The sequence below is a fragment of the Haloferax marisrubri genome (assembly GCF_001469875.2).
Lineage (GTDB): Archaea > Halobacteriota > Halobacteria > Halobacteriales > Haloferacaceae > Haloferax > Haloferax marisrubri.
This window is the reverse complement of sequence record NZ_LOPW02000017.1, coordinates 109,724-193,967: the sequence shown is the minus strand read 5'-3', so window position 1 is coordinate 193,967 and position 84,244 is coordinate 109,724. Positions and strand designations below refer to the sequence as shown.

At 66.2% G+C, this 84,244-nt stretch carries 90 protein-coding genes, 3 tRNA genes and 1 pseudogene; 44 read left to right on the top strand and 50 right to left on the bottom strand.

The genetic code is table 11. The features are described 5' to 3' along the window. A partial coding sequence (locus AUR65_RS13175) for a cryptochrome/photolyase family protein (RefSeq protein ID WP_058567295.1) occupies nucleotides 1-1,228 on the top strand: 1,228 nt, incomplete at its 5' end. 98 nt (nucleotides 1,229-1,326) lie between these two features. Here AUR65_RS13175 and AUR65_RS13170 read toward each other — a convergent pair. The 3 genes from AUR65_RS13170 to AUR65_RS13160 form a co-directional block, all read right to left on the bottom strand. Beyond that, nucleotides 1,327-1,521 carry a cold-shock protein gene (locus AUR65_RS13170; RefSeq protein WP_058567303.1) on the bottom strand — a complete coding sequence of 65 codons (195 nt, stop codon included), beginning with the start codon at nucleotides 1,519-1,521 and terminating at the stop codon, nucleotides 1,327-1,329. A gap of 84 nt (nucleotides 1,522-1,605) precedes the next feature. Continuing rightward, nucleotides 1,606-2,187, bottom strand: a complete 582-nt coding sequence (locus AUR65_RS13165; protein WP_058567294.1) for a peroxidase-related enzyme — start codon at nucleotides 2,185-2,187, stop codon at nucleotides 1,606-1,608. A 78-nt stretch (nucleotides 2,188-2,265) separates the two neighbouring features. Then, nucleotides 2,266-2,760 carry a metal-dependent hydrolase gene (locus AUR65_RS13160; RefSeq protein ID WP_058567293.1) on the bottom strand — a complete coding sequence of 165 codons (495 nt, stop codon included), beginning with the start codon at nucleotides 2,758-2,760 and terminating at the stop codon, nucleotides 2,266-2,268. A 96-nt stretch (nucleotides 2,761-2,856) separates the two neighbouring features. Here AUR65_RS13160 and AUR65_RS13155 point away from each other — a divergent pair, with 96 nt between their 5' ends. After that, nucleotides 2,857-4,065 carry a mechanosensitive ion channel family protein gene (locus AUR65_RS13155; protein ID WP_058567292.1) on the top strand — a complete coding sequence of 403 codons (1,209 nt, stop codon included), beginning with the start codon at nucleotides 2,857-2,859 and terminating at the stop codon, nucleotides 4,063-4,065. A 79-nt stretch (nucleotides 4,066-4,144) separates the two neighbouring features. Beyond that, nucleotides 4,145-4,282, top strand: a complete 138-nt coding sequence (locus tag AUR65_RS20035) for a hypothetical protein (RefSeq protein ID WP_199180605.1) — start codon at nucleotides 4,145-4,147, stop codon at nucleotides 4,280-4,282. A gap of 21 nt (nucleotides 4,283-4,303) precedes the next feature. On the opposite strand, the pseudogene AUR65_RS20250 reads toward AUR65_RS20035, so the two are convergent. Further along, nucleotides 4,304-4,396, bottom strand: a pseudogene (locus AUR65_RS20250) (plastocyanin/azurin family copper-binding protein); the annotation flags it as partial. Between the two features lie 82 nt (nucleotides 4,397-4,478). Then, nucleotides 4,479-6,071 (bottom strand): uracil-xanthine permease family protein, encoded by a 1,593-nt coding sequence (locus tag AUR65_RS13145; protein ID WP_058567291.1) that lies wholly within the window; start codon nucleotides 6,069-6,071, stop codon nucleotides 4,479-4,481. A gap of 127 nt (nucleotides 6,072-6,198) precedes the next feature. Here AUR65_RS13145 and AUR65_RS13140 point away from each other — a divergent pair, with 127 nt between their 5' ends. Further along, nucleotides 6,199-7,548, top strand: a complete 1,350-nt coding sequence (locus AUR65_RS13140) for an MFS transporter (protein ID WP_058567290.1) — start codon at nucleotides 6,199-6,201, stop codon at nucleotides 7,546-7,548. A gap of 40 nt (nucleotides 7,549-7,588) precedes the next feature. Here the strand turns inward: AUR65_RS13140 and AUR65_RS13135 are convergent, their stop codons facing one another. Then, the gene (locus AUR65_RS13135) at nucleotides 7,589-8,062 is read right to left on the bottom strand and encodes a chemotaxis protein CheW (RefSeq protein WP_058567302.1); all 474 of its coding nucleotides are present in this window, start codon (nucleotides 8,060-8,062) and stop codon (nucleotides 7,589-7,591) included. A gap of 249 nt (nucleotides 8,063-8,311) precedes the next feature. On the opposite strand from AUR65_RS13135, the gene AUR65_RS13130 reads away from it, so the two are divergent. From AUR65_RS13130 to AUR65_RS13115, 4 genes are read left to right on the top strand one after another with little or no spacing between them, the layout of a single operon-like run. Further along, nucleotides 8,312-9,412: a protein-glutamate methylesterase/protein-glutamine glutaminase gene (locus tag AUR65_RS13130; protein WP_199180604.1), complete on the top strand. Its 1,101-nt coding sequence runs from the start codon at nucleotides 8,312-8,314 to the stop codon at nucleotides 9,410-9,412. Nucleotides 9,413-9,414: 2 nt separating this feature from the next. Then, a complete protein-coding gene (locus tag AUR65_RS13125) occupies nucleotides 9,415-11,652 on the top strand; it encodes a chemotaxis protein CheA (protein ID WP_058567288.1) in 2,238 nt (745 codons plus the stop codon). After that, nucleotides 11,652-12,494, top strand: a complete 843-nt coding sequence (locus AUR65_RS13120; RefSeq protein ID WP_058567287.1) for a CheR family methyltransferase — start codon at nucleotides 11,652-11,654, stop codon at nucleotides 12,492-12,494. The genes AUR65_RS13125 and AUR65_RS13120 overlap by 1 nt, the downstream gene beginning before the upstream one ends. 3 nt (nucleotides 12,495-12,497) lie before the next feature. Next, on the top strand, nucleotides 12,498-13,364 hold the full coding sequence (locus AUR65_RS13115) for a CheF family chemotaxis protein (protein WP_058567286.1): 867 nt from the start codon (nucleotides 12,498-12,500) through the stop codon (nucleotides 13,362-13,364). Between the two features lie 57 nt (nucleotides 13,365-13,421). Here the strand turns inward: AUR65_RS13115 and AUR65_RS13110 are convergent, their stop codons facing one another. The 8 genes from AUR65_RS13110 to AUR65_RS13075 form a co-directional block, all read right to left on the bottom strand. After that, a complete protein-coding gene (locus AUR65_RS13110) occupies nucleotides 13,422-13,784 on the bottom strand; it encodes a hypothetical protein (RefSeq protein WP_058567285.1) in 363 nt (120 codons plus the stop codon). Nucleotides 13,785-13,858: 74 nt separating this feature from the next. Then, nucleotides 13,859-14,872, bottom strand: a complete 1,014-nt coding sequence (locus AUR65_RS13105) for a CheF family chemotaxis protein (protein WP_199180614.1) — start codon at nucleotides 14,870-14,872, stop codon at nucleotides 13,859-13,861. A gap of 95 nt (nucleotides 14,873-14,967) precedes the next feature. After that, entirely contained in the window at nucleotides 14,968-16,710 is a 1,743-nt protein-coding gene (gene flaJ, locus AUR65_RS13100; protein WP_058567283.1) for an archaellar assembly protein FlaJ, read from the bottom strand. A gap of 4 nt (nucleotides 16,711-16,714) precedes the next feature. Next, nucleotides 16,715-18,379, bottom strand: a complete 1,665-nt coding sequence (locus AUR65_RS13095; RefSeq protein WP_058567282.1) for a type II/IV secretion system ATPase subunit — start codon at nucleotides 18,377-18,379, stop codon at nucleotides 16,715-16,717. Beyond that, nucleotides 18,380-19,129, bottom strand: a complete 750-nt coding sequence (locus AUR65_RS13090; RefSeq protein ID WP_004970800.1) for an ATPase domain-containing protein — start codon at nucleotides 19,127-19,129, stop codon at nucleotides 18,380-18,382. It lies immediately after the preceding gene. Beyond that, entirely contained in the window at nucleotides 19,126-19,575 is a 450-nt protein-coding gene (locus AUR65_RS13085; RefSeq protein WP_050458939.1) for a CARDB domain-containing protein, read from the bottom strand. Before AUR65_RS13085 ends, AUR65_RS13090 begins: the two co-directional genes overlap by 4 nt. Next, the gene (locus AUR65_RS13080) at nucleotides 19,576-20,013 is read right to left on the bottom strand and encodes a fla cluster protein FlaF (protein ID WP_058567281.1); all 438 of its coding nucleotides are present in this window, start codon (nucleotides 20,011-20,013) and stop codon (nucleotides 19,576-19,578) included. Next, nucleotides 19,997-21,454, bottom strand: coding sequence for a flagella accessory protein C (locus AUR65_RS13075; RefSeq protein WP_233194369.1), 1,458 nt, complete (start codon nucleotides 21,452-21,454; stop codon nucleotides 19,997-19,999). The genes AUR65_RS13080 and AUR65_RS13075 overlap by 17 nt, the downstream gene beginning before the upstream one ends. Nucleotides 21,455-21,748: 294 nt before the next feature. Between AUR65_RS13075 and AUR65_RS13070 the strand changes: the two genes are divergently transcribed. Then, entirely contained in the window at nucleotides 21,749-22,489 is a 741-nt protein-coding gene (locus AUR65_RS13070; protein WP_058567280.1) for an RAD55 family ATPase, read from the top strand. A 364-nt stretch (nucleotides 22,490-22,853) separates the two neighbouring features. Here the strand turns inward: AUR65_RS13070 and AUR65_RS13065 are convergent, their stop codons facing one another. The 3 genes from AUR65_RS13065 to AUR65_RS13055 form a co-directional block, all read right to left on the bottom strand. Next, entirely contained in the window at nucleotides 22,854-23,450 is a 597-nt protein-coding gene (locus AUR65_RS13065) for an archaellin/type IV pilin N-terminal domain-containing protein (protein WP_058567279.1), read from the bottom strand. Between the two features lie 10 nt (nucleotides 23,451-23,460). Continuing rightward, nucleotides 23,461-24,102 carry a flagellin A1 gene (flgA1, locus tag AUR65_RS13060; protein WP_058567278.1) on the bottom strand — a complete coding sequence of 214 codons (642 nt, stop codon included), beginning with the start codon at nucleotides 24,100-24,102 and terminating at the stop codon, nucleotides 23,461-23,463. A gap of 213 nt (nucleotides 24,103-24,315) precedes the next feature. After that, a complete protein-coding gene (locus AUR65_RS13055) occupies nucleotides 24,316-24,654 on the bottom strand; it encodes an ArsR/SmtB family transcription factor (RefSeq protein WP_004043733.1) in 339 nt (112 codons plus the stop codon). A gap of 132 nt (nucleotides 24,655-24,786) precedes the next feature. On the opposite strand from AUR65_RS13055, the gene AUR65_RS13050 reads away from it, so the two are divergent. The 6 genes from AUR65_RS13050 (at nucleotide 24,787) to AUR65_RS13025 (ending at nucleotide 29,742) form a co-directional block, all read left to right on the top strand. Beyond that, nucleotides 24,787-25,446: a DUF7500 family protein gene (locus tag AUR65_RS13050; RefSeq protein WP_058567277.1), complete on the top strand. Its 660-nt coding sequence runs from the start codon at nucleotides 24,787-24,789 to the stop codon at nucleotides 25,444-25,446. Between the two features lie 162 nt (nucleotides 25,447-25,608). Beyond that, nucleotides 25,609-25,977, top strand: coding sequence for a chemotaxis protein CheY (cheY, locus tag AUR65_RS13045; RefSeq protein WP_004043735.1), 369 nt, complete (start codon nucleotides 25,609-25,611; stop codon nucleotides 25,975-25,977). After that, nucleotides 25,974-27,161, top strand: a complete 1,188-nt coding sequence (locus AUR65_RS13040) for a chemotaxis protein CheC (protein ID WP_058567276.1) — start codon at nucleotides 25,974-25,976, stop codon at nucleotides 27,159-27,161. The genes cheY and AUR65_RS13040 overlap by 4 nt, the downstream gene beginning before the upstream one ends. Nucleotides 27,162-27,185: 24 nt before the next feature. Then, nucleotides 27,186-27,695 (top strand): chemotaxis protein CheD, encoded by a 510-nt coding sequence (locus tag AUR65_RS13035; protein WP_058567275.1) that lies wholly within the window; start codon nucleotides 27,186-27,188, stop codon nucleotides 27,693-27,695. 289 nt (nucleotides 27,696-27,984) lie between these two features. Then, entirely contained in the window at nucleotides 27,985-28,545 is a 561-nt protein-coding gene (locus tag AUR65_RS13030) for a FlaD/FlaE family flagellar protein (protein WP_058567274.1), read from the top strand. A gap of 105 nt (nucleotides 28,546-28,650) precedes the next feature. Further along, the gene (locus AUR65_RS13025; RefSeq protein ID WP_058567273.1) at nucleotides 28,651-29,742 is read left to right on the top strand and encodes a hypothetical protein; all 1,092 of its coding nucleotides are present in this window, start codon (nucleotides 28,651-28,653) and stop codon (nucleotides 29,740-29,742) included. Between the two features lie 78 nt (nucleotides 29,743-29,820). On the opposite strand, the gene AUR65_RS13020 is transcribed toward AUR65_RS13025, so the two are convergent. Beyond that, complete coding sequence (locus AUR65_RS13020; RefSeq protein WP_058567272.1) at nucleotides 29,821-31,947, bottom strand: histidine kinase N-terminal 7TM domain-containing protein; 2,127 nt, start codon at nucleotides 31,945-31,947, stop codon at nucleotides 29,821-29,823. 326 nt (nucleotides 31,948-32,273) lie between these two features. Here AUR65_RS13020 and AUR65_RS13015 point away from each other — a divergent pair, with 326 nt between their 5' ends. Then, a complete protein-coding gene (locus AUR65_RS13015; RefSeq protein WP_058567271.1) occupies nucleotides 32,274-32,729 on the top strand; it encodes a FlaD/FlaE family flagellar protein in 456 nt (151 codons plus the stop codon). Nucleotides 32,730-32,753: 24 nt separating this feature from the next. Here AUR65_RS13015 and AUR65_RS13010 read toward each other — a convergent pair whose 3' ends face one another. Beyond that, on the bottom strand, nucleotides 32,754-33,896 hold the full coding sequence (locus AUR65_RS13010; protein ID WP_042665684.1) for an acyl-CoA dehydrogenase family protein: 1,143 nt from the start codon (nucleotides 33,894-33,896) through the stop codon (nucleotides 32,754-32,756). A gap of 169 nt (nucleotides 33,897-34,065) precedes the next feature. On the opposite strand from AUR65_RS13010, the gene AUR65_RS13005 reads away from it, so the two are divergent. Both AUR65_RS13005 and AUR65_RS13000 read left to right on the top strand, forming a co-directional pair. Next, nucleotides 34,066-34,503, top strand: a complete 438-nt coding sequence (locus tag AUR65_RS13005; RefSeq protein WP_058567270.1) for a universal stress protein — start codon at nucleotides 34,066-34,068, stop codon at nucleotides 34,501-34,503. 39 nt (nucleotides 34,504-34,542) lie between these two features. After that, nucleotides 34,543-35,340, top strand: a complete 798-nt coding sequence (locus tag AUR65_RS13000; RefSeq protein WP_058567269.1) for an RIO1 family regulatory kinase/ATPase domain-containing protein — start codon at nucleotides 34,543-34,545, stop codon at nucleotides 35,338-35,340. Nucleotides 35,341-35,376: 36 nt separating this feature from the next. Here AUR65_RS13000 and AUR65_RS12995 read toward each other — a convergent pair whose 3' ends face one another. The 6 genes from AUR65_RS12995 to AUR65_RS12970 all read right to left on the bottom strand — a co-directional run bounded on the left by AUR65_RS12995 (nucleotide 35,377) and on the right by AUR65_RS12970 (nucleotide 41,046). Further along, entirely contained in the window at nucleotides 35,377-35,940 is a 564-nt protein-coding gene (locus AUR65_RS12995; protein WP_058567268.1) for a cupredoxin domain-containing protein, read from the bottom strand. A 143-nt stretch (nucleotides 35,941-36,083) separates the two neighbouring features. Next, nucleotides 36,084-36,821 (bottom strand): ABC transporter ATP-binding protein, encoded by a 738-nt coding sequence (locus AUR65_RS12990; protein WP_058567267.1) that lies wholly within the window; start codon nucleotides 36,819-36,821, stop codon nucleotides 36,084-36,086. Then, the gene (locus AUR65_RS12985) at nucleotides 36,818-37,624 is read right to left on the bottom strand and encodes an ABC transporter ATP-binding protein (protein ID WP_058567266.1); all 807 of its coding nucleotides are present in this window, start codon (nucleotides 37,622-37,624) and stop codon (nucleotides 36,818-36,820) included. Before AUR65_RS12985 ends, AUR65_RS12990 begins: the two co-directional genes overlap by 4 nt. Then, nucleotides 37,621-38,745: a branched-chain amino acid ABC transporter permease gene (locus tag AUR65_RS12980; RefSeq protein ID WP_058567265.1), complete on the bottom strand. Its 1,125-nt coding sequence runs from the start codon at nucleotides 38,743-38,745 to the stop codon at nucleotides 37,621-37,623. Before AUR65_RS12980 ends, AUR65_RS12985 begins: the two co-directional genes overlap by 4 nt. Further along, nucleotides 38,742-39,683 (bottom strand): branched-chain amino acid ABC transporter permease, encoded by a 942-nt coding sequence (locus tag AUR65_RS12975; RefSeq protein ID WP_058567264.1) that lies wholly within the window; start codon nucleotides 39,681-39,683, stop codon nucleotides 38,742-38,744. Before AUR65_RS12975 ends, AUR65_RS12980 begins: the two co-directional genes overlap by 4 nt. 52 nt (nucleotides 39,684-39,735) lie before the next feature. Beyond that, complete coding sequence (locus AUR65_RS12970) at nucleotides 39,736-41,046, bottom strand: ABC transporter substrate-binding protein (protein WP_058567300.1); 1,311 nt, start codon at nucleotides 41,044-41,046, stop codon at nucleotides 39,736-39,738. A 180-nt stretch (nucleotides 41,047-41,226) separates the two neighbouring features. Between AUR65_RS12970 and AUR65_RS12965 the strand changes: the two genes are divergently transcribed. Continuing rightward, nucleotides 41,227-42,066, top strand: a complete 840-nt coding sequence (locus AUR65_RS12965; protein WP_058567263.1) for a proline dehydrogenase family protein — start codon at nucleotides 41,227-41,229, stop codon at nucleotides 42,064-42,066. Between the two features lie 25 nt (nucleotides 42,067-42,091). Here the strand turns inward: AUR65_RS12965 and AUR65_RS12960 are convergent, their stop codons facing one another. Then, on the bottom strand, nucleotides 42,092-42,811 hold the full coding sequence (locus AUR65_RS12960) for a helix-turn-helix domain-containing protein (protein ID WP_058567262.1): 720 nt from the start codon (nucleotides 42,809-42,811) through the stop codon (nucleotides 42,092-42,094). Between the two features lie 132 nt (nucleotides 42,812-42,943). On the opposite strand from AUR65_RS12960, the gene AUR65_RS12955 reads away from it, so the two are divergent. Next, nucleotides 42,944-44,470, top strand: a complete 1,527-nt coding sequence (locus tag AUR65_RS12955) for an aldehyde dehydrogenase family protein (protein WP_058567261.1) — start codon at nucleotides 42,944-42,946, stop codon at nucleotides 44,468-44,470. 49 nt (nucleotides 44,471-44,519) lie between these two features. Here AUR65_RS12955 and AUR65_RS12950 read toward each other — a convergent pair whose 3' ends face one another. The 4 genes from AUR65_RS12950 to AUR65_RS12935 all read right to left on the bottom strand — a co-directional run bounded on the left by AUR65_RS12950 (nucleotide 44,520) and on the right by AUR65_RS12935 (nucleotide 46,241). Further along, entirely contained in the window at nucleotides 44,520-44,837 is a 318-nt protein-coding gene (locus AUR65_RS12950) for a DUF7526 family protein (protein ID WP_058567260.1), read from the bottom strand. Between the two features lie 455 nt (nucleotides 44,838-45,292). Beyond that, complete coding sequence (locus AUR65_RS12945; RefSeq protein WP_058567259.1) at nucleotides 45,293-45,724, bottom strand: SRPBCC family protein; 432 nt, start codon at nucleotides 45,722-45,724, stop codon at nucleotides 45,293-45,295. A 43-nt stretch (nucleotides 45,725-45,767) separates the two neighbouring features. Continuing rightward, nucleotides 45,768-45,992 (bottom strand): DUF7123 family protein, encoded by a 225-nt coding sequence (locus AUR65_RS12940; protein WP_004043755.1) that lies wholly within the window; start codon nucleotides 45,990-45,992, stop codon nucleotides 45,768-45,770. Between the two features lie 66 nt (nucleotides 45,993-46,058). Beyond that, nucleotides 46,059-46,241, bottom strand: a complete 183-nt coding sequence (locus AUR65_RS12935; RefSeq protein ID WP_004043756.1) for a DUF7525 family protein — start codon at nucleotides 46,239-46,241, stop codon at nucleotides 46,059-46,061. Between the two features lie 153 nt (nucleotides 46,242-46,394). Between AUR65_RS12935 and AUR65_RS12930 the strand changes: the two genes are divergently transcribed. Both AUR65_RS12930 and AUR65_RS12925 read left to right on the top strand, forming a co-directional pair. Beyond that, nucleotides 46,395-47,585 carry an LEA type 2 family protein gene (locus AUR65_RS12930; RefSeq protein WP_058567258.1) on the top strand — a complete coding sequence of 397 codons (1,191 nt, stop codon included), beginning with the start codon at nucleotides 46,395-46,397 and terminating at the stop codon, nucleotides 47,583-47,585. Between the two features lie 186 nt (nucleotides 47,586-47,771). Next, on the top strand, nucleotides 47,772-48,215 hold the full coding sequence (locus AUR65_RS12925; RefSeq protein WP_084816451.1) for a DUF7528 family protein: 444 nt from the start codon (nucleotides 47,772-47,774) through the stop codon (nucleotides 48,213-48,215). A 57-nt stretch (nucleotides 48,216-48,272) separates the two neighbouring features. Here AUR65_RS12925 and AUR65_RS12920 read toward each other — a convergent pair whose 3' ends face one another. Continuing rightward, nucleotides 48,273-49,304, bottom strand: coding sequence for a phosphate signaling complex PhoU family protein (locus AUR65_RS12920; protein WP_004970831.1), 1,032 nt, complete (start codon nucleotides 49,302-49,304; stop codon nucleotides 48,273-48,275). 318 nt (nucleotides 49,305-49,622) lie between these two features. Between AUR65_RS12920 and AUR65_RS12915 the strand changes: the two genes are divergently transcribed. Next, nucleotides 49,623-49,997: a carboxymuconolactone decarboxylase family protein gene (locus AUR65_RS12915; protein ID WP_084816450.1), complete on the top strand. Its 375-nt coding sequence runs from the start codon at nucleotides 49,623-49,625 to the stop codon at nucleotides 49,995-49,997. A gap of 77 nt (nucleotides 49,998-50,074) precedes the next feature. Here AUR65_RS12915 and AUR65_RS12910 read toward each other — a convergent pair whose 3' ends face one another. The 6 genes from AUR65_RS12910 to AUR65_RS12885 all read right to left on the bottom strand — a co-directional run bounded on the left by AUR65_RS12910 (nucleotide 50,075) and on the right by AUR65_RS12885 (nucleotide 54,805). Further along, nucleotides 50,075-51,139: an ATP-NAD kinase family protein gene (locus AUR65_RS12910; protein WP_058567256.1), complete on the bottom strand. Its 1,065-nt coding sequence runs from the start codon at nucleotides 51,137-51,139 to the stop codon at nucleotides 50,075-50,077. Nucleotides 51,140-51,425: 286 nt separating this feature from the next. Further along, on the bottom strand, nucleotides 51,426-52,121 hold the full coding sequence (locus AUR65_RS12905; RefSeq protein WP_058567255.1) for a competence/damage-inducible protein A: 696 nt from the start codon (nucleotides 52,119-52,121) through the stop codon (nucleotides 51,426-51,428). An 87-nt stretch (nucleotides 52,122-52,208) separates the two neighbouring features. Continuing rightward, on the bottom strand, nucleotides 52,209-52,964 hold the full coding sequence (locus tag AUR65_RS12900) for a DUF5803 family protein (protein ID WP_058567254.1): 756 nt from the start codon (nucleotides 52,962-52,964) through the stop codon (nucleotides 52,209-52,211). A 4-nt stretch (nucleotides 52,965-52,968) separates the two neighbouring features. Continuing rightward, nucleotides 52,969-53,646 carry a DUF2110 family protein gene (locus AUR65_RS12895; protein ID WP_058567253.1) on the bottom strand — a complete coding sequence of 226 codons (678 nt, stop codon included), beginning with the start codon at nucleotides 53,644-53,646 and terminating at the stop codon, nucleotides 52,969-52,971. After that, nucleotides 53,647-54,177, bottom strand: coding sequence for a transcription factor (locus AUR65_RS12890; RefSeq protein WP_058567252.1), 531 nt, complete (start codon nucleotides 54,175-54,177; stop codon nucleotides 53,647-53,649). It abuts the gene before it with no gap. Between the two features lie 85 nt (nucleotides 54,178-54,262). Then, on the bottom strand, nucleotides 54,263-54,805 hold the full coding sequence (locus tag AUR65_RS12885; protein ID WP_004970839.1) for a tRNA (cytidine(56)-2'-O)-methyltransferase: 543 nt from the start codon (nucleotides 54,803-54,805) through the stop codon (nucleotides 54,263-54,265). 141 nt (nucleotides 54,806-54,946) lie between these two features. Here AUR65_RS12885 and AUR65_RS12880 point away from each other — a divergent pair, with 141 nt between their 5' ends. The 3 genes from AUR65_RS12880 to AUR65_RS12870 all read left to right on the top strand — a co-directional run bounded on the left by AUR65_RS12880 (nucleotide 54,947) and on the right by AUR65_RS12870 (nucleotide 57,270). Next, nucleotides 54,947-55,894: an NAD-dependent epimerase/dehydratase family protein gene (locus AUR65_RS12880; RefSeq protein WP_058567251.1), complete on the top strand. Its 948-nt coding sequence runs from the start codon at nucleotides 54,947-54,949 to the stop codon at nucleotides 55,892-55,894. A gap of 143 nt (nucleotides 55,895-56,037) precedes the next feature. Continuing rightward, complete coding sequence (locus AUR65_RS12875) at nucleotides 56,038-56,784, top strand: DUF2797 domain-containing protein (protein ID WP_058567250.1); 747 nt, start codon at nucleotides 56,038-56,040, stop codon at nucleotides 56,782-56,784. 57 nt (nucleotides 56,785-56,841) lie between these two features. After that, complete coding sequence (locus AUR65_RS12870) at nucleotides 56,842-57,270, top strand: hypothetical protein (protein WP_058567249.1); 429 nt, start codon at nucleotides 56,842-56,844, stop codon at nucleotides 57,268-57,270. 28 nt (nucleotides 57,271-57,298) lie between these two features. On the opposite strand, the gene AUR65_RS12865 is transcribed toward AUR65_RS12870, so the two are convergent. Both AUR65_RS12865 and AUR65_RS12860 read right to left on the bottom strand, forming a co-directional pair. Beyond that, nucleotides 57,299-58,405 carry a glycosyltransferase gene (locus AUR65_RS12865; protein ID WP_058567248.1) on the bottom strand — a complete coding sequence of 369 codons (1,107 nt, stop codon included), beginning with the start codon at nucleotides 58,403-58,405 and terminating at the stop codon, nucleotides 57,299-57,301. Between the two features lie 126 nt (nucleotides 58,406-58,531). Further along, nucleotides 58,532-59,593: a glycosyltransferase family 4 protein gene (locus tag AUR65_RS12860; RefSeq protein ID WP_058567247.1), complete on the bottom strand. Its 1,062-nt coding sequence runs from the start codon at nucleotides 59,591-59,593 to the stop codon at nucleotides 58,532-58,534. Between the two features lie 95 nt (nucleotides 59,594-59,688). On the opposite strand from AUR65_RS12860, the gene AUR65_RS12855 reads away from it, so the two are divergent. From AUR65_RS12855 to AUR65_RS12845, 3 genes are all read left to right on the top strand, one after another. Continuing rightward, nucleotides 59,689-59,964, top strand: coding sequence for a ribonuclease P protein component 4 (locus AUR65_RS12855; protein ID WP_058567246.1), 276 nt, complete (start codon nucleotides 59,689-59,691; stop codon nucleotides 59,962-59,964). 111 nt (nucleotides 59,965-60,075) lie between these two features. After that, complete coding sequence (locus AUR65_RS12850) at nucleotides 60,076-60,324, top strand: YhbY family RNA-binding protein (protein ID WP_058567245.1); 249 nt, start codon at nucleotides 60,076-60,078, stop codon at nucleotides 60,322-60,324. Next, a complete protein-coding gene (locus tag AUR65_RS12845) occupies nucleotides 60,321-61,229 on the top strand; it encodes a mechanosensitive ion channel family protein (protein WP_058567244.1) in 909 nt (302 codons plus the stop codon). Before AUR65_RS12850 ends, AUR65_RS12845 begins: the two co-directional genes overlap by 4 nt. Nucleotides 61,230-61,313: 84 nt before the next feature. Here AUR65_RS12845 and AUR65_RS12840 read toward each other — a convergent pair whose 3' ends face one another. Continuing rightward, on the bottom strand, nucleotides 61,314-62,126 hold the full coding sequence (locus AUR65_RS12840; RefSeq protein ID WP_058567243.1) for an HD domain-containing protein: 813 nt from the start codon (nucleotides 62,124-62,126) through the stop codon (nucleotides 61,314-61,316). Between the two features lie 81 nt (nucleotides 62,127-62,207). Then, nucleotides 62,208-62,708 carry a redoxin domain-containing protein gene (locus AUR65_RS12835; RefSeq protein ID WP_058567242.1) on the bottom strand — a complete coding sequence of 167 codons (501 nt, stop codon included), beginning with the start codon at nucleotides 62,706-62,708 and terminating at the stop codon, nucleotides 62,208-62,210. 261 nt (nucleotides 62,709-62,969) lie between these two features. On the opposite strand from AUR65_RS12835, the gene AUR65_RS12830 reads away from it, so the two are divergent. Both AUR65_RS12830 and AUR65_RS12825 read left to right on the top strand, forming a co-directional pair. Further along, the gene (locus AUR65_RS12830; RefSeq protein WP_058567241.1) at nucleotides 62,970-63,248 is read left to right on the top strand and encodes a Sec-independent protein translocase subunit TatA/TatB; all 279 of its coding nucleotides are present in this window, start codon (nucleotides 62,970-62,972) and stop codon (nucleotides 63,246-63,248) included. 80 nt (nucleotides 63,249-63,328) lie between these two features. Next, nucleotides 63,329-63,401 (top strand) — tRNA-Arg (locus AUR65_RS12825). Between the two features lie 359 nt (nucleotides 63,402-63,760). Here AUR65_RS12825 and AUR65_RS12820 read toward each other — a convergent pair. Together AUR65_RS12820 and AUR65_RS12815 are read right to left on the bottom strand one after the other, a co-directional pair. Beyond that, a complete protein-coding gene (locus tag AUR65_RS12820) occupies nucleotides 63,761-64,255 on the bottom strand; it encodes a PKD domain-containing protein (RefSeq protein ID WP_058567240.1) in 495 nt (164 codons plus the stop codon). Beyond that, the gene (locus AUR65_RS12815; RefSeq protein WP_058567239.1) at nucleotides 64,252-65,013 is read right to left on the bottom strand and encodes a sialate O-acetylesterase; all 762 of its coding nucleotides are present in this window, start codon (nucleotides 65,011-65,013) and stop codon (nucleotides 64,252-64,254) included. The genes AUR65_RS12820 and AUR65_RS12815 overlap by 4 nt, the downstream gene beginning before the upstream one ends. 538 nt (nucleotides 65,014-65,551) lie before the next feature. Between AUR65_RS12815 and AUR65_RS12810 the strand changes: the two genes are divergently transcribed. From AUR65_RS12810 to AUR65_RS12780, 7 genes are read left to right on the top strand one after another with little or no spacing between them, the layout of a single operon-like run. Beyond that, complete coding sequence (locus AUR65_RS12810; RefSeq protein ID WP_058567238.1) at nucleotides 65,552-68,854, top strand: ATPase, T2SS/T4P/T4SS family; 3,303 nt, start codon at nucleotides 65,552-65,554, stop codon at nucleotides 68,852-68,854. Then, nucleotides 68,855-70,897, top strand: coding sequence for a type II secretion system F family protein (locus tag AUR65_RS12805; RefSeq protein ID WP_058567237.1), 2,043 nt, complete (start codon nucleotides 68,855-68,857; stop codon nucleotides 70,895-70,897). Beyond that, complete coding sequence (locus tag AUR65_RS12800) at nucleotides 70,897-71,391, top strand: DUF7287 family protein (protein WP_058567236.1); 495 nt, start codon at nucleotides 70,897-70,899, stop codon at nucleotides 71,389-71,391. The genes AUR65_RS12805 and AUR65_RS12800 overlap by 1 nt, the downstream gene beginning before the upstream one ends. Beyond that, on the top strand, nucleotides 71,385-72,020 hold the full coding sequence (locus AUR65_RS12795) for a DUF7288 family protein (RefSeq protein WP_058567235.1): 636 nt from the start codon (nucleotides 71,385-71,387) through the stop codon (nucleotides 72,018-72,020). The genes AUR65_RS12800 and AUR65_RS12795 overlap by 7 nt, the downstream gene beginning before the upstream one ends. Then, nucleotides 72,008-73,018: a DUF7261 family protein gene (locus AUR65_RS12790; RefSeq protein WP_058567234.1), complete on the top strand. Its 1,011-nt coding sequence runs from the start codon at nucleotides 72,008-72,010 to the stop codon at nucleotides 73,016-73,018. The genes AUR65_RS12795 and AUR65_RS12790 overlap by 13 nt, the downstream gene beginning before the upstream one ends. Next, a complete protein-coding gene (locus tag AUR65_RS12785) occupies nucleotides 73,015-73,521 on the top strand; it encodes a DUF7266 family protein (protein WP_058567233.1) in 507 nt (168 codons plus the stop codon). Before AUR65_RS12790 ends, AUR65_RS12785 begins: the two co-directional genes overlap by 4 nt. After that, nucleotides 73,518-74,294 (top strand): DUF7289 family protein, encoded by a 777-nt coding sequence (locus tag AUR65_RS12780; protein WP_058567232.1) that lies wholly within the window; start codon nucleotides 73,518-73,520, stop codon nucleotides 74,292-74,294. The genes AUR65_RS12785 and AUR65_RS12780 overlap by 4 nt, the downstream gene beginning before the upstream one ends. Nucleotides 74,295-74,342: 48 nt before the next feature. Here the strand turns inward: AUR65_RS12780 and AUR65_RS12775 are convergent, their stop codons facing one another. Then, complete coding sequence (locus AUR65_RS12775; protein ID WP_058567231.1) at nucleotides 74,343-75,854, bottom strand: DUF7289 family protein; 1,512 nt, start codon at nucleotides 75,852-75,854, stop codon at nucleotides 74,343-74,345. A 157-nt stretch (nucleotides 75,855-76,011) separates the two neighbouring features. Between AUR65_RS12775 and AUR65_RS12770 the strand changes: the two genes are divergently transcribed. After that, nucleotides 76,012-76,749 (top strand): HNH endonuclease, encoded by a 738-nt coding sequence (locus AUR65_RS12770; RefSeq protein ID WP_058567230.1) that lies wholly within the window; start codon nucleotides 76,012-76,014, stop codon nucleotides 76,747-76,749. Between the two features lie 245 nt (nucleotides 76,750-76,994). Beyond that, nucleotides 76,995-77,207: a hypothetical protein gene (locus AUR65_RS12765; protein WP_058567229.1), complete on the top strand. Its 213-nt coding sequence runs from the start codon at nucleotides 76,995-76,997 to the stop codon at nucleotides 77,205-77,207. A gap of 480 nt (nucleotides 77,208-77,687) precedes the next feature. On the opposite strand, the gene AUR65_RS12760 is transcribed toward AUR65_RS12765, so the two are convergent. From AUR65_RS12760 to AUR65_RS12745, 4 genes are all read right to left on the bottom strand, one after another. Next, nucleotides 77,688-77,759, bottom strand: a tRNA-Ala gene (locus AUR65_RS12760). 114 nt (nucleotides 77,760-77,873) lie between these two features. Then, nucleotides 77,874-78,533, bottom strand: a complete 660-nt coding sequence (locus AUR65_RS12755) for a DUF7343 domain-containing protein (RefSeq protein WP_058567228.1) — start codon at nucleotides 78,531-78,533, stop codon at nucleotides 77,874-77,876. Between the two features lie 170 nt (nucleotides 78,534-78,703). Next, entirely contained in the window at nucleotides 78,704-79,579 is an 876-nt protein-coding gene (locus tag AUR65_RS12750) for an ion transporter (protein WP_058567227.1), read from the bottom strand. A 410-nt stretch (nucleotides 79,580-79,989) separates the two neighbouring features. Beyond that, nucleotides 79,990-80,061: transfer RNA gene (locus AUR65_RS12745), tRNA-Ala, on the bottom strand. A gap of 244 nt (nucleotides 80,062-80,305) precedes the next feature. Here AUR65_RS12745 and AUR65_RS12740 point away from each other — a divergent pair. From AUR65_RS12740 to AUR65_RS12725, 4 genes are read left to right on the top strand one after another with little or no spacing between them, the layout of a single operon-like run. Further along, nucleotides 80,306-80,773, top strand: coding sequence for a 30S ribosomal protein S15 (locus AUR65_RS12740; RefSeq protein WP_004977438.1), 468 nt, complete (start codon nucleotides 80,306-80,308; stop codon nucleotides 80,771-80,773). A 4-nt stretch (nucleotides 80,774-80,777) separates the two neighbouring features. Beyond that, entirely contained in the window at nucleotides 80,778-81,899 is a 1,122-nt protein-coding gene (locus AUR65_RS12735) for a hypothetical protein (RefSeq protein ID WP_058567226.1), read from the top strand. Then, nucleotides 81,896-82,138, top strand: a complete 243-nt coding sequence (locus AUR65_RS12730) for a KEOPS complex subunit Pcc1 (protein ID WP_058567225.1) — start codon at nucleotides 81,896-81,898, stop codon at nucleotides 82,136-82,138. The genes AUR65_RS12735 and AUR65_RS12730 overlap by 4 nt, the downstream gene beginning before the upstream one ends. Further along, a complete protein-coding gene (locus AUR65_RS12725; protein WP_058567224.1) occupies nucleotides 82,131-82,793 on the top strand; it encodes a 30S ribosomal protein S3ae in 663 nt (220 codons plus the stop codon). The genes AUR65_RS12730 and AUR65_RS12725 overlap by 8 nt, the downstream gene beginning before the upstream one ends. Before the next feature lie 92 nt (nucleotides 82,794-82,885). Here AUR65_RS12725 and AUR65_RS12720 read toward each other — a convergent pair whose 3' ends face one another. Both AUR65_RS12720 and AUR65_RS12715 read right to left on the bottom strand, forming a co-directional pair. Then, nucleotides 82,886-83,611: a hypothetical protein gene (locus AUR65_RS12720; protein ID WP_058567223.1), complete on the bottom strand. Its 726-nt coding sequence runs from the start codon at nucleotides 83,609-83,611 to the stop codon at nucleotides 82,886-82,888. Between the two features lie 32 nt (nucleotides 83,612-83,643). Continuing rightward, entirely contained in the window at nucleotides 83,644-84,090 is a 447-nt protein-coding gene (locus AUR65_RS12715) for a cupredoxin domain-containing protein (RefSeq protein WP_058567222.1), read from the bottom strand. Nucleotides 84,091-84,244: the final 154 nt, after the last annotated feature.

Below are 84,244 nucleotides of genomic sequence, written 5' to 3'. Positions count from 1 at the left end.
GGACCCGCCGAGCCACGGGGCGGGCGAGCGGCTTCGGGAACTCGTCGCCGCCCGCGGCGGGTCGCTCACGCTCGTCGAGAACGACCTGTTTCTCACGACGCCCGCCGACTTCGACGAGTGGGCCGGCGACGCCGACACCTACAGACAGGAACACTGGTACCGGCACGCCCGCCGGGAGACGGGCGTCCTGATGGACGGCGACGACCCCGTCGGCGGCGAGTGGAACTACGACGACCAGAACCGCGAGACGCCGCCGGAGGGGTGGACGCCGCCCGAGGCACCGCGGTTCGACCCGGATGAGACGACCCGCGAGGTCATCGAGTTCGTCCGCGAGCGCTACCCCGACGCGTGGGGGTCGCTCGAACCGTTCGTCTGGCCGGTGACCCGCGAGGAGGCGAGACAGGCGCTGTCGCACTTCGTCGAGGTCCGCCTCCCGGAGTTCGGCCCGTATCAAGACGCGATGGTCGACGGCGAGTGGGCGCTCTGTCACTCCCTGCTGTCGGCGGCCATCAACCTCGGCCTGCTCCACCCGCGCGAGGCGGTCGAGGCGGTCGAGGAGGCCTACGAGGCGGGCGACGCCCCGCTCAACAGCGCCGAGGGGTTCGTCCGACAGGTCCTCGGCTGGCGGGAGTTCGTGCGGCACGTCTACCGGCGGTCGATGCCCGAGTTGGCCGCGGCGAACCAACTCGACCAGACCGAACCGCTTCCGGAGGCGTACTGGACCGGCGAGACGGACATACGCTGTCTCTCGGAGGCCGTGGGCCACGTCCGCGACCGCGGCTACGCCCACCACATCGAGCGCCTGATGGTGCTTTCGAACTTCGCGCTCGTCTACGGGGTCGAACCGGCGGAACTCGACCGCTGGTTCCACCTCGGTTTCGTCGACGCGTTCCACTGGGTGACGACCCCGAACGTGGTCGCCATGGGGTCGTTCGCCACCGACGTGCTCTCGTCGAAGCCCTACGCCTCGTCGGGGAACTACGTGAACAAGATGTCAGACTACTGCTCGTCGTGTCCCTACGCGGTGTCGAAGACGACCGGCGAGAACGCCTGCCCGTTCAACGCGCTCTACTGGGACTTCCTGAAGGAAAACGAAGAACGCCTCCGGGGGACGGGGCGAATGGGGCTCATGTACTCCCACGTCGACCGGAAGGACGACGAGGAGTGGGACGCCATCCGGGCGCGGGCCGACGAGATTCGGCGGATGGGCCGGGCGGGGACGCTCTGAGGTGAGTGACCGGAGCGACTGCGAGCGCCGCGGCTGGTGGGGTGAAAATGCAGAACGCTGTTTGCTATCGAGTCATCGCCGGCCGGAACGCGTCGGACTCAGAGTCGTGTGACGTTCGTCGCCCGCGGGCCTTTGTCGGCCTCCTCGATGTCGAACTCCACTTCCTGACCCTCCTCGAGGTCGGGACCCTCGATGTCCTCCATGTGGAAGAACACGTCGTCGTCGTGGTCTTCGGTCTCGATGAAGCCGTAGCCCCCGGAGGACTTGAAGAATGCAACCTTACCTTTCGCCATTGCGTGTCGAAACTCGCCGGTCGGCGGCATAAGGATTGCGCCGATTGCTACCAATGACCGTGGTACTGTTTACTATCCTTCGAGTCAGTCGTCGCGCGGCTCTCGGCCGAGCGTGTGGAACTCCTCGTTCGGGCGCATGTCGGCGAACATCGCCATGCGGTTGCTGAGGTTGAAGAAGGCGGTGACCGCGCCGATGTCCCATATCGCTTCCTCGGAGAAACCGGCGTCGCGGAGTCGCTGCAGGTCGTCCTCGCCGACCTCGACGGGCGACTCGGTGAGTTTGACCGCCACGTCCAGCATCGTCTTGTGTTTCTCGGGGATGTCGGCGGTGCGGTAGTTGGCGACCAGTTGGTCCGCGAGCAGCGGGTCTTTCGCGTAGATGCGGACCAGCGCGCCGTGGGCGACGTTGCAGTAGTAACAGTGGTTGACGCCGGAGACGGCCACGATTATCATCTCCACCTCGTGGCGTTCGAGGTCGGTGTCCTCGACGAGGGCGTCGTGGTACTCGAAAAAGGGGCGGAAGTGCGAGGGTTTGTACGCGAAGGCGGCGAAGACGTTCGGCGTGAAGCCGGCGCGCTCGGTCTCGTCGTCGATGCGCTCGCGGAGGTCCGCCGGGAGGTCGTCGCGGTCGGGCACCGGGAACCGGCGCATAGCGTCGTCGTCCATGCGTCTCCGGTCTCTCGGATAGACCTTAACGATTCCTCAGATTCGAGGGGGCGATTTCCGTCCCGACTTCGGGGGCGCTCAGAGCGCGACCGAGAGGTACGCCGCCGCGGCCACCGCGAACACGCCGACGGCGAACAGGCCGTAGTTGGCGACGGTGTTGTCCGCGGTCCACAGCGAGAGCGTGAACTTCCGGGACGAAAGCGGCCACAGGGGGCGGATGCCGGCCGGCGTGAGCACGTCGGCCAAGAGGTGCGCGAGGATGGTGAGCGCGCCCACGGCGAAGCCGAACGCGCCGAGCGCCGTCGCCGCGGCCTCGGGTTGGCCCGCGTTGCTGGCGAGGAGGTACGCGCCGCCGCCGCCGACGCCGCCGACGAGGGCGGCAAAGAGGACGGTGTGGGTCGGCCCGCGGTGGGAGATACCGGGGACGCGCATGTCGTAGTCGGGGAGCATCGCCAGCCAGCACATCGCCGCGCCGGCGACGAAGGCGAGTTCGGGACGGCCGGCCTGCACGAGCGCGAAGCCGAGCGGGGCGAACACGAGGAGCGAGACGCCCCAGTGACCGAATCGGTACATCTGGTGTGCCCTCGCGCCCGCGGCGAACAAAACCTTTCGGCCTCCGCGACCGTCAGGGGAGCAATCGTTATCCCCGGTGGCCGCGATTTCCGCGGCATGAGCCAACACCTCTCGTCGTTCCTCTCGGGCCTGTCGGCGCTTGAGGTGACGGCCCTCGTCTTACTCATCTCCGTCGGCGGCGCGTTCGTCATGGAGATGGTGGTCATCCGCCTCCTGTTTCAGTACACCAGCCGAACCGAGACCTCGCTCGACAACATCGTCGTCCAAGAGCTTCGATGGCCCATCGTCGTTACTGTCTCGTTGACCGGCATCTTCCTGTTTTCCAGAGCCCCGGCGGTCGCCGAGGCGCTCGTCGTCGACGCGGCGACGCTCAACGACTTCTTCGGCCTGCCGTCGCTGTCGGTCGGTATCGTCGTCTGGGCGTGGGCGCTCAACCGCCTCGTCAACCGCCTCGTCGACGCGGTCAAGGACAAGGGAAGCCGCTACGACTTCGCGCCCGTCTTCTCGAACGTCTGGACCATCGTCGTCTCGGTCGGCACTATCGGTGCGTTGCTGTACATCTGGGGCATCGAAATCACGCCGCTTTTCGCCGGCGCGGGCATCGCCGGCATCGCCGTCGGTTTCGCCGCCAAGGACACCGTCGCCAACTTCTTCGGCGGCATCGCGCTGTACTTCGACGACACCTACAAAATCGGCGACTACGTCGTCCTCGACTCCGGCGAGGCCGGCACCGTCGTCAAGGTCGGCATCCGCTCGACCACGCTTCTCACCCGCGACGAACTGCTCGTGACGGTGCCGAACTCGGTGCTCAACGCCGCCAAAATCATCAACGAGTCCGCGCCGAACCGACGCCGTCGGCTGAAGGTCCCGGTCGGCGTCGCCTACGGCACCGACGTGGACGAACTCGAAGAACTCCTGACCGAACTCGCCCTCGACGAGCCGTTGGTCCTCGACAGTCCCCGCCCGCGGCCGCGGTTCCGTCGGTTCGGCCCCGACGCGCTGGAGTACGAACTCGTCTGTTGGGTCAACAGCCCGCTCAAGCGCGGGAAGGCGACGCACAACCTCAACCGCGAGATATACAAGCGCCTGAACGACGCCGGCATCGGGATACCGTTCCCCCAGCGGGACGTGCATGTCCACTCGGCGGACGCCGAGGCGACCCGACAGTCGCCCGCGACCGGGCTCTCGAACGGCGGCGTCCGGCACCCCGCTCGCGCCCGAGAGGCGACCGGCGAGGGGATGGCCGACCAAGTCGCGGACGCGGAAACGGAGATTGACGGAGACGACAGCGCCTACGACGAGTGAGCGCCCGGAGTCCCCCGCCGTGGACGCTCCGAGGCGACCTCGCCGGGAACGTTAACCGCGGCGCGGCCGTGGCTCGGATATGCTCCAACTCGGTCCCGTGGACGGGCTCATCGAGACGTTCGGTCCCTTCGCGATTCCGGTCTTGCTGTTCGCCGCCGGGTTCGTCGGCTACCTCGTGCTCGTCGCGCTCGGGCGGACCGGACGCGACGAGCGGTGAGCCTGTTCCTCGACGACGAGACTACTCCTCGACGACGATAGCGCCCGTCATGCCCGCGGCCCCGTGGGGCACGCAGTAGTACGCGTGCTCGCCGGCCGTCTCGAAAGTGTGGAGGAGGACTGGCCAGAGTAGACCTGCCTGATTATCGCAGCGATCCCGATTTCACGCGGGACAAAAAGATTGCGCGGCGCTCGCTTCAGTCGGCCGTCGCCGACTCGTCGCCGCGGAAGCGGTCCAGCGCCGATTCGAAGTCGCTGTCGTCTTCGACGGTGTCTTCCCACTCTTCGAGGCCGCGCTCGGCGCGGGTCCCCGCGATGGTGTTGTCGAAGAAGAAGGCGATGAGACCGCCGACCGCCATGCCGGTCGAACCGATGACGAAGACGGTGTCGGCGACGAGTTGGGTTCCGAGGACGGGGCCGACGAGCGCGACCTGTCGCATCCCCTCGCGGAACGCCGCCGCGCTCCCGACGTTACCCATGTAGGCGGGAACGGCGAGACCGGCGAACATGGCGACGCCGACGATGAACACGTTCCGGGAGGAGTCGAGGTCGACGTACTTCAGGTTCGAGAGGCCGACGGCGACGATTTGGCCGAACATGGCGACGTAGAGGCCGCCGACGATGGGGTCGGGAATCGTCGCGATGAGCTGGCCGAAGTAGCCGACGAAGCCCATGATGAGCATCACGACGGCACCGACCTGTACGACGTAGCGGGAGGCCACGCCCGTGAGGCCGATAGCGCCGATGTTCTCGGAGTAGGAGGTCGAGCCGCTACCGCCCATGACGGCCGAGAAGACGTTCATCAGGCCCTCCATGCCGATGCCGTGGTTGATGCGGCGCTCGGAGGGCGCGCCGACGCCCGAGAGCCGGGCGACGGCGTGGTAGTCTCCGAAGGACTCGACCATCGAGGCCGCGACGCCCGCGAGCATCCCGATGATAAAGGAGGTCGTGAACTGCGGGATGCCGAAGGCGACCGAGCCCACGACGGGGAGCGCGACGGTCGTCGTCCCCGCGCCGCCCGCGAAGCCCCACTGCAGGGGGTAGATGGGCATGAGCGCCGGAGCCTCGATGACCGTCTGGAGGTTCACGTAGCCCGCCGCGCCGGGGGCGATGACGCCCGCGACCGAGAGGCCGGCGGCGACGACGTACGAGACGATGACGCCGAGCAGCACCGGGAACAGTTTGAACGCCGGGTGCGCGGTGTCGAGGTACTGCGAGAACAGGACGATGAGCGCGAGCGTCAGGCCGAGGAGCCACCAGTTGTTGGTCGCCGACGCGACCTGTGGGGCGTTGAAAAGCGACAGCCCGATGAGCGCGATGGTCGGCGCGATGACGACCGGCGAGATGAACTTCCGAAGGCGTCCGAGCAGGCCGAAGTAGCCGACGAACACCTCGACGACGGCCGCGACGATAATCGCGCCCTGCAGTTGCAGAAGCGCGCTCTGCCATGCGATGCCCGACTGGTCGGCCGCCGTCGCCACGCCGATGACGGCGAGCGCCGGCGCGAGCATCGAGAAGGGCGCGCCCTGCACGATGGGGTAGCGGTTCCCAAACGTCGTCTGCATCAGCGTCGCGATGCCGGAGACGACGAAGAACGTCCCGACGAACCGCGGAATCACGTCGGCGGGCATGCCGAGGGCTCCGGCGAGGATGAGGGGGACGGCGATGTTCGCGCCCACCATGGTGAGGTAGTGTTGGGCGCCGAGAAGGAGAGCGGTCGAAAGAGGTGGTTTGTCGTCGATACCGTACTGCACGAACGAGGAGGGAGAGGAGTCGTCCGTCACGACCATCCCCCCGTATGTGGTGGTTCGCTCCCGAGCATGGTTGTCCGAGGATTTTGTTCAGACTATATATGTCCTGCTTTTCGCGCGCGTTCGGGGAGCAACGACTTTGTTTCACCGGTTTCATTCGTGACGTGTGACCGACCGACACGACCGTTCGGAGGCGGGGAACCGCGACCGGTGGCTGTTCGGCTGGGCGCTGGGCTACGCCGCGGTGGGCGCGTCGTCGCTCGTCGTTCCGCTGTACGCCATCGAACTGGGGGCGAGCGCGCTGTTCGTCGGCCTCATCGCCGCGACCGCCGCCTTCGCCGGCGCGCCGGGCGCGGTGCTCTGGGGCCGGCTGGCGGCCCGCGCGAAGCGCAGGCGACCCTTCATCCTCGTCGCGCTCGTGGCGACCGCGGGCGCGCTCTCTCTCACGGCCGCCGTGTCGTCGCCCGCGGCGGTCCTCGTCGCCAACGCCCTGCTGTGGTTCGTCGTCGCGGCGGCCGCGCCGGTGTTGAACCTCATCGTCGTCGAGGGCGTTCCCTCGAAGGAGTGGGACCGCCGCTTCGGCGTCCTCAACCACTATCAGGGGTACGGCTGGCTCGGCGGCCTCGTCGTCGGCGCGATTTGGTCGGCGGCGGCTCCGCGGCTGTTCGGCCTCGACGCGCTCGCGGTCCAGCGACGGTTCCTCGTCGCGGCCGCGGTCGCCGCCGCGCTCGGGGCCGTCCTCGTCCGCGTCTGGTACCCCGAGCGCTCGACGGTGTCGGCGCGGCGGTTCGCTCGCGTCTCGGCCGGCATCCGCCGGCAGAGCGGCCTCGTCGGCCGCTCGGTCCGCGCCGTTCCGTACGGTCCCTCGCGGCTCTACTGGGCGCTCCAGAGCCTCGACCTCGACGACCTCCGGGCGCGGATGAACCCCGAACTCCTCCGCTACCTCGCGGCCGCGACGCTGTTTTTCGTCGGCTTTTCGGTCTTCTTCGGGCCGTTGCCCGCGTACCTCGTCGACTCCGGGCGGACCGCCGACGAGGTGTTCGCGCTGTTCGTCCTGTCGAGTCTCGGGTCGTCGGTGAGCTACGCGAAGGTCGGCGCGTTCGCGGCGCGACACGACCCCCGTCGCCTGCAGGCCGGCGCGCTGGCGACCCGCGGCCTCGCCTTCCCGGCGGTCGCCGTCGTCGGCACGCAGTTGGCCGCGTTCGCCGCGCTCGTCACGCTCGGCGCGACGTTCCTCGTCATCGGCGTCACGTGGGCGGTCATCGCGGTGACGGCGACGGGGCTGGTGACGCGGCTCGCGCCCGACCGGATTCGCGGGGAGGCGCTCGGGGCGTACACGGCGCTTTCGAGCCTCGGCGGCGGGGTCGGTTCGGCGCTCGGCGGCCTCGTCGCCGACGCCGCCGGCTACGTCGCGGCGTTCGGCCTCGCGGGCGTCGTCGTGGGCTGTGCGCTCGTCGTCGTGTTGCTCACCGGCGGGCGGGGCGTCGCGGCGGGAAAGCAGTCGCTCGCCGATTAGGTTCTCGAAAACCAAAGCGGGGCCGGTCGTGTGAACTGCCTTACTCGATGGCGTGCACCGGCGAAATCCAGACGACGAGGTCGCCGTCGCGTTTGATGACGCCCTCGATGGAGTCGTCTTTTTCGAGCGGCGGGTCCTCTACGTCGTCCATCGAGACGCGGACGACCTGGTACACCTCGTCGACGAGCCAGCCGGTCGCCGCCTCGTCTTCGAACTTGTTGGGGTCGAAGATGACGATGCGCTTCGACTCGCCCTCCTCGTCGATGCTGAGAAGCGACTTCGGGTTGATGATGGACGTGGTCCGCCCGCGGAGGTCCATCACGCCCTCGACGTAGTCCGGCGCGTTCGGCACCGCCGTGAGTTGGCCCTTGTCGACGATTTCGCTCACGTACTCGATGTCGACGCAGTACGTCTCGGGGCCGAGTTGGAATTCCAGCACCTGTACTTCTTCGGCGGAGTCCTCCGCGTCGGTCTCGTCCGCGCTCATCTCGGTCGTGATTGCATCTTGTCGCATGGTCATCCCCGGCGGCGACATCCGCCGCCACCTGTCTGCTTCAGAGTGGTGAGATTCAGCGTATAAAGATACGTACCCGATTATCAGCCGTGATTATCCTCGCCGAGTGTTTATATACCCGATTTCCGAACCACGGAGGTAGATGAGCGGTCAACGAAACGGCACACTAACGAAGCCACCGAGCCCTCGGCGGGGGGCCCGCTCGGCGACTCAGCGCGCCCGTCGTCCCGGCACCGGCGGGTGGGGGCGATGAGTTCGGTCGCCGACGCGGGACCGACGCGAGCGGTCGTCGTCGACGACTCGCGGTTCATGCGGACGCTGATTCGCACGCTCCTCGAAGACGCGGACGTCGAGGTCGTCGCCGAGGCGGCCGACGGCCGCGAGGCGATTTCGGTGGTCGAGGCGAACCGACCCGACGTGGTGACGATGGACATCGAGATGCCCGAGATGAACGGGCTCGACGCGGTCGAGGCCATCATGGAGGAGTGTCCGACGCCCGTCCTCATGCTCTCGGCGCACGCCGAGGAGGACGCCGACGTGACGTTCGAGGCGCTCGACAGGGGGGCGGTCGACTTCGTGACGAAACCGGGCGGCGAAGTCACCTCCGAGATGCCCCGCGTCAAGCGGGAACTGGTCGAGAAGATTCAGTCCGCCGCGGCGGTCGACCTCTCGGCGACGCGCCGGGGCTCCCGCCCGCCGAAGACGGAGCGGAAGTCGGCGGCGACCACGGGGTCGGCACCGTCGACATCGGGGACGACCGGGTCGCTCCCGACCGAGGGCTCGACGCTGATTATCGGCGCGTCCACGGGCGGGCCGAACGTCGTCGAGCGGTTGCTCGCTGCGCTCCCCGAGGAGGCCGGTCTCCGCGTGCTGGTCGTCCAGCACATGCCGGCCGGCTTCACGAAGCGCTTCGCGGCGCGGCTCGACGGTCGGTGTGACTACGAAGTCAAAGAGGCGGCCGACGGCGAGCGAATCGGCCCCGGGCAGATTCGCATCGCACCCGGCGGTTCGCACCTCCTCGTGACCGGCGACCGCGCCGGACGCCTCCGGCTCGAACTCTCCGACGACGAGCCGCTCCACGGCGTCAAACCGGCTATCGACCTCACGATGGCGTCGGCCGCGGAGACGGTCGACGCGCCGCTGGCCGGCGTCCTGCTCACGGGCATGGGCCGCGACGGCGTCGAGGGGATGACCCGAATCAAGCGGGCGGGCGGCCACACGGTCGCACAAGACGAAGCGACCTCCGCGATCTTCGGAATGCCGAAGCGGGCCATCGAGGCCGGCTGTGTCGACACCGTCTCGGCCGACGGGCGAATCGCAGACGAAGCACTCAGCGGGCTCACTACCTGACCATGGACGAAGAACTCTACCAAGCATTCATCACCGAGAGCGAAGAGAGCATCACGCAGTTGAACAACTCGCTGTTGTCGCTGGAGTCGAACCCGGACGACACCGAGGCCATCGACGACATCTTCCGGCAGGCCCACACGCTGAAGGGGAACTTCGGCGCGATGGGCTTCGACAACGCCGCGACCGTCGCCCACGCCGTCGAGGACCTCCTCGACGAGATTCGCCACGAGCGACTCGACGTGACGGCGGAACGGATGGACCTCGTCTTCGACGGGATGGACCTCATCGTGGAAATCCTCCACGACATCGAGGAGAACGGCGAGTCCACCATCGACCCGACCGACACGGTCGAGGAGATTCGCGCCGCCGTCGAGGACGGAGGTGACACGGGAAACTCGAACCCGGCGGCGCCTGACGAGGCCGACCGCGAGTCGGTCGACCTCGACTCTCTCGCCGCCGACTGCGTCGACACGGACGCCCTCGACGCGACCACGCTCACTCACGCCCACGTCGAACTCGACGCGGGACAGATGAAGGGCGTCGACGCCGGTATCTTCCTCAGTAGCATCCCCGAGGACCTCGACGTGGTCGGGGCGAACCCGAACCGCGACGCCATCGAAGACGGCGAGTTCGGCGACGGCTTCGACCTGTTCGTCGCCGAGCTCGACGCCGCCGTCGTCGAGAGCGAACTCGACGGCCTCTGGAAGGTCTCGACGGTCGAGACGACCGACGTGTCCGACGCGCTCGCCGCCGAAGGCGAAACCGCGGACGCCGGCGATGAGCCGGCCTCCGACTCCGACGCGGACGCCGAAGGAGACACCCCGGCGTCGGACGAGACCGACCCGAGTGCCGACGCTGACGGTCCCGACGACATCGGCGCGGACGCAACCGCCGACGAGGTAGGGGGCGACGACGGCAGCGAGGACGACGCCGACGGAGCCGAACCGACCGACGGCGACGACGAATCGGCCGACGACAAACAGTCGTCGGACTCCGGCGCGGAGAAGAAAAAGGAGGCGCGCTCCATCTCGGCGGTCAAGTCCGTCCGCGTGGACGTCGACCAACTCGACGAACTCCACGAACTCGTCGAGCAGTTGGTGACGAGTCGCATCAAGCTCAGAAACGCCATCGACGTGGGCCAGACGACCGCGCTCGACACGCTCGACGAACTGGACAAGATCTCGTCGAACCTCCAGAACACCGTGATGGACATGCGGCTCATCCCGCTGAAGAAGGTGTTCGACAAGTTCCCCCGACTGGTGCGCGACCTCGCTCGCGAACAGGACAAGCGCGTCTCGTTCAAGGTCGAGGGCGCGGACATCGAACTCGACCGCACCATCCTCGACGAGATTTCCGACCCGCTGATGCACGTCCTCCGGAACGCCGTCGACCACGGCATCGAAGACCCCGACGTTCGCGAGGCGAACGGCAAGTCCCGAACAGGGACAATCAGACTCTCCGCGCGCCGTCAACACGACACCGTCATCGTGACCGTCGAGGACGACGGCGGCGGTATCAACGCCGACGCCGTCCGCGAGAAGGCCGTCGACAAGGGCGTGGCGACCCGCGAGGAGGTGAACCAGATGCCCGACAGCGAGGTGTACGACTACATCTTCCACCCCGGCTTCTCGACCAACGACGAAATCACCGACGTGTCCGGCCGCGGCGTCGGCATGGACGTGGTGAAGACGACCGTCGAATCGCTCGACGGGTCGGTGTCGGTCGAGAGCGAACCCGGCGAGGGAAGCACGTTCAACATCCGCCTGCCGGTGTCGGTCGCCATCATCAAGGTGCTGTTCGTGCAGGTCGAAGACCGCGAGTTCGGCGTCCCCATCAAGTACATCGACGAGATTAGCCGCCGCGACCGCGTCCAGACGGTCAACGGCGCGGAGGTCATCGTCCACGAGGAGACCATCTTCCCGCTGATTCGGCTCCGCGAGGCGCTCGAAATCGACTCGCCGGAACCCGACGACGGCATGGTGGTCCGCATCCGCCCCGACGACAGGCAGGTCGCGCTCCACTGCGACGGCGTGACGAAACAGGAGGAAGTCGTCGTGACTCCCCTGCAGGGGCCGCTGTCGGGCGTCGGCGGACTGTCGGGAACGGCCGTCATCGGCGACGGGAACGTCATCCCGATTCTGGACATCTCGACGCTCGAACTCCCGGCTGATGGCGAGCAAGCGATGCGCGAGTTCGACCCGAGCCAACTCCCAGACACCGCCGAGGAGGCGGCCGACTGATGCCCTCGTCCGCGACCGACGACCCGGCGTTCGGCCGGCTCTTGGACTACATCGAAGACGCCCTGCAGTTCCAGACGAGTTCGTACAACGACGCCTATCTCGACCGCCGAGTCTCCGCGCGGATGCGGCGGCGACGCGTCGACGACTACGGCTCGTACCACGACCTCCTCACCGACGACGAAGAAGAACAGCAGGCGCTCCTCGACGCGCTGTCGGTCAACGTGACGAGCTTCTTCCGGAACCCCGAGGTGTGGGAGGCGCTCCGCGAGGTGCTCCGCGACCTGAGTTCGCGGGGGAGCCGCCACGACCCCATCAAGATATGGAGCGCGGCCTGCTCGGACGGCCGCGAGGCCTACTCGCTGGCGATGCTCGCCCACGACGACGACCGCGTCGACGAGCGACGCATCGAAATCGTCGGCACGGACATCAAACGCGAGATTCTCCGCGCCGCCAGAGCGGGCGAGTACCGCGCCTCCGAGACGAACGACGTGGCCGAGCAGCTCGACCCCATCGGCCGCTGGGAGCGCTTCGTCGACCGCGACGACGACACCTTCCAGGTGAAAGACGCCGTCACCGACATGGTCCGCTTCGAGCGGCGCGACCTCATCCGCGAGGAGCCGCCGGGGACGTTCGACCTCGTCGTCTGCCGGAACCTGTTCATCTACATCAACGCCGAGTCGAAGCGCGCCGTCTTCGAGACGCTCGGCTCCGCGCTGAAGCCGGACGGCTATCTCACCATCGGCATGACAGAGACCATCCCGCCGACGTGTAGACAGCAGTTCGACCCCGTCGAGAAACGACTCCGCATCTACCGCGCGAGCGACACCGCGGTCGGGAGGTGAGCGATGAAACCCGGTGAGCAAAAGCTCGGAGACACCCGCGGTCGGTTCCTCCAGGTCGTCAAGAACGGCCGGGAGATACACGACGTGGACTGGACGAGCGGTCGAATCCTGCTTTCGAACAGGCGACTCATCCTCGCGGGCACGGGCGGCAAGCGGACGATTCAGCTCTCGAAGATACAGGAGTTCGGCGGCCGGTACGACGTGAACCAGCGCATCGCGACCGTCTCCGACTACTTCAGCGTCCACATCCCGTCGGGCGTCGTCCTGCTCGCGCCCGTCGACTACGACGAGTTCGAGACGGACTTCTTCGGGGCGCTCCTCAACACCGAGCAGTTCCTCGCGCGACACCCCGCGGTCGCCGGCGGCGTCGTCCAGAACACCGAGTGGGAGAAGTCCCGGCTCAAAGTCGAAGACGAGGCCGTGAGCATGGCGACCGTCGGCGGCAAGTTCGTCGAGATACGGCTCGACGACATCGGCGACGTGAAGACCGGCGAGCGGACCATCGTCGACAAACACCGGAGCGTCATCGAGGTCGAACACTCCGATGACGAGGGGACGAGCCTCCAGACGTACATCTCCAGCTCCGACCGCGCCGTCAGTTTCCTCTATACGCTCCTCCGCGAGGGCGAGGAGCTTTCGGAGACCTCTATCGAACTGAGCGAGACGGACAAACAGGTCCTCACGGCGCTGTACTCCGGTGTCTCACCGTTCGATATTCCGAACTTCCTCGGCCTCGACGTGGACGAGGTCGAGGAACTCTTTCAGCGACTCATCGACCACAACGTCGTCGAGGAGATTCGCGTGCGCCACGAGGTGCAACTCAACGCCCGCGGCCGCAGTATCGCGTCGGACGCAATCAACGAACAGTAGTCGGCACTCGGATTTTTGCGGGGCAGTCACCGGACGGAGAGCGACGCGTCGCGCTCGTCAGTCGTCGGTCGCGCGCCGAGAGGCCCGTTCGAGCGCGATTCCGCCGTAGACGCCTCCCAACCAGAGCCCGGCCAAGAGAACGATGCCCCGCACGCGCTCTCCGGGTTCGAAGCCCAGACCGTGAATCGAAAGAATCGGTAACAGAGCGCTCAGGACGCCGATTATAGTGTACCAGAAGTGGTCGTTCGGCCCGGACCACCGCCAGCGGTACGCGGGAAAGGCAACGAATCCGAAGCCCGCAATTGTGTACGTGAGAAGGAAGACGACGCCGACCAACGCGTCGCCGTGTCGGAAGCCGAAGGAGTAGCTGACCGCGCTTCCGATTCCCAGTCCGACGAGCGCCGAGGTCCGCGTCCGCATGGTGGCCGATTAGTTGCCCAGTTGATAGTTCTTCGCAACCATCGGACGGAACCGCTCCCGCTAAAAAAACAGTTTCAGACGTTCACGTCTTCGATTTCCTCGTTGACGACGAACCGCCCTTGCGGCGTCAGCGAGGTCGGAAGCTCGTCGTCGCCGATGAGTTCCTCCTCGTGGAGTTTCTCCAGTTCCGCTTCGAGGACCTCCTCTTCGACGCCGAGGAGTTCGCTGAAGTCGACCTCGGCGGCCATCTCGCCGGCGGAGTACAGTCCGACGAGGACTTCGAGACCCTGTTCCGTGACCTCGACGTTGCGGACGCCGGACTTTATCCAGTGGTAGACGAGTCTGAGGTAGCGCCCGAGGATGTTCATCTTCCGCCGCGAGTCGAGCGTTATCTCGGAGGTGACCGTCTGGCCCTGCTTGACGTGCTGGACCGAAAGCACCAGTCGCTTTTCGCCGTCGACGGTCCGTTCGAGCACCTCGAAGAAGATGACGCTCGCGAGGTCGATGTGGAACGGGTCGCCGTTCTCCGTGAGCGGGCCGTCGTCGTCGGGGAACGTGACGGCCTCGTAGTCGAGATGCAGGCCGGACGGCTGTCGCTCCGTGTCGAGGACGCGCCCGCCGATGCGGGCCGGGTGAGTGACCTGCGCGCGCGAGCCGTTGAGCGCCGCGCGGAACAGCAACAGCGAGAACTTCTCGATGGTCTCGCGGTCGCCGCCGATGACGGTCGTCCGGCGCTGGCGGCCGATGATATAGCCGACCATCACCGTGTAGTCGAAGAACTCCTCGACCTCCGGGGGGACCTGCCCGACGGCGATATCGAAGATGGAGGTGATGGGGATGACGGTCTTGGCCTTCGAGGTGGCGAGGATGAGCCGCCGCTGGCTCATCAGGACGCGGCCCTTGACGGGCTCGAACGAGGCGTTGCCGCCGGCGACGAAGTTGGCGACGAAGTCGACGACGATTGATTCGCCGTCGCTGGTCCGCTTTTCCGTCTGTTTCTTCGAGCGCGCCCGCTCTTGTTCCTCGCGTTCGTCCGACGGCTCGGACTTCTTCCGGCGGTACGCCTGCAGGAGGTCGCTTTTCGCCACGTCGCCCCCTTCGGGCGCGCGGGAGCGGGCCTCCTGTGCGGTCTGTTCGCCTGCCGCGTCTGGCATCGAATCTCGGGTCTGTGGTCCGTCTTCAGTCATATACTAATCAGCGCTCCTGCGAGCGACGAGGTGGCGACCGCCATCAGGGAGCCCACCCAGACGAGCATCACGAAATGGAGGTACGCGTTCGCCTTGTGCCCGCCGTCGACCATCCGAATCATGAGCGACGACAGGAGGGCGTTAAACAGGATGATGAGCGTCAGCATGTACTCGATGAAGGGCACGTCGTAGACGCCGGCGTAGATGAGCGTCCCGAACTGGAGGCTGTCGAGGTTCATCTGCGTCGAGAACGACGCGAGAATCTCGACGACTTCCAGCCCGATGAAGAACGCGAACGACGCGGAGGCCGTGATGCCGTAGAGGACGCCGATGAGCGTGACGGTCGACTGCTTCCGCTGGCGGCGGAGCTTGATAATCTCGTTCATGTTGCGGCTGATGAGTTCGCCGAGGAGCTTCGGCTTGCCACCCATCGACCGCCCGACGTTGTACATCTCGGAGAACTTCTGGACGAGGTAGGAGTTCGTCTCCGCGGTGAAGAAGAACCACGAGCGGTCGGGGTCGAGCCGCATCCGAAGCCGCGTGTACAGCCGCGATATCTCCCGCGAGAGGACGCCGAAGTCCTTCGTCTTGAGCGTCTCCAAGACGGCCGTCGTCGTGCTCTGTTTCGCCGTCTCGGAGGCCCCGAGCGCGCGGATGAAGCCGGGGTACTCCTCGTCGCGCTCGCCGATGCGTTTCTCGTGGCGGCGCGCGACGATGCCGGGGACCGCGAGCGGCGTCAGCGGCGTCGAGATGAGGAGCGGAATCGGGAGTTCCATCATGATGGGACGGACCACCTCGCCGACGGCGGTCAGGTTGAACGTGCCCAACGCGAGCACGAGCACCATCGTGATAGAGAGGCCGACCGCCCCGTACAGCGTGATGTCTATCTGCCGGTTCGCCTTGGTTCGGTACTCGCGCTGGTGGAACCACAGCGGGTCGTACGGCGACATCGTCCGGATGACGAAGTAGAACCCCAACTGCACGAAGACGAAGAGCACGATGACCGCGCCGATGGTCATCGTCGCGTCGGTCCCCGTCAGGATGGGGAGCACGATGGCGTTGATGATGGCGAAGGTCATCGACAGAATCATCGAGAGGTAGAGGTCCTTCATGACCTCCAGGTTCCCGAGGGCGCTCTCGTAGACGGTGATGTACTTCTGAATCATCGCGTTCTGCTCGCCCAGGAGGAAGTCGTCGATGCTCTGGCCGGCGTTGATGGAGTACGCGAGCCTGTCGAGGAAGTCGGCGAGCGGCTTCGACGGGACCTCCCGCGCCCGGCGCTGACAGGCGTCGTCGAGCGACTGGTTCCACGCGTCGACCAGTTGGACGATGCGGTTCATCTCCGTCGCCAACTCGCCGTACTCCTCCTCGCGCGCGAGCGTGCGGAACACGGCGACGCGGTCGATGTTCGTCGTCGAGAGCACGGTCATGTGCGTGATGAGGAGGTGGAGTTGGTTCTCCAGGCTGCGGCGCGTCTGCTCGACGAGGAGCCGGGGGTAGAGGACGGCCCCGCCCAACAGCAACACGCCGAGGAGGAACACGGGGATGCGGACGAGGAGGGGAAGCGGGAGCGCGATGGCTCCGGCCACAGAGAGGATGAAGAACACGACGGCGGGGCCGAGCACCGCGAGCAGGTACCGCGGAAGCGCCATCGGCATCTTCTCGTACGACTCGATGATGTCGCTGATGAAGTCCCGAACCTGCACCGCCTGCATCGACGCGCTCTGTTCCCCTGCCATCTCGCTACACCCTCGCCATGTCGAACGGCAGTCCCTCGACGCCGTCGCGCTGGTAGTCCTCGATGAGTTCGTTCACTTCGTGGTAGCCGAGGACGTTCTCCTGAATCGCCCGGCGGACGAGTTCGGCGCGGAACTGGATGTCGTCGTATATCTTCCGGGTGTCGTCGTAGCCGAGAAGCGTCGCGACCTTCTGTTCCATGATGAAGGAGTTGTTCATCCCCTGGAAGATAATCTCGTCTTGGACGGGGTCCCAGTAGAACGCCTCGCGGGTGACGACGCCGCCCATCTCCTTCGAGTAGCCCTCGATTTCCTGGACGCTCGTCACCCGGCGGAGGATGTCGTTGCCCCGGCGGACGCGGTTCTGGAACAGCGCGATGTCGCAGTTGTCCATGAACGTCTCGGGGACGTTGATTGGGTCGCCGGTGAAACGCTGAATCATCGAGACGATGTCGGACGCGTGGAACGTGAGCATCACCGGGTGACCGGTCTGGGCCGCCTGGAACGCCATGCGCCCCTCCTCACCACGGACCTCCCCGACGATGATGTAGTCGGGGCGGGAACGGAGCGCGGCCGCGACGAGGTCGAACATGTCGACTTCGGAGTCGGAGCCGCGGCCCTCACGGGTGAGAAGTTGCTGCCACGTGTCGTGCGGCGGGAGCACCTCTGCGGTGTCCTCCGCCGTGTAAATCTTCGAGTCCTGCGGGATGAACGAGAGGATGGCGTTGAGCGTCGTCGTCTTGCCCGACGCCGTCTCGCCGACCACGAAGATGGTGCGTTCGTTCTCCAGCGCAATCCAGAGGTACGCGGCCAACTCGGGCGAGAGCGTCCCCCACTTTGCGATTTGGAACACCGAAAGCGGCACGTCGTCGCCCTGACGGATGGTGAGCGACGACCCCTTCAGCGACACGTCGTCGGAGTAGATGATGTTGATACGCGAGCCGTCGGGGAGCGTTGAGTCCACGATGGGGTGGGCGTCGGAGACGGGGTCGCCGATGCGCTCACCCATGTTGCGGAGCCAGTTGTCGAACTGCTCTTTGCTGTCGAACTCGACGCTCGTCTCCAGCAGGCCGAACGTGCCGTGGTCGACGTCGACCTGACTGGGACCGATGACGTGAATGTCCTCGTTCTCCGGGTCGCGCATGATGGGTTCGAGCGGCCCGAGGCCGACGATGTCGCGGACGAGCCGGTACTGTATCTTGTCGTAGGTCGTCTGCGAGACCTCGATGCCGGCCACGTCGAGTCGCTTGGCCACGGAGCCGAGCGGCCCACGGTCGTCGCCCTCGATGTGGACGATTTCGGAGAGCAACTCCTCGATGCGCTCTTCGTAGTCGGCGCTTTCTTCGGGCGCCGGCTTCGAGACGCTGCGTTCGAGGAGTTTGTCCTTGACCCGGCCGAACACCTCGAGTTCGTCGTCGTCCATCTCGGGTTCGATGGTGTAGTACTTCGTCGTCTCGCCGAAGTTGCCGTATATCTGGCAGAACACGGGGCCGCCCAGCGGGTAGATGATGTTCGGACGCCGGGACTCGTAGTCGCCCGGCTCGTCGACGAGCATCGGGAACTCGCCGGTGATCTGACGGAACCGCTTGAGGTGGTCCCGCAGGTGCGGCCACTGCATCGCGAGGCGCTTGAGGTCGTCCGACAGTCTGGCGGAGCCGTGTTCGGTCGCCATCTACGCCACGCTCCTCGACTCGATGACGAGTCCGATACCCGACCGGACGGAGAAGCCGACGCGGTCGCCGACCTGCTGGCCCATCCCCGCGAAACGCTTCACGAAGATGTTCCGGCGAACGTCGTTTCCGACCTCCACCATCTCCAGTTCGAAGTAGACGTCGGCGATAGAGCGGAACGGACCGATGGAGCCCTCGTCGACCGACGACGGGTCGACGGTGATGATGATGGTCTTGCCCTTCGTCGTCAGCTCGCGGAAAAACGAGATAATTTCGAGGGCGGCCTGCCGCTCGTCGTTCTGCCGGACCAGCGCCTCGAACTGCGGGTCGTTGCGCAGGATGGCGTCGAACGTGTCGATGATGATGACGTCGGCGTCCCAGAGCGTCTCGGCGTCCATCAGCCGCCGGAGGAGCTGTTTGCGCTCCTTCTGACTGCTGCCGCCGGAGAGCGCGCCGCTGCTGTCGATTTCGGCCTGTAAGAACAGGATTCGCTCGTCGAGCAGATGCTTGACGATGTCGTACGAAAGCGAGTGCATCTGGTCGAGGAAGCCGCGGACGCCCAACTCGGTCGAGACGAGCGTCACCACCGTTTCCTCGTCGCAGAAGCCGTAGCTGAATCGCTGCGACAGCACGCTTTTGCCGGCGCCGTAGTCCCCTTCGATGAGGACGATTGCACCCTTGGGGATGCCGCCGCCGAGTTCCTTTTCGAGACGGTCGTGCCCGGATAGCCCGAGAGAGAATTGACTGCTCATGATACGCGGAATTCGAACACCTCTTCGTCACCGTCGACGACGACGGTCATCCGGTAGTCGCCCGAGCTCAACGCGATGTCCGTCACCGTGAGTTCGATGACGTTGCTCGGCCGCCACTCGGTGCCGTCGACGACGTTCACCGTGACGTTGGTCTGATACTGTCCGCCGACGATGATATCGAAGCCGCCGCTGGTCGCCGGGAGCGTCCTGAGGCCGGTGTTCTTGACGTACACCGAGAGGTTGTCGTTCGCGCCGTCGTAGACGCCCGCCTGCGGGTCGCTTATGACTTCGATGTCGGTTCTGATCTCTGTACTCACGTCGCCGCCGCGCTCGTCGAGCGAACTGCTGATGCCGGTCACGGTGTCGATGAGGACGCCCGAGACGCCGGCGGCGACGACGATGCTGGCGATGAATAGGATGAGGCTCGGAACGGAGATGTCGGCCATCTAGCTCACCGCCCCCGTGGCGGCGACGCCGCTCCCGGTGACGACCTTCACGCGCTCGGGCGTGGGGTCGGCATCGACGACGAGCGAGAGGTTCTCGCCGGCGTACCAGAGGTCCGTCCCGGTGTCGCCGTCGACACTCGCGTTGGCCGCCGGTACGTCGACGTAGACGTTATCGACGAGCAAGGTCGTCTCGCTCACCGAGAGCGTCTCCGAGCCGGCGTTCGTCAGGTTCACGGTGAGGCTCTCGTTGCCCGCGTCGTAGGTCGCGTTCGTGACGGCGATGTCCGTGTTCGTCCGTTCGAGCGCCCGCTCCGCGTCGGCGTCCTGCGCTTCGAGGACGTTCTCCGACGCGTTGGACGTCGCTGTGTACAGCGTCCCCGTGGCGACGAGGACGCCGAGGAAGATAATCGCGGTCGAGCCGCTAACACCGAATCCCATCGAATCTCCCCCCGTAGGCGACCAACTCGTCGTACAGTTGTCCCCGCGGAACGTCCTCCGCGAGGCGGCAGACGTACGCGAGACTCGTCTGGTGGTCGTCGATGCGGAGTTCGTGGTCGTCGGCGTCTTCGACCGACGGCGCTATCTGCCCGACGTGGGCGTTCAGTTCGCTCTCGACGGCGCGCGATATCCAGTCCTGCTCCCGATACTGGCGAAGCGCGCGCGACGCGCCGAGCGCGCCGCCGACCGTGACGAGGTGTTCGGCCCATTCGAGGACGAGCACCTCGGAGACGTAGTTCGACGGGAGACCCGTCAGATAGGCGTCTGACTCCTCGACCGCCGGGGACGGGTCGGGTTCGGCGGCCGAATCGTCCTCGTCGGCCGCGTCGTCGGACAACTCGTCTTTGGCCATCGCCGCGGTGGCGTACTCGGCCTCCAGTTCGTCGAGCGTCTTGCGAACGTCGCCGTCGGCGTCTTCGACCGCTGGCTCCGGTTCGGGCTCGGGTTCGGGTTCGGACGCTTCGTCGGCCGGGTCGGCGTCGAGCGCCTCCTCGACCGGGAAGTCGTCTTCGTCCTCGTCGGCCTCGACCTCGGGTTCGACCGACTCCGCGTCGTCGAACGTCGCTTCTTCTTCGTCTTCCAGGTCGGCAGCGGCGGCGAGGTCGTCGGCCTCGTCGGCCTCCTCTTCCGCTTCTTCGTCCCAGCCGCCGCCCTCCTCGTACTGTTCTTTGAGGTCGTCGAAGCTCGCGCCGCCCGCGCCGCCCGAGTCGTCGGCCTCGTCGGTCTCGTCGTCGTCATCGAGCACGTCCGCGGGGCTCTCGCGTTCCGCTTCAACGAGTTCGTCCTCCGCGGCGAGTTCCGCTTCCTTCGCGCCCTCCTCGGCGTCAAGTTCGCCGAAGTCGTCGTCGAAGAACGACTCCGCGTCGGCGTTCGCCACCTCCGGGTCGAGGTGCTCTTCGTCTTCGGCTTCCGCCTCGAAGAGACCGAACGACCCGCCACCGCCGTCGAGGCCACCCATCTCGCGGGCGTCGTCGACGAACGGGTTGATGCCGCGGGTGACCATCTCGTAGATGTCGAGCAGTTTGCGAATCGTGTCGTCGAGCTCTTCGACGGTCTCACCGATCTGTTTGTTCTCTTCGCGGACGGTGTTCATCCCCGACGAGATGGCGCTTACTTCGTTCTCGAGTTCGCCGATGCGATCTTCGAGCTCTGCGAGTTCCTCGCTGTTGTCGTCGCCGAATCCGCCGAATTCGTCGTCGTCGCCGAATCCGTCGTCGAGGTCGTCGCCGAAGTCACCAAACTCGTCGGAGAGGTCGTCTATCCCCTCCTCGAATCCAAGTCCATCGTCTGATGACATGTGTTGTCCTTCCGTGTCCGTTTCGTCCCCGGCGTCGGCCGTGTCTTCGTCGTTCTGCCACTCCATCATGCTCGCGGCGAGCACCTCCGCACCGTCTGCGAGGCGATTCGTTCGAGCGACGGCCTGTCACCCGTCCGAGCGGCGGACCGGCCGGGGCGGTCCGACGGACTCGGGGGAGCAGGTAACATTGGTGCAAGGTACGTAAGTCGGTACAAGAAAGTTCCCGTCCCGTTATCAGACCCGATATTTGTGCGCCCCGGTATTTCCGCTCGGTGGACGTGTAATAAAAGTCAGACGACGCCGTAGCGGCGGTAAGAAGAATTATCCGGCGTCGGCACGGATGTTCGCCCGACAGCCAACACACGTTTCAACACAACCATGACAGAACTAGTCAAGACCGGTGTCGAAGGGCTCGATTCCATCCTGAACGGCGGTATCGTCAAGAACGCCGCGGTGCTCATCAGCGGCAACCCGGGGACAGGGAAGAGTATCCTCGGACTCCAGTACCTCTACAACGGCGTCGACCAGTTCGACGAAGGCGGCCTGTATCTCACCTTCGAAGAGACCGAAGACGACATCCGCGAGGCGGCCGAGTCCATCGGCTTCGACCGCTGGCACGAGTACGTCGAGTCCGGTGACATCAAGGTCTACGACAAGCGGACGCTCCTCCGCGACGGTGACTTCTCGACGACGCTCGACCGCATCCTCGGCGACCTGCAGGACACCAACTACGACCGACTCGTCCTCGACTCGCTGACGATGTTCCAGCTGTTTTTCGACGACGAGAAAGAACAGCGCCAGTACCTGCTGAAGTTCATCGACATCCTGAAGGACAGCGGCCTCACCTCGCTTCTGACCACCGAGCAGTCGGCCATCTTCCCCGAGACCGACATCGGCCTCGAGAACTTCCTGACCGACGGGAACATCTACCTCATCCAGAGCCCCGCGGGCGCGACGAGCAACCGCTACATCTGGGTAGCGAAGATGCGCAAGCAGAGCATCAAGAACTCGATGTTCCCGCTGGAGATCGCACAGGGCGGCATCAAGATATACGAGCAGGCGGCCGGGTTCTCCATGGTCGGCGAATCCCCGCCGTGGTTCGGCGAAGAGACCGAGTAACGCGCCGGATTCGTCGGCGAGCGGCCCCGGTCTCGGCGGCTCTTTTTCTGTCTTCACCGAATCGACTGTTCCGACGTTCCCGAACGCGGAGCGCGCGCCGTGCTCGTCAAGTCAGTTCGGTTGTGTTCGCTCCGGGTCGTGTCGCTGTCGGACGGTCCAGTTCGGTTCGTTTCACCTCCCGGCCGTCTCGACGCGACTCGCGGTGGTCACCGCCGAGCGAACGTGTTGTCCGAGACTCCCAGCGAGCGAGCGCGTCGTTCCGGTCCAGTTAGTTGTCTCTCTGAGTTGTGTATCACGAGCACATGACAGCGCCGCCGCTCGGCGGTCGAGGTCGCTAAAATGAAAGGAAAGCTGCGAAGTCGGGTTACAGTTCGACCGGTTCGCCCTGCGTCTTGCCCGCGAGCTGCTGGGGCATCGTCAGGATGACCTGCGTCGTCCCGCCCGTGCGGGAGGTGATTTCGAGGGTGACCTGCTCGCCCGTTTCGAGGCCAGAACCTTCGATCGCATCCGTGTTGACTTCGACCTCGTAGCGGTCGTTCATGCTGTTAAGCACGCCGAAGGAACCATCGTCATCGGTTACCTTCGAGAGGTTGAACTCCGTTGCAGTCGCCGTTGCAGACGTACTGTTCGTAAGCGTGACGACGTTGTCGCTGCTGAGGTACTTAATCGACGTTTCGTTCATGTCCACAGCGTCCGATCCAGCCGCAAGACGGACAGTAAGCGTCATGTTGTCGATGTGGTCACCGTCGCCGACCGTCCCGTGGGTGTTGAGGACTTCGACGCGGTTGGTGACCTTGTTCACGGACTGCTCACCGGCGTCCTCGGCAGTCGCCTGCAGGAAGCCGGCCGTGTTCACGAGGACGCCCGCCGCGATTGCGGCGACCAGAACCATCGCGATGAAGACGATGAGCGTGCCGATACCGACCTGACCGCGGTCGTCGTCAGTAATGTTGTTGAACATATGAACCTCCTTAGAGCGCGATGGGGTCGTTGTTATCTTTGCCCGCGAGCTGCTGGGGCATCGTCAGGATGACCTGCGTCGTACCACCGTTGCGGCTGGTGATGTCGAGCTTGACCGTCTGGCCCGTCGCCGTACCGTTGGCGGAGGAGCCTTCGACCGTCGAGGTGTTGATGACGATCTCAGCGCGGTCGGACTGCTCGTTGAGGACCTCGAACGAACCGTCGCTGTCCTCGAGGACGCCCGCGGTGAAGTTGTTGCCAGTCGTCAGGTTAGCGGGGTCCGCCTGATCGTTGGCGGCGTTGGTGTCGTTGTAGGTGAGCGTCCGCGCGGTGGTCTCACTCAGGTACTTGACCGTCGTATCTTCGAGAGAGACACTTCCGGAGCCGGCCGCGAGACGAACGGTCAGGAAGATCTGGTCGACGGTACGCTCCTCACCGGACTGGTTGACCAGTCCGTGGGCGTTGACGACGTCGACACGGTTAGTGACCTTGTTCACGGATTGCTGTCCGGCGTCCTCGGCAGTGGCCTGTAAGAAGCCAGCCGTATTCACGAGGACGCCCGCCGCGATTGCGGCGACCAGAACCATCGCAATGAAGACGATGAGGGTCCCGATACCGACCTGACCCCGGTCTTCTTTGATGTTTTCGAACATGGGTTGTCGTGGGTTTGGTCCCACACTCAGCGGGGAGCGGGGAACCGTCACTCGTCAACTGGGACAGGTGCTACATAACGCTACGGCCCTCACTATCAAGACTGATATCGCACGGCCGATGCGTCGATAAGTAAAATACTTCGCACGCTCACGCGAGACGCTAGTGGTACTTACCTCAGAAAACGTAAGAAAAGAGTCCGGAGCCGGAGCGGTTCAGTCCTGCGTAATCTTCCGCCACACGTCGTCGAGTTTGTTCTTCACCTCCGGGCGCTCGGTCACGCTGACCGTGTAGTCGTCGCCTTCGAACCGGACGACGATTTCGTCGACTTCGCGGCGGTAGACGTTCGTTCGTCGGTGCTCGTCGGAGAGAACCCGGTCGTGCAGTTCGAGGAGGCCCGCGGCCGTCAGTTCCTCGATTCGGCGATAACAGGTCGCGATGGGAATATCCAACATCTCGCTGAACTCCTGTGCCGAGTGGGGTTCGTCCGCGGCACGGAGGATGTCTGGGTTGTATTCGTTCCCCAGTGCCGAGAGGGTCCTGTCAGACTCCATAGATGGAGATTTATCAGGACGCGCGGCTTGTCAATGTGTTGGTTGTCCATCTGCCACGTTCTCAGTCATAGTAGTGAGTCCCCCACGCACGGTGACGATGGGATTATATGCCACGGCACCGAGCATCCGCCGATGGACGACGAGGACGAACGTCCTCCCAATCACCCGCGGGAACAGGGTGTCGTCGGGGCGGAGGACCTGGATATCAGCCGCGACGAGCACGTCGCGGCGCTCGACACGGGCCGGTACGTCATCTCGACGGGAGACAACAGGCCGCCAACGCCGGTCGATGACGCCGCCGACGACGAGCGTCAAGCGTCCGACGCGGCGGCCGCCACACCGCCCGGTTCCGAGGACGAAACCGAGGACGGCGAGCGCGGCGAAGACGCGCCGACTCCCGAACTCGTCCTCCCGAAAGACCCGAAAAAGCGGGCCGTCCTCGCCCGCCGCCTGCTCGCCGAACGCGTCGGGGCGGTCCGCGCGGACCACGCGCTCGTCACCACCGCGCTCGTCGACGGCGAGGTCACCCGCCACGAGACCGTTTCCGACGACGTGACCGAGGTCGTCAACTCGTTTCTCTCGTGGTACGCCGACGCCGTCGGCAGCGCCGACACGCCGCGCGACGAGGTGCTCGGTATCCTGCTTTTAGCTTCGGAGGTGCAGGTCACCTATCCCGCCCGAGCCGTCGAGGCGCTCGCGACTGCACACGGACTCGGACGCGACGACAGCATCGGCGACCTTCTCGACGCCGTCGAAGACACCGGCGCTTCGTTCCCGCCGCGCCGACGCTGATGCGGCCGATGACGCGCCGGTGACGGGTTCCGGTTCGAGCGGCGGAACGCTCGAATCCTCAGCCGATACGGTGTGACGCGGGCGAACCGCGCTCTCGATGCCGTATCAGCCTTGATAATGGGGAGGAAGGGTTTATGGTGTGATTTTCGGAAATCTGGAGGTATGGCAAGCAAGGTACTGGTCGTGGACGACTCTGCGTTCATGCGGAACCTCCTCAAACAGCTCCTCGAGGGTGAACACGAAGTCGTCGGCGAGGCCGAAAACGGGGTCGAAGCGGTGGAACTCTACCGCGAACTCGAACCCGATGTCGTCACGATGGACGTCGTGATGCCGATTCGAAACGGCATCGAAGCGACGTCCGAAATCAAGTCACTCGACGCCGGCGCATCGGTCATCATGTGCACGTCGGTCGGACAGGAAGAAAAGATGCGCGAGGCGGTCGAGGCGGGGGCGGACGGCTACATCACGAAGCCGTTCCAGAAGCCGAACGTGCTCCAGGCAATCGCCGACGTGATTCAGGCTGAGGCATGAATCTCGACGTCCGGTCGCTTCGCACGTTCAGTCGGCTCGCCCACTCGGGCGCGGAGAAAGCCGCGGGCTCTCTGACCACGCTCGCCGGTATCGACACGTACGTCAACGTCACCAAGGTGGAACTCGGAACGAAGTCAGACGTCGAAAACGAGTTCGCCGAGCGCGACCTCGTGAGCGTCCACATCGGCTTTTCGGGCGGGCTGGACGGCCACACCGTGTTGGCGTTCTCACCCGAGTCCGCAGAGCGGTTGGTCGACGCGCTGATGCCGGGCATCGACGCCACCGACGCCGAGGGAGAACTCGCCGAGAGTAGCCTGAAGGAGGTCGCGAACATCATGCTCGGCGGCTTCATCGACGGTTGGGCCGACTACCTCGACACCACCGTCGATATCACGACGCCGACCTACGTCGACGACGAGAACGACGGCCCGCTCGACCACGTCGACGCCGAGGGCTTCGAGAACGGCGGCGACGACGAGCACGTGCTCGTCTTCCGCAACCAGTTGGAGGCCGCGGACAACGCCATCGAGTTCGACCTGTACATGGTGCCGACCGCCTCGTCCATCGAGACCATCGTCGAGGCGAGCGGCGAGGACGGCGCGCTCCCTGTCGAGTCGTTCGCCGCCTTCTCCGAGATGATAAACGACGGCGCGAATCAGGCCTCGGAGGACATCACGGCGATGACGGGTATCGACACGACCGTCGAGGTGAGTCGGCTGAGCTTCGTCCCCATCGAGGGGGTGCCGATGTCGCTGACCGACGCGGTTCGCCGCGGCGTCGTCTTGGAGTTCAGCGGGACGCCGAGCGGCTACATCGCCATCCTCTTCGACGAGCCGTCGGCCGAGAACATCGCGAGTAGCCTCCTCCCGGGTATGGAGGGCGACGAAGCGATGCGCCAGAGCGCGATTCAGGAAATCGGGAACATCACGACCTCCGGCTTCCTCGACGGCTGGGCCAACGCGCTCGAAACGACCATCGACATCTCGCCGCCGAAGCACGTCCACGATATCGGGTCGGCCATCATCGACCCGCTCGCGACCGATCTCGCGCAGTCTCAGGAGTACGCGTTCCTCATCGACTCGACCATTCGGACGGACGACGACGAGTTCACCTGCGATATCTACGCGCTGCCCGACGAGACGGAGCTGCGCAAGGCGCTCAAGCAACTCTCGCCCGCCGCGTGAACCCTCCGTAGAGGCACCTCAGCAATGCAAGTATACACCACGGACACGCCCGCGGCCCGCTCCGGTCGAATCAAGGTCGGAATCGCCGACTACGCCGTCTCCGGCGACGAGAGCACGCTGACGACGAGCGGTCTCGGCTCCTGTATCGGCGTCGCGTTGTACGACCCCGAGACCGGCGTCTCCGGTCTCGCACACGCGATGCTCCCGGAGGCGGACGACGGCGGCGAGCCGGCGAAGTTCGTCGACACCGGCATCGAGCTCCTGCTCTCGGAGATGCGAGCCGCCGGGGCGGACATCGACCGCGTCGTCGCGAAAATCGCCGGGGGAAGCACGATGTTCGACTTCACTTCGGCCGACGGCGACGGCAGTATCGGCGACAGAAACGTCGCCGCGACGCGAACGACGCTGGACGGGTTCGGTATCGACGTCGTCGCCGAGGACGTCGGCGGTTCCCACGGCCGCTCGTTGGAGCTCGACAGCGAGACCGGCGACCTCCGCGTTCGGAGCGCAAAAAGCGGCAATCACGTCCTCTAGCGCTGTTTTTCCGCCGAATTTCGACGAGACTCTCGCCCGGAGTGAACACGTCGAGCGCCGACCGAGTCCGCCGAGCCGAGCCGCCAACGATACTGCCCTCGACGTCTCGGTGTTCGACCGGAGATATCAGTTCTGATAGCGCCTCGAATAGATTTATGTCGCCCCCTTCGAATGCTTTCACCGACACGGTGCGATATCGCGTGTGACACCACGGACAGCGCTCTGCGCTCTCCGCCGCCCTGAGTCGGGGGACTTGGGGGGAATCGTGCCGTCCTGAACGAGGTGACCCATGTACTTGGACCCGGACGAATACGACCCAGACGAACTTCGACGTATCGCGCGTGACGCCCCACGACCCAGACGGAACGGCGACGGCCGATTCGATGACGGTAGATTCGATGACGGTAGATTCGATGACAGCCGCTTCGACGACGGCCGGTTCGACGACCGGAGCCCCTTCCGGTTCGACAACCCGCTTTTCGACCGGAGCCGACAGGAGGCGTCCGAGGCGCTCCGGTCGAGCCAGCTCGAACACCTGCTCGTCCACCAGTCTCGCGGCGAGGAAGACGGCGTCGAAAAGCCGTACCTCCGCTCGCTTCCGGACAAGTACGGCGCGGAGCGCGTCGTCTTCGACTGGCTCGAGTTTCTCGTCCTCAAAGGCGGGTTCAAGCGGGCGATGGACGCCCTCCGGTACTACCAGACGGTCGACTGGGTCACGCCCGACGTCGAGGAGACGCTCCGGGACTACCTCCTCGGCTTCTCCGCCGACGTCGACGAACCGACCGACCTCGACGTCGACGACCACCTGCTGAGCCTGGTCTACGTCGCCCGTCTCTCCTCGATGGTGTGACGCCGACCGCCGGGTCTCGAACACGGTCTCTCCTTCCGACAACCGAGTGTATACCATGACTGCGCGCATCACCCGCCCGCCGAGTCCGAATCGAGTTGATACCGCATGACGAACGACAGAGCCGCCGCTAACGGCGCCGACGCGACGAACGAAGCCGGCGAGAGCGGCGCGCCGACGGCCGTCGGCGTCAAGTTCGGGAGCGCCCGGACCGCGCTCGTCTTCGACGACGGCGACGCCGCGACGACGGTTCGGCTCCCTTCGTGCCTCGTCGGCGATGACGACGAAGACGAGGGCGCGCTCGCCGGCGACGGGAGCGGCCGCCACGGCGGGGAGGCGCTCCGACAGCCCTCCGAACGAGGGGAGTTCATGCTCCGCTCGGGCGTCCCCGCGACCGCCCGCGACGCCGAGCGCTTCGAGCGGTTCGTCCGCGAACTCTGCGAGCGACACGACCTCCCCGCGGAGAGCGCCGTCGTCTACGCGATGCCGACCGTCGACGACGAGGTCGGTCTCGCCAACTTCGGCACCGCGGTCGGCGAGTGCGGCATCGGCGAGGCGCTCGCGCGGGGCGTCCCCGAATCGCTGTGCGCGTCGATTCCGGCGCTCGGCGACGGCATGGAGGCGCTCGACGAGGTGTTCGTCGCTGTCAACCTCGGCGCGACGAACCTCGAAGCGTGCGCGTACCGACGCGGAGAGCGGTTGCTCCCGTTCGTCTCCGCGGAGGCGTCCGGCGACCGCGTCGACCGGCGCATCGCCGAGGCGGTCGAAGCCGAGACCGACGGGCGAGTGGCTATCGACCCCGCCACCGCCCGCGAGTACAAGGAGACCCGCGCCGACTTCGACGGCTTCGAGCCCTTTACCGACGCGGTCGAACGCGAGGCCGAGGGCGCACACGAGTTCACCGTCGAGCGGGGCGTGATGGAGCCGCTGGACGACTACCTCGACAGCGCGGTCGCCGAACTCGGCGACTTCTTCTCGCGGCTGGCGAACTCGCACATGAAGACTTACCAGCTCGCTCGCGCCCGCCCGCTCGTCGTCACCGGCGGGATGGCGTGCATCCCCGGTCTAGTCGAGGAGTTCGAAGCGCGTCTCGCCGCGGAACTCGACCGCCCGGTGAACGTGGTCGTCCCCGACGACCCGGTTGTCGCCCCGGCCGAGGGCGCACACAGGCTCGCGGTACGCCTCCGGGACGCGGCCTGAACACGCTCGGCTCTCGGGTCGTCTCGTTTTCCTGCGTTCGGACGCGGTTCGGTCGGTACCGAGTTATTCTCCCAGCAATTAGTCCGTCTCCGACTCGCTCGTCACCGTTCCGCCGTCGCTGATGGACGCCGCTCGGTCGGCGCTCCGGAGTCCGACGATTGCGACGGTCCCTCTGGGCTCGTTCTCCGTGAACCGGAGCCGACCGTTCGAGCGGTCGATTATCCACTGAACCAACCAGAGTCCGAGGCCGCTGATGTGCTGGAGCGGCGTCTCCGTCCCGGATTCGAGGACGGAGAGCTCGGCGTCGGGGACGCCCGGCCCGTTGTCGGCGATTCGAATCTCCACGTAGTCGGCCGACATCGCGCTCCGCTCGACCGTGACGCCGACCTCCGGAATGACGCGGTCGTTGTGTTCGAGCGCGTTGTCGATGAGGTGCTTGATGGCCGACTCGATGAGGTCGTCCGCCGAGACCCACATCTCGTCGGGGAAGTTCCGGTGGATGATGACTTCGGGGTAGTCGGACTCGATGTCGTCTAACTGCGCCTCGATGCGCTCGACCACCTCGACGGGTTCGAGCCCGGACGACCCGCGGGTGAGCGTCGTGTCGATGTGCCGGGTCTGCTCGCCGAGTTCGACGAGCGACGACGCCTTCCGCTTTATCGTCCGGGCGTGGTCCTTCGACTCGGCGGGGATGCGTTCGTCGAGGAGGAGGTCGGCGTGGCCGAGGATGACGTTCATGTCGTTTCTGAGGTCGTGCCGGAGGACGCGGTTCAACACCCGGAGACGCTGTTCGTAGCGATGGCGGCTCGTCACGTCCCGGGAGTTCAACACGACGCCGTCGACGGCGGGGTCGTCGAGGAGGTCGACGCCGACCGTCTCGAACCGCCGCCACGTACCGTTCTTGTGGCGGATTCTGAACTCCTCGCGCACGGGCGAGTCGCCGGTGATGACCGCGTTGAGGGAGTCGGCGACCCGGTCTCTGTCCTCGGGGTGGACGAGGTCGAGCACCGACTCCCCGACGAGCGCGTCGGTCTGATAGCCGAGCACCTCGGTCATCGAGGGGCTGGTGTAGGTCCGCTCGCCGTCCTCGTCGAGGACGGTGATGACGTCCCGCGAGTTCTCGATGAGCGCGCGGAACTCCTCTTCGGTGCGGCGGCGCTCGGTCACGTCGTAGAACACGAGCAGGCGCGCGCGGTCGCGAGTCCGGTCGCCGAGCGATTCGGACCGGACCTCGAAGTAGCGACACGTGCCGCCGTCTTCGACGACGGCTTCGGCTCTGTCTCGACCGTCCAGCACCGACCGAACCTCGGACGGAACGCGGACGCTTTCGAGGACGGACTCGCCGATGCACTCGGAAACAGGGCGCTCCAACAGCTCCGAGGCGGCACCGTTCGACTCGACGATTCGGTCCTGCCCGTCGAGGACGACGACGGCGTCACGCATCTCGGAGAGAATCGCGTCGCGGGCGATGGGCGTGATATCGAACAGTTGGTGTCTGAACAGCGCCCAGAGCACGACGACCGAACTGACCCCGAGGGAGACGGGAACCGGGTTGACGCGGATTGGGAAGAAGAACTCGCCGACGAGCGCGCCGATGGGAATCAGTCCGGCGACGACGAGGAATCCGGCCTGTCGCCGGTGGATGTTCGAACTCTTGAGATACGTCTTCCCGACGACGGTCACGCCGACGAGGGCGACGCCGGCCCCGTAAACAACGTGGGCGAGGAGGAGGAGTTCGGGGCCGAGTGGGCCGAGGAGACCCGGGCCAGGGATACCGAGTCGGTCCGTCTGCGCGGCCGTCCAGAGGTTGAGCGGCGACCCAAGCAGGCCGTGAGAGTGGTTCGTCAGGGCGAGGGCGATTGCGACGCCCGGCTCGATAGAGAGGAAGCCGAGCATCTGTGTGGTGAGAAGTTGGTCTTCGCCGGCGTAGACGAGCGCGAAGACGAGCCAGATGGTGGGGAGGATGGCCGCGCCGGCCCACGAGAGATGTGCGTAGAACAGTTCGGCGCCCGGCGTCGTCGCGAGGAAGACGAACCCGTACGCGGTGGCCCAGATACTGCCGGAGAGCGTCAAAATCGCGAACGGGAGGCGGACGCGCCGCGAGTAGAGCCGAAACCGACCGAGAACGACGAGCGTCACGACTCCAGCGAGGATACCCGCGGCGAACAGCGCGTACGCGTACGGGAACTGCCCAACGCCGGTCATGTAGTGGTCGTGATTCGCATCTGTGACTCTCTTGGAACTGTTCTTTCCGATGAGTGTCACATCGGAGCGATATCAAACGTGTAGGCGGTTCGGAACTTAAGCAGTTCGTCCTATCTATCAAGTCTGATATCGAACTTGCCAGAGACATAAATACCCCACACGATTGAGCGACGAACCCGAACCGACCGTTCTCTACTCACGTAGTACTTCGAGTTATCAGTTATAACACTACAAACCCGCATCGTGGCCCGCGCGATCCGAAGACATGTCAACTCGCGGACTGCCGCCCGAACGCTTAATTCGGACGGACGCACACGCAGGGATAGATGCCGCGCGAGTCACGTCATCCCAACGTCGCCGACGACCAGACCGGCCCCGGACTCAGACGGGAGGCCGGCGACCGGTCGTTCGACTGGGTCGACGCGCCGACAAATCGGACGTGGAGCGACGTGGCTCACGAGCGCCTCCTCGCGACGACCGCCGTGGTCACGTCGGACGGCGAGCCGTTCCTCGACGAGATTCCCCGGACCCCGCGGGCCGAGCGCGTGCTCCTCGACTGGTGTGTCCACCTCGTCGAACGGCTCGGCGGTCGCGGCGCGCTGGAGATGGCGTCGTACTACCGCGATATCGGCTGGATAGGCGACGAGCCGCACGACACGATTCGCGAGCGCGTCGTCTCCTTTACCGTCCCCTCGGACTTCGAGGACGCGCCGACAGAAGAAGACCACGTCCGCAGTTTCTCCTACGTCGCCCGACTGTCGGCGATGGCCGAGTCGGAGTGAGTCGTCGCCGAACTCGACGGCCGCTCAGAGGCCGAGTTCGCGGCCGATGATGAGGTGTTGAATCTCGCTCGTCCCCTCGCCGATTTCCATGAGCTTCGCGTCGCGGTAGAACCGCTGGGGGGCGAAATCGGTCGTGTACCCGTAGCCGCCGAGCACCTGCACCGCGTCCTCGGCGACCTCGCGGGCGGCCTCCGAGGCGTCGAGTTTCGCCAGCGCGGACTCCCGGCTGACTCGCTCGCCGGCGTCGTACCGCGTCGCCGCCTTGTGGGTGAGTAGTCGCGCGCGCTCGGTCTTGCGGTGCATCGAGACGAGCTTGTCGCGGATGGCGTCGAACTTCGAAATCGGCCGGTCGAACTGCTCGCGCTCTTGGGCGTACGATTTCGCGTGGCCGTACGCGCCCTCGGCGAGCCCGACCGAGAGCGCCGCGATGGAGATGCGGCCGCCGTCGAGCGTCTTCATGGTCTGCTTCCAGCCCTCGCCCTCCTCGCCGAGGAGTCGGTCCTCCGGGACCCAGCAGTCGTCGAAGGAGAGCTCGCAGGTCGGCGAGCAGTTGAGGCCCATCTTGTCCCACTCGGTCGTCACCTCGAAGCCGTCGTCGTTCTCGGGGTCGACGATGAACGTCGAGATGCCGTCGTAGCCCGCGCCGGGGTCCGTGACGGCCTTCACGAGGACCGAGCCGGCGACGCTCGCGTTCGTGATGAACTGCTTCGTTCCGTTGATGACGTAGCCGTCGCCGTCCCGCTCTGCGACCGTGTCCATGTCGCTGGCGTCGCTCCCGGAACCGGGCTCGGTCAGCGCCCAGCCGCCGAGGTACTCGCCGGTCGCCAGCGGCGTGAGCCAGCGCTCCTTCTGCTCGTCGGTGCCGAACAGCTCGATGGGCTTCGACGCGAGGCTGACGTGGGCGGCGTACGACAGGCCGATACCGCCCGAGACGCGACCGAGCTCCTCCACGACGAGGGCGTACATCAACTGGTCGCCGCCGAGGCCGCCGTACGCCTCGTCGATGGGGACGCCCATCACGTCCAGTTCGGCCAACTGGTCGAATATCTCCGCGGGGAACCGGTGTTCGTCCTCGATGTCCTGCGCGATGGGCGCGATTTCTTCCTCGCAGAACTCGCGGACGGTGTCGCGAATCATCCGGTGTTCGGCCGGGATGTCGAAGTCCATGCGACCAACTATCGCCGTGTCGGACATAAACTAATCGAACGACCATGAAGAATCGAACTACCGTTGGCGGCGCGGCCGACCGCTTTCGGGCCGACTGCCCCGGCCGTCCGCTCCCATCGCGTGGGAATAGGCGTCCGGGTCTTTTTGCGCCGCGGTCCGACGTTCTCGTATGTACTCTCGCATCCTCTTTCCGACCGACGGCAGCGACTGTGCGGACGCCGCCTTGGACCACGCCATCGAACACGCCCGCACCTACGACGCGACGCTCGTGGGGCTCTACGTCGCGGACGTGCGCGAGGTCGGCTACGCCGCGCCCGCGCTCTCGCTCGAACGGGTCCGCGAGGCGCTCCTCGAAAGCGGCGAGCAGGTGTTAGGCCGCGTCGCCGAGAGGGCCCGCGAGGCCGGCGTCGAAGTCGAGACCGCGGTCACAGAGGGAACCCCCGCGAGCGAGATTATCCGCCACGCCGACGAGCGGGACATCGACCTCGTCGTGATGGGAACTCACGGTCGAAGTGGCATCGACCGCTATCTCATCGGCAGCGTCGCCGAGCGCGTCGTCCGCGGCTCCGACGCGCCCGTGTTGACCGTCCGACAGGAATCGTCGTAGGCCCACGAGGTTAAGCCGCCCCTCGTCTTACGGGGGTGCATGGACCTCCGTCGGCTCGTCCGCGGCCGCCTCGGGTGGCCGCGTCTGGAGACGGTCGCCCGCGAACTCGCCCGGCGATACGACCGCGACACCCTCCACATCCGATTTCTCGAGGCGGACAACTGGCTTTCGACCCCGATGGTCGTCGACGACGAGTGGTTCGTGAAAGTCATCTCCAAACAGAACTCGCTCGTCCACGCCGTGTTCACGACCGGGCGGAACCTCGGCGCGTTCTCCAGCGGGACGGAGGGCTTTTTCGGACATTTCGGGACGCCGCTGGAGATGGCCGAACACGAACTCGAAGCGACGAAACGACTCCGCGACATCGGCCTGCAAGCGCCCGCGCCGGTCGAGGCGTTCGAGGTGGACGGCCTCGGCGTGCTCGTCCTCGAATACCTGCCGAACTTCCACACGCTCGACACCGCCCCGCGGGAGGAAGTCGAACGGCTCGCGCCCGAGTTGTTCGCGGCGCTCGCGGAGATGCACGACAACCACCTCGCCCACGGCGACCTCAGGGCCGAGAACGTCCTCGTCCGGGAGGACGGCATCTACTTCATCGACGCGACGAACGTCAACGACGAGGGGATGCGCGACGCCCGCGCGTACGACCTCGCCTGCGGACTGGCCGCGCTCGAACCGCTCGTCGGCCCCAAGCAGGCCGTCGCCGCGGCGCTCGACTCCTACGAGGTCGAGGCGCTCTTGGACGCCGTCGACTTCCTCGACTTCGTCAACATCCGACCCGACCACGACTTCGACGCCGCGTCGCTCAAAGGCGAGATAGAAAAGCACGCGGCGTAGCCGTCTCCGGTTTTCTGTGTCTCTACGACCGCCGACTCACTCGCAGGGGAGCGTCCCGTCGTAGCTCGCGTCGCCGACCACGACCACTCCGCACATCGCCGTCGAGCCGTGGATGCCGCAGTCGTACTGGTAGACGCCGGGGTCGTCGAAGCGGTAGGTGACCCGCCCGTCGCGGCCGACCGTCTCGGACTGAAACGACCAGTCGGTCGCCGCGTCGTCGAAGGTCGCCGCGCGGACGTTGTGTTGAAGCGCTTCCCCGTTTTCCCACGTGACCGTCGTCCCCGACTCGACCGAGAGCCGCATCGGTGAGAAGGCGACGCCCTCCATGACGACGAGCGAGCCGGACGCATCGCCCGACGCCGGTTCGGTCGTCGAATCCGGTGGTTCGCTCGTCGGCGTCGGCGACGCTGTCGGTGTCGGTGTCGGTGTCGGTGTTGGTGTAGAGGTTGCCGTTGAACTCGGAGACGACGCCGTCGTCTCGGTTGGAGCCGACTCCGTCTCCTCGCTCGGCATCTCCGTCTGGTCGCCACCCGTACAGCCGGCGAGCAGTCCGAGTCCGGCGGTCACAGCGGCGAGGGCTCGTCGTCTCGTGAGTCGCATACCGGTGGTCGGGCCACCCGAAGAATAAGCGATGTCCCAAATTCCGCCCGATTGGAGCCCTCTCTCGCCGAGAACGGCGGGGGGTCGCGGGCGGACCGCAGTTCAGGGAGCGTCGGCCGCGGGTCGCGCCCGCGGCTCGCGAGTTACTCGCCCTCGACGCCCTCGTAGTCCGCGCCGCCCATGTAGAGCCGCGAGACTTCGGGGTCGTCGAGGAGGCCGTCGGCGTGGCCCTCGTAGGCGACGGTCCCCTGGTCGAGGACGTAGCCGCGGTCGGAGATGCCGAGCCCCTCGCGGGCGTTCTGTTCGACCATCAGGACCGCCGTTCCGAGTTCGTTCACCTTCTTCACGTCCTCGAACACCGACTTGACGATGTTGGGCGCGAGGCCCGCCGAGGGCTCGTCGATGAGGAGCACTTCGGGCTCCATCACGAGCGCGCGGGCGAACGCGAGCACCTGCCGCTGGCCGCCCGAGAGCGTCCGCGCCTTCGCCGAGCGCTTCTCGTCGAGAATCGAGAACTGGTCGTACAGCTCGTCGATTCGGGCCTGCAGGCCATCCGAGCGGGCGACGCCGCCCATCTTGAGGTTCTCGTCGATGGTGAGAGAGGAAAAGACGTTGTCCACCTGCGGGACGTAGCCCATCCCGACGCGGACGAGGTCCTCCGGCTCCTCGCCGGTGATGTCTCGCCCGCCCAGTTCGACCGAGCCGGTCCACGGCTTGAGGAGGCCGAACACCGTCTTGAGGACGGTCGACTTCCCCGCGCCGTTCGGGCCGATGATGCAGACGATTTCGTCCGATTTGAGGTGGAGCGTCAGGTCGCTGAGGACCTGCACCTCGCCGTAGCCGCTGTCGACGCCCGAGACGTCGAGTGCGCGGTTGCTCATGGGCCGGCCCCCCCGAGGTACGCCTCGATGACGCGGTCGTCAGAGCGGACTTCGTCCGGCGAGCCCTCCATGAGCACCTTCCCTTGGTCGAGAACGATGATGGGGTCTGCGAGGTCCATGATAAACGGCATGTCGTGTTCGATGATGAGGAAGGTCTGGCCCTCCTCGTTGAGTTCGCGGATGAACCGCTTGATGTCGTTTGCGAGCGTCGGGTTGACGCCGGCGACCGGCTCGTCCAAAAGCAGGATGTCGGGGTCCGTCGTGAACGCCCGCGCAAGCTCGACGAGCTTCATCTGCCCGCCGGAGAGGTCGGTCGATGGCTGGTCGATGAGGTGCCCGATTTCGAACCGTTCGAGCAACTCGCGCGTCTGTTCGATGTTCGCCCGCTCCTCTTCGGTCACGTCGGAGCCGGAGAAGAAAAGCGAGAAGATGGACTCGCCTTTCTGCGGGCCGGGACCGACGAGCATCGCCTCGCGGACGGACATCCCCTCCAGCCGACGGGGCGTCTGGAAGGTCCGAACGAGTCCCTTTCGGGCGCGCTCGTGCGGTTCGAGGTCGGTCACTTCCTCCCCGTTGACGGTGACGTGGCCGGCGTCGTTCTCGTAGAAGCCGGAGATGAGGTTGAACAGCGTGGACTTCCCCGCGCCGTTCGGCCCGATCATTCCGGTGATGGTCCCGCGGTCGACCTCGATGGAGACGCCGTCGGTGGCGACGAGGCCGCCGAACGCCTTCTCCAAGTCGGTCGTCTTCAGGACGACGTCGTTTTTGTCGAGGCGCGCACCCTCGTACGCGTCGTCGTTCATCGGTCGTCACCCCCGTTCGAGGAGGTACCGCCGTCCGGGACGGCACCCGACGGTGACGCGCCGCCGGTACTGCTCTCGTCGCGCGCCGCCGGCCAGATGAGTTCGTCCTTCGGCGGAAGGAGTCCGTCCTGCCGGAAGCGCATGATGAGGATGATGAGCCCGCCGACGAACAGCAGTCGGAGCGGGGCCAAGTCGATGCCGAGCGTCTGGATGAACCCGATGTCGTTGAGGAAGCGAGTCCCCTCGCGGATGGCGATGACGACGGCCGCGCCGACGACCGCCCCGCGGTTCGACCCGGTCCCGCCGAGGATGACGGCGATCCAGATGTAGAACGTCGTCAGGGGGACGAGGTCGGAGGGGTCGATGTAGAGGTTCAAGTGCGCGTAGAACGCCCCGGCGATGGCCATGATGACCGAGCCGATGACGAACGCCTGCATCTTGAACAGGTAGGTGTTTTTACCGAGCGCTTTCGCGAGGTCCTCGTCGGACCGGATGGTCCGGAGGACGCGCCCCCACGGCGACCGGTGGACGCGCCGGAGGAACAGGTAGACGACCGCGATGAGGAAGACCACGATTGCGGCCGTCGTCGCGGCGTCTGTCAGCGGGAGCCACGACATGAGGTTCGGGATGCCGCTGATACCGCTCGACCCGGCGGTCCACCGCCGCTCGTTGAGGATGATGGCGCGGATGACTTCGGCCAGTCCGAGGCTGGCGATGGCGAGGTAGTCCTCGCGCAGGCGGAGCGTCGGGATACCGATGAGCACCGCGATGAACGCGCTCACGACGATTGCCGCGAGGAACCCGAACACCGGGTGGAGTCCGAGTCCGAGCGGGGAGTTCGGTGCGGTCAACAGCGCGGCGCAGTAGGCGCCGATGCCCCAGAACGCGGCGACGGAGAAGTTGATGAGCCCGGCGTAGCCCCACTGGACGTTGAGTCCGAGCGAGAGCAGGGCGTACATCCCGACGAGCGCGATTTGGAACAGGAGGAACCGCGGTCCGATGACGCCGGTGAGGACGCCGACGACGAGCAACACGGTGATGAGTCCGAGCACCGCGAAGATGCGCCGCTCGGTCGCGTCGCGGACGAGCGTCTCGCTCACCCACGAGGACACGGCGCTCATCCGCTATCACCCGCGATTCCGCTCGGGCGAACGAGCAGGATGGCGACCATGATGACGAACGCGACGGCCGCGGCGTACCGCGAGCCGACCGGGCTGATGCCCCACTGATAGAACAGCGGAACCAGTTCGTGGACCATCCCGATGACGAAGCCGCCGAGCATCGCGCCGTAGACGGAGCCGATGCCGCCGAGGATGACCGCGGCGAAGACGATGAGCAGGATGTCGAAGCCCATGCGCGGGCGGACGAGTTCCTCCAGTCCGAGGAAGACGCCGCCGGCCGCGGCGAGCGCGCCGCCGATGAGCCACATGGCGAGGATGACCTCGCTGGTCCGAATCCCGCTGACCCGCGCGAGGTCCGCGTTGTCGGCGGTCGCGCGCATCTTGCGGCCGAGCGTCGTCCGCGTCAGCGTCAGGTGCAGCGCGGTCACGAGCACGATGGTGAGCGTCACGACGACGAGGTTGCGCGGGGTGACCGCAATACCGAGCGTCTCGCGGACCCACGGAATCGGCCCCTGCCTGGGGACGCCGTAGCGCTCGGCCTCGGTCCCGAACGACAGGAAGACGAGCGCGCGATAGACCAGCGCGACCCCGATACTGGAGATGAGCAGGCCGATGGAGTCGGACCCCTTCACCGGTTGGTAGATGACGCGGTCGGTGATGACGGAGATGACCGCCGCCGCCCCCATGCCGAACGCGAGGGCGAGGAAGAACCAAAGCGGCAGGCCGAACACGCCCGCGTCGCCCAGCATCGGTCGGAGGAAGCCGACCGAGAACAGCGCGGAGAACGCCCCCACGGTCATGAGGTCGCCGTGGGCGAAGTTCGCGAAGTCCGCGATGCTGTAGACGAGCGACAGCCCGATGGCCGCGAGGACGATGATGCTCGAAAACACCACGCCGTTCGCGACGTACTGGAAGGGGCTGATTTGGAGCGGTATCACGGCTCCGGGGCCCTCCCGAGGGTCGTTCGGCGTCCGTTCCGTACGTGCATGGTTAGCTCGTGATGTAGTCGCCGAAGACGTATTCGTGGTCCTCGACGCTGTAAATCTGGTAGTAGCCCGGCGGGTCGCCGTTCTCGTCGAGGTCGACAGGCCCGCTGACGCCCTGATAGTTGATGTCGCTCGGCGAGCCGCCGTCGCGGAGGACGGCCGCGGCCTCCTCGAAGTTGAAGACCTCCTCGCCCTCGGGGCGGGTCACGTCGCGGACGACGGACGCGAGCGCCTCGCCGGAGAACTCGTCGGCCGCTTCGATGGCGAGCGCCGCGACGGTCACGGCGTCGTAGGCGTACGCCGACCAGACTGTCGGCGTCGCGTCGTAGTTCTCCTCGAACGCGGAGACGAAGTTCTGGTAGTTCTCCTGGTCCTGCGGGGCGCTCTCGGTGATGCCCTTCATGCCGTCCATGCTGCCCGCGGGGGTGTTCTCGATGATGGAGTCGGCGACGGTGGACTCCGCGCCGTAGTAGTCGACGGCCGTGTTGTAGCCTTGGTCGAACCCCTCGTTGACCATGACGGTGTACTCGTTGGCGTACGTGATGAACACCCACGCGGAGGCGTCCGTCGAGGCCATCTCCGTGAGGATGCCGCTGTACGACGACTGCCCCTGGTCGTGGGGCTCGTTGTAGGCGACGGTGCCCCCGAGTTCGGACTCGAACGTCTCGGCGAACACGTCGGAGAGGCCAGTCCCGTAGTCGTTGTTAATCCACGTGACGGCGACGGTGTCGTGGCCGTCGTCGCTGACGAGGCTGGCGAGCGCCTGCCCCTTTGCGGCCCCGGAGGGACTCATGCGGAGCAGGTCCGGCCGCGACGTGAGTTCGGGGCTCGTGCTGTTCTGGCTGATTTGGACGACGCCGGCGTCGTTGGTGACGCTGTCGTGGATGGCGATGGAGACGCCCGAGCCGACGGAGCCGATGAGAAGCGGGACGCCGTCTTGGTTGACGAGCTTCTGCGCGCCGTTGACCCCGCCCTGGTTCGTACTCTCGTCGTCCTCGACGGAGATGTTCAGGGACGCGCCCTCGGAGCCGATGCCTGCCTCGTTGATGGCGGCGAGCGCGAGTTCGCGGCCGCGGGTGTTGCGCTCGCCGTACGGGGCGAGCGACCCGGTGAGAGAGTCGACCATGCCGATGGTGTACGACGAGTCGCCGCCACCGCTTTCCTCGGTAGTCGTGGTGGTCTCTTCGCCGCCGCCACCGCCACCGCCGCTTTCTTCGGTGGTCGTTGTCGTAGTTTCCTCTTCGCCCTCGAGACAGCCGGCGGTCGCTCCCACGAGCGAGAGTCCCGACAGTTTCAGTAGCGTTCTGCGGTCCATGTCGTGCGGTGACATAACAAGCAATGCTCTCCAATTATCCTAAATATACCTGTAACCGTCCATGGTCGGGACCCCGAAATCCGGCGGACGAAACGAGCATCCACGGATTATTTCACCAATATTTTTCAGAATGATTTGGTAGGGTCTCTCTTTAGGGTACGTGTCTCACAATAGCGGGACATGATACCCCCCATCGCGAACAACTTCGTGGCGGGTGAGACGGCCGACGGGGCGGTCTCGCACGTCGAGTCGCTGAACCGCGACGGTATCGCGGGGATACTGAACCTCCTCGGCGAGCACTACTCCGACCGGGCGGACGCCGACGCCGACGCCGACGCGTACGTCGACCTCGTCCGCCAACTGGGCGCGACGAACCTCGACGGGTGCGTCTCGGTGAAGCCCTCGCAGATCGGCCTCGACATCGGCGACCACGCGTTCCGGGAGAACCTCGACCGCATCGTCGACGCCGCGGACGCCGAGGACGTGTTCGTCTGGGTCGACATGGAAGACCACGAGACGACCGACGTGACCCTCGACGCCGTCGACGACTTGGGTCACCGGACGGGCGGGAACGTCGGCGTCTGCGTGCAGGCGAACTTGAAACGCACGCGCGAGGACCTCGAACGCCTCGCCGAGGTGCCCGGGAAGGTCCGCCTCGTCAAGGGCGCGTACAACGAGCCGGCGTCCATCGCGTACAAGGAGAAATCGAAGGTCGACGAGGTGTACGAGGACCTCCTCGAATACATGTTCACCGAGTTCGACGACGGCGTCGCGGTCGGCAGCCACGACCCGCACATGATTGCGCACGCCCGCCACCTCCACGAGCAGTACGGGACGCCCTACGAGGTACAGATGCTCATGGGCGTGCGCGAGGACGGCCAGCGCGACCTCGCGGACGCCGACATCGAGATGTGGCAGTACGTTCCCTACGGCGACAAGTGGTTCTCTTACTTCTACCGGCGCGTCCGCGAGCAGAAGTCGAACGCGCTGTTCGCGCTCCGCGCCGTCGCCGGCATCTGAGCCGGGGATACCTACTCGTCCCGCGCTACTGCGGGTCGAGCAGTTTCGATTCCGCTTTGCGAAGGTGTTCGAGCAGCGTCGTCTTCGAGATGTCCATCTCGGCGGCGAGTTCGCGGGTCGACACCTCACGGGGCCAGCGGTAGTATCCTTCTTCGCGGGCGAGTTCGAACGCTTGCCGCTGGCTCCGGGTGAGCGTGTCGAGTCGTCGACTGCGCTCCGGTTCCGCGCCCTCGGACGTGGAGATGGAGGCGACGCGAATCTCGGCCCCGGTCTCGTCCATGACGGTCTCGATGCGGGGCTGTATCTCTTCGCGCGCGCCGGCGAACCAGACTTCCCACCGCTCTCGGCCGTTTTCTATCTGTGTCGGGGCGCTGTGGACGAAGCCCTCCTTGAGTAGCTCCGGACACATCATGTCGCTCGGGTCGTACTCCAAGAAGAACTCGCGGGCGACCGGGCCGGGCGCGACGTGCTTCCCGCGGGAGTCGAACCGCTCTTGCAGTTCCAACACCTCGCCCGTGAGATTCGAGTCGGCGATGACGTCGAGGAGCGTCTCGACCTCGTCGAGCGACTCACCGTAGGCGGTGAACAGTCCGTTGGACCGCTCGACGCCCGCGGTGGGGGCGTCGTAGATGGCGTGTGCGAGGATGCCGCCGTCGTACTCGCTCGTCGATTCGATCGCCCAGCAGTTCGGATGCCATAGGTCGAGCGTGAGGCGCGTACCTTCACCTGACGTGCGCTCGCTCATACACCGGGTAACACGTCATTACGTAAGATGTTGTCTGTGGTCACGCGGGGTCGCGGTGACGCGCCGGTTCGGACGCGGCCCTTCCATGGGAGGGTCCGGGGTTATTAATCCTAGTTGTGACTCTAGAGTCATATGGCGCAGGACGAATATCGGCACTATATCGACGGCGAGTGGACGGACGGAACCGGCGACGAGACGTTCGAGAGCACGAACCCCGCCACGGGCGAGTCGCTGGGGACGTTCCGACGCGGCACGCCCGAGGACATCGACGCCGCGGCCGCCGCGGCCGACGAGGCGTACGAGGAGTGGCGCGAACTCTCGCACATCGACCGCGCGGAGTACCTCTGGGACATCTACCACGAACTGCGCGACCGCACCGAGGAACTCGCGGAGGTCGTCACCAAGGAGTGCGGCAAGGAGATTTCCGAGGGCCGCGCCGACGTCATCGAGGCGTACCACATGGTCGAGTGGGCCGCGGGCGACGCCCGCCACCCCAAAGGCGACGTGATTCCCTCCGAGATTCCCGCCAAGGACGCCTACATGCGCCGCAAGCCCCGCGGCGTCGTCGGCTGTATCACCCCGTGGAACTTCCCGGTCGCCATCCCCTTCTGGCACATGGCCGTCGCGCTCGTCGAGGGCAACACCGTCGTTTGGAAGCCCGCCGAGCAGACGCCGTGGTGCGGCCAGATTATCGCCGAGATGTTCGAGGACGCCGGCATTCCGGACGGCGTGTTCAACATGGTACAGGGCTTCGGCGACGCCGGCGCGAGCATCGTCGACGACGACCGCGTCGACTCCGTGCTGTTCACGGGGTCCGCCGAGGTCGGCCACGAGGTCGCGAGCAAGGTGGCCCAACAGCCCGGCAAGCTCGCCGCGTGTGAGATGGGCGGCAAGAACAACATCGTCATCACCGAGAAGGCGGACCTCGACATCGCGGTCCACTCCGCGACGATGTCGTCGTTCAAGACCACCGGCCAGCGCTGTGTCTCCTCCGAGCGCATCGTCGTCCACGAGGACGTGTACGACGAGTTCAAGGAACGCTTCGTCGAGAACGCGAAGAGCGTCTCCGTGGGCGACCCGCTCCGCGAGGACACCTTCATGGGTCCCCTCATCGAGGAGGGCCACAAGGAGAAGGTCACGAAGTACAACGAACTCGCGGAGAAGGAGGGCGTGAACGTCCTCGTCGACCGCACCGAACTCGACGACGACGAGATTCCCGAGGGCCACGAGGCGGGGCACTGGGTCGGGCCGTTCGTCTACGAGGCTGACCCCCACGACGACCTCCGCTGTACCCACGAGGAGGTCTTCGGTCCCCACGTCGCCCTGCTGAAGTACTCCGGCGACATCGAGGACGCCGTCGAGATTCAGAACGACACCGACTACGGACTGGCCGGTGCCGTCATCTCCGAGGACTACCGCCAGATAAACTACTTCCGCGACCACGCCGAGGTCGGCCTCGCCTACGGCAACCTCCCGTGTATCGGCGCGGAGGTCCACCTCCCGTTCGGCGGCGTGAAGAAGTCCGGCAACGGCTACCCCTCGGCCCGCGAAATCATCGAGGCCGTCACCGAGCGCACCGCGTGGACGCTCAACAACTCCAAGGAGATTCGGATGGCACAGGGCCTCTCCGCGGACATCAAGACCAAAGAAGACGAGTAAGGTCAGACACCGTACGGCCACGCCCCGTCCACTTTTTCCGTCCGTCGTTTCAGTATTCGTCCGCCGACTCCGCGTTCTCGTGAGCCCCGGCCACGACGTAGACGCCGGGCATGGCGGTCTCCTCGACGGTCAGCGTCACTTCCTCGTCCTCCTCGGCCGGGCGGTCGGCGACGACGGTCACCGCCTCGATGGGGTCGCGGCGGACGAACGCCCAGATGAGGTCGAGAATCGAGGGATGACCGCCCTTCCGGACGACGAGCACGTGCCGCGAGTCGGCCAACTCCCGGAGTTCGGGCGACAGGTCCTCTTCGTCGAGTTCGTCCGGGGGAATGGCGTGCAGTACGTCGCCGCGAATCGTCTCGGTCATGGTGTCACCACGCGCCCCGGCGGAAAGAAGCGTACGCTCTCGGACTGTCGTGTGGTCGGGCGATCGCCGCCGAGGCGCGACGGGGCTGTCGCTCTGTGCGAAATAGTCGTCAAAAGGCGGAGGCGAATTCGCCTCCCGCCGAATCTCGTGTCACCAGTTGGCGAAGTGAGACGAGGGGAGTGTGCCCCCACCGGGCTTGGGGGCGGGAAACGACGTGGCCACGTCGTTTCGGATGCCGCAACGGACCCCGAAACGTTGCGGCGGGTGCGGCGGATGTGGAGTCGCCGACGACTGGCGAGAAAAGCGCCTATTGCGTCGGCGACTTTCGCTAAGGAGCCGCGATGTATAAACCCACCGCAACACCCGTTCCCACGCGCCGTGAGCGCACGGTTCCCGCGGGTCGCCGGTCCGAGTCGTTGCCCCGGGCTCGCCGGGTGGTGACGCTCGTCGACGCCTCAGGCGGTCGCTTCGAACTCGCGTCGGAGCGCCGCTTCGAGGTTGTCGAGTTCGCGGTCGAGATTGCGCTCGAAGAACGTCTCGACGCCGGGCAGTCGCCCGTCGACGGTGAACTCGTTGATGAGTCGGCTGCCGCCGTCGTGTTCCTCGATGGTGTGCTCGCCCGTCACCCGCATCACTCGCGACTTGCCGACGAATTTGACGTGCGTCGGCTCGTCGACTTCGATGTCCTCGGTCTCGACGGTCACCGTCGAGCGGACGAGTGGAATCGGCAGTTCGAGATACCACGTCGCGCGGCGGCCGTCGTCGGCCACGTCGAAGCGGTCGACGACGCTGATAGCCCCCGCTCGCTTGGCCGGGTCGGCGATGAACTCCCAGACGCGCTCGCCAGGAGCGTCGAACTCGAACGTTCGTTTCACGCGGACGGTCATGGGATACCATCACGCCTCCACAGTAAAAAGCCGTGGAATCGCCTCAGCTTCGGGTGACGCGCCACGTCGTCGAGCGGGCGCGTCCCCACTTCTCGATTTCGACGTCCTCGGACTTCTCGGCCAGCCGCGGCAGGCGGGACCCGACCTGCTTCGCGGTGAGACCGATGGCTTCGGCGATGTTCTTCGCCCGGAAGTAGCCCTCCCCGCGGCTAACGCTGTCGCGGAGATAGGCGAGAATGCGTTGTTCCTCGTCGGTGTACTCAGTCATCCTCGGACCGTCTAGGGAATGGGCGTTATTAACGGTTACTCGTGTTCCTCAACGTTGATACTCAAGTTACTGGAACAGATGCGCGCCGCAGACTGCCAGCGAGGCCGCGATAATCGCGACCATGAACCCGAGCGCCTTCGTCAACTGGTCCGGTCCGGCGACCATCAGCCCTGCCCCGACGAGCGTGAGCACGCCGAACAACGCCGCAAAGCCGATGGACTTGTCGGATTGCACCGTCTTGGTTTCCATGTTTCCGACCTTCGCGGGTGCGCACTTAGTTCATTCGACACCGCCTGTCGTGGGGCGACGTGACGGGGGGTGATACGTGCGGTTCGGTCCCACGACCCACCCTCGCACTCGGCCGTTCGACATATGTACCACCAGTCTCGTGTGTCCACAACGATGGGACTGACATCCGCGCTGTTCGGCGGAAAACTCCGCATCGCACTCGTCGCGCTGGTGCTCGTCGCGGCCGGCGTCGGCGGTGCGTACGCGACCGGCGTCATCGGCGCGCCGAGCGTCGACCGGGTCGACAACCGGTTCGCCGGGGTCAACGAGACGGCGACAGTCATCGAGACCGACCTGTACGTCTCGAACCCCAACCCGCTGTCCGCGAACCTCTCGGGCCTCGAAGTCGATTACGGCGTCGAGATGAACGGGCTTCTGATGGCGACCGGCGAGAAGGAGGGCGTCGCTATCGGGCAGGGGACCTCGGCGGTTCCGCTCCGGACGACGCTCGAAAACGAGCGCATCCCCGAGTGGTGGGTCTCGCACATCCAGAACGGCGAGCACACCGACCTCGTCGTGGACGCCAACGTCTCCTCCGAGACGCTCGGCCGGACGTTCCAGGCCCCCGAGATAACCCGGAGCATCGACACCGACCTGCTGTCGGCGTTCAACTCCACCGAGACTCGGGAGATAAACGCGAACTCGCCGCTCGTGTCCGACCCCGTGTTGTACGTCAACGAGACGAGCGCCGAGTGGGGCGAGTCCACGAGCGAGCGCACGGCGCTCGAACTCACGTTCGTCGTCCACAACCCCAAGCCGTACCCGGTCGCGGTCTCCGAACTCGGCTACGACATCTCCATGAACGACGTGGACGTGGGCGAGGGGACGACGAACTCCGAGTACGTCATTCCCCCGCAGTCGACGGAGACCATCGAGGCGACGACCTACATCCAAAACGACAAACTCGACGAGTGGTGGGTCTCGCACCTCGAACGCGACCAGACGACTGACCTCCGCATCGACTTCTACGCGAACCTCGACGCCGGCGGCACGACCCTCCGCGTCCCGCTCGACCCGCTGACCTACGAGAAGACGTTCGAGACGGACATCTTCGGGAACAAGGCGGCGTCCGGCGGAAACGAGACGGCGGACGAAACGGCGACGGCGACCGAGACGACCACGGCGACCGAGACGGCCGCGGAAACTGCGACCACCACCTCGACCGCGACCGCAACCGAGACTGCGACAGACACCGCAACGACGGAGACGACGTCGAGCGAGACGACCGCGACGACCACGGCGACCGCCACAACGACGACGTCGTCAGACGGCGGGACCACGACGACCGACGACGGCCTCCTGTAGCGGTCGGACCCCGCATCGACCCGCGCGACATTCGTCGAACCGCCGTTCGACCGCCCCGATTCGCCGAAAAATCCTCGGAGATTCCTGACTCAGCCGATAACCCTTTACCGTCGGCCGCGATAATCGATGATATGACACGGAGTACCCACGCTCCTGATCGAGTTCTTCTCCCGTAATGAGAACCCTGTGTCCGTCGAGAGCGACGACGAAACCATCGTCGTCTCCTTTGGCGACCAGTCCTGTGAACTGTCCCGAGATGCCGCCGCCGACCTGCAGGAGGCCATCGGCTCGGCGCTGACCGAGAAACGAGAGTTCTTCCGCACGGCCGGCGAGTACCGCCGGGACGGCAGCTACGTCGTCTCCCGCCGCGGCGCGGACTCGACCGGCAACGCGAAGGTGTTCACCAGTTTCGACGAACTGCGCCGCCTGTACGACCGCCTGCCCGAGCGCTTTACCGCCGAGGACATCGGTCGCACCGGCATCACCGGGTCGCGCCGCCACATGGTACTGCGACACTTCGGCGAGCACCCCGGGTTCGACTGCCGTATCGCCAGTCGGAACCCGCTGACGGGCGAAAAAGAGTCGTCCGAGACCGAGAACAGCGAGGCGATGGAAGTCATCGCCGACTGAGCGCGACGGTACGACGGCGTGCCGCCGCCCCGTCCCCCGCGGTTTCGCGTCGGTTCCTCAGTCTATCGTGACGTGGTCCGATTCCTCGTTGAGCGCGAGGTTCGACGCGATTTCGGCGTTCCGCATCGCGTACTGCGCGGTCTGCTGGAGGCTCACCAGCACCTCGCGAATCTGGAGGAGCTTCTGGTTTTCCATCTCCGGGAGGTCGTTGAGGATGTCGCGCTCGCGGTCGCTTATCTCGCGGAACAGCTCTCGGCACTCGATGGTGAGGTCGTAGTCGCGCTCGACGACGGCCCGCACCGCGGTCGTCGTGATCTCGTCGACGTGGTCCGTGAACTCGCGGATGCGCCGCATCGTCGACTGGTCGACGTCGATGGTGTGGCCCTCGGCGTCCATGACGATGTTGGCGATGTCCTCGGCGTTGTCTGCGGTCAGTTCGAGGTTCTTCGCCACCGACCGGTAGCCGATGAGCGGGAAGCCGGAGTCGAGGCCGACGGCCCGCGCGAGGTTGGGGTTCTGGTAGGACGTGAAGATGAGCCGAAGCAGGAGGACGAAAATCTTGTTCGCCTGTCGCTCGCGATTGAGCGCCCGCTGGGCGAGGTCGGGGTTGCCGTGGGCGAGCGCCTTGACGGCCTCGCCGCGCATCGTGCTCCCCGTGTTTTCGAGGCGTTCGAGCAGGTTGTCGAGGGTGAAGTCCTCCGCGTCGACCGAACAGCGAATCGCGATTCGCTCGGGCGTCTCCTCGATGACGCCGAGGCCCATGAGCTGGGTCTCGGCCTTGTAGACGGCGTTGATGTGGTCCGAGTCGAGCGCGCCCTCGCTTTTCTCGATGTGGATGACGCGCCGCCCGAGGACGTACTGCGCCACGATGGCGCGTTCGAGCGCCTCCGCGTTCAGACTGTCAGCGCGAATCGTCGCCTTCGAATCTTCGGTGTTGACCGATTCGGGGAGAACGGTCAGCGTTCCCTTCCCGCTCGTCCGAATGGTCACTTCGTCGCCCTTCTCGACGTTGTGTTCCTTGGCCCACTCCGCTGGAAGCGTCATCGCCAGCGTGGAGGGACCGAGACGCTGGACTTTCCGGGTTTCCATGCCAGTCAGAACCCATCCAATGACCTTAAATCTCACTATATTACACCCTCTGTGAATAATGGGTAGTGGTTCCCATTGCACACGATTCCAAATATTAAATCATCCATGTCGAGCGGGCGAGACGGGGAGAGAGAACCGTCCCGTAGACCGGCGTATTAACCCTGAATTTCCCCGGAACGTCGTCGATACGGACAGATTATAATTATCCAGACAGTTCATAACTTTACTGCTCCGCAACCTCGTAATAAGCACCTCCATAGCGACGGGACTGCGGAGGTAACGGGGAGAGAAATGCTATCGAAAGACACACGGCAGGAGATGGAGGGAATGCTCGGTCAAGTCCCGAGTTGGATGGAGGACTTGGCAGAACCGGCGAGCGAACACAGTTGGGGGCTCTTCCGCGACCTCAATCTAGGGGAAGACACCGAACTGTCCGGGAGAGAGAAAGCGCTCATCGGCGTCGGCGTTGCGGCCGCGACTAGCTGTCCCTACTGTATCTACTTCCACACCGAGGAAGCGCGGTTGGGCGGCGTCACGGACGAGGAACTCAGAGAGGCAGTCAACCTCGCCGCCGACACGAAGTACTTCTCGACGGTTCTCCACGGGAACGAGACCGACCTCGACGAGTTCAAGGCCGAAACGGACGAAATCGTCGAGTACATCACGAAACAGCAGGCACCGGCGGACGACTGACGAGACGGCCGACGGGACGGTCTCTCGCTCGATTTTTCTGTTGGCGCGCCGAGTCGGCCGCGACCGACGTGCGCCGCTCACTCGATTTTCATCATCCGGCGCTCGACGCGACCCACGCGGACTTTCGTCCACCCGCGGAGGTCCGCGTCGAGGTCGGGGTCGTCGGTATCGACCCGGAGGACCGGAATCGCGTCGAGTTTCGACCGGGAGGCGACGACCGACACGTCACAGCGGCGAATCACGTCCGGCGAGAGTTGGGGGTTGCCGCGGCCGAAGACGAACCCCTGTCCGCCGATTGGGGTGACGACGATGACGTTCTCCTCGCCGAGGTGGTCGAGAATCTCGGCCTCGGTCGCGTCGCGGGCGAGCACCTCCCCGTCGCGGTAGACGTCGACACCGAGCGGCGACCCGTCGATTCCCAACTCGGCTTTCACCGCGCCGACGGTGCTCCCGGGGCCGAGGACGTAAGTGACGCCCTCGGTCGCGCGGATGTCGTCGGCGACGCCCGCGGCGAGCGCCTCGACGGTTCCGCCGCCGGTCTGTTTCGACGACTGGAGGTCCTCCGCGACGGGGACGTGTGCGACCGCCCGAAGTTCCGGCCTGACCTCGCCCTCGCGGTAGTCGTCCTCGTCGATGTCCATGACCTCGCGGGCCTCGGTCCGCTCGAACGACGTGACGACGTGGGCGGCGTCCTCGGGGGAGACGGCGAAGACGGAGGAGTAGACTTTCACGCCCGCGGGGACGCCGAGCATCGGCACGTCGGTCCCGTCGAGCGCCTCGGCCACGTCGGCCGCGGTGCCGTCGCCGCCGACGAACAACACGAGGTCCGCGTCGGCGTCGACGAACGCCTCGACGGCGGCGATGGTGTCGACCGCGCTCGTCTCGTCGCCGGACGGCTCGCCGAGCACCTCGGGGTCGAAGCCGGCGTCTCGGGCGGCCGACGCGCCCATCTCGCCGCCCCACGCGAGCAGTTCCACCTCGGGGGCGGCCTCGAAGAGCCGGGAGAGCGCCCGTCGCGCCCGCTCGGGTGACCGCGGCTCCGCGCCGCGCGCTCTGGCCTCCTCGACTTTCCCGTCGGTTCCCTTCAGGCCGACCCGGCCGCCCATCCCCGCGACGGGGTTGACGACGACACCGATTCGCATGACTGAACGAACCCGCGCCCCGGGGAAAAGCGACGCGGTAGCCGGCGGTCGGGTGGCGGTCGCGACCGGTGTCACGGACGCGTCACCGATGGCGACGTTCAGCCCGCGCCGACCGTCGCCGGAACCTCACCGTTTAACAAGGGGACCGAGCAATTGTCACCTATGATTCCGTTAGAATCCGCCGGACAGGTGCTGCCGACCTCGGAAACGGCCGCGACCGTGCTTCTCGTGGGTATCCTCATGACCGCCGGGTGGCTCTGGTACCTCCAGCGCTGACCCGTCGGGCCTACGCTTCTTCGTACAGTTCGACTCGCGCTTCGAGCCACGCGGTCGCCGATTCGACCGTCTCCTCGTCGGCGCCGGCGAGTTTGATTCTGACGTGGTCGCCGGGGTAGCTCCCGACGGTCACGTCGAACTCCGACTGGACTGCCTCGAACCGCTCGATGAGCGAACTCTCGGGCTCCGACGTGTGGACGAACCGGACGTGGGTCCGCTCGCCGGCGAACTCGTCGGCGACGCGGGCGAACATGGTTTTCATCTCGCCGGGGACGCCGGGGAGCACGTACACCGAACCGATGACCGCGCCGGGCGCGACGCCCTCGTCGTTCGGGAGCATCCGCGACCCGGCGGGGAGGTCGGTCGTCCCCTCCACGAGGTCCGCCGCGGAGTAGCCGCCGTTGGCCTCCAGCCACTCCTCGGCGTCGGCGTTCCGCTCCAGCGAGCGCCCGAACGCGGCCGCGACGGCCTCCATCGTCAGGTCGTCGTGGGTCGGCCCCAGCCCGCCGGTGACGACGACGGCGTCGTACTCGGCGTGGTACTCGTTGACAACGCGGGCGATGTCGGCGATGCGGTCGGGGACCGTCGTCACGCGCTCGACGGAGACGCCCCGCTCTGTCAGTTCCGTGCACAACCACGCGGCGTTCGTGTTGACGGTGTCGCCGGCGAGGAGTTCGTCCCCGACGGTGACCACGGCGACTTGCATACCCCGAGATAGCGGGCTGCGAGGCAAAAAAGCGTTCACACCGGCGAACCGAGTCGGCCGACCGACGCCGCGTCTGTCGGGCGTCCGTCAGCGGTCGTCGTCTTCCACGTCCAAGCCGAGTTCCTGTCGGCGGTCGCGGAGCGCCTGAATCTGCCGGCGGTAGTAGAGTATCCCCGCGCTCCCGACCAGCACCGAGACGGCCGCGACGGCCGCGAAGATGCCGAGGTCGCGCTGGAGGTAGAACTGCACGACGACGTTCCCGTCGGTCACCTCGGTCCACTGGATGTGGAGCTGGTCATCGACGACTTCGGTTTCGTAGCCCGACGGCCGGACGGACCCGAATATCGGGAAGTCGACGCGGCGGTCCGCAGGTAGGACGACCTCGTAGCTCCCCTCGACGAAGACGGGAAGCGAGAACCGCTTCGGCGTCGAGGACGAACTGAAGGCGATTTTCCCGTCGCTCCCGGCGTCCGCGGGGAGCGTGACGTTCGTGATGCGGTCGTTCTGGGTCACGTCGCCGCCGCGGGCCTTCAGTTCGGTCCCGTTGATGACGGTCCCGTTCTCGTAGCGGTAGCGGACCGCCTCGACCGGAAGCGGCGTCCGACTGCCGAAGCCGTCGAACCGGTAGAGTTCGACGAACGAGCCGTTCATCTCGTAGACCGCGCGGAACCGGCCGTTGTCCTGAACGGTGATGTGCGCGTCGGTCTCGGCGGTCCACGCGTACTCGCCGTCGGGCGCGGCGTCGAGCCGGTCGTTCGACACGCTGGAGGTGCCGCCGAGACAGCCGGCGGTCACGAGGAGGAGGGCGAGCGCGGCGATACCGACGAGGAGTCGCCTGTTCATCGTCTTACTGGCCGATGACGCACTTCAGTTCGGCCGGCAGGTACGAGCCGATACTCGCGAGGAGGCCCGGCGGGTCGGTCTCGTCCCGGCAGACGATGCTCTGTTCGAGGAGGCCGAGGCGCTCGACCGTCACGATGTCCTTCGCGTGGCCGGCGCGGTTGACCGTCGCGCGGACCTCGCCGCGGGTCGCGCTGTTGACGTTGACGCGACCGCTTCCGCGGGTCCAGTCGTAGAGGCGGTCTATCTGCTCGTCGGCCAGCCGCGAGGGTTCGTCCTCGCCGCCGTAGACGAACGTCAGCGGCATGTGCTGGACGAGGCCGAAGCGGTCGCGAATCTGGGTCGCGGAACCGCGGCCGAGGCCGAGTTCCTCGGTCGGAATGCGGACCTCGATGCCGGCGTCGAGGACGAAGCCGTCGTCGTCCCAGTGTTCGAGGGTGCCGACGTACGTCTCGCCGGCCGAGAGGTGCGGCGTGACCTCGCCCCACTCCTCGCGGAGGACGTTCCGCGCGACCGTCTCGTCGTCGCCGGAGACCGTCACGGAGATGAAGTCGTCGTCGCGGACGCCGATGTCGTACTCGACGTCGAGGTCGCCGATGTCGTTGGCGACGAGCGAGGTGAGGCTGTCGAGCGCTCGCTCGCGGGCGTCACCGTCGATGTAGCACTTCGTTGCGAGAACGACCATTCAGTTCGTCCCCGTCACTTCGACGTTGAGCTCGTCTCGAAGCTCTTCGATGCGTCGTTCCATCGCGTCGACGAGGTCGTCGTTGTCCATCGGTTCCAGCGGCGCGCCGGTCTCGGGGCACTGGAAGCCGTGTTCCATCGCCTCGGAGAACTCGAAGCGGATGCCGGCGGGTTCCGAGAGGTAGAACTCGTGGTCGCGCTCGTAGTCGAGTCGCTCTTCGAGCGCGTCGAGGAGGCGGTACATCTCCTCTTCGAGGTTCTCGGGGATGTTCTCGTAGTGGAAGGTCCAGAGGTAGGTGAGCCAGCCGGAGTCCTCGTCGCGGACGCGACGGTACGACGCGAGGTCGTTCTCGTAGAGGATAAAGAGCGCGCGGCGCACGTCGTTGAGTTCGAGCCGCAGTTCCTCGGCGAGTTCCTCGTCGGTGACCTCGCCGTCCGGGGGTGCCGCCGCGACCGGCATCCCAGTGGGCCCAACCAACTCGTGGAGGTACTTCTGGATAACAGGGTCGTTCAGTAACTCCTCAAAAGCCATTGTGCGAAATGGCGTCAGGAACGCCATTAAGTCTTATTACTCCGGGGCAGCGGAGAACCGCCGGCGGGCGCGCCGACGCGTCCGACTACTCCTCGTCGGCCGGTACGACTTTCTTGCCCGTCGCCATCGGGACGACCCGGTTTTCGGCGTCCTCCCACTCGCGGTCGAGTTCGCGCCCGTCGAACAGGCGGTCGAGGAACACCGCGAGCCCCGCGACCTCCGAGTGCGGCTGGTTCGTGACGCCGACGTTCCAGTCCGCCCCCTCGTACACCTCGAAGGGGACCTTCTCCCCGCCGACGACGACGAGAAGCGGTTCTTCGGCGTGCGCCTCGCGGATGTCGGCCTCTACGTCTTGGACGCGCTCGCCGTACATCGTGAGGTGGACGACCTTGCCCTCCCAGTTGCGGATGACGCCGTTGAGCGCCTCGGTGAGTTCGACCTCGAAGGGGCCGCCGAACCGGCCCGTGATGTCCTCGACCGTCTCCATCGAGTGGCCGGCGTTGTCCGGGAGGATGACCCGGTCAGCGCCGAGCGCGCGGGCCGTCAGGCCGACGTGCGTCGTCATCCGGTCGTCGCGTCCCGGCCGGTGCCCGTACCGGAGGACGGCGACCTCGGGTTCGTTGTGCATGTCTCTCCGAAGACGGCGGGGGGAAGTGGTGCTTTCGGAACGCGGGCGGCGGTCGCCGGGGACGGGGTGACGGCCGTCACCGACGCCCGCTCGCGGCCCGGAGGGGAAACGGACTTATCATTCGGTCGAATTATCTGATTCATGTCGCTGGAACTCTCCGACAAGCGCGTCCTCGTGACCGGGGGCGCTGGACTCGTCGGCTCTCACCTCGCCGCGCGCCTCTCCGAGGACAACCACGTCGTCGTCGCCGACGACCTCTCGAAGGGGGACCGCGAGCAGGTCCCCGACGGCGTCGAGTTCGTACAGGCCGACATGACCGACCCCGACGACGTCGCCGAGGCCGTCACCGAGGACCTCGACATCGTCTTCCACTTCGCGGCCTACACGGACACGAACTACGGCAACCCCCGTCAGCTGTTCGAGGAGAACACCGAGATGACGTACAACGTCCTCGAACGGATGCAGGAGGTCGGCGTGTCGAACATCTCCTTTACCTCCTCGTCGACGATTTACGGCGAGGCCCCGCGGCCGACGCCCGAGGACTACGCGCCGCTCGAACCCATCAGCATCTACGGCTCCTCCAAACTCGCCGACGAGGGCCTGCTTTCGACGTTCGCCCACTCCTACGACGTCACGGTCTACATGTACCGCTTCGCCAACATCGTCGGCCCGAACCAGCGCGGCAACGTCATCCCGGACTTCATCGAGAAGCTCCTCGAAGACCCCGAGACGCTCGAAATCCTCGGCGACGGCCGCCAGGAGAAGTCCTACCTCCACGTCGAGGACTGCATCGACGCGATGTGCCACATCGTCGAGAACGCCGAGCGCGACTACAACGTCTACAACCTCGGCACGCGGACGACGACCTCCGTGACGACCATCGCCAACATCGTCGCCGACGTGCTGGACCTCGACCCCGAGTTCGAGTACACCGGCGGCGACCGCGGCTGGACCGGCGACGTGCCGAAGATGCGCCTCTCCATCGAGAAGCTCTCCGCGCTCGGCTGGGAGCCCGACGGGTCGAGCGACGAGGCCGTCCGCCGCGCCGCCGAGGAACTCGCCGAGGAGCTTCGCGCCGAGTACGAATAGCGGCGGCCGATAACCGCGGCCGGTAACCGCGCCCGACAACCACGGCCGCGACCAACACCGACACCGCGGGGCGACGCCCGACAGACCCCGCAGTCCGACCCCGGAGCGAGCCACCTTTCTACCGCGACTCCCTACCACGGAGCGTGCAGGTCGTCGGCTACGATACCGGAACCCCCGCGCTGTTCGTGAGCGCGAGCGGCGGCATCGACTCGGTCGCGCTCGACCCCGGAACCGAACTCGACTACCGCCTCGGCGAGCGCCACTGCGCGGGCACCATCCACGACGACCGCCACGTCGCCTGCGACAACGACCGCGCGCCGTACTGCGCTGACCACCGCCACACGTGGGTCTGCGCGAAGTGCACCGGGACGTGTCTGAAAGACGAGATGGACTGCTACGAGGACCACGCGGTCTACCTCGCCGCGTTCGCCCCCGACACGTTCAAAGTCGGCGTCACCCGCGAGTGGCGGCTCGACACCCGTCTGCGAGAGCAGGGCGCGGACCGCGCGGCCCACGTCCGGACGTTCTCCGACGGCCGCGTCGCCCGCGAGTACGAGGCCGAACTGGCGACCGAGATTCCCGACCGCATCCGCGTCCCGACCAAAATCGAGGGGTTCGGCCGGTCGGTCGACGCCGCGGCGTGGGACGCCCTCGTCTCCGAGTTCGACCCCATCGAGACGTTCGCGTTCGACTACGGCCTCGACCTCGACGGCTCGCCGGTCGCCGAGACCGTCGCCACGGGGACCGTCCGCGGCGTGAAGGGCCGCGTGCTCGTCCTCGACCACCGCGGGACGACCTACGCGGTGGACATGCGCGACCTCGTCGGCCACGAACTCGAAGACGGCGGGACGGACCGCGACCTCCAGTCGAGCCTCGGCGCGTTCGGGTGAGAGTCACGATTCTCAGAGACCGTCAGCACTTTCCGGGAGGACGGCCAACTCGCACCCATGGCTGACGACGAACCCGCAGACGAGACGCAGACGCCCGACGAGGGCGACGACGGCGAAGAAGAGAAGTCGTTCCGCGAGCGGGTCGAAGAGATTCGACAGCGCCGCGAGAAAGAGCGCGAGGAAGGCGAGCGCCCCGACCCCGAAGAGATGATGGGCGGCGGCCCCGGCGGCATGGGTGGCGGCGGCGGCAACCCCTTCGCGCAGATGATGAGCGGCATGATGGGCGGCGGCGGCCCCGGCGGCATGGGCGGTGGCGGCGGCATGGGTGGCGGTCCCAGCGCCATGGGCGGCGGCCCGCGCGACCCCGAGCAGGGAAGCGGCAGCGACGAACAACTCGTCCGCGAGGTCCGACAGCTCCGCGACGAGGTCCGCGACGTGAACCGCGAACTGCGCCGCATCGCCGACGCGCTCGAAAACCGCGACTAACGCGGTTTCGCAGTCGGTCTCGTTCCTCTTATTTCGACGCTAAGCGGTCGTAGAGCGCCGCGAGGCGGTCGACGGAGCGGTCGACGCTCACCTCGTCGCGCCGGTCGAGACAGCGCGCGCTGAGTGCCTCCTGCTCCGCCAGCGCCCGCCGAATCCCGTGGCGGAAGCCGTCTAAGTCGCCTGACTCGTAGTGGTAACCGGTCACGCCGTCGAGGACGGTGTCCTCCAGCGCGCCCTCGTTGACGCCGACGACGGGCGTCCCGCAGGCGTTGGCCTCCAGGGCGACGAGCCCCTGCGTCTCGACGGGGCTCGGGAAACAGAACACGTCGAGCGCGGAGTAGAACGCCGGCAGTTCCTCGCGGTCGAGGAAGCCGAGGAAGCGAGCGTCCACGCCGAGGTCGTCGGCGAGGGCGGACAACTCGTCGCGGGCGGGGCCGTCGCCGCCGAAGACGAGCGTCGCGTCGAGGTCGGCCGCGGCCCGGACGAGTTCGTCGAGGTGTTTCTCGTAGCCGTGCCGGCCCGTGTAGCCGATGAGGTCCCCGTCGCCGAGGTCGTAGCGGCGGCGGAAGTCGTCGCCCTCGACGGGTTCGAACCGCTCCACGTCGATTCCGTTCGAGAGGACGACGATTTCGGTCTCGACGCCGACCTCGTCAACCAGGCGGCGCTCGGCGTCCTCGCTCGGGACGATGACCGCGTCGGCGCGGTCGAAGAACCACCGCTCGTACCGCTCGGCGGTGCGCTCGACGCCGCGCTCGATAGCGCCGACGGAACTGAGGTACTCGGCGTACTCGCCGGTCGGAGTGTGGTAGGTCGCCACGAGCGGGAGGTCGCGCCGGCGGGCGAGTCGGAGGCCGGCCAGTCCGAGGCCGAACGGGGTGTGGGCGTGGACGACGTCGACGTCGCCGACGGCCCCCGGAATCCGCGGCGCGCCGATTCGAATCCCCTCGTAGAACGGGAAGGGAAGGCTTCGGACGCCGTACTCGCCCGGCTCGGGGTCGTAGTCGTCGTCCGCCGGGAACACCACGTCCATGCGACCGCCGCGGCGGTGCCACCGCTCGCGCCACGTCTGAATCGTGTAGGTGACGCCGTTGACGGTCGGTAGGTACGTGTCGGTGAACGCGGCGACCGACTGCATGGCCGTTCGTGCGACCCCGACGGGATAAACCGTTGTGACTTCCCGCTGGACTGTCGTGTGTTACCGAACCTATCGGCCGTCTCCTAGAGGTCGGCCGTCAAGAGTCATCAGCCGGGTGTCGGTCACTCAGCCTTCGAGCCGCCCGGAAAGCGCGTCCTCGTACGTCTCGACGAGCCGGTCGCCGACGCGGTCGAGGCTGTGTTCGGCGGCCGTCTCGCGGGCGTTCTCGCCGAGCCGTCGCCGGAGGTCGGGGTCGCGGGCGAGGAGGTCGAGCGCCCGGCGGAACTCCGCGTCGGTCGAACACTTCAGGCAGTCGTGGCCGTGGGTGTAGAACTCCTCGAACACCGGGATGTCGCGGAGGACGACCGCCTTCCCGCAGGCCATCGCTTCGAGGACGGCGATGCCCTGATTCTCGTTTTTCGTCGCGAAGAGGTAGACGTCGCCCGCGCCGAACGCGCCGCGGATGTCGTCTATCCAGCCGGTGAACGTGACGTTCTCCGGGGCGTTTTCGACCCAGTACCGCACCTTCTTCGAGGCGTGCGGACCGGTGTCGTAGGGGCCGAACCACGCGAAGTCGTAGTCGGTCTCCTGTGCGAGCGTGCAGAAGGTCGTGAGCCCCTTACGCTCGAAGACGTTGCCGACGGTGAAGACGGTCATGCCGTCGAGGTCGTACTCGGTTCGGTACTCGTCGCGGAGGGCTTCGAACCCGTCGAACGCCTCGGTGTCGACGCCGTTCGAGACGGCGCGAATCGGCGCGTCGACCGGGTAGGATTCGAGGGTTCGCTTCGTGTACTCGGAGGGACAGAGCACCACGTCGGCCTGCGAGTAGAACCACTTGAGGTACTTCCCGAGGGCGGGGGCGACCGCGGTCGACCCGCGGAAGCTCTCGGCGAAGTCCTCGCGGGTGACGTGCGAGTGGAGCACGAGCGGGATGCCGTTCCGTTTGGCGTGCCTGGCCACGGCGAGCGAGCCGGGGCCGATGAGGTTGCAGTGGGCCACGTCGTAGTCGCGGACGACCCCGTCGCCCCGCAGGAGGCTCGCGGCACCCGCGGCGACCGACTCGGGCCACGGGGAGGTGACGACCTCCACGTCGGTCGTGGCGAGGGCCGCCCGCTGCTGGTCGGTGGCGGTGCCGATACCGCTGCGTTCGAGTTGCGAGGCGAACTCGAGGTAGTTCAGGACGCGCACAGTCGCCGTTTTTCCGGGTGGGGTATCACAGTACCGGCTTCGGCTCCGCGTCGCGGTTCGGAACGTCTTTGTCCGGGCCGCTCGCCCGAACGTGTATGAACATCGCGGAGGAGCGCATCGACCGACTCCACGCCCTCGCCCGCGAGGCGGCGAGCGACCGCGACCACGAGCGCGCCCGGGAGTACGTCCGCCTCGCCCGGCGCGTCGCGGAGCGGAACCGCTGTGGCCTCCCGAAGGCGTTTCGCCGGTTCACCTGCGACGACTGCGACGCCTACCTCCTCCCGGGCGTCAACGCCCGTGTCCGGACCCGCGCCGGCGGCCACGTCGTCGTCAGGTGCGACTGCGGGGCGACAAAGCGCTACCCTTACTGACCGCCCGACGGCGATTTCGGCAGAATCGGCCCCTTCTCGCGTGTGTACGACAACCAAACGGCCGCCAAAGCCTTACTATTGAAGCCCTCCGGCACATAGTGGAGGCCACACATGAACACGCAGGAGCTGCGAAAGGAGGCCCACGACGTCGACGTGACCGTCTGGGTGGGTAAGAGCGGAATCGAAGCGGTGGTCGGCGAACTCAACGACCAGCTGGCCGACCGGAACCTCGTGAAAGCGAAGTTCCTCCGGGCGGCGCTCGGTGGCACGACGGTTGACGAGGCCGCCGCCGACCTCGCCGAGCGCGTGAACGCAGAGCTGATAGAGACGAGGGGGAAGACCGCGGTCTACCACCGATGAACGCGCTCGCAGTCCCGCTCCAACTGCAGGGTGATGGCGGCGCAATCGGCCGGATTCTCACCGAGCAGAACGTCCCGTACGCCGAGACGCTCGGGACGCTCTTGGGCCTCGTTCTCGGCTTCGCCGTCGTCTACATCGTCGGCAAGGCCGTCGTCTCGTCCGCGCTCAACCGCGTCCTCGACCGACGCGGCGCGGACGAACACGCGAAAAAGCCCCTGATGAAAATCGCGACCCTCGTCGTGGCGTTCGTCGCCCTCGGCGCTGGGTTCGCGTTCGCCGGCCTCGGCAACATCCTGCAGTCGCTCGCCACCATCGGCGCGGCCGCGACGCTCGCTATCGGCTTCGCGATGCAGGACGTCATCGCCAACTTCGTCGCCGGCATCTTCATCTTCACCGACAAGCCGTTCCGCATCAACGACTGGATTGAATGGGACGGCAACTCCGGTATCGTCGAGGACATCTCCTTCCGCGTGACGCGCGTTCGCACCTTCGACAACGAACTGCTCACCGTGCCGAACTCGCAGCTCACAGACGGCGTCATCAAAAACCCCGTCGCGAAGGACAAACTCCGCCTGCAGGTGCCGTTCGGCATCGGCTACGACGACGACATCCAGCAGGCGACCGACATCATCCTCGACGAGGCCGAAAAGCACGACGGCATCATGACGACGCCCGAGCCGTCGGTCAGACTGACCGAACTCGGCGACTCGTCGGTCACGCTCAAGTCGCGCATCTGGATTTCCCAGCCCAGCCGCGCCGACTTCGTGAAGACCCGCGGCGAGTACGTCACCGCCGTCAAACAGCGGTTCGACGAGGAGGGCATCGACATCCCCTACCCGAACCGCACCCTCAGCGGCGAACTCTCGGTCGGCGGGATGGACCGCCTCGTGCAGTCCAACGACTGAGAACGAACAGCGCCGACCGCAGGGCCCGCCTGCGCCGGCCGCCCGCGCTGACGACCCGAACTTTTTCGACTCCCGACGCGCCGCTTAGAGTTCGATACGCTCGACGAGCCTGTCGTCGGACTTCGTGTTGACCGCGACGATGCGGACGTGGTCTTCGAGGCCGGAGCCGTCGAGTTTCGCCTTCAGGAGGTTGTCGACCTGGTAGACGCCCGCGGCGTTCACCATCTCGATTTCGACGAGGACGGGCGAGTCTTCGCCGGGCTTCAGGACGACGTTGTTGATGGCGCGGCTGGAGAGCGTGTTGATGCCGCGGCCGCCCTTCTCGTAGGGGATGCGCGACCGGCCGCGCTCCATGTCGAGCGCGTCGGCGACGCGGATGACACCGGCTTCGAGCGTAAGGGGGTCCTCCTCGCGGTGGTGACAGAGGATGGCGTGGAGGACTTCGGCCTTGATGCGGACCGCGTCGGCGAGGTCGTAGAACTCGGGGAGGAAGCGGTCGAGCACGTCCGACGCGAGCGGAATCGAGTAGTAGGCGTGGTTGTCGCGGTGGACGATGTGACCGATGTCGTGCAGTTGCGCCGCGAGGGCGATGATGACCGCCTCGTCGGCCTCGTCGAGGCCCTGTTCGGCCGCGCCGTTGAACTCACAGCCGCCGGCCTTGAGCAGGTCGTACAGCCGGAGCGCGCGGTTGCGGACGATTTCGATGTGCTTCGGGCCGTGGTCGTTGTAGCCCTTGCGCGTCACCGCGTTCACGTTCTGGGCTTCGAGGAGCGTGGTCACTTCCTCGTCTTCGAGGAGCGCGGGGAGCACCTCGTTGAGCTTCTCGTCGGGGAAGGCGTGGTCCGCCTCGGGGTCGTAGACGCGGCCGCCGTTCAGGGTGTCTTCGGTATCGCTCATGACCCGCAAGGTGGTCGCACGGAGAGAAAAGAACTTGGGCTCCGAATCAGGTTCGATACAGCGTCACGCGGTACCTCGGGGCTATACGGCCTCGCTCGGCTCTTCGAGCTTCGCGGCGGCGGCCTCGACGGCCTCGTAGTCGGGTTCGACGCCGGGGTCGTCGCTGACCCACGCGTAGGTGACCTCGCCGTCGCCGTCCACGACGAACACCGCGCGCTTCGCCACGCGGTTGACGCCGAGGCTCGCGAAGTCCATCACCACGTCGTAGGCATCGACGAGTTCGCGGTTCGTGTCGCTGATGAGCCCGAAGTTGAGGCCGTTCTGCTCGGCGAACTCCGTCAGCGTGAACGGCGTGTCGATGCTGATGCCGTACACCGTCGCGCCGACGTCCTCGAAGTTGGCCATCTGGTCGCGGAAGGTGCACATCTCGGTGGTGCACGTGCCGGTGAAGGCCGCGGGGAAGAACGCGAGGACGATCGGCGCGTCGTCGAGGTTCTCCGAGAGGGTGAACGACTCGATGTCGCCGTCGATGTCGGTAAGTGGTGCGGTGAAGTCCGGGGCGGCGTCGCCGACTGATACCATACGGGTGCCATTCGACTCCGCACACATTATTTCACCGTCGGCGGAAATTCAGGGGTCGACGACGACGAGCCGTACCCGCCGTTGACGCCTCGGGCGGCCGACCGTGTCCGACGAGGCGGCCACAAGCTTTTCGTAGGAGTTACGCGCCGAAACGCCTCGATTCGGCCGATACGGGACCCCCGACGCGTCGATATTCCGTCTTTCCAGAACCCGCAGAAGGCAAAAAGCCTATAATTGCCACTAGGTAACGCAGAAATAGCGATGTTCGAGACCATCACTCCACTGTTCCCGGGACTCCCGGGCGGGCCCGAGCTGCTCGTCGTCCTGCTCATTGTCGTCCTGCTGTTCGGCGCGAACAAGATTCCGAAGCTCGCTCGGTCCTCCGGGCAGGCCATCGGCGAGTTCCAGCGCGGCCGCGAGGAAATCGAGGACGAACTGGAGGATATGAAGGGCGACGACGAAGACGAAGACGACGCGACCGTCGAGAGTTCGGCCGACTCGGTTTCGACCGAGTCCGCTTCGACCGAATCGTCGAACTAACCGCAGCTCACTTTCTCTCTCTTCTGCCCGCCGAGGGCGAACCACGCGATTTTTGGCCAGTCCTGAACGATAGTGCCGTAGGGCGTGTGGCCTAGTGGACAGGGCGAGAGGTTCCTAACCTCTCGATCGCGGGTTCGAATCCCGTCACGCCCGCTTCGCTCACTTCGTTCGCTCAGCGGCCGTTCCTGAGTCCCACTTGCTCTGCTCGCGGGACTCCCGTCACGCCCTATCGTGATGAGCGGAGTGAGTCCGATAACGCACCGTGCGGGATTCGCAACCCGACGAGACGAGCGAAGCGAGTCTCGGCACGGTTCGAATCCCGTCACGCCCGCTTCGCTCATTTCGTTCGCCCAGCGGCTGTTCCTGAGTCCCACTCGCTCCGCTCGCGGGACTCCCGTCACGCCCGCTATCGTGAGAGGGTGCGAATCCGATAACGCACCATTCGGGGTTCGAATCAGGGAGCGACTCGCAGAGTTGCGACCGAGGTTCGAATTCCACCGCATCCGCTTCGCTCACTCCGTCTCACTCGACACGCGCCAGAGGTAGACGCCGGCGACCACGAGCGCCACCGCGGCGAGCGCGCCGAGGAGCGAAGTCGGCGGGTCAACGCCGGTGTCCTCTTCGGGCACCGCCGCCTCGGACTCGACCACGACCACCGGGACACTCGCAGAGAGCGTCTCGCCCGTGGCGTTGGTGGCGACCACCTCGGCCGTGTACGTGCCGGGCGTCGCGTAACGGTGCGTGACGTTCGTCCCGGTCGCGTCCACGAAGCCGTCCTCGTTGAAGTCCCACGTCACCCGCTCGATACCGGTCTCTCGGTCGGCGAGCGTCGCGTTGAACGCGACGGTCGCGTTGACGACGTGGGTGCTGTTCGCGGCGGGCGACGCGACCGAGAGTGCTGGTGCGGGCTCGTTACTGGGGGCGAACTCCGCGTAGCCGACAGCGCCGCCGAGAATCAGCCCACAGAGAATCAACCCGACCGCGGCGAGGCGTCTCGCGCGACTCATCGGCTCGCGAGCAAGGTTTCGGTCACGGTGCTGGCGACGTCGCGCCCGAGGTCGTTGTACCCCTCCTGCGTGTAGTGGACGCGGTCTTGCATCCGCCCGGTCGACGCGAACGTCTCCGCCAGCGACGACGCGAGATAGGTGTGGGCGTTGTCCGCGACGACGGCGCGCTGTGCCTCTCGCACGGCCCGGAAGCCCTCGGTGTCGCCGTCGTTCGGGGTCCCGGTTTGGATGATGTGAAACGGGAGGTCGACCCCGAGTCTCGCCCGGAAGTACGTGAGGAGGGTTTCGAGGGCACCGCGATACGTCTCCGCCGTGAGCCGACCGTTGTCGATTGCCTTCGCGTCGCGGGTGCCCTGCGACCAGAGGACGCCGCCGACGTTGACGACGTAATCTTCCATCGCGAGGTGTGCGAGCGCCCGCTCGGCGGCGTCGGCCGCGCCCTCGCGGAGGTCACCGTCGACGTCCCAGTTCCCGCTTCCCGAACCGGCTTCGGCGGCCTGCGCCGTCCCGCCGGCGGCGAACTGAACGAACGCGACGTGGCGACCGGTCAGCCGGACGTATTCGCGGCAGAACGCGGGCCACATGCTCCCGGTGTCGGCGGTGACCGTCCCGTCGAAGTGGCCGCCCACCGGGTCTTCGACCGCGACCAGCGAGGAGCCGTTGAACTCGAAAGCCGTCCCCGGGTTCGGCGTGGGGCTCTCCGCCGCGGTCCCTTTGCCGACCGCGTTGCTCTGACCCGCGACGAGATAGAAGTCCACGACGTCCGTGCTCTGATAGGACCCACCGCTGGTAGAGCGCGCCGACACGGTATCGGCCGCCCTCAGACCGACCAACCCCGCGCCCCCGATGGATGATAATACTGCCCGACGGGTCGCGCCCGATTCGTACGACCGAGGCCGCGGTTCTGGGGCGTCACCGCCCGGCGTTCGGTCACTCATTGCGTCCCCCGTCGAACAGGTCCCGCGAAACTCTACCCACCATCTCTGAGTACGTACGCTATGACTCGTTTTTCGTCACATATCCCTTTCTGATTTACATAACTGAGCCGACGGCCGCCGCGACTGAGACGGAGCCACCACCACTAGCCGCCGAAAACACCAATTAGATGATGATTCCGCGGTCGTCCCCCGATTCAAGCGGCGTCGGACGGCGATAAACACCCGGTTTAGCGGGGCGACCGCGCGGCGGCCGCCGACGTTTGCTAATAAAACGGTATAAAAATAGAACTTAAACAGGACTTAAACTGTGAGTTAACTGAGAAAAAGACTTTTCCATCGGCCCGAATACCCGGTGACAATGGCAACCGACGACGCCGACGGAGGGGACCAAAAGGCGTTAACGGGTGATGTAACGTCACCGGTGGAGAGCGAAACCGCTCCGGAGCAGGCGTCGAACGCGCGCGTCGGGTCGTACACGTGGGCAGACTTTCTCGACGAGTACGGAAGCGACGGCGACGTAGAAGCACTCTACGGGACCGACCCGCGGACGCAACGCGACGCGCCCGGGACGTCCCGATGGGAGGAAGACGACGAACAGGCGACCCCGACGCCGACCCGGACCGACTGGGAACGCGTCGACCTCGACCCCGAGGAGTACCTCGACTGTCACCCGGTCGACGTCGCGACGTTCATCGGCAAGCGCGGCGCGCACGCGAGAGACATCAACGAGCAGTTCGAGGCGTTCTGCGACCCCGAGACGACGCCCGTCGTCAAGGACGTCTGGCTGTGGGAACACTACAAACGCGAGTACTACTACGAGGACGACGGCTCCCGGCCGCGAGATTCGGAGGACGAAATCGTCCGGTTCGACGCCGAGGAGGCGCTCGGGTTCGACCCCGACTACATCGAGAACGCGCTCGCGCGGGCGGGCCAGCGCGCCGAGGAACTCGACGCGGTCGTCGAGGAGCGCACGGTCGACGTGGACCCCGAGTTCGACGAGGACGCGTTCTTCTCCAGCGTCGACGGCACGACCACGCTGGCGAACCGCTACGACCTCGAAAAGGCCGTCCCGATGGAGAAGAAGACGCACTTCCGCGAGGTCGAACGGTACTGGGTGAACAAACCCTACGCGTTCGTCATCATCTTCCACTCCGTCAAGGAAAACGAGAAGAAGTACTACGTGGTCGAACCGCACCTGAACCGCATCGAAGACGACCTGACGGAGTTTCTCACCAACAAGCTTCGGACCGCCATCAAGTACGGCGACGAGAGCGTCGTCGAGGGCGGCCGCGACAACCGCGGGCGAGTCATCGAGGCCGAGACGTACGAACTGCTCTCGCGGTACGACCTCTACGACCCCCCGAAATCGGCGTCCGCGGCGGACGGAAGCGACGACGGCACGACCGCCGACGCGGCGGCGACGGAGTCTTCGGGCCTCGCGTCTCGACTCGGACTGGGCGGCCTTTTCGGCGGCGGAAACGGCTCGTCGGCCGACGCTTCGACGGCCACTTCGACCGCCAGTCGCTTCGGTGGACTCGGCGGCGTCGGCTCCCGACTCGGGTTGGGCTCGGTCTTCGGCGGTCGCTCACGCGACGCCGACGATGACGAACCGCTCGGCGGTATCGACGGCATCGCCGCCCGGCCCGAACCGGCGGTCCTCGCCGACGACGCCGACGACCTGAACGACTACCAGGTGCGAAAGCTCCAGTACTACCTCCGCCGCGACTTCATCGGCTACGAGCGCATCGACGGCATCAAACACGACATCAACGTGGAGGACATCTCCTGCGACGGCTACAACTCGCCGGTGTTCGTCTACCACTCCGACTACGAGCAGATCATCTCGAACATCTACCACGGCGAGGGCGAACTCGACGACTTCGTCGTGAAACTCGCCCAGCGCTCCGGGAAGGGCATCTCGAAGCGACGCCCGCAGGTGGACGCGACGCTCCCCGACGGCTCGCGCGCGCAACTCACGCTCGGCCGCGAGGTGTCGGACCACGGGACGAACTACACCATCCGCCAGTTCAAGGACGTCCCCTTCACGCCCATCGACCTCATCAACTGGTCGACGTTCTCGCTCGAGGAGATGGCGTTCCTCTGGCTCTGCATCGAGAACGACAAGAGCCTCATCTTCGCGGGCGGCACCGCTTCGGGGAAGACCACCTCGCTCAACGCCGTCTCGCTTTTCATCCCGTCGAACACGAAAATCGTCTCCATCGAGGACACCCGCGAGGTCGAACTGCCCCAGCGAAACTGGATTGCCTCCGTCACCCGGCCGTCGTTCGCTGACGACGACAAGGGCGACGTGGACGAGTTCGACCTGCTCGAAGCCGCGCTCCGCCAGCGCCCCGACTACATCGTCATGGGCGAGATTCGCGGCGAGGAGGGCCGGACGCTGTTCCAGGTCATGTCCACGGGCCACACCACGTACACGACGTTCCACGCCGACTCGGTCGGCGAGGTGCTCAAGCGGTTTACGACCGCGCCCATCAACGTCTCGAAGACGATGTTCACCGCCCTCGACCTCGTGTCCATCCAGACCTCGACGCGGGTCGGCGGCAACAAGGTGCGCCGGAACAAGTCGCTCACCGAAATCAACCACTACGACCCCGAGAACGACGAGATAAACGTTCAGGACGTCTACCAGTGGCAGGCCGAGACCGACGAGTTCCTCCAGATGGGCTCGTCGAACACGCTCGAAGAGATCAAGTTCGACCGCGGCTGGAATCAGGAGACGCTCGAACTGGAGATTTTCAAGCGACAGGTCATCCTCGCGTACCTCATCGACCGCGGGCTCAACACCTACACGCAAGTCGCCGCGACGTTCCAGGCGTTCATCAACGACCAGGACACCATCCTCGGGCTGATGGCGACCGACGACCTCGAACGCAGTCTCGAAGACCTCCGGGAGATGGAGTCGGTCCACATCAACATCGACCCCGAAAGCGAGGCGATGGTCCCGCGGCCCGACCCGCCGGAACACGTCCGAAAACTGGCGAAGGAAATCCTCCGCCGGGCCGAAGAAGAGCTGTTCCCCGACTACCGCGGCCGCGACGTGGGCGAGGTCGCGGAGGCGCTCAACCACATGCGCGACGAACCGGACGTGGAGGCGACGCCCGGCGAGCGGGGCGAACTCGACTCGCTCGAAGCGTCGACCCGAGACCCCGAACTCGACGAGGGAACGGACCGCGACGAACTGGACGCGGGCGACGAGACCCCCGAAATCGAGGGCGACGACGGGCCGTCGTCGCTCGACGGCGAGGACGAGACGCCGGCGCTGGAGGCCGGGCGCGACGAGACCGACGCGGACCGCGAGTCGGGCGACGACGACCCGGACGGACCGTTCGGTTTCCGCGGCGGCGAGCCCTCGTTCCCCGACCCCAACGACGACGACGTCGACCTCGACGACTTCTTCGGCGCGTTCGGTATCGACGACGAAGCGGAGGCAGAGTCGGACGGCAGGGCGGGGCGAGACGGACGCGCCGAGACCGGAGCCGACGGAGGCGAAACTAACGCGGCCGGAACCGACGACGCCGAGGCCGACGATGCGACCGACGAGACGTGGGGCGGGTTCGAGGCCGCCAAGGCGGACGACCCGAACGAAACCGACGCCGAGACCGACGACGCGCAGGGGGCGGACTCCGGAGAGGGCGAGTAGATGAGCAACCTCGATTCGAAGACCTCGGGCGGCCTCGACCGCAGTACCGACACCCTCGGCGACGCCTTCTACCCGCTGTTTCAGCTCATCTTCGACGAGGACGGCGAGTTCGTCAGCGACATCGAAGCGAAGCTACAGCAGGCGCGGATGCCCGACACCGTCGAACTCTACCTCTCGCGGGCGCTCGCGGTCGGCGTGCTCGTCGGCCTCGCGCTGTGGCTCGTCGGGATGGTCGTCGGCTACGGCGTCTTCGCGCTCGGCCTCGTCTCGGCTGACTCGGTGAGCCTCGGGATTCCGGTCGGGAGCGAGGCCACGGCGGCCACGCTCCGGTCGCTCGCGATGCCCGCGGCCGTCGTTCTCTCGGGGCTCTTTTTCGGGTCGCTCGGCTTCGCCGGCGGGTTCGGGACGCTCGTCGCGATTCCGTACTCGACGGCCTCGGCACGCAAGCGCGAGATAAACATGCTCCTGTCGGACTCCATCTCGTTCATGTACGCCCTGTCTGTGGGCGGGCTGAACCAACTGGAGATTCTGGAGGCGATGGCGCGCGCCGAAGACACCTACGGCGAGGTCTCTCGGGAGTTCCAGAGCATCGTCCAGGAGACGGAGTACTTCGGCACCGACTACCGCAACGCCATCCGCCAGCAGGCGATTTTGACCCCCTCGGACGACCTCTCGCAGTTCCTGACGGACATGCTCTCTATCGTCAACTCCGGCGGCGACATGCAGGGCTTCCTCGACGACAAGAAGGACAAACACCTCCGGACCGCGAAACAACAGCAGGAACAGACGCTGGAGACGATGGAGCTGTTCGGCGAGATGTACATGACGCTGTCGCTGTTCCCGCTACTGCTCATCATCATCCTCGTCATCATGAGCATGCTCGGCGAGGCCCAGTCGAGCCTGTTGTACGCGACCGTCTACGGACTCATCCCGCTGACCGGCGTCGGCTTTCTCGTCCTCGTCTCGACGGTCAAACAGGACGAAATCGGCGACGGCTTCCTCAGCCCGGAAAACGAGAGCGACCGCCTGCAGGGCCAACAGCGCGAGGGGCTCGTCCACATGGGACTCGTCGAGAGCTACGTCGGCGAGTTCAGCCTCTTTTCGCGCATCAAGGACCGCGAGGGGACGTTCAAGACGAAGGAACTCCTGCGCCGCCCGCACCTGTTCTTCAAGCGACACCCGCTTTTCACCCTCGCGCTGACGGTCCCCGCGGCGCTCGCGCTCCTCGCTGTCTCCGTCGTCGAGGGGGCCGCCCCGACGACGTGGGACGGGATGATAGCGAACCCCGTCTGGGGGACGTTCGTCTGGTTCTACGTGCCGGTCTACCTCATCGCGGTGCCGCTGACCGTCTTCCACGAGTGGAACGTCCACTCGCGGTCGGCCATCACGGGGAAGCTCTCCGATAACCTCCGGAAGTTGTCGAGTGCGAACGACACCGGTCAGACGCTCCTCGAATCCATCAAGACCGTCTCCGACACCTCCTCGGGAAAACTCGCCGACGAGTTCGAGGTGATGTACGCGAAGGTCCACTACGGCATGAGCCTCAGAGAGGCGCTCGTCGAGTTCAACAACAAGTACCACATCCCGCGGCTCGCCCGGACGGTCAAGCTCATCACGAAGGCACAGGAGGCGTCGAGCCAGATCACCGAGGTCCTGACGACGGCCGCGCAGGCCTCCGAGAACCAAGACGACATCGAGCGCGAGCGCATCTCGCGGACCCGGATGCAGGTCGCCATCATCCTCATGACCTACGTGACGTTGCTCGCGGTGATGGCCATCCTGAAGACGCAGTTCCTCGACGTGATGGCCGGCCTCTCGTCGCAGGCGTCGGGGTCCGGCGGCGCAACGACCGGCGGACCGAACTTTGGCGGCGGCATCGACCCCGACCTGCTGTCGCTTCTGTTCTTCCACGGCGTCACCATCCAGGCGATGCTGTCGGGGTTCATCAGCGGCTACATCCGCAACGCGGACCTCCTCGCGGGGGTCAAGTTCGTCGTCATCCTCCAGACGCTCTCGCTCGCGGTGTGGATGGTGGTCGGGTGATGCGGCGGCCCGGCCGCGGCGACGACCGCCGCGAGACGAGCGGCCGGAGCGCCCGCGCCCAGACGACCATCGACTTCGCCGTCGGCGTCGGCATCTTCCTCCTGGCGGTCGCGTGGGTCGTCGGCACCATCCCGCAGATTCTCGACCCCTTCGAGGCCGAACAGGACCGCCCGCTCGTCGCCAACCGCGCCGCCGACTCGCTCACCCAGCGCCTGCTCGTGGACGACGAGAATCCCGGCGTGCTCGACGCGGTCTGCACCGAGGCGTTCTTCGACGGGAACCCGCCCCCCGGCGACTGCGACTACGGGAGCGCCGACCCCAACGCCGCGACCGGCATCGAGGCGTCCTACGGCCTCAACGTCACGCTCTCGCGCGGCGGGACCGTCGTCGAGACGACCGGCGAGGCGGTTCCGACCACCCGGAGCGTCGTCGCCGCCCGGCGGGCCGTCCTCCTCGACGGCGACCTCCACGAGCTATCTGTGAGGGTGTGGTGACCGTGTCTCGCGCACAGGCCCACGCGCTCGAAGCCATCGTCGCCGCGATGGTCCTCCTCGCCAGCGTCACGTTCGCGCTGCAGGTCACCGCGGTAACGCCCCTGACCGCGAGCACGTCGAGCCAACACATCGAGAACCAGCAGGCCGCCGTCACCGACGGCGTCCTGACGGCGGCCGCCGAGACCGGCGCGCTGAAGCGGACGCTCCTGTTCACGCACCCCGAAAACGGGAGCTTCTACGACATCGACGCGCGCGGCTACTACGTCGACGGCGGCCCGCCGACCGCCTTCGGGGCGATGCTCGACGAGTCGTTCTTGGACCGCGGCATCGCGTTCAACGTCTACCTGCACTACCTGCGCGACCGGGAGGTCCGCCGGACGACCCGCCTCGTGTACATGGGCGAGCCGAGCGACCACGCCGTCTCGCGGACGCGACTCGTGACGCTCGCGGACGACGACGTGCTGACCGAACCGGGCATGTCGCCGAGCGGCGACCCCCGCGCGGTCGAAACGTCGAAGACGCTCGAATCGGTCGACGCCGCGGGCGACGAGTCGTACTTCGTTCAGGACGGGAGCGGGGGGCCGCTCTACGGCGTCGTCGACGTGGAGGTGGTCGTATGGCGGATGTGAGCGACGCGGTCGAGCGCGTGAGCGAGGCAGTCGGCGAGGTGAGCGAGGCGAGCGGTCCGAGGCGTCTCGGCGGCGACGACCGCGGCCAACTGATGCTCGTCGCCGCGCTCGCAATCGCGGTGCTCCTCGTCGGCCTCGCGCTGACGCTCAACACCGCGATTTACACGGAGAACCTCGCCACGCGGACGACGGACACGAACCTCGACGGGGCCGTGAACCACGGCGGCGCGGTCGAAGCAGGCGCGGGGACGCTCGTCGACGAGGTCAACCGCGAGGGCGGAACGTACGCCGAACTGACCGACTCGTTCGACGGGACGTTCGGAAACTGGAGCGACACGGCCGCGACGCTCGCCGCGGTCAGGGGGGCGGCGACGAACGCCTCTCGGGTCAGCCACGTCGAGGGGACCCGAATCTCCCAAACCGACGCGGCGCGGAACTTCTCGGACCGCGGCGAATCGGCAGACTGGACGCTCGCCAGCGGCGTCGGCGTCCGCGGCGTCCGGTTCGAGGTCGCACGCGACTCGCTCGCGACGAGCAGCGGGTCGGCGTTCGAATTCGTCGTCGACGACGGGACCGACGCCGTCGAGACCGAAATCTACCGGGACGCGACGCAGGTGTTCGTGACCGTCGAGGACGCCGGCGGGACCCGGACGACCTGTAGCGTGGCGGCCGACGCGGGCGATTCCGTCACTATCGACGTCGCCGCCGGCCGACTCAACGGGACCGCCTGCGACCCGCTCGACGCGGTCCACACCGACCTCGACGGCACGGTCGCGGTGTCGTACCGGAACGCCGTGCAGGCCGAGGGGACATACGAACTGTACGTGAACGAGACGAACGCCACGGTGTTCGACGCGGCGAGGTACGCGCCTGCCGGAAGCGGGTCTTCGCCGGTCGCAGAGGAAGCGCTCTACGCCGTCAACGTCTCGTACGTCTACGAGTCGGGCGAGACGTACGTCTACCGAGAGCTTCGGGTCGCGCCGGGTGAGATTGCATGACGCCTCCGAGAAGGCCGGGCGCTCCCGGAGACCGCACTCAGCGTGGGGCCCGCGGCCGGACCCGCACGACCGACCGCGGCGTCTCGACGGCGCTCGGTTACGTCCTCACGCTCTCCATCACGGTCGTCCTCATCTCGGGGCTGTTGGTCGCCGCCGGCGGCTTCGTCTCCGACGAGCGCGAGCGGGTCACGGAGACGGAACTCGACGTGATCGGAAACCGGCTCGCTTCGAGCCTCGAATCGGCCGACAGGGTCGGGGCCGCGCCCGGCGAGTCGCGCGTCGAGGCGACGATTCGACTGCCGCCCAGAGTCGCCGGCACGACCTACTCCGTCGAGGTCGTCCCGGGGTCGCCGAACGAACTCGTCTTGACCTCGACCGACCCCGAGGTGACGGTCCGCGTCCCCGTTTCGACCGAGACCTCGCTGGCCGCGAGTCGGGTGGACGGCGGCGACGTGACCATCACGTACGACCCGTCGTCGGAGACGCTGGAGGTGGCGTCGTGAGCGACCGCGCGGTGAGCGACACGCTCGGGTTCGTGTTCGTCTTCGCCATCGTCCTCTCGATGGTCGGCCTCGTCTCCGCAGTCGGGATGACCGGCCTGCAAGACGCCCGCGACGTGGAGCGCGTCAACAACGCAGAGCGCGCGCTGGACATCCTCGGCGACAACATGGAGGACATCGCCGAGCGCGGCGCGCCGAGTCGGGCCACGGAGGTGAAACTGCAGGACGCCAGCCTGACCCTCGACCGACCCGTCGAGTTCGTCGTCTCCGGGGAGTTGACGTCGGACCCGTCGGTCAACTTCACCAACACCTACGAGGTCTCGCCGGTCGTCTACGCGGCCGATTCCAGCGACGAGCGAGTCGTCTACGCGTTCGACGCGCTTCTCCGGACCCGCGGCGACAGCGGGACGTTCGTCCGGCGACCGTCGTTCGTGCTCACCGAAGAGCGGGTGTTGATTCCGGCGTTCGTGACGCGCCCCGACGAGGAAGCGACGACCTCGGTCGGCGGGTCGGGGACGTTCCTCATCCGCGCCGACAAGGCCGCGAGCGACGTGCTGGCCGCGCGGACCGACGGGCAGTACGACGTGAACATGACCGTGCGCTCCCCGCGGGCGGCGCTCTGGCGCGAGGAGCTATCGAGCCGCCCCGACGTGACCTGCGACCCGGTCGAAGCGGCCGCGACGCCGGACGGCTATCCGAGCGTCTCGTGTTACGTGAACGGGGCGGAGCGCGTCTACGTCGTCTCGACGTCGGTCGATATGACGTTCGCGGACTGAGAATGAGGATGGGTGCGGACGGGACGCCATTACGACCGGTCACGTCGCTCACTCGACTTCGACTTCGACCTCGTTTTCCGTGACGTGCAGGAAGGTGATGAACTGGCCGCCCTCGGCCTGGTCGTAGTCGAGTTCCCCGCGCGACCCGGACTCGTCGACGCTCTGGCTGTTGCCCGGGCCGTCCGTGACGGTCAGTTCGAACTGCGGCGCGGCCAGCGAGAAGTAGTGGTTGATGACGAAGTCCATCTGGGCGGTGTCGGCGTCGGCCTTCGAGAACGTCTGACCGCTGTCCGCGTCGTGTTCGTCGAAGGTGACGCTGTCGTAGGCCTCGCCGTCGACGATTTCGGGGGCGAACTGCCACTTGTTCTGGTTGCCGAAGCCCTTGTCAGACTGGATGTCGCCGTAGGTCATCGTCTCCGAACTGGTGAAGTCGACGGTGAGTTCGGGGGAGCTCAGCGAGCAGTCGATGCTCACCGCGTCGCTCGTGTCCGGGTCGAGGTCGGTCGCCTGCCAGCCGTGGTACTTGCCGTCCTCGGTGGCGTAGTAGAGCGTCAGGTCGAACGTGCCGTCGTAACTGCCGCTCTTGCACTTGTCGTCCGCCTGCACGTGGAGTTCGAGGTCCCGCTGGTCGCCGTCGTAGTACATCCCCCACTCCATGTTCTGGAGGTGTTGGTCGTTCGAGAGCGTGAGCGTGAACGTCGAGACGTTGTGGTTCGCGGCCATCCCGCGCACGTCGACCGAGGTGCCCTCGTTCGGCATCTGGAACTCGCCGACGAGGCCGAGCGTCTCCAGTTCCACGCTCGCGGTCCGGTTGTCGTCGTCGACGGTCACGGTGCCCTCACTCCGCGACTCGAAGAACGAGGCCCAGCCCCGGTAGTGGTCGCTGTGGACCGTCACGACGACCGTTCCGTTGCTGACCGGATTGTCGAAGCTAGCCGGTATCGTGTCGTAGCTCGCGGTCTCGTTGGGGTAGACGCGCCGGGCTTGCTCGGTCGCCGAGACCCGCGCGGACACGTCGCCCGAGGCCGACCCGTCGCCGGCGACTCGGACGACCGGGAGCGTCAGCGTCGCGCCGCGGTAGTGGAACTCCGGCGGTGAGACCATCGTCGTGCCGCCGTCCTGCGTGCGCCAGACGCCGCCGCCCTCGTAGGCGATTCGAGCGTCGCCGTCGCGGTACTCGACGCTCCCGAGCGACTCGTTGTAGAGTTCTTGGTCGTCGCCGGCGTCGGTGTAGTTCTTGTGCGTGACGCGTAGCCACCCGGTGTCGTCGTCGACGACGTAGGTTCCGCCGCCGGTCCCGCCGAGGTCGACGAACTGCGTCTCGCCCGCGCCGAGCGCGGAGATGGCGACCCGCGAGTCGAACAGCGTCATCGAGTGCTCGGCGCGCGTCAGTTGGGACTCCTGTTTCGTCTCGTCGAGGGCGACGCCGCCGAGGGCGACCACGGCGGTCGTTCCCGCGACCGTTATCGCCAACAGGAGGACCACCGCAATCGGCGAGGTCTGCGCCGTCCGGTCTCTGACGACGCGGTAGAGTAGTGGGACTCGGGGGCGACCGCTCATTACCTGACTGAAGGAGATGCGGGGTCAAAACGTCGCGGGGTACCTGACAGTCTGGTAAGCAGAATCGTCGGTCGGAGCCGGCCGGGGTCGCATCGATCGCCCCCGTGTCAAGGAAAACGAATTTCACCCGGATGCGAGACAGACAGACGAGTGACCGATGTCGGAGGACGCCGAGACGACGACCGGGCGAACGAGACGGACGCGGTGGAGTATCGACCGCGAGCGGATACTCCGTCGCGACGACTACACGTGTCAGAACTGCGGCCGCGAGTACAGCGAGGGGTCGAACGTCTTGGAGGTCGCCCACGGGCGGCCGGTGCGGGACTTCGAGAACGCCGCCGACGCCAACGACCCCGAGAACCTCGTCACCCTGTGTCCGAACTGCCACCGGCAGTTCGACATGGGCGAACTCGGCGACAGAATCGCGTCGAGCCTCCAGCGTGACTTCCGCGAGCGGGCGAAAGTGAGGAACCACGCGAGCACGGTGGAGGCGTTCGCGAGCGACGCTATCGAGATAACGAAACTGAACGTGCTCATCGCGAGCGTCTTCGGGACGGGCGTCACGGTGCTCCTCCAAGCGGACATCGTGACGGACGTCTCCGCGCTGGCGAACTTGGGCGTCGGGTTCGGCGCGCTCGCGTGGGTGCTCTCGACGGGGTTCATCCTCGGGGCGTACATCTCGTGTCGCACCTCGGGAGCGAGTTCCAGCGCCATAGAGGAGGTGCTGGAGGGCGACGACGACGAACTCCCCGAGGAGACGACGGAGATATACTACCGAAACGCCAGGCGAATCGGCATCGCAATCGGCTTGACGCTCATCTGCGTCCTCTTGCTCATCGGCGGCATCGCACTCGCGGCGACGGGAGGGGGCGAACTCGCTGGCTTCGTCGGGTAGCGTGACGGGGTCACGGGTTCGTGAGACGCTGACACCGCGGACGAGAGAACTCACCTGACGTTCGCGTCTGGTATCTTGACAGCCCGACTCGCTTGTCTCCGTCGTCGGAGCGAGGGGGTTCGTAGGTTTCAGTTACGTGACTGCGTCTCTTTGTTCAACCAAAACTCCAGAAATTGATTGGGCAATAGTACGCTCCCCGGCGACGAACCGACCCGTTTTTTCCGTCGCTGACGGAACGTCAGGGTATGACTGATGACGACGCTCCCGAAGTCCCGGTCGTGTGCGAGGCCTGCGACACGACCACGCGCGTTTCACTTTCCGAGGTTGCGGATGCCATCGAGCGACACAACAACCAGGTCCACGACGGCGACGACATCGCGCAGGTCGACCCGGAAATCGTCAAGCACGTGACCGACCTCGCGGCGAAGGACATGAGCGTGTTCGACGACGAGGCGTGAGTCGCTGAGAGACGCTGGTGCGTCGCGTCGGCATCCACCAGTAGCTCAAGTGCGATTGCCGGACTCGCCGGGAGTCCCGCGAGCAGAGCGAGACGGCACTGCCGTCTCGCATGCCATGCGGGCGACTCGTGGGTCGCCCGCAGACGAAGCGAGTGGGACGTCGGCGAGTCCACGAACGACTGACGGAGCGAAGCGACGGGAGAAGTGAGTGGACTCGCCGGGACTGAGCAAACCGGAGGTGTGCGAAGGTCGTGAACGGAGTTCACGGGATTTGAACTCACTCGCAAATCAGAGATTTGCTCGCTGCTCAAATCCCGTCTCGAACAGACATCAATACAGTCGATACACGCGGCTCGCTTCGCTCGCCGGTGGTATCGACAGAAGTTGATGGACTCGCCGGGAGTCCCGCGAGCGAAGCGAGTGGGACGTCGGCGAGTCCACGAACGACTGAAGGGAACGAAGTGACCGAAAGGAAGTGAGTGGACTCGCCGGGATTTGAACCCGGGGCCTCTCCCATGCCAAGGGAGTGATCTACCCCTGATCTACGAGCCCTCAAACGCAATCATTCATTCCCCGGTCGAATAAATAAGGGCTTCGAATCGTTCGACGGCTGTGGGGGTGTCGCGTGGGAAGCGGTCGGCACCGGCGTCTCGATTCGGCGAGAACTCACTCCGCGTCAGTCGGTCGGTCCGGGTCGGCAAAGACGACCAACGTCCCACCCTCGGTCTCCCTGCGCTCGACGTCGCCGGTGGCGACCAACCCATCGACGACCCGACGGGCGTGTGCCGGTGACCAGTCGAGTTCCTCTTCCAGCACGTCTTCGAACATCCGTCCGTTGTTCTTGTGGAGGAGCGAGACGACTCGCTCGGCGTCGGAACGGGAGTCCGCCGTGGCCGCGGTCGGTGCGGTAGACGCCTCCGGTGACGAGGACTTGTTGCGTCCTCTGAGGATGCCTGCCGCGACGAAGCCGACCGCGAAGACGGCGAGTGCGCCCAAGAGAAGCAACGTCTGGCCGTTCGACTCGTCCCCGCCGGAATCACCACCCTCACCGCCGCCGGGCGTTTCCGTTTCGGTCGGCGCTTCGGTCGGTTCGTCCGTCGGCGCTTCGGTCGCAGTTGGTTCCTCCGTCGGGGCGTCTGTCGGTTCTTCGGTCACCGTCGGGTCGTCAGTTAGTGGTTCGGTCACCTGCTCCTGTGTCGTCGTGTTCGACTCCTCACCGGGACCTTCTCCGTCGCCGACGCACCCGGCAGTCGCCACGACGAGTGCCAAGACGACCGCGACGAGGAGCGTTCGGCTCGTCCGGTGGCCGCCCGTTCGTATCGTCATAGAAGTGAAGATACGCCAACAAACGAGATAACTATTTGTCTGAATACTGGAATTTATCGGAGACTATCACAGAATAAATGAAATAATGCGTGATTGTGCTGAAGTCCGCCAACGTCCCGGCGAATCCAAACAGATGCGACGCACGAGCTGAGCAGGCCGGTACGTCGGCGTCAACGATGTTCGCTCCCCGATGAGTCGAGCGTCCCCCCGCAGTAAGGGCATCGATGCTGCACCGGGCCAGTCATCGTTTGCGTCGGTTCCGCCGGTCCCGCCGTCCCATCCGTTGGCTCCGTCTCGGTCTGGTTTTCGCGTTCGCGTTCGGCGAAGAAGCCCGCCGCCAGGATGCTCGACGGGAGCGCGAAGAAGGCGATTCCGCCGAACGTCGTAATCGCGCCGAGTATCCGCCCGAGCGGGGTCACCGGAACCACGTCGCCGTATCCGACAGTCGTGAGCGTGACGATGCCCCACCAGAGCGCGTCCAGAATCGACCCGAACGCCTCGGGCTGGGCGCTTCGCTCGGCGAAGTACATCAGCGTCGACGAGACGAGGACGAGCATCGCGGCCCCGCTGAAGGCGATGGCGAGGTCCTCGCGCTGACTGGCGATAACCCGTTTGAACCGCGTTCGCGAGCGCCGAAAGCGGGGGAAGTCGAATATGCGAGCGAACCAGAGCACGCGGACGCCGCCGAGGCTCTGCGGCGCGGAGACGAAACCAATCCAGAACAGGGCGATGACGACGAAATCGAGGAGGACGAACGGGCGGCCCACGAATCGGAGTCGGCCCGACGACCCGCGGTACTCGGTTCTAATCGCCGAGGCCCACAGCCGGAGGACGAAAAGGAGCGTGAAGAGCGACACGGAGAGGACGGCGAACCCGTCGAACAACAGCGCGTACCTGCTGTAGAGCGCGTCGCTACTCTGAAACACGACGGCGACGACGTTCAGCGAAGCGAGGAGGAGCGCCGCGGATTCGAGGCGCTGTCCCGAGCGCCCCGTCTCCTCGGGATTCACCAACTGCCACACGCGCCGCTTCGTCGAACTGCTCATACGGAACGTAACAACAGAGAAACGTATAGCGTCGCTGGCGACACGATTCGGAGTCGCACGAGTAAGCGACTAGATTCAGCCAACGACCGATAGAGGTGGGCTCGCTGCCCGAACCCCCGAACAGAGACTCCGTTACGCTATGTTCGCGACTCGCTCCGCTCGTCGGAAGTCCAGAGAGAAATTAGTGGACTCGCCGGGAGTCACGTGAGTGAAACGAACGTGACGTCGGCGAGTCCACGAACGACTGACGGAGCGAAGCGACGGAAGAAGTGAGTGGACTCGCCGGGATTTGAACTCGGAGGAAGACGTGCTCGCTCACGATGTTCACTCCGCGCGACTTCCAGGGCTTCAAATCCACGCGCTCGCTACGGCGAGCGCTCGCCTCGTCATTTCTTCACTTCGTTCAGAAATGGACTCGCCGGGATTTGAACCCGGGGCCTCTCCCATGCCAAGGGAGTGATCTACCCCTGATCTACGAGCCCGCATCCTCCGATAGCCGTCGCCCGTTTAGAAGCCCTTCGATTCCGACCGGACCGAGTCGCGGTCAATTCGGAGCCGAGTCGAAACGGTTTAACCCGGCGCGCGTGGACAACCCGATGGGAATCCAGCACGGCCGCAAATCTGACTCGCCCAGTTTGGGCTTGGGATTGCGGTAGTGCCCCGGCAGTCGGTGATACGACTGCGGGGTACTCGTTTCTGCGGTCAGTGCGGTTCCAACCCGCAACAATGGCACGAATGCACACCCGCCGCCGTGGCTCGTCCAGCTCGGACAAGCCGGTGGCAGACGAAGCACCGGAGTGGAGCGACGTCGACGCGGCTGACATCGAAGCCCGCGTCGTCGAACTTGCAGAACAGGGCAAGGACCCGAGCCAGATCGGCCTGTCCCTGCGCGACGAAGGCGTCAAGGGCGTTCCCGTCCCGGACGTCAAGCTCGCCACGGGCAAGAAGGTCACCACCATCCTCGAGGAGAACGACGCCGCAGGCGACCTCCCCGAGGACCTCCGTAACCTCATGGAGCGCGCCGTCCGCCTCCGCGAGCACATGGAGGAGAACCAGCAGGACAAGTCCAACCGTCGCGCCCTGCAGAACACGGAATCGAAGATTCGCCGCCTCGTCTCGTACTACCGCGGCGACAAGCTCGACGACGACTTCACCTACAGCTACGACGTCGCTGTCGAACTCCTCGAAGAATAACTGAATGTCCGTGAGCCCCGCCGAACAGACACCCGCCGCCGACGCCGCCGCGACCCTACGCGAGGCGACGTTCGTTCGTCTCCGCGTCCACAGGAGCGGTGCCGCCGTCGCGGCCGCCGGTGTCATCGGGCGGGCGCTCAGGACACTCGACGTCCCCTTCCGCATCCGCGCGACCGACGCCCCGGACACTGTCGCAAACGACGACGTTGTGGCAGTCGTCGGGCTGTCGAACGCCGATGCGGACCTCGAACTCGACCCGAACGACGCCGTCTCGGTCGTCCGCGAACTCGGAGTCGACCCCGACCCGGCGGTCGCGCTGGCCGGCTTCCACGCCGCCGGCGAGACGCCGGACGACGACACCGAACTCGCAGACGTCGCGGCCGACGCGGGCGTCGAAGCCGGACCCGGCGTGGCCGTCCCGACGGGCGACCTCGCAGACGGACTGGCGCACTCGACGCTCGTTCACGCGCCGTTTTCGGCCGACAGGGAGCGCGCGCAGGCGACGCTCGCCGAACTGTCGCTCCCGGCCGAACTCGACGCGGACGCTCGCAGACGCGTCGCGTCCCTCGTCGCCATCGACGCGACGACCGGCGAGGCGACCGCCCGAGCGGCGACCGCCGTCGAGCGCGTCTTGCGCTCGGAGGCGACCCCGAACGGGCCGTTCGAAACCGTCGGCGGCTTCGCCGACGTGCTCGACGCGACCGTCCGGGAGTCGCCCGGGACCGCCGTCGCGCTGGCGCTCGGACACGACGTTCGAGACGCCGCGCTCGGCGCGTGGCGCGACCACGCGCAGGCGACCCACGCCGCGCTCCGCGGGGCGACGACGGGGCGCTACGAGAGCCTCTACGCGCTCTCCTGTGACCTGTCGTCGCCGGGGCGACTCGCCACGGTGGCGAGGCTCGCCCGCGACTTCCGCTCGCCCGAGCCGACCGTTCTCGCGGTCGGCGTCGGTGCCGCGGCCCTCGTCTCGACCGGCCCCGCCGGACTGGACGAGAACCTCGCCGCGGCCGCGAGCGAACTGCCGGACGCGTCCACGACCGGGTCGCCGTCGGAGGCGACGATGACGTTCGACTCCGCGGCGGAGCCGAGCGACGTCGTCGCGGCCGTCAGGGAGGTGCGCCGATGACCCGGCGTGCGACCCTGCGGACGACCCACGACGACCCCGGTATCGTCGCCGGCGCGCTCGAACCGGACAACACGGAGTCGATGCGCACCCGAGTCGAGGGGGACGAACTCGTCACCACAATCGAACGCCATTCGACCGGCGGCCTCCACGCCACGGTCGATGACTACGTCGTCAACGTGACGGTCGCCGAGACCGTCATCGAAGCCACACGAACGCACACAGACACTAACCATGAGTGAACGATCCGTCTCCAAGCAGAAGCGCGGAAAGCGATGGTACACCGTCATCGCTCCCGAGAATTTCGACCGTAAGGAACTCGGTTCGACCTTCGCGGACGAACCCGAGAAGATCAACGGTCGCACCGTCGAGTCCACCCTCGGCGAACTCAACGACGACCAGGGCGCGAACAACGTCAAGCTCACGTTCAAGATTACCGACGTGGGCAGCGACGCCGCCTACACCGAGTTCATCCAGCAGGAGCTCACCCGAGACTACCTCCGTAGCCTCGTCCGCCGCGGCGCGTCCAAGATCGAAGCCAACGTCACGGCTATCACCAAGGACGACTACCGCGTCCAGCTCCAGCCCGTCGCCTTCACGACGAAGAAGGCCGACCGCAGCCAGGAACACGAGATCCGTCGCATCATGACGGAGCTCACCCGCGAGGCCATCACGGGCCACACCTACGACGCGCTCACCGAGAGCGTCGTCGAGGGTCGCCTCTCGTCGGCCATCTACGGCGACGCGAAGGTCATCTACCCCCTGCGCCGCGTCGAGGTCAAGAAGTTCTCCCTCGAAGCCCGCCCCGAAGAGGTCGAGGCCGAAGAGGAAGCCGCCGTCAGCGTCGACGAAGACGACGTCGCAGTCGACGTCGACGACGAAGAGACCGAAGCGTAAGCCCGTCTCGCCGACGGCCTGACTTCGAATTTCGACTTTTTCGCCGACTGCACGCTGAGTCCCTGAGCGACGCGACCGCGCCGTGCGACGGGTCAGGAGCGTCGCGCGCGTCGGAGCCGGAACCGCCAGACTGCGCTGTAGCAGCCGAAAATCACGAGCACGACGAGCGGCACGACCACGGAGTCGGTCACGAAGACGCGCGGGCCGTAGAGGTACGAGAGCGCGCCGACGTATCCGACGAGTACGACCGTCGTCGCGGCGATTCGCGACACCGCGGGGTCAGTCGCCGATTGGGGGACGGCCGCTGGTCGGGAGTTGACCCGCCGGACCGTGGCGTCGAATCCCATCGCCGCGAGCCGCGACCGGAGTTCGGCGACGTCCGACGACGGAATCACGGTCGCGGCCGGCTTCGAGACGCCCCACCGGCGGTAGCGGAGCCGAACGAGGGCGATAGCCGAGAACTGGACGATTGAGACGCGGTCGATGTCGGCGGCGTCGACCGGGGAGTACCGCCCGTTGCCGTAGGGCTTCGACAGCGTCAGCGTAGCCGCCGCGGAGTCGACGGTCAACTCGGGGGCGACGAACTCGTGGCTCAGCCATTGCAGCCACAGGCAGAGTCCGAGCGGGAGGCCGGCGGCGAGCGGGACGAACACCTCGTGGACTCGGGTCGCCGCGAGGGCGAAACATGGGAGAGCGACGAATAAGCCGCCCCAGAGTCTGCCGCTTCCGACCAGCGCCGCGAGGGCGAGTCGCGTCGGCGTGTCGCGGGGGCGAGCCAGCCGCGTGCGGAACGTCGAGTGCGCCTCGTCTCGCGTCACACCGGGACCGACCGACGCCTTCGGGATAGTCGTTACTCCTCGACGACGACGGTGCCGACCATGCCGGCCTGCTCGTGAGGGATACAGAGGTACTCGTACTCGCCGGGCACGTCGAAGGTGTACGTGTAGTTTTCACCGCTTCCGATGAGCCCGCCGAGTGAGTTGGAGTACGCGTCGCGGGCGGCCTGCTCGGTCTCGTAGTCCCCGCTGGCGAAGAACGCGGCATCTTCGGGGAGGGTTCCCTCGTAGGCGGTGACGGTGTGGCCGCGCGAACTCGTGTTGCGCCAGACGACCTCGTCGCCGACTTCGACGGTTATCGTCGGCGGGTCGAACGCGACCGCGGTCATGCCGATGTCGAACTCGTCGCCCGAAGCCATCAAGGTCGCACAGCCCGCGAGGCCGGCCGTCGCCGCCGCTCCGGCCGCCGCGAGGAACTGACGCCGCGTCCGACCGCCGTCCGAGGACCCGTGGTTTCGCATGGTCGCCTCTCGGGACGCGACCGATAAATGTCGCATGGTTCGCTCGGCGAACCGCCGAGTGGGCCGAAGCGCGCCGCAGACAGTCGGTTTGCTCGGCGGCGATGCGGAGCCTACTGACGGACGGAACGTAAGAGGGAAAGGGCAGGTACGCAAT

Excerpts from the sequence above, each read along its gene's own strand:
- AUR65_RS12840 (WP_058567243.1), bottom strand. The coding sequence starts at position 62,126 with ATGAGCGATACCGAAGACACCCTGAACGGCGGCCGCGTCTACGACCCC.
- AUR65_RS12725 (WP_058567224.1), top strand. The coding sequence starts at position 82,131 with ATGAGTGAACGATCCGTCTCCAAGCAGAAGCGCGGAAAGCGATGGTAC.
- AUR65_RS12775 (WP_058567231.1), bottom strand. The coding sequence starts at position 75,854 with ATGAGCGGTCGCCCCCGAGTCCCACTACTCTACCGCGTCGTCAGAGAC.
- AUR65_RS13015 (WP_058567271.1), top strand. The coding sequence starts at position 32,274 with ATGCCGCGCGAGTCACGTCATCCCAACGTCGCCGACGACCAGACCGGC.
- AUR65_RS12830 (WP_058567241.1), top strand. The coding sequence starts at position 62,970 with ATGTTCGAGACCATCACTCCACTGTTCCCGGGACTCCCGGGCGGGCCC.
- AUR65_RS13090 (WP_004970800.1), bottom strand. The coding sequence starts at position 19,129 with ATGAGCAGTCAATTCTCTCTCGGGCTATCCGGGCACGACCGTCTCGAA.
- AUR65_RS13145 (WP_058567291.1), bottom strand. The coding sequence starts at position 6,071 with ATGGTCGTGACGGACGACTCCTCTCCCTCCTCGTTCGTGCAGTACGGT.
- AUR65_RS13040 (WP_058567276.1), top strand. The coding sequence starts at position 25,974 with ATGAATCTCGACGTCCGGTCGCTTCGCACGTTCAGTCGGCTCGCCCAC.
- AUR65_RS13120 (WP_058567287.1), top strand. The coding sequence starts at position 11,652 with ATGCCCTCGTCCGCGACCGACGACCCGGCGTTCGGCCGGCTCTTGGAC.
- AUR65_RS12900 (WP_058567254.1), bottom strand. The coding sequence starts at position 52,964 with ATGAACAGGCGACTCCTCGTCGGTATCGCCGCGCTCGCCCTCCTCCTC.
- AUR65_RS13030 (WP_058567274.1), top strand. The coding sequence starts at position 27,985 with ATGTACTTGGACCCGGACGAATACGACCCAGACGAACTTCGACGTATC.
- AUR65_RS12910 (WP_058567256.1), bottom strand. The coding sequence starts at position 51,139 with ATGCGAATCGGTGTCGTCGTCAACCCCGTCGCGGGGATGGGCGGCCGG.
- AUR65_RS13155 (WP_058567292.1), top strand. The coding sequence starts at position 2,857 with ATGAGCCAACACCTCTCGTCGTTCCTCTCGGGCCTGTCGGCGCTTGAG.
- AUR65_RS12995 (WP_058567268.1), bottom strand. The coding sequence starts at position 35,940 with ATGCGACTCACGAGACGACGAGCCCTCGCCGCTGTGACCGCCGGACTC.
- AUR65_RS13165 (WP_058567294.1), bottom strand. The coding sequence starts at position 2,187 with ATGGACGACGACGCTATGCGCCGGTTCCCGGTGCCCGACCGCGACGAC.
- AUR65_RS12750 (WP_058567227.1), bottom strand. The coding sequence starts at position 79,579 with ATGAGCAGTTCGACGAAGCGGCGCGTGTGGCAGTTGGTGAATCCCGAG.
- AUR65_RS13070 (WP_058567280.1), top strand. The coding sequence starts at position 21,749 with ATGACAGAACTAGTCAAGACCGGTGTCGAAGGGCTCGATTCCATCCTG.
- AUR65_RS12850 (WP_058567245.1), top strand. The coding sequence starts at position 60,076 with ATGAACACGCAGGAGCTGCGAAAGGAGGCCCACGACGTCGACGTGACC.
- AUR65_RS13170 (WP_058567303.1), bottom strand. The coding sequence starts at position 1,521 with ATGGCGAAAGGTAAGGTTGCATTCTTCAAGTCCTCCGGGGGCTACGGC.
- AUR65_RS12990 (WP_058567267.1), bottom strand. The coding sequence starts at position 36,821 with ATGAGCAACCGCGCACTCGACGTCTCGGGCGTCGACAGCGGCTACGGC.
- AUR65_RS13055 (WP_004043733.1), bottom strand. The coding sequence starts at position 24,654 with ATGGAGTCTGACAGGACCCTCTCGGCACTGGGGAACGAATACAACCCA.
- AUR65_RS12950 (WP_058567260.1), bottom strand. The coding sequence starts at position 44,837 with ATGACCGAGACGATTCGCGGCGACGTACTGCACGCCATTCCCCCGGAC.
- AUR65_RS12960 (WP_058567262.1), bottom strand. The coding sequence starts at position 42,811 with ATGAGCGAGCGCACGTCAGGTGAAGGTACGCGCCTCACGCTCGACCTA.
- AUR65_RS12810 (WP_058567238.1), top strand. The coding sequence starts at position 65,552 with ATGGCAACCGACGACGCCGACGGAGGGGACCAAAAGGCGTTAACGGGT.
- AUR65_RS12945 (WP_058567259.1), bottom strand. The coding sequence starts at position 45,724 with ATGACCGTCCGCGTGAAACGAACGTTCGAGTTCGACGCTCCTGGCGAG.
- AUR65_RS13115 (WP_058567286.1), top strand. The coding sequence starts at position 12,498 with ATGAAACCCGGTGAGCAAAAGCTCGGAGACACCCGCGGTCGGTTCCTC.
- AUR65_RS12890 (WP_058567252.1), bottom strand. The coding sequence starts at position 54,177 with ATGGCTTTTGAGGAGTTACTGAACGACCCTGTTATCCAGAAGTACCTC.
- AUR65_RS12965 (WP_058567263.1), top strand. The coding sequence starts at position 41,227 with ATGATACCCCCCATCGCGAACAACTTCGTGGCGGGTGAGACGGCCGAC.
- AUR65_RS13000 (WP_058567269.1), top strand. The coding sequence starts at position 34,543 with ATGGACCTCCGTCGGCTCGTCCGCGGCCGCCTCGGGTGGCCGCGTCTG.
- AUR65_RS12845 (WP_058567244.1), top strand. The coding sequence starts at position 60,321 with ATGAACGCGCTCGCAGTCCCGCTCCAACTGCAGGGTGATGGCGGCGCA.
- flgA1 (WP_058567278.1), bottom strand. The coding sequence starts at position 24,102 with ATGTTCGAAAACATCAAAGAAGACCGGGGTCAGGTCGGTATCGGGACC.
- AUR65_RS12835 (WP_058567242.1), bottom strand. The coding sequence starts at position 62,708 with ATGGTATCAGTCGGCGACGCCGCCCCGGACTTCACCGCACCACTTACC.
- AUR65_RS12755 (WP_058567228.1), bottom strand. The coding sequence starts at position 78,533 with ATGACGATACGAACGGGCGGCCACCGGACGAGCCGAACGCTCCTCGTC.
- AUR65_RS13035 (WP_058567275.1), top strand. The coding sequence starts at position 27,186 with ATGCAAGTATACACCACGGACACGCCCGCGGCCCGCTCCGGTCGAATC.
- cheY (WP_004043735.1), top strand. The coding sequence starts at position 25,609 with ATGGCAAGCAAGGTACTGGTCGTGGACGACTCTGCGTTCATGCGGAAC.
- AUR65_RS13065 (WP_058567279.1), bottom strand. The coding sequence starts at position 23,450 with ATGTTCAACAACATTACTGACGACGACCGCGGTCAGGTCGGTATCGGC.
- AUR65_RS13025 (WP_058567273.1), top strand. The coding sequence starts at position 28,651 with ATGACGAACGACAGAGCCGCCGCTAACGGCGCCGACGCGACGAACGAA.
- AUR65_RS12855 (WP_058567246.1), top strand. The coding sequence starts at position 59,689 with ATGAACATCGCGGAGGAGCGCATCGACCGACTCCACGCCCTCGCCCGC.
- AUR65_RS12730 (WP_058567225.1), top strand. The coding sequence starts at position 81,896 with ATGACCCGGCGTGCGACCCTGCGGACGACCCACGACGACCCCGGTATC.
- AUR65_RS13085 (WP_050458939.1), bottom strand. The coding sequence starts at position 19,575 with ATGGCCGACATCTCCGTTCCGAGCCTCATCCTATTCATCGCCAGCATC.
- AUR65_RS12735 (WP_058567226.1), top strand. The coding sequence starts at position 80,778 with ATGTCCGTGAGCCCCGCCGAACAGACACCCGCCGCCGACGCCGCCGCG.
- AUR65_RS12740 (WP_004977438.1), top strand. The coding sequence starts at position 80,306 with ATGGCACGAATGCACACCCGCCGCCGTGGCTCGTCCAGCTCGGACAAG.
- AUR65_RS12715 (WP_058567222.1), bottom strand. The coding sequence starts at position 84,090 with ATGCGAAACCACGGGTCCTCGGACGGCGGTCGGACGCGGCGTCAGTTC.
- AUR65_RS12970 (WP_058567300.1), bottom strand. The coding sequence starts at position 41,046 with ATGGACCGCAGAACGCTACTGAAACTGTCGGGACTCTCGCTCGTGGGA.
- AUR65_RS12880 (WP_058567251.1), top strand. The coding sequence starts at position 54,947 with ATGTCGCTGGAACTCTCCGACAAGCGCGTCCTCGTGACCGGGGGCGCT.
- AUR65_RS12865 (WP_058567248.1), bottom strand. The coding sequence starts at position 58,405 with ATGCAGTCGGTCGCCGCGTTCACCGACACGTACCTACCGACCGTCAAC.
- AUR65_RS12870 (WP_058567249.1), top strand. The coding sequence starts at position 56,842 with ATGGCTGACGACGAACCCGCAGACGAGACGCAGACGCCCGACGAGGGC.
- AUR65_RS13135 (WP_058567302.1), bottom strand. The coding sequence starts at position 8,062 with ATGCGACAAGATGCAATCACGACCGAGATGAGCGCGGACGAGACCGAC.
- AUR65_RS20035 (WP_199180605.1), top strand. The coding sequence starts at position 4,145 with ATGCTCCAACTCGGTCCCGTGGACGGGCTCATCGAGACGTTCGGTCCC.
- AUR65_RS13125 (WP_058567288.1), top strand. The coding sequence starts at position 9,415 with ATGGACGAAGAACTCTACCAAGCATTCATCACCGAGAGCGAAGAGAGC.
- AUR65_RS12785 (WP_058567233.1), top strand. The coding sequence starts at position 73,015 with ATGACGCCTCCGAGAAGGCCGGGCGCTCCCGGAGACCGCACTCAGCGT.
- AUR65_RS12935 (WP_004043756.1), bottom strand. The coding sequence starts at position 46,241 with ATGGAAACCAAGACGGTGCAATCCGACAAGTCCATCGGCTTTGCGGCG.
- AUR65_RS13080 (WP_058567281.1), bottom strand. The coding sequence starts at position 20,013 with ATGGGATTCGGTGTTAGCGGCTCGACCGCGATTATCTTCCTCGGCGTC.
- AUR65_RS12930 (WP_058567258.1), top strand. The coding sequence starts at position 46,395 with ATGGGACTGACATCCGCGCTGTTCGGCGGAAAACTCCGCATCGCACTC.
- AUR65_RS12985 (WP_058567266.1), bottom strand. The coding sequence starts at position 37,624 with ATGAACGACGACGCGTACGAGGGTGCGCGCCTCGACAAAAACGACGTC.
- AUR65_RS12790 (WP_058567234.1), top strand. The coding sequence starts at position 72,008 with ATGGCGGATGTGAGCGACGCGGTCGAGCGCGTGAGCGAGGCAGTCGGC.
- AUR65_RS12920 (WP_004970831.1), bottom strand. The coding sequence starts at position 49,304 with ATGGAAACCCGGAAAGTCCAGCGTCTCGGTCCCTCCACGCTGGCGATG.
- AUR65_RS12940 (WP_004043755.1), bottom strand. The coding sequence starts at position 45,992 with ATGACTGAGTACACCGACGAGGAACAACGCATTCTCGCCTATCTCCGC.
- AUR65_RS12885 (WP_004970839.1), bottom strand. The coding sequence starts at position 54,805 with ATGCACAACGAACCCGAGGTCGCCGTCCTCCGGTACGGGCACCGGCCG.
- AUR65_RS13130 (WP_199180604.1), top strand. The coding sequence starts at position 8,312 with ATGAGTTCGGTCGCCGACGCGGGACCGACGCGAGCGGTCGTCGTCGAC.
- AUR65_RS13160 (WP_058567293.1), bottom strand. The coding sequence starts at position 2,760 with ATGTACCGATTCGGTCACTGGGGCGTCTCGCTCCTCGTGTTCGCCCCG.
- AUR65_RS12805 (WP_058567237.1), top strand. The coding sequence starts at position 68,855 with ATGAGCAACCTCGATTCGAAGACCTCGGGCGGCCTCGACCGCAGTACC.
- AUR65_RS12770 (WP_058567230.1), top strand. The coding sequence starts at position 76,012 with ATGTCGGAGGACGCCGAGACGACGACCGGGCGAACGAGACGGACGCGG.
- AUR65_RS12980 (WP_058567265.1), bottom strand. The coding sequence starts at position 38,745 with ATGAGCGCCGTGTCCTCGTGGGTGAGCGAGACGCTCGTCCGCGACGCG.
- AUR65_RS12800 (WP_058567236.1), top strand. The coding sequence starts at position 70,897 with ATGCGGCGGCCCGGCCGCGGCGACGACCGCCGCGAGACGAGCGGCCGG.
- AUR65_RS13020 (WP_058567272.1), bottom strand. The coding sequence starts at position 31,947 with ATGACCGGCGTTGGGCAGTTCCCGTACGCGTACGCGCTGTTCGCCGCG.
- flaJ (WP_058567283.1), bottom strand. The coding sequence starts at position 16,710 with ATGGCAGGGGAACAGAGCGCGTCGATGCAGGCGGTGCAGGTTCGGGAC.
- AUR65_RS12765 (WP_058567229.1), top strand. The coding sequence starts at position 76,995 with ATGACTGATGACGACGCTCCCGAAGTCCCGGTCGTGTGCGAGGCCTGC.
- AUR65_RS12820 (WP_058567240.1), bottom strand. The coding sequence starts at position 64,255 with ATGAGTCGCGCGAGACGCCTCGCCGCGGTCGGGTTGATTCTCTGTGGG.
- AUR65_RS13050 (WP_058567277.1), top strand. The coding sequence starts at position 24,787 with ATGGACGACGAGGACGAACGTCCTCCCAATCACCCGCGGGAACAGGGT.
- AUR65_RS13010 (WP_042665684.1), bottom strand. The coding sequence starts at position 33,896 with ATGGACTTCGACATCCCGGCCGAACACCGGATGATTCGCGACACCGTC.
- AUR65_RS12895 (WP_058567253.1), bottom strand. The coding sequence starts at position 53,646 with ATGGTCGTTCTCGCAACGAAGTGCTACATCGACGGTGACGCCCGCGAG.
- AUR65_RS13110 (WP_058567285.1), bottom strand. The coding sequence starts at position 13,784 with ATGCGGACGCGGACCTCGGCGCTCGTCGGACTGGGAATCGGAAGCGCG.
- AUR65_RS13095 (WP_058567282.1), bottom strand. The coding sequence starts at position 18,379 with ATGGCGACCGAACACGGCTCCGCCAGACTGTCGGACGACCTCAAGCGC.
- AUR65_RS13005 (WP_058567270.1), top strand. The coding sequence starts at position 34,066 with ATGTACTCTCGCATCCTCTTTCCGACCGACGGCAGCGACTGTGCGGAC.
- AUR65_RS12915 (WP_084816450.1), top strand. The coding sequence starts at position 49,623 with ATGGAGGGAATGCTCGGTCAAGTCCCGAGTTGGATGGAGGACTTGGCA.
- AUR65_RS12905 (WP_058567255.1), bottom strand. The coding sequence starts at position 52,121 with ATGCAAGTCGCCGTGGTCACCGTCGGGGACGAACTCCTCGCCGGCGAC.
- AUR65_RS12955 (WP_058567261.1), top strand. The coding sequence starts at position 42,944 with ATGGCGCAGGACGAATATCGGCACTATATCGACGGCGAGTGGACGGAC.